Origin of the sequence: Natrinema amylolyticum, from assembly GCF_020515625.1 — an archaeon.
Lineage (GTDB): Archaea > Halobacteriota > Halobacteria > Halobacteriales > Natrialbaceae > Natrinema > Natrinema amylolyticum.
The window spans coordinates 902,710-1,018,052 of sequence record NZ_JAIWPJ010000001.1; the positions used below are offsets into that span (position 1 = coordinate 902,710).

Here is a 115,343-nt window from a genome sequence, read left to right on the forward strand (position 1 = left end):
CGACCTCGGGGTCGGCAACTTGATATGCGCTATCGACCTTCTCGACGATTCCGCTCGAAACGAGTTCCCCGAACGTTCCCGAATCCAGATCGATATCGTCGAACGTCCAGGTGTCGTGTTCGGCGTCGGCCGCGAGGACGGTCTCGAGCACGTGGTCGCCGTCGTCGCGGTCCTCGAGAAACAACGCCGTGGCGTCCGAAAGGGTGTCCGGATCGCCGTCAGTAGACATTGTCTGTCTGGTGAGTGTACGACAGTATCATATTTTCGTTCGGAGAAGGTACTGACCGGATCGCACGTTACCACACTTGTGCGCCCGGTGTTCCACAGGCGTCACAGATCACCGCATCGTTTCCCTTGAAACTGCCCTGCAGAAGTTCACCCTCCTCACAAAACGTACAGGTTCTTCCCTCGAGGGCTGCGAGAACAGGATGGCTGACTACAGAGTCGTCCGTTAATTGCATCTCATTGGCGTCAAGTCAAGATTATGCTATAATCTTTTTGCTATAACTGAATACAGGTCTTGTACTGTTTCTCGACAATAATCACCGTCGCTTCAAGCTGATCCGCATAAGCAAGGCTGGTACATTTGCAGTGTCAGATATAGTTACTAGTGGACATAGTAGATAAAATCATTGATCTTCATTAGTGTATATTAATTACTATTTTTTCGAGGATCATCAACTAGCTCGAATAGCCGAGTACCCTCATGGACACATTTGACATAGCCAGCGGCTTCAAGGACTTCAAGACGATTGTAGACGGTATTTCTCGAGTAGCCAGTCCAGTCCACTAAGGCACCTTTTGTTACTCGACCGCCTTCTAATTCGTCGAGGATTGCCTCATCAGCTGGCCTAAGATCGTCAGGATCCATCGATTTGTTCTCTTGTGCAGCCGCCATGTGCATATATTCCACTAGTACGCATTTAGAACTGTTGCTAAGAACACCACATATGCATGTGCAAATTGCACAAGAATTAAGATGGGGACAGTCCTATTAGATAGCAAGTACGGATGCCTCAGTAGAATCTGAGGCCGGTGTTTCAGGCACCGACCCGTGCTGGAGCAACCAGCAATGTCAATTACGACTACTGCACACGAAACAATTTCGGATGGGCAGCAGCACGACATCGTCCTCGAGCAATCAGGGAGCTACTACGGTTACCTTGGAAAGGACGGTGAGGGATTCCATCACCACATCGATGAAGCCACGAATACCGTCTACGTGACGTTAGGCCGCGCTGAGCGGTTCCTCCCAGCTAACGCAGGAGTGTACTGGTTTCGCGTCCGTGGTGAACCAAATCATAGAGAAGAACTCGAGCGAGACGAAGACCGTGACAGGTGGGTTGCGTATGTCGACTCGGTCAGAGGCTGGATAGATCGTCCGGTCCCCATCGACGTCAATGGATTCTTCGCTGAGATGCACACTGCAAAGGGTGATCGGCGATGACCGACGAGAATCGAGTCACCATCACACTCGAACTCGAGCACCCAATCACCCCAGGAGATCTCGAACGGGCCTATTGCGAGATTCTCGAGCAGGCTAAGGAGGGTCGATAATGGACGAACTTGCCCTACAGTGGACGCCCGTCCATGGCCCAATGCGAAAGCTCGTCTTCGAGCCACAACCCGAAGGTGAGTACGCGTGGATTCGCACCGAGTTCGAACTCTGTGAATCCCAGTGGCGAGAGGTCGGTATCGAGTATCTCGAAGAGGTTTCGTTCGTCAGTGGCGACGAAGAGGAAACGACCTTACGCCACGCACAAGCCCATCTCGAGAGCGGTGATGCTGATGAGTAGTCCTGAACTCGGTGAGGTCGACATCAACACGCTCACAGAAGCGGTTAATCACCTCTATGAACAGAATAGACAGCTTATCGAGCGCGTCGATGGTCTCAAGTGCAACCTCGAACAGGCCAACGCCAAACTCGAGAGACTCGAAACTGAGAAAGCGGACCTCCAAGAGACGAACGAACGACTTCACGACCGGCTCGATGACTGTGAGCAAACGACTACTCGGCTTGACGCGCTCACGGAGGCTACGTGCAAGCGAGCAGGTGCGAACAAACAGCGTATCGAAGAACTCCAGGCGCGCGAACTCGAGAAAGGTGCTCACCTCCTCACTGAGACCGTAGATAATCACGAGATCGATGTCGACGGAGGTCGCCTCGAACGGATCTCCAAAGACGACAGTCAAACCTACTATCGACTACCACAATCCGAAGATCCACTCGAACGCGGCAGCGTCACACTCGCTCACGGTGATTTACTTCCGGTCCAACAACTCGCCCGAATGGACGAAGAAATGCTTCGCTCGACGGCTAACTCCCTTCCGACACGGCTCGCCGCAAAACTCTGGAGAGCGAGAATGGACCCGAGCGCTGGCGACAACCCGTGGGAACCGGGCTGTAAGACCATCGCCGAGTATGTCAAAGCAAGTGACTTGAAACACTGGATCCGCAGGCAAGAGCCTGGGACGAGCGAGACGTATGCGAAGAAACTCGTCTCTCGGGTGATCGACGCTGTGCTCGATCTCTCGAAGCATCGCGTTGCGGTTCGCAAACGAACCGAGCGAAAGAACGGTCTCGAGTACACCGAACGGCGGCTCGTACTTCCCACCAATGCGGAGATCCCCGGTGAGTCGCCGAAGCGGAACAAGACGGAACAGGACCCGGGGACAGCTGGCGTCCACGGCTCCCCGTAGATAGCAGGAAGGATCCACCCTCGAGAGAGCCAGACACCTCTCTCCGACATACCAAAGATAACGCTAGCGGTTGCCTATCCGGCTCGGTAGCTGTGGCTGTCCCTGCTCGAGCAGTCTCGCAGTCGAACAGTAGCGACGGCCTCGAGTCAGTGTCTGGAGACGACAGCTGTCCATGGACGGTGACTGATTCGCCTAGAGCGTGTCAAACGAGTTGATCACGTCACTCGTCGAGTACGTAACGACCAGGTCCTGTTTGTCGAAGTCAGAATCGTCACTCCAGATGACAGCATCGCTGGCGATCGCACACGCGAGGTACAGCACATCGTTAGGATCGGTGTCTCCGATTGCTGCTTCCGCTGTCTCGATAACCAGATGGAAGTCGCTAGCAGGAACGATCTCAATGTACTGAAACAGGAGGTCGATGAACTGTGCTACTCGGTCCGGTTCCATTCCGGATTTCTCCACGATCAGGTCTTCGTAGTTCTCGACTTCGTGGACAAACGCGGGCGTCAAAAGATCTGGTTCGAGTGTCACGATGAGTTCCCGCGTCTTTGAATCCGCAATAAGTGCTGAGATGACGACGTTGGCGTCAATGACAGCTTCATTCGTCGAGTCTACTCCGATCCTTCTTCGACGCGCTTGCGTCCACGTTCGTTGATTCTATCAGCGATTTCCTGCACGTCGCGCTCGGTGAGTTCGCTTTCGCTGGTGAGTTCGTCCATCATTTCGAGCGCCTCAATCTTCTCTTGGATGGCCTGTCGCGTGACCTCGCTCCAGTTGATCTCCGGGTGCTTTTCCATTCGCTCTTTGAGCTCGTCGTCCACGTTGACCGTGATACTAGGCATACAGGAATCTATGCAGGCACAGAATACTGTGTCTTTCGATGCACCTCATATTGAACGACATCGGGTTCATCAAACTAGATGGGACAATGCCAAATTCGGCACTGTCTATAGTACTCTCCAGAAGCGTCTACTCTCACTTCTCATCAGATCTTCGAGAGACAAGGAGACACGCTAATCTTCAGGGGGTGCCACTACGAAGACTTCCAGATTCTACTATAGGCCATATTATAGTATGAGTGAAAACTGCCAGAGACTTCATGGGTCGGCGGCCGCCGTGTCGCCAGCCTCTGGATCGAACAGAAGGTTGATCACGAGTTCGTCGAACCAGGACTCAACGTTCTCTAGGAAACACACAACGAATGATTCTCCAGAGGCGACCCCAAATCGATCGTGACTGAGTCACTTTCACGGGGTCAGACGGCGTCTCTCGGGTCGCAGTTCTTCCCTCATATGTCTCGAGCCGCCGCTCCAACTGTTCGATACGTGCTGTCTTCTCTGCCAGTTGCGTCTCGAGAGTCGAGGTCTGCTTTCGAAGGAGGGAAAGCTTCTCTGTGAGGTAGGCGTGTTCACGATCCGTCGGCGACTCGACCTCTTGCGTCTGTGTTGTACTCGACCTCGTCCCAGACGGCTCGTAGAACTCAGAGGTGTGCTCGATCGCGCGAGTAATGGTTTTCTCACCATACGTGGAGCCGTCTGCATAGTGGACGTGATACCACTTCGGGCGGTCTAGTTTGGATCGTCGAAACAATCGGTCCATCTGGACGGCATGACCACCGGTCCAGAACGCGAGGAGACAACAGAGGGCCATATCTGCCTCCGACTGACTCGCGTATCCGGTGGTCGTTCCGTTCCAGAGACGTTCGAATTTGTCTCCATTCGATGCGTTTCGCGCCTTTTCGAGTAGTTCTTCGTCCGAGAGGGAAGGATTCGGATTCGATTCTAGTGGAGGCGTCTCGTGACGGTTGTCATCGGTCTCGCGAACGTATGTCTCGTGGACTTCCATAAGTCCGGTTTGTCGTGATTCGACTCGTGTCGGCGTTCCCGAAACGTGATCGCCGGTGACCGTGAAGTATCGGGCGTGGTCGTACATCTCGACGTGACCGCATCGATTGCGGCCGTCGGGCAGTTCGCCAGTAACCAGAATGTGATAGCCAGTTCCTGAGGGTGAACTCTCCGTATACGAGTCTACTCGATTGATGATGCGCTTTGCTCGCTCGGTTGGTCGGCCAGTTTCCGGGTCGCGACAGTCATCAAGATCAATGCCGACGACCGGATCGTCGCTCGTGAACACGAATCCGAGACCATCGACTGCCGTCGAATTCGAATCCAAGTACTCGAGAGCGGTCTCGAGAGTACACCAGGTGTGGTCATTCGTCGTCGATGCGAAGTTCCCTGTCTGCGGGTCAATCGGGATCTTCGTTGGCTCTCCGTTCCGTTCGGCTTCCTCCCAGCAGATCCACTGGTCTCGAGCGCACAGCGTTTCCGGAATTGCGTTTTCGTCAATCATATCTTTCAGTCAGAGTATCCTCGAGGACTCTGACCGCTACCCTTGGTGCGGTCAGAAACATCGTCGGCGGTATCGCTAGAGTGGCCTGGCAACTGGGACTGAGACTGTGATTTCGGATCGAAGTCGATGACTTCTTTTTCGTTATCCAGCGCCCGAACTTCGATACCGCGCCACTCGCCGTCGACGCCGACGAGGGCCTCTGAGTAGCCCGCCAGATCGTTTCCGGGGACGGCGTCCTGGATGAACCGCATCTGTGCGGAATTGAGGCCAAATTCGTCGGCCCACTCGCGGTCCATTCCGTCGAGGTGGTGGAACTGCTTGATTGCACACTGGTCGATGATCGCCTCTGACTCGGGATGCTGAAAGAACTCGTCGACGGTCTGGGTGACGAGACGGATCGAGAGATCGTGATGACGGTGATGCCGAAAGACGATCTCGAGATACTCGAGACTCGCTGCGTCTTGCATGATGTAGCGGGCTTCGTCAATAACGAAGACGACCTCCTTGTCCGTCTCTTTCGCTCGCTCGTAGACCGCCGAGATCAGCAGTTGCATGATGAGACTCGTACTGCCGCCGAGACTCCCCTCTTGTTGGGCGAGATCGAGATAGATCACCTTCTCGTCACGGATATCGAACTCCGTTTCCCGTCCGAGATTCTCATACCGGCCGCCCTCGTCAAAGGAACGTAACTGGTCGATGAGCCACGTCGCGTCCTCACGGATCTTGGTCGCCTCCTCGTGAGTGCGGACGACGTGTTCGTCAGGGTCGTCGACCATCCCCTCGAGAATATCGAGAGCGTCACGCATCGTCGGACTCTCGTTGTGGTGCGTCGCGATATCGTCGGTGATTCCCTTGTGGTCGTAGGCGCTCTCGATCGCCGTCTCGAGCGTCGTTCGCCGATCGCCGAGTCGAATCCCGCGGAGTGCGAAGTAGTTCGAGAGGAAACTCATCACGCTATCGAGCTTTTCTCGGTAGGGGCTGGCGTCTTCCCCCATCGCTCGCTGTACTCGTTCGGGTGTCGGCTTGATTTCGAGTGGGTTCAGACCCATGTTCCCACCGATCGTAATGCGCTCACCGCCGAGGGCTTCGGCGACGCCTGCCCAGTTGTTCAGCGGCTCTAGGATGATCCCGATGCAATCCTCGCTGTGTTCGATCGAGCGGATGAAGTTCTGCTTCGCGCCGAACGATTTACCCGAACCGGGATCACCGATCGTGAACATCGCATACCCGTTTTCTCGAGCGAACGGGTCGATCACGACGGGGCTCTGATTCCGCCAGTGATCGCCGAATTCGACGCCACCGTCCTCGAGGATCGTCGCATTGTGTGGTGACGCTAACAGCGCACCGACGGCCCCGCCGAGTGCAGTCGCCTCCCGGCCGAGGGGATTGGGACCGATCGGTGCCGTCGCCTGAATCGCGAGATCTTGCTTGCAGATGGCCGTCTTAGGTGAGAGCCCTGCCGGTTCCTCGCGGAGGCGACTCTTGACGGTGCGGACGGCATCCCGAAGCTGGTCACGAGTCGCCGCACGGACCGTGATGAACGTTCCCTGGTCGAACACGCGACTGCCGTTCTCGACGCTCTTGTAGGTCGAGACCGCCTCGACTGCTCGCTCCTGAAGGTACGCACCGCGTACGCTCTGCTCGAGGTCTGCATCGGCTCGGAGATCGTCTGCGACCCGCTGGAGTTCGTCACGCGCCTGTTGCTGATCCTTCGGCGTGATGTGAACCGTCAGGTCGAACTCGACGTCGGTGAGCTCGAACAGTTCGTTGAAGTACCCGTCTTTCGGGTAATCGGGATAGTCGGCGATATACAGCGTGGACGTCCATTGGTTGCCGACACGCGCGGTACGGGTATCCCACTCGATCGCTGCCGGTGCAATCGCGTGCCTGTGCTGTTCTGCAACGTCATCGAGAAGGGCACCTTCGTCGAGCCCATTTTCGAGACGCTCTTCATTGAGCAGTTCACCGAGTTCGATCTCTTCGACCTCCGCTGCATGCCAGCGATCCCATGCGATCTTCGCAAGGAGCGTGAGCGCAGCGGTGATGCCCAGATAGAGAGCGAGACCGCTCTGCGTTCCGGGATCGGGGACCATGACTGCGTTCACGATCGAGAGATGGCCGGTCATCAGTCGTCCCTCCGTTCGTGATCGATAACGGGTTGCTCGCGGATCGCGGCGTCGCCGTCGGTGTGTTCCTCACCGTTCCAGAAGTCCATCGAGAGGACGAACAGTTCGACCGTCGTCAGTCGACGGGCGGACCACCCCGGCGTCTTCTGGACGAACTCCGTTTGGATGGCCCGGCAGCGATCGTCCAGTTTATCGAACATCGCCGCCCTGATCTCGGCGTCGGCCATACTCTTTCGCCGGGTCACGAACGGATTGAACAGGAACCCGATTCCTGGAAACGTGGTGAGCTTCTCGGCTGGCGAGCGCTCGTCCTGATAGCGGTTGTAGACCTCGAGTGGGGCGACCGAAACGCCGAGGAAGTACCGAAGCTGTTGAGTCGCCTCGAGCTCGGTCGGGCGTCGCTCGCGATACTCCTCGAGGAGTTCCCGGAAGATCGGATTTCGCTTGACGTCCTCATCGGTAAGCCGGTCGTCGATCCGGTCGACCAATCGCTCGACCGGGAAGGAACGCGTCGTCGCGTGGAACGTGAGTTCGAAGTCGAGTTCGCGGTTCGCGAACTCCTCACCGAGGCGCTGTATCTGTGCCCAGTCACCGGACATCGCGAAATCCATGTTCCCGGGATCGATCTCGAGGAGCGCTTCCATCGCGCCATCGGTTCGTTCGATGGAACCGGCACCCGGCCACGCCCGGCAGACGTTAGTGAGATCCTGTGTCCGTTCGTCAGGCTGGAACGGCGTGTAACTCACGAGACCGCCGTCCGTACTCGCTTCGTCGGAATCCGAACTCGATCCGGTACTGTAGGTGAATCTGGGTCGTTTGCAGTAGTATCGATAGAGATCGCCTAGCCACGTCGATGCCGGAAGATGGCTCGGTGACGAATAGACGACCGCACCGCCTGCGATGACTCCCAAGAGGACGAACGGAAAGATCGCACCCTCGAGTCCGATGAGGCCACCGACGAGGAGGCCACCGATCGGAAACCCGAGTAAGATGTAGACGTCACCTTCTTCGATATTGAGGAGTGGAATTCGATTCGCTTCGCCCAGTTCATCCATGATTCGACGGCCGGCCGCGTCTCGTTCTTGCGTCATCAGTAGTATCCCGGGTCGTTCTCAGTTCGACGGTACGCCGGGACACCGTCCTGGCCGTACGCGTCTGTCGCAACGTTGTCGTGGTCGGTTCGTCCGTCGGTACTGCCGCTCGCTTGGGATGGGGAACCCTGTTGGCGCATCTTCGAGACGGCGGAATAGCCGACGGCCGCTTTCGGTCCCCATGTCGCTGTCGTCGCTGCGGCAGCAGGGCCGGCAACGACACCAGCGCTAATCGCTGCACCTGCAGTTACGCCTACCTTCGTCGTCGTGCCGATGATCTGCGCCGTCATCGGGCTGGCGTACGCGAACAGTTTCCAGACGATGACGATCGAGAGGAGCGGGAGCGTGACTGCGATGAGGGTGCTCAAGAATGAGCTGTTCGGAATAAGGACAGAGTCCGCCCCCTCGCGGAAGAGAAGTTCGTAGCCTTTGAACAACAGCGCCACTGGAATCGGCATGATCGCAAGCGGCACGAACTTCATACAGACCGTTTTCGAGATATGCGAAACGACGGGAAGATTGCCGTATGCCAAAGCGATCCCGATCGGCATCGCATAAATCAAGATGTACAACATGATCTCGCGGAGGAAGAATAGGGCTTGAAGGATCCACATCGCTGTGGCACCGACTCCCGTCAGAAAGAGAGCGAGAATCGGGTTCGAAATGCTCGTCAGGAGTAACCCAGTCATCGCATCGATAACGGTTGCAATGTCTGGGAGGAGTGCAATCGTGAAACCGTCGACGAGATAGAGGACCAAGACGGCGAGCCAGTACCAGGTTACGATCAAAAAGGCACCCGTCCACGCGCTTCGTTTCGCCTTTCGAGTCTCATACGTACTGCCGATATTGAAGATTCGAATCGTGTGTCGGCCTTGGACACACGCTACGAGTAGTAACAAGGCGACGAGCATGATATCGCCGGCGACGAGGCTGCTATGGATTTCGACCCAGGGCACGTTCGTTGGCTGTCCGAATACGAACGCACCATCTGTTTCCGGGGTTGGCGTCCCGAAAATCTGGGCCGTGATCACGTTGTAGCCGTCCGTTAGTCCCTCTTGGAACCAGTCTATGATCTTGTCAACTGCATCTTCGAACCATTTGATCCCGATATCCGAAAGCGACCACGGCGACATTATGCTGCCTCCTCGGTTTCGATATTACACGCTTCGGCGTCTCTCTCGAGGTACGGAATCATGCGATCGGGATAGTCAATTGCCGGAGCGAGTTTGGCGACTGCACTGCTCTGGATGGCATCACCTCTCGAGCCGCCAGAATCACTCGAGGGAGTGTACCCGGAGAGAGCGGCGCTGCTTCCAGCGAGGACGCTCTCGAGGGCGATGTGTCTGTGTAGGGTGTACTGCTCGTGTGTCATAGGGTATCTCTGCTGTTCAGGAAGAGTCCGATTCGCTTCGCAGCGTACAGCGCGACTGCAAAGGGGATGGCATATCGAACGAAGTCGACCAGGAGTACGAACCAGCCCGTCAGTGTCGCGAGCGGGTGCCACGTTTCGGTCGCCGTATCACCGATGTATGCGGGACTGTGTGATCGCCACGAGCCCGGATGGTACTCCGCCGTGTAGATCCCCGGCTGGGTGATCACCACCTCCGCAACGCCCGCTGCGTTCGTCCGGATCTGTTGATCGCCGATCGAGATGGTGCCCTCGCGCGAATCGTGACCGATCAGTGAGAATCGAGGATCAGCGACCGAACGCTCGAGTGCGATCGGGGATCCCGTCTCTGCATCGCGAAGTTCGATCCGCAACGTTATGGCAGTCGCGTTCGAGTCGACGATTTCGACGGAGAGATCGCTCTCGCGAATCTCTCGCTCCGAGCCGCCCTCGGGTTCGACGATGTCTGCGGAGACACCGCGAACGATCCCGTCGACGGTGATGGCATCCGAATCGATGCCATCGTGACGGAGCGCGAGTCCGTACGATCGCGTGTACGTCTCGGAGACCACGTCGATATCGACGTTCTCGTGGATCGACAGCTCCGGCGAGGAACTCTCAGTTCCCCAGACCTCGAGGATTTCGGGGCCGTCGCGGACCGGTTCTGTCCGCGGACCTAATTCGGAGGGATAGGCGTGAACGTACACCGGGAGTGCGTCGGATTGGATCGTCTCCCGGGTCGCTCGAGTCGCCTTCGTGAGTTCGTCCCAGTTCGTATCGCGAGCGGTGTAATATCGCCACACGCCACGGACCTTCGCTTCGCCGTCGTCCGAAAGCGTATATCCGTGCCACGGTTGTGCGTGATAGATCGCGACGCCGCTATCGCCGTTGGGATACGATGCGTGATAGATCGATGCGCGGAGGTCGTAGATCTCGACAGCGAGATCCTGAGAGACGGTCACGTTGTCAGTGATCACCACCGTCTCGTTCTCTCCCTCCTGCTCGACTCGAGCGCTGATATCCGCCTCGAGCGTCAGCGTCGCTTCTCCGCCCTGGTCGAACCCGTACTCGAAGATCGGTGTCTGTGTCCCGCCGATGGTATCGACGAGCTCGTCATCGCGTAGTAGCCGGACTTCCTCGATCCCGTGAGTCTGGATCGACGAGTTGTTCGCGAGACGGACGCGGTAATCAACGAGTCCACGGAGCTCGCCTCTCGGTGCGATGTAGTGAACCGTCTCATTCGCGTCCAAATGCGTTCTCGTCGACGGATGGATCGCAAACGCCGTTACGTGGGCGTCGGCGACGAGCGCAGAGTCCGTGAGCGCCGCGTGCGTGGGATAAATCGAGGTTTCCGTATCGCCTCCCTCGAGTGATTCGTAGTCAGAGGCGGTCCAGCGCTCGGCCGTGTCGGGCGGCGTTTTGAACGTGATATCCGTACAGTTGCCGAGTTCCTGCATCACGGTCCGCGCTTCGCCGTATCTCTCTTCGTACTCAGCGTTGCTTATGCACGCGTTCGGCGCTTTCGACCACAGGGTTGCCGTCTCGTTCTCGTCCAATCCGTGATCGCCGGTATTCGTCTGGAACGAAGCGTCGGCGCTGACGATATCGGTCCCACTGAACGCGATAGCGATTCCGACGGCTGCGATGAGGAATGGCCGTCCCTCGAATCGCATCAGGGCCTCCGACTCGAGTCGAACTGCTCACTGGTCAACATTACCACGGGACGAGATTAACGCACTCGGCTAACGGAAGCCCCATCGTCGAGCCAGCGACCGTATACAGCGGCCCGAGGATCATCAGAACAACCGCGGATTTCAGCGCCGTTCGCTTGTGCATCTTCAGGTTCTTCTTCTGTTCGAGGTTCATCGTGAACATCTCAACGAGCGAGTCGACTTGCCAGACGACCACTAAGCCCATGAGACCGAGTGCGGTCGTGATCTGGAAGAACCCGGATATCATTCCGGGCAACCCTTCAGCGTCGCAAACGATGTTATCCTGTGCGAGGACCGGATCCACGGCGATAACCAGTAACAGCGCAAGCGTTCCGAGACCGGAGCGTACGACTTGAGGAGACACGTTCGACGGTTCGTCTGTCTCTCCGGATTGGACCAAAAACGGGATTTTGGGATGCATTGGTAGGTACTTCGATCCAGTGAAGTCTCTCAAAGAACCCAGCGTAGAGATTCACGCGAGTACTTCTCGGATCGTCACACTCTCTCAGCCGTTGCTGATAATATAGTTTACGTATATATTAGACTAGTAATTACCTATAGATGGCGAAAAACCATATCTAGACTATATCTGGTACCAGCATCAGAATGGCAAGTGAAATAATCAACCAATATCCAGGATGACTACATCGTTGATCCGACAATATGGGCAACGATCTCGGTCAGTTTCGAGCGTCGTTCCGCAGTTCCGGCACTCGACGATCGTTGTCGGAGTTCGTTTGGAGCGGCCCTGAAGCCATTCGAAAATGCTCATCTGCATTCCTCGAGCGTTCGGCGACCAGTGCGGACACAGTTCCAGCAGGGAAACGGCTCTCCGGTCTCGGGACAGTCGCACTCTTCTTTCGCCGCCACGTTTTCGGCGTTCGCTTGCAGGTCGGAGTGAGCAGTTCTCTCGTGGGATTCGATCGGCCTTCCACCGTCGGTGGTGAGTTGCTGCTGAGTAACTGCCTCAAGAATTGGCCTGCAGATCGCGACCGCTACTCGGTGTTTGCATGCCCCCTCGTAATGGTCATCTGCGGGGCACTCACAGGCGATCGGGAGTCCGTTCGTGACAGTAACAACGTACTCGTGTTCTTTTGGCTTTGCGTGACTGCCGTTTCTGACGCGAACGCCCGTCGGTGTGAGCGTGTATTCGAACGCTTCGTACTGGGCTCGTTTCGCCGTCCGTCGCGTAAACTCGAGTTTGGAGAGTGGATTCGTCGACATTCGATTTTTCACGCGAGGCCTCATTGAGCTGCCCCGCACCCTGAAGGGGCACAGAAAAATTGGCGCTCGCTAGAGAACGGAGATTGACCGTAAAGCTGTTCTACGAGGAATTTAGCTCCTCGACAGTCAGAACCTCACTTCGGAACCGCAGATCACCTCTCAGAGACGATTTCGGTGGGGTTGTTAGAATCGTAAACTATTGATGATTTTCAGCGCTCATAGTAAATACAGAGTGTGAATGTGGCAGTTGAGTCTGGTTGGGTGGGTAAAAAGAAGCATTTTACTACCGTTGCAACAGGGAATTGCCACGCCCTCCCCCAACCGATTCGCTCGCACGGCTTCGAGCTGCGGTTCGTCACTGACTCACCGCAACACAGCGCGCGCCACCGCAGACGATTAGCCAGTTCAGCGTGATACGTCCCATACCTGTACTTACCACCGAGCAACTATTTATACAATTTCAGGAACGTTGATGAGAGGTAGACGATACGCAGTACCTGGTATTCGTCTTACTCGAGCGCGATGTTGTTACTCCTCGACCCATTCACTCCGGAGTTCGTAATGAGTCACATCGTCGACATCGACCGCCAGCGTGAACTCCAACGTAATCGTTTCTTCGACGCCGATGAACTCCTTCAGCTTGAGCCCCGATTGGTGAAGTGTTTCGCCGCCGTTGTCTAAGAACGTGCAGACGACTTGTGGGACCGGAACCTCCGGCGTGATTGGCTCGACCCCCTCGTTTTCGGCTGTCACGTCGACGACGACCTGGGTGCCAGAGTACGTCGCCTGCGTCGAGTACTCGTGGGAGAAGACAAGCGACGTTTCGTTTGAGACGACTACCCCGTTGACTCTCGACTCGGAACAGCCTGCAAACAGTGTCCCGCAACCCGCGGCAAGCGTCCCGAGAACGGCTCGTCGGTGCATACTCTAACCCCGAACAGTCTCACTGTGAACCTATCGTCCGTAGAGTCCGTACTTCGATGTTTTCCGGAGCCGAGAAGGAAAGTAACGGTCGCTGTCAGCGCTGTTCGGTCAGTGCTTCGACTAGCGTCTGGAGGTCTGGCACCTCAGCGGTTGGTTCGACTGAGAGGACCACGTCCGCGACGTGGTCCCGGCGGAGAAAGACCGAGTCGATACCGGCGCGCCGGGCCGCGACGATGTCCTTCTCGGAGTCACCGACGTACAGCGCCTCGTTCGCATCCAGGTCCGCCAGCGCCCGCTCGAGATAGTCCGACTCGGGCTTGCGTCGGGCCGCATCTGCGAGCGTCGGCTGTCGACCGTAGGCCGTCCTGAACCCGTCCAGATCGTAGTGTGCGAGCAGGAACTCGACCGTTGCGTGCTGGTTGTTGCTCACTATCCCGAGGGGTAGGTCTAGCTGTCCGAGCGCCGCGACATCGTCGTAGACTTGCTTGCCGCCATCCCGGACGTGGGTCTGCTGGGCGAGGCTGGCGGTCAACTCGCGGTGATGCCAGAACGCTTCCGGATCGAGTCCGTGTTCGCGGGCTGCCTCGATCGGAACGGTATCCTCGGCGACCGTCCGTCGTGCGAACGCACGGTCGATTTCGACGCCGAAGGCTCGAAACGAATCCATGACGGCATCGACAAGTACCTCGCGCTCAGTTGGCGCGACCAGCACGCCGTCGTTGTCGAAGACGACGGCATCATAGTCGCCCGCCCATCGATCACTCATGGGCTGTCAGCTCCGTTTCGGGGGGCGTTTTGTCGGTGCCGACGCTTGTCGCCAGATCGTCGACGGACTTCATCTCGAAAACGAAGTAGTCTGCCGGAATCGCCTCGACAACCGACTCGTAGTCGGGTAACGGCTCGTGCTGGTCGGTAGTGCCGTCGTTGTCGTGGAGGTGACAGACCCGGATCCGGTGGCCAAACTCCTCCACGAACGCGCGCCAGTCGTAGCCGTTGACCTTCGCGTGTCCCACGTCGAGCGTGACGCCGAGATACTGGGGTGGCACGTCGACGGTATTCCGCATCGACGCGAGATCCGCCGGCGTCGTAGTGTAGCGCCGCTTCTGCTCATTGATCGGCTGGTTTTCGAGACACAGCGGCACACCGACCAGTTGAGCGTACTCGGCACACTCCGCAAGCGAGCGTAGCGCGTTCTGTTTCGCGCGGTCGCGGACCCACTCGGGGTAGCGCTTCGGGACCGACCCACCGTGGACGACGACGGCCCCGGCCCCGGCCTCGGCAGCGTCATCGAGCGTCCGCTTGACCCGCTTGACGGAGTCCTGCCGGACCACTTCATTATAACTGCCGACGTTCCAGTCTCGGAAGGGCGCGTGGTAAGTGACACTGACGCCGTAACGGTTGGACAGTTCCCGAATCCGCTCGGGACCGGGCGTCTCCGGATGGCCCGCGAGGTACTCACGTTTGAACTCCACGTGGTCTAGTCCGAGGTCGGTAACGTAGCGCATGAACTCTTCGACGGTCTCTCCGAAGCGGATGTCCATCGCTGCGCCGACGCTCGGAGTCATCGCACCCCCCGATCGGCGCGGTACACCGGCTGGCCTGCGACGAGAGCGCTGGCGACCGTCGGTGTGGGATCACGGTCAACGAGTAGCAAGTCGGCTCGCGCCTCGACTTCGATCCGACCGCGGTCGTCGAAACCGACCGCGTCGGCGGGATTGGCGCTGACGCGGTTGACCCGCTCGGGCAGGGGTTCACCGGTGTCGACGAACGCGGCCGCGAGCAGCGACGGCGGGTGGTAGTCGGCCACGAGGGTGTCGACGACGCCGGCGTCGATGGCGTCGGCCGTCGAGAGGTTGCCCCACTGGCTCTCCCCGCGGACGAGATTGGGCGCACCCATCGCCGTGGTCATGCCGACTTCGGCGGCGCGCTCGGCCGTCTCCAGCGTGATGGGATACTCCGTGATATCTACCTCCGAGTCAGCCAGCCGCTCGACCTCCGTCGGGTCCTCATCGTCGTGGGAGGCCGTCACTGCACCGGCGTCGTGAGCGGCCCCGACGACCCGGTCGATGCGCTCGCGCAGCGTCGCCATCGAGATGTCGCTGCGTTCCTCGATCATCTCTTCCGCCTCCTCGGCCGAGCGGTCGCTGGCGTTCTCGTAGTACCGTTTGAACGCTTTGATGTCCCGGAACTGGCCCTTGCCTGGGATGTGGCTCATCACCGAGACGAGGTCGGCGTGACCGTCCTCGACGACTTCCAGCACCGCGTCGACGCATTGCTTCTGGGTGACTTCACAGCGGGCGTGCAGGCGGTGGTCCGCAAGCAGATCGTCGTCGTTGGCGATGGCCGCCGTCAACGTCGCTGCGAGTTCGGGCGAGCGGTCCTCCGCCTCGTCGCGCTCGAAGGAAATGGCGTGGAACTTCGTCGTGATACCCGCCGAGATGTTTGCACGATCGGCCGAGGCAAGCGCCATCGGTAGCGCCATTCGAGCGCCCGAACGCGGGTGGAGGTGCCTCTCGATGTCGTCGCCGTGGAGGTCGACCAGGCCGGGCATAATAAGGCGGCCGTCGGCTTCGATTACAGTATCGGCGTCGTCGTCGACGACCCCGACTTCGACGATGCGGTCGCCCTCGGTACGAACGCCGCCCTTGAGCACGGCCTCGGGCGTAACGACGCGTCCGCCAACGACGGCGACACTTTCATCGGTGGTTTGGGCGGTTGAACTCATCCGATCACCACCTCCTCGTCGTACGCCTCGGTGGGGACGACGCGCTGGAGGCGACCGTCGTCCAAGACGACCACTCGATCCGCGACGGCATCGACCACGTCCGTGTTGTGGAAGACGCCGATGACCGTCGTCTCCGAACCGAGATACGTCGAAAGGAGGTCGATCGCGGCCTGGCGGGTGTCGGGGTCGAGCGCGCTGGTCGGTTCGTCCAGCAAGAGTAGATCCGGTTTCGGCGCGAGCGCCTGTGCGAGGTTCACTCGCTGGCGCTCGCCGCCGGAGAAGGTCGCCGGGTATGCCTGCCACAACTCCTCGGGCACCGACAGCGCCGACAGCAGGTCACGAGCAGTCGACCGTGCGTCCTCGGGGTCGACCCCCTGTTCGACCAGCGGCCGAGCGACCACGTCGACCGCGGGGACCCGGGGAATCTCGTCGAGGAACTGCGAGGTGTAGCCGATGCTGTCCCCCCGGAGGTCGATGACCGTCCGGTCAGGACACGAGGCCAGATCGATGTCGCCGTCGGGACCGTGGTAGACGACCTCGCCCGAACTGGGATCGTAGGTGCGGTACAGACACTTCAACAGCGAGGACTTGCCGCTGCCGGACTCTCCGACGACAGCGAGGAACTCGCTCTCGCGGACGTCGAACGAAACATCGTCGAGGCCGACGACTTGGGTGTCGCCGAGCACGTGCATGTCGAAGGTTTTGGAGAGACCATCGACTGACAGGACTGTCATATGACTGAATTGATGAGGGTCTGGGTGTACTCGTGGTGCGGGTCTTCCATGATGCGATCGGTGAGACCGGACTCGACGATGCGGCCGTGGCGCATTACGAGCGTCCGATCGGCGAGTAGGCGGACGACGCTCAGGTCGTGTGAGACCACGATGGCGGCGACGCCTTCTTCCCGCTGGACGCGTCGGAACATGTCCAGTACGCGGGCCTGGACGCTCACGTCGAGCCCCGTGGTCGGTTCGTCCAGCACGACCAGGGCTGGGTCGGTCGCCAGCGCGCGGGCGATCTGGACGCGCCGCTGCATCCCCCCGGAGTAGGTGCTTGTGGGGTCGTCCATCCGAGCGGCCGGGACCTCCGTCTCATCGAAGAGATCCCGAATGCGCGCGCGGACATCCTCGTAGGAGCGCTGGCCGGCCGAGAGCAGTTTCTCCGCGACGTTGCCGCCGCCGGTAAACTCGAGGTTCAGGCCGTCGCGGATGTGCTGGTGGACGAGCGCGATCTCGCCCGTGCGGAGGTCATGGCGCGTTTCGTAGTCCACCTCCAGCAGATTGCCGTCGTGGCCCGCGTAGTTGACCTCGCCGGCAGTTGTAGCGTCGTCATCGCGCTCAAGCGCGAGCAGTTCTGCGAGGCTGGACTTGCCAGATCCGGACTCGCCGACGATGCCCAACACCTCCCCGGCCTCGACGCTGAGGTCGGCTTCGGCACAGGCGACAACACTTCCGCAGTGGGGACACTGATTCGTACCCGCGCGGTCACCGGTCGACTCGACACAGCGAGGACAGCCGGGTCCGTAACGCTTCTGCAAGTCGTAAGCTTCCAGCAGCGTCATTCTCTGGCACCTCCCTGTTCGGTCGCAGTTCCGGCGCCATCCGCAGCCGTGTCGGGCGTCCCCGGTCCCCAATCGACCTCCTCCTCGAGGTGATGGTCCTTCGGGAGATCGGGGTTCTTGCGGCGTTTCTCACAGAAACTCGAGTCGTTGCAGGCGTAGCGGGTCTCGAAGGCGTTGTCTCCGTCCTCGGTGGTCTCCTCTGAGACCTCGACGAGGTAGGTGTCGGTCGACCCGCAGGTGTGACAGGCCTGCTCGGGGAAGCGCTCGACGGTGAACTGCCGGTCGTCGAAGGCCAGTGGTTCGACCTCAGTGTGCGGCGGGACGGCGTAGATACGCGCCTCCCGGCCCGCAGCCAGTATCGTGAGATGGTCCGCGTGATCGAGTTTCGGCACGTCCCATCGCGGGATCGGCGAGGGGTCCATCAGATAGCGCCCGGCGACCATCGTCGGATACCGAGAGGAGATCTTAATCTCGCCGTACTCGACGATATTTTCGTAAAGGTGGACCCACATTTTCCCATAGTTCTTGTGAGCGTGTCGCCGACGGTTAGCCGCGTCCGAGGGATCGACCTTCCGCAGCGCGTCGGTGATCGGAACCTGCAACACCAGGCGCTGTTCATCGGTGAGCACCTCTTCGGGGATGCGGTGGCGACTCTGGATCAGGTCCGCCTCAGTGGTGTCAGTCGTCGTCGCTACGTCGGCGGTGTTCTCCGCCAGCCGCCGGATGTTGGCGGCGTTGACGCTCTCGTCCGCGCCCTGGTCAATCACTTTGAAGGTGTCCTCGGGACCGAGGATCGACAGTGAGGTCTGAATACCGCCGGTGCCCCACCCACGGGCCAGCGGCATTGGCCGGGAGGCATAGGGCACCTGATGGCCAGGGATGGCGACGGCTTTCAGTATCGAGCGTCGGACTTCGCGTTTGGTATGCTCGTCGAGGTACGCGTAATTGTATCCCTCCAGGCCGTCACTGTCTAGGGACTCGAGAGCGGCGTCGACGGAGTCGGTCGCGACGGGCGTGCCCCCGCCAGGCGATACGTCGTTGGTGGTGGTATGTTCAGTCATCGTCACTCGTTCCCGCGACTGCTGGGTCCGCAGGTTGTTCGTCGGTTTCGACGCGGCCGCCCTCACTCAACCCCTTGCGCTCTCGGATGGAGCGGATGCGGTCCAAGATCGACTGGAACGTGACGTAGTGGGGTAGTTTGAGGTGTTCGATGAAGCCGAAGGAGTCCATCCCGTCGACCGTGTCGAGGACGAACTCGGCGTTCTCGGCGGGTTCGTCGTCGCTATCGAGCTGGATTGAGGCGTCCAGGATGGTCATCCCGATGGCCTTGCGTTCGTTGCGGCCAAAGGTCAGGCCGTACCCGAACGCGAACTGTGGGTCTTCGCGCTTCTCGTAGACGGGGACGACCGCCTCGGACTCGGTGACCTCGGTGTAGGTGACGGTCACCTCCTCACCGGTGTACGGGTGTTCGATCTGGACGGGCAGGCGTCCGACCCGGACCTCCGCCAGCGTCGGGTGGACCTGGCCGTACCCCCGCAGTGCGGAGTAGCCCAGAGCGGTCACCGCGCCGGTCTCGCCACGGGCTAGTTCTTGGAGGACCTCGTCGCGCTCGGGCGGGTGTGTGACCGACTCCCGGGTCGTGTCATTGGGTTCGTCGACCTCCGGTTCGTCGGGTTCGTGCAACAGCCCTTCTTCCCGGAGCAGTTCCGTGACGTTGGTCAGCCGTTCGGGATCGCCCTCGTCGTCGAGATCCCACTCGGTGGTGGGGTCCTCGGAGTCACCGGCGGCGAGGTCGAAATCCAGCAGTCGCTGGGTGTAGTCCTTGGTCGCGCCGAGGATCTGGCCACCTGGGACATCCTTGAACGCCGGTGAAACTCGCCTACTGGCGATCATCTCGCCCGGATCGACTGTGGCCGTCTCGTCGAACCGTTCCAGCGTCGAGCGGTACGCCCGCAGCAGGAACGCGGACTCGACAGTGTCTCCCTGGGCCTGCTTGACCGCCAGCGCGGCCAGTCGTGGAGCGTAGAGGCCGCCCTCACTCATTGCCTGTGCAGTGAGGCGACCGAGTTGCCCCTCGATCTGATCGACGCCGATATCGTCGGAATCGTCGTCGATGCGCTGTTTCTCGAACAACTTCTCGGCGCGCTCGATGAGTTCCTCCCCGGCAGTAACCGCGACGTACCCCATTCAGACCACCTCCGTCGTTACCGACCGCGGGAGTGCGGCCACGCGATCCTCGGTGGCAAAGATGGCGTCGACGCCGCGCGGGTAGTCGGACTGGACCGCCACGAGCGCGGACAGTTCCGCCTCGGGCAGGGCCACCGACAGTGTTGCCGTCCCGTCGACACCGGGGCCCGAAAGGCTCAGCGTGGTTCCGTCGCCCGCGTCGTCGTCGAGGGTTTCGACGCGGTAGACGACGGTCGCCCCGTCGCTGGGCTCGGTCAGCGAGCCGCGCTTGCAGTCCCGCACCTCCCAATCGATGTGTTCGCGGGCGTGGACGATATCCGCCTTCCCGCACGGAGCGCGTTTGAGCCGGCCCTGATCGGTCAGGGCGGCCCGCACGGTCTCGTCGTCGGTCGCCAGCGTCACCTCGTGGTCGACGAGGGTCGCCACGACGGCGTGGTCCGCGGGCGCCGGGACGGCGTGGACGGTTCCGGGCCGACTCATCGCCTCCAGTAGCCCGTCGAACGTCTGGCGGGTGTCGTGAACGGGATCGATGCCGAGGGCCCTCACTCTTGGCCCTCCATCGTCTCGAATTCGACGGCTGTGTGTTTGCTTTGGGCCCAGTCCTGACGTCGCTGTTCGCGCTGACGGGCGGCCACGTCTTCTAGGGTGGCGACGATCGCAGGTGTCTCCTCGTGGCCCGCGGCGACAGCAGCGTCGACGATTGCGCCCGAGAGCGCGGCCCGTTCGCCCTTGCCCGGCACCATGGCAAAGCCGCGTGTCCCCTCGAGTTCGACCTCCGCGGGTGTCACCAGAACTTCGCCGAGGTTGAACGGACGACGTTCGACTGGGTCACACACCTGTTGCATCAGTAACTGTGGCCGCGGTTCTTGACGGACCGACAGCGGCGGGTCATCTTCGAGCACGTCGTTGGCGAACTGAGCGAGTGTCGCCCCCTCGCAGGAGGCGATCAGCTCGAACCGATCAGATCTATCGTGTGGATCAACCATACACTCGGTCGAAACACGTCCAAACGACTGCATAAGAATTCTCTCGGTACTCTCTATGGCTCGCTCGCCTTCGGGGTTCATTCCTTACCCCGAGATACAAAGTACAGACGAGTACGGACTATCGACTTCAGTATCGTATCGAACCGGGAAGATCGGCGCCCACTACGGACGATTCGGACTCTATACAGCCAATCGTTATTCGACCCATCTTCCAGAAATGAGTTGATGTCCGAGGAGCCGACCGACGACGGTTCAGGGGTATCGACACCGAACAACAGTCCCGATTCGGGATTGACTGGGCGACGAAAGTTCATCGCCGGCAGCGCTACGCTTGCTGCCACCGCAGGACTTTCGGGATGTTTGGGTCTCAGCAGCGGTAGTAACTCTGGTGCCGAGACCATCACGATGCTACTGACACCGGGCACGCCGGCCGACGCCCGGCGGCGGTACAAGCCGGTCCAAAACCTCCTCAACGGCGAGGTCGACGGCGTCGACATCGAGATGCAGGTCCCGACAGACTACTCGGCGATCCGACCCGCCCTCGAAAGCGAGCAGGCCGAGATCGGGATGGACGACATCACGCTCCTCTCAAAGCCCGATATCATGGACGTTTACGGGACGACTGTGACGGGCGGTTCGGCGTTCTACTTCTCGCTAATGCTGGTCCAGCCGGGATCGGATATCCAGGAACGCACTGACATCGAAGGCAAGGAGTGGGCCTTCGCCGATCGGCTCTCGACCAGCGGATCCATCTTCGCGCTGTACACGCTCCAAGAAGCGGGACTCGACATTGGCGACGCGCCGAAGGAAGACCCCGTCGACTTCGACGCGACGTTCACCGACCACGATCAGGCGCTTCAGCGTCTCGCCAACGGCGAAGCCGTCGGCGCGACCACCTGGGGCGGCAACGGTATCCCGCACCTGCCCGAGGGAACCGAGGTTCCCGACCGCGTCGACGAAAAGAGCTCCTTCCTCGACACGATGGGCACCGAGACGCCCCAGTTCGAGCCGATCTGGTGGTCGTTCCCGATTCCGAAACAGCCGATGTATGCACGCAGTAGCTGGGAGTCCGATAAGAAAGAGGAGATCGGCGAGGTGCTGCGCAACTCCGATCAGGACCTGATCGAGCAATACTACCCCGAGGACTACGACGACGAGGAACTGCCGTTTACCACGCTGAGAGACACCTCGATCGAGGACTACAAGCCGGTCATCGAGCGTATGAACACCGTTGGTATCGATCCGGCGGCCTGACCGCCCGACACCCAGTTTTCAACACAATGAGCACACTCAAAGTCGAGAACCTGTCGAAACAGTACGGGGACGTGACGGCTCTGGAAGACGTGTCCTTCGAGATAGAAGACGAGTTCGCCGTCCTGCTGGGCGAGTCCGGGGCTGGCAAGTCAACGCTACTGCGGTGTATCAATGGGCTGACCGAGCCGACCGAGGGGAGCATCTACCTTGACGACGAGGTGATCTCGAGATCGCAGACCGACATTGGTATGATCTTCCAGCAGCACAACCTCGTCGACGGTGTCTCGGCGTACCTCAACGCACTTACGGGCTCTCTCAACCGCGTCTCGATGCTCAAGAGTATGCTCCAGTGGCAGTCCCGCGAGGACAAACTCCGCGCGCTGGAGGCGCTCGAAACCGTCGGCCTCCTGGACGAGAGCCATCAACGGGTCTCCCAGATGTCTGGCGGCCAGCAGCAACGCGTCGGCATTGCCCGTGCGCTCGTTCAGGACCCGCGGTTGCTGCTGGCGGACGAGCCGGTTGCGAGCCTCGATCCCTCCAGCGCCGAGACGGTGATGGGGTATCTCCGGAAGGCTGCCAAGCAACACGACGTGACCGCGCTGGTGAGCCTCCACCAAGTCAACATCGCCGCTCACTTCGGCGACCGGTTCATCGGCCTTCGCGACGGCCAGAAACTGTTCGATGTCCGACGTGATGAACTCACGCCTGAACTGATCGACGAATTGTACGGGAGCGTCGAGACCGTCGGCTTAGCCGAGCAGGAGGATACTGTCGAGGACGCTCTCGATGCCATCGACGACGACTCCGACGACCCTGACGAGGGCGCGGTCGAAGGCGTCCAGCGAGGGATCGAAGCATGAGTACGCCGCCGTCCGAAGGAGAGTCTCTCGCGGCCTACTTTGGGTACGAGGAGACCGGCGACTCGCCGGCCGAACAGAAACTTCAGGATATGAAGCGCCGCAAGACTCGGCGGCGGCTCTGGACGCTAGCCGGGCTGATCGCTACTGGTCTGCTGTTCTACGCTAGCCTCCGCGTCATCGAGTTCAATCTCGCGGAACTGGTCGGCCAGCTCGGCCAGTTCTACGAGGCGCTGCTGGAGTACTTTCCGCCAACGACGTACTTCGGCATCCCATTTGTCGATCTGGGCGCCTACGTGAGCTTCATAATCGAAGAGAACCTGATCCTCACGGTCGAGGGAGGCCAGATCGTCTGGGGCGCGATGTTCGTCACGATGGCTGTGGCGTTCGCCGGGACAGTGCTAGGCCTGCCACTGGCGCTGTTTTTCGGCATTATGTCCAGCGAGCGGGTCATCCCATACCCGTTCAACTTCGTCTTCCGCGGGACGATGAGCCTCATCCGTGCCATCCCCGGGCTAGTGTGGTTTTTGATCCTGATTCCGCTCGCGGGCGTCACCCCCTTTACCGGCGCGCTGGCGATCATGGTCGACACCACGGGCTACTTGGGGCGGCTGTTCACCGACGAGCTCGAGGAGATCGAGGATGGCCCTATCGAGGGGATTCGCTCGACCGGGGCGAACCGATCACAGATCGTTTCCTTCGGCATGCTGAGCCAAGTGTTCCGGCAGTTCATCGCTTGGATCGCTTTCGACCTCGAACACAACGTTCGGGCCGCCATCGGCCTGGGGATCATCGGTGCCGGCGGCCTGGGGCTGGAGCTGTACATCCAGCGTCAGACGTTCAACTACACGGAGATGATGGCCTGTATCATCCTCATCTTCCTGCTGGCCGGCTCAGTCGAATTGGTCAGCCAGCGCGTCCGCTCAACCCTCCGCGATGACGACGATGTCGAGAAGTCGGGCATCATCGAGGCATTCGCCAACGCGCCGAAGAATATCCTCGCCTCGACGATGGGGCGACGCGGACAATGACCTACTACGAGGAGTACGGGCCGGACCGGACGCGCACGCTCGGGCCGGAACCGACGCTGCACGACCCCGTCTCGATCACCGAGAGCGAACTCGGTGCGTGGACCGAAGTCCGGCGGCACGTGCGACTCAACGAGTCGGTGATCGGTGACTACACCTATCTCATGGAGCGTGTCCAACTCGATTACGCCACCGTCGGGAAGTTCGGCAACGTCGCGGCCGACGCTAGGCTCGGCCCGACGAACCATCCGATCGACCGCCCGACGGCCCACCACTTCACCTACCGGGCGGCGATGTACGACCTCGGCAGCGACGACGAGTCTATCTTCGAGTGGCGGGCCGATCAGCCGGTTGAGGTCGGTCACGACGCCTGGATCGGGCACGGCGCGGTCGTCCTACCCGGGGTCACTATCGGTAACGGTGCGGTCGTTGGTGCTGGTGCCGTTGTCGCCAGGGACGTCCCCGCATATACTATCGTCGCTGGGGTCCCTGCCGAACCGATCCGCCGGCGGTTCCCCGAGGACGTGGCCGCTCGCATCGAGGCGACCGAGTGGTGGCACTGGGACCACACGACGCTGACTGAGCGACTCGACGCGTTCCGTGATCTGGAGACCTTTCTCTCGAGATACGCGCCTGCAGAGACCGATCGGGCAACCCCGGATTGACATCTCTGGACCCGTATGGAATAATCATAACAACTGGTTTTCCACCCTCGCAGTCGACCACTCGTATGAGTAGTGCTCTTCCCCCTGAGGAATAGGTAGTCCACCTCCTCGGGCACTGATCGTCGTTCCCGGCGTCGCGCTACTGGCCATCGTCGCCTTGGCGTCGTCAACTTGGTACCGACACGTATCGCCACTCGGCGACCCCAATCACGCCGAGAGACGGTGCGCTCTTTCCCGAGTGGACGCCCGACTGGGTCGCCGGTATCGACCTATGAGCACACTGAGGCTGGCTCTGTGTCATCTAGCGCTCGCTGCTCGCGAACCACAGCGGCCAGGGCCACTTACTCCGCCCGTCGATCATCCCGTCCGCGGACAGTTGGCCCGGTTCGTGTACCACGACGGAGAATTCTACCACTGTCACGAACGGCGTGGCACGCTCATGCTCGACCCGGGTGACGAGCGGACGGTCTTCGCCGACCTCGCGGTCGAACCCGAATCGCTACTGAAGCAGGAACGGCGTGCGCTCGACGTGCCGCGACGGGCGAACGCCCCCTCTCGGGAGCCGGAACGGTCGTTGCCGTTGACGAGGGTGACGGCGTCCTTACGAGTAATCGCGTCGACACGGGATCTCCGCTCGTCACGGCCGTAAGCGTGCTCGGTCCGTTCCTAACAGAGCTCGTGCTGGTCGTTCGTGGCTGGGGGTCGGTCCGCGCACCTCAAATCTCGACGTGATCCGGCTGGAGGCCGGAGTGGATTTGCACCGCCAGCTCCGCAGCGTCGACCCAGTAGTAGATCGCTCGCTCGAGCGCCCGTGTAACCGTCACCAGATGGCCGTACATGTCCGGATCGTACGCCGTCACGAGCTCGAACAGTTCGTCTAAGTCTCGGTGGACGGTCTCCTCCTCATCGCGGAGCTGTCGGTGGACCGCGAGGTCACAGTCGAACAGGATCCGCGAGAAGTACTCGTTGATCCGCGCACCTGAGGCGAAGATGTCAGCCATGCGCTCGCCAACGGTCCCGTTCGCGTCGGTGCCCTCGCGGTCGGCGACATCGGCGATGAAGCAGGCCCGATCCCCGACGATCTCGAGGTTCGTCGCGATGGTCGACAGGTCCGCTGCGACGCGGTTGCCCGGCCAGTCGGTCGTCAACGTGTACGACTTCAATTCCGCGAGGACCGCCGAGTAGCGCTCATTGGTGAGCGACTCCAGGGTCTTTGCCGAGTGCTCAACGCTCTCGCCGAGAAACGCCGCGCGGGCGGCATCGTACTGGCGCGTGGTCACTGACTCTAGGCGGTCAAGCAGTTCCAGTACCTCCGTTCCATGATCATCGATCTCCTCGTTCGAGACGATCTCCGCGACGCTGGTATTAGAGCCATATAGCTTCGAGATATGTCTCGAATTGTCGTACAGGGCCGAATCGTCGACGACGTAGCCTTTGCGTACTACGTCCGCGGCCTTGAGCTCCTGCAGCAGCTCCGAGAGGTACTGTTCGGAGATGCCGACCGTGCATGCCAGTTCCTCTTTGGTCTCGGGTGCGGTCCTGTCGATCGCTTCGACGACCTGGGCACGCGTCGCGTCACGGCCGCCCGCTCCGAGCGGGCGTTGCCATGTTCGACGGGACATACCCGCTGGTCTCGGCTCCCGATATTAGAGTTGGCCCACAGACTGTCCGGACGGCTATATATCCCCGTGACCCGATCGGACCGAATCCGCCTCAAACCATGTGTCCACCGATGGTGTTGTACTGATATATGCGTCTCACTACCAGCACGGACCAGTCATACCAAAGTTAAGGTTTTCTTGGTCAATGGCGGTCCGTGTATGGAGACACGGAAAGTCCAGCTCTCTGGGGGAACGACGTACACGATCTCGCTTCCGAAGTCATGGGCACAGGAACACGGTATCGACGCCGGGTCGGCGCTCTCGCTGTATCCCAACGGCGACGGTTCGCTATTGGTCGAGGCGGAGTCCGACCGGACGACAGAGACGCGGTCGACGATCGTGGACGTCTCGACCGACTCGGACAGCGCCATCAGACAGTGGATTCACGCGCTTCACGCCGTCGGCTTCGATACGGTGACGCTGGTCGACAGGACGGGCCACTCTACTGAGCGCCGTGAGATCGTTGAGGACACAGTCGCGAACCTCTCCGGATTCGAGTTGTTAGAGGCCGGCGACACAAAGATCCGGCTGACGAATCTCATCGACGCCGAGAACGTCGACATACGCAAGTCGACGTTGCGCCTCCGACTCGTGATGCTCGGAATGCACCGTGACGCGGTGAGTGCCGTCCTGACCGACGACGAGACGCTGGCGCAGCGCGTCATCGACCGCGACAACGAGGCCGACAAGTTGTTCGCGATGGTGACCCGCCACTTCCGGCGGGCGCTGACGAACCTCCATGAGGTCGAGAAACTCGAGTACACCCGGGACGAACTGTTCGAATACTACTACGTCAGTCGGCAGTTCGAGCGTATCGCCGATCACGCCGAGAAGATCGCTCGCTTCACCTTTGACCCCGAGGTCACGATACCGGCGAATTTCGAGGATCGGATCGATTCGCTGGCCTCGAGTTCCAGACAGATCATCAACACCGCTGCGGACGTGATTCTCGCCGACGCCGGAGTCAAGGGAGCGCAAACGGCGCTCACCGAACGGGACGAACTGACGGCAGACCTCAGTGCGCTCGATCGGGATCTCTACGCCCATGACGATCCCGCCGAGGCCTACGTAGTCGGTCTGCTGCTCAACAGTATCCGCCGAACGGGCGAGTACGGCGCGAACATCGCTGGCATTGCTATCCAGCAATGCGCCCGTGAGTGTGAGTGTCTCGATTGAGTGATCAGTTCGCGACCGTGTCCCGTCTGGAAGCCGCCGGCGCGCCGATTGGAACCACTCACAGGGATCAGCCCGGACACTTCCGCCCAAAGCGAGCTAGCGATTCCCCCACAGGCGAATGTTCTGTACTATCTATGTAGCATATGGGAATACTCATAGCAGCCGTTTTCTGTGTAATATGCTCCCTTCCAATCAGAGTCGTCCAACTCCCGGAAGCGTCAGAAGACACCACTATGTCCCAACAGAATGGAATCCCTCAAGAGAAGAACAGAGAGACCGTTGGTCACAGGCGACGAGAGGTGCTTGCGACATTCGTAACCGGAATGGGTGTGTTAGCAGGCTGTGTTTCTAGAGCACAAGAGCAAGGCCAAGAGAATATCGTCCGCCACTATTCTATCCATACACATCATATGAGAGAAGATATCCGCATACCCATTCCCAGGTCTGTCTACCAGGCGGCTCGCGAGGAAAAAGCCGCAATCCCAAACGCTGTTACCGCTGCTCAGAATAATGAATTTCTTGACGGTATTGTCCGCCGTATCATAGACTCTTCTTCCTCCCTTCCTGAGGCACTTCATGCCGTCCAATCCTTCGTTGATACTATCGACTACGCCACAGATATAGAGTCGACAGAGACTATCGAATACGTTCGCCATCCATCTGAGACGCTTGTGGACGGTGAAGGTGACTGTGAGGACAAAGCCGTTCTCCTCGCTGGACTCCTTTCTTGTCCACCTTTTAATTACAAAACAGGGCTTGTCTTCCCACCAAAACATTGTGCAACACTTGCGCCTTGGAAGCACCTCCCCACTCAATCATTTTCAGCAGACCCGCTGATTGTGACAGTGAATGGGACAGAGTTTGTATATGTTGAGTCGGTCGCGGCGGTTCCCTTAGGAAACTGGGCAGAAGACTATGGTCAGGGTCCTATTCTTGCCTCATATGTGGATTTTTGGGAAATACATGATATGAATTCGCTGATAGCATCGGCTGAGCATGCACTAGGTGATGGTTTGTTCCCGACACTTCGTGCATATACTTAGAATCTAAGTACACTATAAGAAGGTTGCTTTATGCGTAAACCCGAATCTGATCAATACAGGTGAGTTATCAGTTGCTCTCCTTCTAACCCAAAACCATGCCGATCTATACTAATTATATATATTAAACTCTTTGATATTAAAAGAATCATAGCATAGTGTCTAATTCTACAACGCGGACATTCAAGAGATATAGATTACTCAGATTGGCAGTGATGATGGCTGTCAGACTGTATCAGTTTGTAATCCTATCAGGCGGAGACACTGTCCCAGAATGGACTGTCGGCGGTCACGCCCATCTCGGTGTCCCTCAATCTTTGCGATTGTGATGGGATTCACCGTCCCTACACTGGTCCTGAATAACGAGTCGAAAATCCACCAATAGCACGGCGAGCCAGCACCAGAGCACATTCAACGGACCGGAGGAGTCGTGACTTTGAGAGGGCATCCATCTTGCCTCGCGCTACTCAATCGTCATGTTTCTCAGCAAAGGTTTCAACAAAGCCGTTTCGATGACTTCGAAGCGTTGTCGTGGACGTCCCCGCTACATCAGCGATTGCTTGCTGAGTGAGCCGATAGCCGGTTTCTTGCGTCGCGCTATAGAGACACGCTGCGGCGAATCCATGCGGATGTCTGCCGATCGTAAATCCTGCTTCCTCTGCCAGATCAGCCAACTCGAGCGCTCGGTATCGCACCTCGCATGGCACGTCGAGCTCAGTTGCGAGACGGGGAAGGATGTCCTGCGGTCGCGAGGTGGGGATCGGCAAATCCAGTTCGGTATTTATGGCGGTGTATGCACACTCCAATTGCGCTCGAGAGCATTGCGCCCCAGCGGCGATCTCGTCGCGTGTTCGTCCGAGTCTGTTGCACCGACAGACGACGTACACGCTCGCAGCTGCGATTCCCTCGAGTGATCGCCCCGAACAGAGGTTCCGATCCTGGGCGCGCCGAAACAGCGTACACGCCTGATCTCGAAGCGACGTCGATAGCTCGAGAACGCTCGCGAGTCGGCGTACTTCGCCGAGGCCGTCTGCCAGGTTCCGTTCGCGTTTCGAACGCCATTGACTGCGTCGGTGTTGACGACGGAGCCGACTGAGTTGACGACGCTTTCGCCCGGGAATCGGATTCCCTCGTGCATCGGTCCGCCAGCCGATCTCGGTCGAAAGGCCGCGATCGTGGCGACCCGCAGTGAGCGGTGCACCCGTTCGTCGTTGGCTCGTCCCATCTGTAGATGTGAACCAGTCGGGACCGTAATCAAGCAGGTCTTCCTCGACGATCAGCCCGCACTCCCGACACTGCGTTTCGTGCGTTATCGTAATGAGGGAGCCACTGCACTCCGGACACAATGTCGTCCGTTCTGTACTCGTCTCTCGATCAAATCGACCGCTATCCGAATCTGCTATAGTCATAAGTCACTCTGACGGGACGCCTCTCTGCTCGCCCCGTCACCCCTTTGGGGGCGATAAACTGGCTCGAGATCGTCGAGTGGGGAGGGAATATATCGAACTGGAACTTTCGGAGCGGGTGGCGACTAGCGAACGGACGGTATTATTCGGTTGAGTCAAAAACATACAGAAATAGGGCCCCAACGACACCGAAGAGCCCTATACCTAGCATACCGGATTGCGGAACCATCTGGCTGTAAATAAACACCCCAATCAATGCAATCACTATCAGGAGAAATTCGACCAACAGCAAATGCTTGCGTAGGTCAGAATCCATCAGTTATCTACGTAGAAATAATACTGTTATAAATTTAGTGTTCGGTCTATAACGTGAGGATGTTAAGAGCAAAGTCAATTCCGTCGGAACTGACGGACTTTTTCATTTCTCTCGAGTCATCGTATTGCACCACGCAAGCAAAGCAGTAGGAGAAAACGGACTCTATTTTCTACCTCTACCGCTAATCGTAGTGGTCGTTCTACGATCGAGCGATAACACGCACCTCGGTTCGCGTGACGAGGACGCAAAACGCTCCGACTGCGAATCTGACCTCGAGGTCATCGCTCGCCGAGTCGACGAGTTGCTCGAGCGCTTCGATATCGATCACTCGATGCAGTTGGTACGCGTCACGATCGAGTCCCTGCGCTTCGAGCGCGTCGACGATCTCGAGGAGGAGGTTTCGATCACTCATCCTCGCTCACCTCGTCGACGACGCCGATAATCCTCTCAGCCGTCGAACTGATCCGATCGAGACGTTCGAAGATGGCCTCTGGCTCGTCGCCTCGCCAGGCAGCGAGATAGAACGCAGAGCCGCTCGTATCGAGTCCGAAGTACTGTCCAACGATGTAGCCGACTGCTTCGGCCTCCAGTTCTCGTTCCGAACGGTCGGTCTCGTCCCCAGTGTCACCGTGCAACAGTGCGTGGGCGTACTCGTGGATGAGCGTCACAGCGAGATCGGCGCTGTTCTCTCGGTCCCGAACCTTCACCAGTGGTCGTTCCGCAGGGGCACGATACTGACAGACGCCCCTGGCATTGCCGTGAGGCCATTCCGCGAGAGGAATGACCACGACGTCCACCTCGAGCGATGGCGCTCCCTCGAGGAGGTGTGACGCCACCTCGTCGCCCTCTCCGATCGCTTCGGTCTCGAGTTCAGGTAGTGACTCGCCTTCCGTCTGCGAGATATCGAACACTGGTGCTGGCCGAAAGCCAACGAGTCCGTTCTTCCATTCGCTTGGATCGGTCTCGTCGTACTCACACTCGCTTCGATCGTGGTACGACAACGAGTTACCGCACTCGGGGCATTTGCTCGCGATGATCGGAGCCCAGATCCAGATCGCTTTCTCGCCTTCTGTCACGTGCCGATCGAACTCGTTTTGCCACGTTCGATAGCCGGCGATACGAGTCGCGTGCGGACACTGGAGTTTGATCAACAGCGTGTTCCGAGGGGAATAGTCGTGGAACTCGCTCTGGACGTTGAGCCACTCTCTGAACTGCTCGCTCGAGACGGCGTCGTCGACCTCCCCGACGAGTTCCTCGAGCCACGTTTCGATCGTACTGTGCATCTCGTCGTTCCGGGTGCTCGAATCGTCGAACGTTTCCCGGGGGCAACTACTCGTGCTCATGGGTAAACGGCCGTCTCGAATCGACCTCGAGAAGACCGCTGCCCGTCAGCGGGTCTCAAAAAATCGGCAGATAGTCAGCGCCGATCCGACGAGGGACTAATCTATGCATCGCAAACAGATCGAGCGAAAGCCCGGCAGCGAACGGCCCTCGGCCGTGAGCAGCCCGGAACGTGGAGGCGGGTGGGGCGGCGGGTAGTGGGTGATCGGGACCTAGCAAAAAAGGAGACTACAGCGCTACTCCCACCACTGACCGCGCTCTGGAAACACGATCTCCGACCATCGAGTCAGCGCGATCGAACACCGTCCATTGTACCAGTTCTTCGCAGCCGCCCTGAATCGCACCCGCTCACCCTTACAGACCATCGTCTGCCGGCTCTTCGACCAGATAGTGAACTTCGTTCGTCCCGTTTCGTCTTCGATCAACCCCACCTGTTGGATACTCGTACTCGAGGGTTCCCACAGCTCGATCACGCGACCGTCCACACTGACCTCTCCCCGCCTGATCTCCTCGAGCCTCCCGATCGGCACGATCGTCCCTGCTTCGTGTTCCATTTCTTCTTTCGTCGCCATCACCGCCTCGAACAGCTCTCCGCCCTCGAGAACTCGACTCGCGATCCGCTTCGCGATGACCGCTCGGGTGTAGCCACCGGTGACGTCCTTGGCCAACCGCTGTGCCTGTCGATTGATCTCTCCCACCACCGTTCGCTCGAGTTTCTCACGGGGATCGTCTCGCACGTTCGTCCGCCGGTCCTGACATGCCTCCTTGACCGCCGCTCTCGTTCGTTCCGCACGCCCCTCCTGTCGACCGACTGCCGCCTGTTCACTGATTCGCTCGAGTTCTTCCTCTCTGGCTCGAATGCGTTCTTCCTGGGCCAGAGTTGCGCCGTAGATCCGATCGTCGCTCGTGTCGAAGATTCCGTCTGGGTGGTTCGCATCTACCTTCGCCTGAATCTCCATCTCCACCGTAGCCCGGAACTCCGGCGTCTCATCGACGATATCCGGATGCTCTTCTCGAGCGCCATCTTGTTCGTATGCTTGTTCATCGACCGAAACGACCTTGCTAATCGACTTCCTACTAGACATTGGATTACAGTCCAAAGGCGCTCACTCGGCGTCTTTTCCGACACCACGACTCTCCAGCCCTGGCTCTCGTCGCTCTCCAACGTTCCATCACACGCGTCTCGCTCGCGCCTTCGCAAGCGCCCGTCAGGGCGCGAGCGAGACGCGCCGATGCCCGAGTAACCAGCACCGCGCGTCGCTTCCACCAGAGCGAGCGTCCAGTTTTAAGCCGTTTTCGCGTCTGAGCGGGAGCGAAGACCGAAAGCGCGCTTAATACTGGTATCCGAAGAGCGGGAGTGAGCGGAGGGCAGAAGCGGCGAGTTGTGCGCGCAATTTATGCCGAGGACAGTAACAGACTGTGACCGCTGAACATCCGGCATGGGTGGGGTCCAACGGGCGAGTGCAGTCGACGAACCCCGACGACGAAAGCACCGCAGCGAAGCGAGGAGCGCAGCGAGTCGCGGGAGTCGACTGTGCGAGGGGGTTGGAACGTTCATCAGACGGTCGGTCGCTTGTCCCTGCAATTCTGCTCGAGTATCTGTCCAAGTTCTTCCTGGGGGACGACTGCTTCGAATACGCCTGAATCAAGTCGCTCGCTAAAACCGGTTTGGAATGACTCCAACTCGTCGCTCCAGTCAGAGATGGTCATACTTTGCCTAATGATCACTGCAATAATGACCTGTGTGTTTGGTATAATCAGATACATGATCCACTGAGACGGTTAGGCAGGTGGAGGATGTCAATGGATGAGATAGACGGGACATTCCAAACCGCCTGTAACGGAAGTCATCTGCGGAGTCTGGAACCGTCCTTAGACGCGAAGCGTTCTGATGTGCGAACGAAAGCAGAACTCTCCTTAACTACTTGGCCTTCAGCCTGCGTTGCTCCTTGAGGATGGGGACTTAGTCTGCAAAAGTTAACACGGACAACGAGGCCGCAAAGGCTCTCGGCAAGTTCGACCACGAACTGATGCAGATCCTTGCCGCAAAAGAGGATGGTGGTGAACTTGATGAGGATGGAACACCGATTGTCACCGAAAGCTAATTGGCCTCTATTTTCCTGATTTGGGGACCTCGAGTACCCGATCGATCCGTTCGCGGATCTGGTCAACTCCCGTTCGTATGGGTTCCCGATATATTTATTATATTTTATACCATAACACACGTATTGAAAGTCGTAGTCTCAGAAGCCTCATACTACGGTCCGCGTGAGCGCTGTCTGTGCCAGACTTCCCGTAACTAATGCCGACAGAGAAAGACGCAACGCCGATACCTGAGGAACCGACGATTACATCTCTCGAGAATTCAAGTTCGACCACTCTTAAAGATGTCACCGGCAGTGACTCGAGTTCAGAGATATGTGACGAGACAATCAGGAGTCACACTGATTCATCAACCGATAAGCCACGAGCGTATATCGAAATTCGACCGTCGACGAACCCACCCAACGCGACGGCCGTTTCACAGTCGACGTCGCTGCTGTACGAGAGCCTGCGAGAACTCTCTGACTCGAGTGTCTGGTCGTCGCTTCGAAATGGAACTCAACAACCGATCGTCGAGTGGCTGCTCGTCGCTGACGGGCAGTCGGATACCAGCATTCGGTATCTCGTTGGGACAACACACGACGTGTTTCTCGACGAACTCGAGGCGATTCTCCGGACGTGGTTTCCGGACACGTACGAATTGACACGGGTCGAGTGGCATCCGCGTCAAATCGAAGCCTCGTGTTCGCTCTCTGCAGAGAACGAGCGTTCGACGTCGTCGACTGCTGGTGATAGCGAGGTACCTGAGATCCGAACGCGACCGTACGTCGCTGGTGTCGAATATCGCGCTACTACCGACATCCGCCAGGACTGGCAAACCTCGCTCGCAACGTTCGACGAGATCACCGACCGTTCCTCACAGCCACGATCGACCGAAGACGAGTCGAAATCCCGACGCGTCCCACTGGCGACGCTCGTCGAAACGCTCTGTGATTCGACGGTCCCCATCGTGTATCAGGTCGTCTGTCGGCCGATGGGAGATCAGCGGGCGACCGCAGAACAGTACCGGTACGATCTCGAGCGCAGCCTCGTCACACCCGCAGATCGCGTCTTCGGATTCATCTTCCCGAACGCGGACGAGAAACTCGAGACGGCGGCTCTCTCACCCGCATACCGAGACCGCCTCGCCGATCTCGAGACGCGAGACCTCCGACGGACGTTTTGTCTCTCGGCTCGAGCGGTGGCGTTCGCAGACGAGTCTCGGAATCCAGAGCAAGCCGACGCGATCGTTCGCAGTCTGGCGAGCGTATTCGGACACCTGAGCGGACCGTACCATACCATTCGGGGACACGTCAGTACGGATAGCGACCTCCATACGGGCACATGTCCGCCTGCGAGACGACTTTTCGAAGAGATCCGTGATCGCTCCTGTCCCGAACCGACGTACGAAACAGTCGCGACCCGTCTTCCGTGGAAGACGCCCGAGAGCGCTGGGATCGTCGTCTCGCCGGATGAACTTCCCGGATTCTGTCTGATCGACGGCGTCGGTCTCACGCCAACCGGACAGCGAGCACTCGGCGCTCGACAATCCGAACGAACCGGACTTCCCCTGCCATCGCCGGACGATCTCGAGCGATATACGGGGTCCGGTCAAGCGCTCTGTATGCCCCTCACTGACGACCGCCAACCATACGAGAACCCGTTCGTCCTCCCCCCATCACTCCAAGACAGACATCTCTTCGTCGTCGGAGATACGGGCTCGGGGAAATCCGTCCTCACGACCGGCGCGATGCTTTCGAACGTCGAGGCCACAGACGGCCCGGAGATCCTCTTCGATTACAAGGGAGGGGGAACGGCCGAGGAGTACCTTCGAGCACACTACGTGGCACACGGCGGCCTCGAGAACGTCCGTTACTTTGACCTCACCAAACTGTTGCCCGCGCTGTCGATCTTCGATATCAGGTCGCTGCTCGATGCAGGCCTCTCACGCGAGGAAGCGCGATCGAGAATTGCGGGCCACTACGAGGAGATCCTCGCGGGATTGATGGGCGAAGACCAGTACTACGGGGCGACAGAGTCGACGAAGGCGATTCGAAATCACCTTCGAGCATTGTTCGACCCGATTCACGGCTCTGATACCGTCTCGCACAAAGACCTCTATCGAGCGCTTCAACGCACGCTCGGCGATCGAACGCCACCGCCGACCTCGGATGACCGACTCACCGAATACTTCGCCGGATTGCTCGAGCGCGACCGAGACGTCTTCAACATGGTCCTCGGCGGTGCCGTGGCTCGAGTCGAGATCATCGCGACCGACGATCGACTCGCACCGCTGTTCGATCACGTCCCCTCTGTTCACGACGCGGAAGACGAGACTGGTGAAGACAGAGCGAGTTCTCGAGAAGAGACAGCTGATGACCAGACGAGCCCCCACTTCGATTTCATCGACGTCATCAACGATGATGCGGTCATCATCTTCGACTTTGGCGGGATGGAAGAGCGGATTAAACGCGCCCTCACGCTCGTCCTCCTCTCGAACCTGTGGACGGCACTGAAAGCTCGGTCCGAAAGCCCGGAGCTGTCCGAGAACCCACTTCTAGTCAATCTATATCTCGAGGAAGCGAAAGACGTCGTCGCAACACAGTTGGTCGATACACTCCTCTCGCAGGGACGGTCGTTCGGGCTCTCCCTCATGCTCGGCGTTCAGTTTCCGAGTCAGCTCGATTCCCCGGATCCGTCGAATCACACGTACGAGGAAGCGCTCAACGAGATCGGGACGTTCGTCATCGGCAACGTCAGTATCGAAGACGATCTCGCAAAGGCGCTCGCGACCGACGACGTTCCGCCGAAAAAAGTCGCCAGGCGGCTTGCAGCTATTCGCCACGGCGAGTGGCTCGTCCGCCCCGCGGCCGCGTTCGGTTCGCCCATCCCACGGCCGTTTCTCGGACGATCACTGCCCGCCCCTGACGGGCACCCAGTGAGCGACGCTCCCCTCGACGACGAGAGTGCACGGACCTTCGAGGCCGCGTTCGAACTCACCGAGCTGGAGACCTGGAATGAAGCGGGACTCGATTACGAGACCGCTGCATCAGGGAGGGGCCACACGGGCAACGAAAACGAGTCCGCGGAGGACGAAACCGAAGCGGAGTCACTCTACGTTGGCTCGCTACTCCCGCACACGAAGCGACTCCCTGAGTGCGTGAGCTACGACGAGTCAATACACGCCCTCTGTTGTGACTCGTGTGCAAACCGCTACGACCCGACCATCGACGGAATGAAGCGGGCGATCAACTGCTGTCACACGCTTACGGACATCGATTCGGACGATATCCCCGTCTGCGACATCAATCTCAAACTCACACCCGAAGAGCGTGATGCCACCGAATGGAGCGATCGCCAACTGCTCTTCTTACAGACGGTGTACAACGCCCAACAACTCCGCTACGATCCCCTCGAGTACGACCTCCTCTACGACTCCATGCTCAGACTGCAGGAGTACGTCGGCATCGAACCCGACGAAATCTCCCCGCTGCTCGAGGCCGACCTCCTCCGACACGATACGGATCACCCGCATCGCCTCTACACCGTCTCTTCCGATGGCAGATCCGTAATCGGGGAAAGCTATCGCAAAGGCGTCGACTATGGTCACGGGATCGGCGATCTCGACGAATCCAGTGAACATGTCTTCGGAATCGAGGTCACTCGTCGCTATCTCGAGGAAGCGTATGCAGCGAACCCGGACTCGAGCGTTTCTGAAGTCATCCCATATTACGAACTCGACGATCAACACCGGCTCGACCTCGCAGGCGTGAGCTCCGATGGCGAAATAATCGTCACGGCTGAGGTCGAACGCATTAACCACGACACACGACGTGCAGTGCCCGAAGACTTCGATAAGATGGCCGCCTGCGAACCCGAGGCCGCGATCTGGGTCGTCATGAAACAAGCCGACGGACACAAAATACTCTCCGCACTCAACGACCCGCTCGAGGGCACACCCCGCGTCGAGAAAACGTATGCAGAAACCACGCCGCCCCAACAGTTCCGGATCGACACACCCGGAATGACGGCAGTCTACCCCGCAGAGTGGCTCCGAGATCACTCACCGGAACCGGATACAGTGTAAGTCACAGCGGGACGGAATTCCCGACGACGATTCGTGTCCAGTCTCACCTCGAGGCGTCGTGTACCCATCGCAGAATCGGTCGTCTCCCATTCATAATCGCCTCAATCCACCGCAAGGCTGCTGTGGCCGGTCTCTCGAGGGCGGAACTAGGTGGGCTGATTGATGGGATACTGCATGCCTTGACCTGTCGAACTGGGTCTCCTTGCTCGAGTCATCGTTGAAAGTCGACTCCTGGCTATAGATTCTCAGATTCGCCTCGAGCGTAGGAAATCGCAGCGGAAACCCTCTCTTTGCGCCCGCTGATTCGAACTCCCACAGAGCATCTCCGAGATCAATCTCCGAAATCGGGTCCCGAAATCGAATCGAATTCGCCGACTGCTTGAGCATATCGAAGGCCGTAGAGAACCAAAACCAGCAGACGACGGCCGATTATGAGAGTCAAATCGGACTCTCTTCAGATTACTCCTGCTGACATGGCCGACTCGTCTCTGACGTCCCCTCGCCGTCTCGAGCTAGTCTCAGCGCCTCTGCTCGAGTCGATGGCCGATTTTTGAACCTCGCTTTCTCTCTTCCTAGAATCTCCCTCTTGCACCCCTCAGCAACACCTTGCGGGGGAGAGAGACGAATATGGGAGGCTAGACCGAGATGAGAGACAATACGGGAGGGCTGTGACTGGCTATCCGGAAGAAGATCCCCATTATGATCGACTATACACGTGAATTGCAGGCTGTCGAAGGCAACCACTGTGTCAGATCGTGTTCGGCTCGTCAATAATGACTCCGCCCTCTCAGTCGCCGGTACCATCCGCAGTGGCGCATTCGTATCGAGAACGAATCCGATTACACGACGACGGAGACGACGCCACCGCCGACGATCGCGAGGCCGCCGAGACCGAAACAGACGATCCAGAACGGGACTCGATCGACGACTCGCATGAGGGCGTCGATCGTGAGATAGCCGACGACGGCGCTGAGCGCGAGCGCGGCCAGAGCGGGTCCGAGTCCGATACCGGGGAGTCCGCCGGCACCCGCGACGGTGAGCGCGGCCGAACCGCAACTCGCGGGGATCGAGAGCAGGAATGAGAGTCGGAACGCTGCCGGCGGGTCGTAGCTGCGAAACAGCAGCGCGCTCGTCGTGACACCCGATCGAGAGATGCCGGGCAGGATCGCGACGCCCTGAACGGTACCGACCAAGACCGAGTCCAGCAGCGTCGGCGCGTCGCGGATCCCCATCGAGACCGACTCCGAAACTAACTGCAGAGCTCCCGTCAGAACCAACAGGACGCCGATGACGGCGATGAAGACGCCGCCGGTGAGTTGTCCGGCGAGATCGACCGCGAACACGTACAGCGGGATTCCGACGACGCCAGTCACGAACGAAGCGACGACGACGTACGACGCAATCGCGTTCTCACCGGTGTAGGCGCTGGCGGGTCGCCAGCCGGGTACTGCGCGCAGGGCCGTCGCGATGTCCTCGCGATAGTAGGTCGCCGCCGAGAGGGTCGTCCCGAGTTGCAAGAAGAGTGCGAGTTGCAGCGCGACGTCGGGATCCGTCCCCGCGAACGTCAGGAACAATGCCAGATTGCCCTGGCTCGAGACGGGGAGCCACTCGACGATCCCTTGAACGATCCCGGCGAGTATCGCGACGATGAGTTCCGCGCGGTTCACTGGTGGAAGTGGGAGAACACGACTACTTAAATCGGCTCGATTCGAGCCGGCGGTCGATACCGGAGACGATCACTCGACGGTCACGCTCTTGGCCAGATTCCGCGGCTTGTCGATCGAGCGGCCGAGCAGGTTCGCGACCCAGTAGGCGACCAGTTGTAGCTGTACGTTCGCGAGCACCGATGCGCCGAGGTCGTCGATGGCGGGGATCTCGAGGACGTGGTCTGCGTACCGCGTCACGTCCGATTTGCCGTCGGTGACTGCCACGACGGGCACGCCGCGGGCTTCGGCTTCTTTGATGTTCCCGATCGTCTTCCGAGCAGTCTCATCATCACCAGTGACGACCGCGAACACGGGCGTGTTCTCGGTCACGAGCGCGAGCGGGCCGTGCTTCAGCTCGCCGGCCGCGAACCCTTCCGCGTGCCGGTAGGTGATCTCCTTCATCTTCAGCGCGCCCTCGAGCGCGACCGGGTAGTGATAGCCGCGTCCGATGAAGAAGTACGCGTCTGCCTCGACGAACGCTTCGGCGACTGCTCGCGCGTCCGTCGTCTCGAGGACCGACTGGACCTGTCCGGGGATGTCTCGGACCGCCTCGAGTTCCGCACGGGTCGGATCGTCGCCGAGTTCGAACGCCAGCAGCGTGAGCGCGAGTTGCTGACTCGCGAACGTCTTCGTCGCCGCGACGCTGATTTCGGGGCCGGCCCGAATGTAGAGGGCGTGATCGCACTCGCGTGCGGCGGAGTTCGCGACCGTGTTCGTCACCGCGAGCGTCGTCGCCCCGGCTCGGTCGGCCTCGCGCAGCGCACGCAGCGTATCGGCGGTCTCGCCGCTCTGGGTGACGCCGACGACGAGCGTATCCTCGTCGACGGGGACGCGATCGCTCCCGTACTCACTGGCGAGGAACGCCTGTGCGGTCACGCCGCCCGTCCGCAGTCGCTCCGCCCCGAACATCGCCGCGTGATACGACGTTCCGCAGGCGACGAACTGGACCGGACCGGTGTGGTCGATATCCTCGAGTTCGGGGATATCGACCGTCCCCTCGAGTTCGTCGATCCGACCGCGGAGGCACTGACGCAGGGAGGACGGCTGCTCGTGGATCTCCTTGAGCATGTAGTGGTCGTAGCCGCTCTTCTCGGCGTCCTCGGGATCCCACGCGACCGTTTCCGTCGGCCGGTCGACGCGGTTGCCCTCGGTGTCAGTGACGACCGCGCCGTCCGCGCTCAGCCGGACGAAGTCACCGTCCTCGAGATAACAGACGCGGTCGGTGTGCTCGACGAACGCGGGGACGTCGCTCGCGAGATACGCCCCGTAGTCGCCGAGACCAACGACGAGTGGGGAGTCCTGCCGCGCCGCGTACACCGTCTCCGAGCCGTCGATAACCGCGGCGATGGCGTAACTTCCCTCGAGCTGGTCGATCGCCAGTCGGAACGCCTCCTCGGGGTCCGCGCCGCGATCGAGATAGCGTCCGATCAGGTGGGGGACCACTTCGGTGTCGGTCTCGCTCTGGAACGCGACACCGGCCTCGGTGAGGTCGTCGCGCAGTCGTTGGTAGTTCTCGATTATCCCGTTGTGGACGACAGCGACCCGACCCTCCTCGTCGGAGTGCGGGTGGGCGTTGACGTCGGACGGCGCTCCGTGCGTGCTCCAGCGCGTGTGACCGATGCCGACCGATTCGCCCGCGAGTTCATCCCGCGAAACCGTTCCCTCGAGGGCCGACAGCTCGCCGGCGGCCTTAGAGACAGTCATCGCGGGGGTCGGTACGGCCAGTCCGGCGGAGTCGTAGCCGCGATACTCGAGGGCCGACAGGCCGTCGAGGACGACATCGACGGCGTCGTCCCCACCGCCCGAACCGACGTAGCCGACGATTCCGCACATCGTCACTGCACCTCGGTTTCGGTTTCGATCGTGCCGCGAACCGTCGCGCCGGCGTTGATGACGGCATCGGAGCCGACCATCGTTCCCGGCGCGTAGGTTACGCCGCCACCGTCGCGAACGCGGTCCGCGAGCAACGCACCCAGTCGCTCGCCTTCGTGAACGCGGTCACCGACGCGGACGTCTCCGGGACCGCCGACGACGGTCGAACCGGTGCCGACCCGAACGTTACGGCCGGTGACGCAGTCGACGAGCGTCGCCCCCGATCCCACGCGCGTGTCGGCGTCGACGACGCTGTCCTCGACGACGGCGTTCGCGCCGACCGTCGCGTTCTCGCCGAGCGCGACGTTCGGTCCGACGACGGAGCCGGGGCCGACGACGCAGTCGGCCGAAATCACGACCGGCTCGACGATCGTCGCCGACTCGTGGATCCGCGCGTCCGCTGAGATCGTGCTCTCGACGCCGTCCGCGTGCTCGAAGAGCGTCTCGGTCACCTCGAGCAGGTCCCACGGGTACGTTGCGTCCATCCAGATGCCCTCGGAGGTGACACCGCGGACGGTCGCCTCAGCGTCGATCGCGTTCGCGATGCCGTCGACGAGCGAGTACTCGCTCAACTGCGGTTCCGGTCCTCGGAGATACTCGAATAACTCCGGGTCGAACGCGTATACGCCGGCGTTGAGCTGATAGGTGCGATCGTCGCGGGGACGTTCGACGATCTCCGCGACGCGGCCGTCGTCTTCGCAGATCACGCCGCCGTACCCGTCGACGTCCTCGTGTCGAATGAGTCCGAGCGTCGCAATGGCATTGCCGTCGTCGTGAGCGGTGCGGACGTCCTCGACGATTCGCGAGGCCACGAGCTGATCGCCGTTGAGGACGAGCCGCGGCTCCGATACCTCGGACTCGGCCGCGAGGAGGGCGTGCCCGCTCCCGAGTTGTTTGTCCTGGACGACGTACTCGATGCTCGCATCGCGGTACGTCGACCCGAAATGAGACTGGACGTGGGTCCGTCCGTAGCCGACGACGACGGTAATCTCCGTGATACCGGCCTCGACGAGCGCATCGAAAACGTACTCGAGGATGGGTTTGGTCGCCGCGGGAAGCATCGGCTTCGGCCGATACTTCGTCAGCGGCCTGAGGCGGGCACCCTCTCCCGCCGCGAGAACCACCGCAGAACGGAGTGTCATACTGAAACTGAGAGTAACAAGTGACTATTATTCTTGTGGCCTGTACCGAAAGCCCAAGCTAGTAATCTGCTCGCCTCACGACTGGACGGAAATACGGATTGGCGGCGCAGAATTCGCGATCACCGGTTCACGAAACGAGCGCTCGCCAGTCGGGCTTATAATAGACAACGGCAGCGGCGGGAACGAAGACGAGCACCGACGGGACCAGGTAGAGCAGTTGCGTCAACGGATCCGGCGGCGCGACAAGCGCGGAGGTGATGAACGCGGCGGTACCACCGATCCCGAACGCGCCGAGTCCGCGCTCGAGCGGTTCGGGCGACGCGTCTCGAGCAGGGAGTCGAGTCCTGTACACCGCGTAGACTGGAACAGCGATCGGCAGGAACAAGACGGCAAACACCGTCCAACCGACGCCGCTCGCGCCGCGAGCGGCCGCGTCCGTTCCGATCGCATAGCAGAGACAGAGCGCCGATGAAAACACGAAGAGGCCACTGAGCAACGCGAGCGCGATCCACGGCCAGAAGGTGAGCATACTCATTCCTCTCGATCGAATACGTACTGAACAGAGATATAGTTCATTGTTCGATCACTATGGGGGCGGAACGAAAGGGGCGCGAGACCTCGAGGAAGTGATCGCGCCCTCCAGAGGCGATCAGCCGTCGTCGCGCCGCCGACCCGGGAGTCCATCGATCGCGTCTCGCGTTTCCGAAGCGAGTTCCTCGACAACGGTTCCGGCGGATCGGATCTCATCCGTCAGCCCGACGCTCTGGCCGGCGAACAGCGCCATCGACTCGATATCGCCGTCGACGTTCGGGGTCGCGAGCGCCTCGTCGTAGCGTTCGATCGGGTTACCCGCTTCGGTGGTCGCGACGATATCGGTCTCGCCTGGCCGTTCCCCGGTGGGCGGACGACCCTCATGCTCCCACCGCTCCAGCGTCTCGTTTCGCAGGACGCGATGTGGCATCCCGGGCCACCCCTTGTCGAAGAGGGTCGTGTACTCGGTGTCGGTCTCGTCGCTCTCGCGGAGGCGGCGCTGGTACGTGTCGTGGACGGCCGCTTCTTCGGTCGCGACGAACCGCGTCCCGAGCCACGCGCCGTCGGCACCGAGCGCGAGCGCGGCCGCGATCCCTCGGCCGTCGGCGATCCCGCCCGCCGCGACGATCGGCACCTCGCCCCCTACGGCGTCCGCGACGCTGGGAACGAGCGCAGTCGTCGCCACCTCGCTCTGGACGTGGCCGCCGGCCTCGAGGCCCTGTGTCACCACGATGTCCACGCCCGCATCGACTGCCGTGCGTGCCGCCTCGGCGCTGCCGACGGTCCGGGTCACGACCGCACCCGCGTCGTGGATTCGGCCGACGTACGGCGCTGCGTCGCCGAACGAGAGCGTGACGATCTCGGCGCCGGCCTCGAGAATCGTCTCGAGGTGGTCCTCGGTCTCTACGGTCGTCGTCGCGTCGTCCAGCACGAGGTTGACCGCGAACGGCTCGTCGGTCAGTTCACGCGTTTCGCGGATCACCGCGCGCGTTTCCCCGAGGTCGCGCCACGTGACCGCGAGGTGACCGAGCCCGCCGGCGTTCGAGACGGCGGCCGCGAGTTCGGGATTCGTCGCGCTTCCGATGGGGGCCTGAACGATCGGATACTCGATCTCGAGCAGTTCACAGAGGGGAGTCTGTAGCGTCATCGTTCGGCCCGGGTCAGGCCCGTCGCTTCTCCTTCTCGAGTACCCGCACGTTCTCGATCCCGGTGTCCGGATACTGTCCGTCGTCGTCCTTCTCGATGGCCTTGACCATGTCCCAGACGACGTTCAGGCCGGTCGTCACGCCCTCGAGGGCCTCCATCTCGCAGCCCGTCTTGCCGGTGGTCTCGACGGCGACCCGGAGTTCGATCCGGTCTCCCTCGAGCGCGAACTCGGTGTCGACGTTCGTGATCGGAATCTGGTGGCACATCGGGATCGTCTCCCAGGTGTGTTTGACGGCCTGAATCGCGCCGACGCGGGCGGTCGCGAGCACGTCGCCCTTGCCGACCTGATCGTCTCGGATCGCTTCGATCGTCGACGGCTGGAGGCGGATCTCCCCGACCGCGACGGCGCGGCGCTCGCTGTCGGGCTTGTCGCCGACGTCGACCATCTGGACGTCGCCCTCGTCGGTGGTGTGAGTCAGTTCGTCGGCGTTCGCTGACTCGCTCTCGGAATCCTCACTCATTGCGATCACCCCAGAGAACCGCCGGCAGCTCCTCGAGCATATCCGACGCGAGGAAGCCGAACTCCTGGGTCTCCGCGAGGCGCTCGCCAGCGAGTCCGTTGACGTGGGCGCCCGCCGCGGCGGCGTCGAGCGGCCCGGCGTGTTCCAGCAGCGCCGCGACGATACCGGCGAGCGTGTCGCCGGTACCGCCGACTTTCATCCCGACGGTTCCGGATCGGCTGATCCGCGTTCGCTCACCGTCGGTGATCACGTCGTTCGCGCCCTTCGCGAGGACGACGTGACCCAAGTCGGCCGCGAAAGACTCGATCTCGTCGGCTGCGGCGGCCAGGTCGTCGGTGTCCGGGCCGCCCATCCGCGCGAGTTCGCCCCGGTTGGGCGTACAGACCAGCGTCGCGTCCGTCTCGATTTCCGGAACGACATCGAGAGCGTCCGCGTCGACGACGGCCCGCCCCGTGTACGAGGAGAGGAACTGGCGAGTCGCCTCGAGGGTCTCCTCGTCGGTGCCGAGTCCGGGGCCGATGACGACGACGTTGTCGTAGTTTTCGGCGGTCTCGAGGAGGTCGTCGGCCACCTCGGGCGTGAGCACGTCGCTCTCGTAGGACTGGACGATCAGGTCCTCGCTGTAGCCCTGGATCTCGCCGGCGACGGTCTCGGGCGCGGCGACGAAGGAGAGCTCTGCACTGGCACGCAGCGCTGCCTGGGCGGCGAGCGCCGGCGCGCCGGTGTAGGGGCCGCCACCGATGATATACGGTCGCCCCTCGCGGCCGTCGGGTCGCGCGAGGTCGATATCACCGGGTCCGACGAACCGCTCCGCCGCGGCCGGGATCCCGATATCGGCGACCGTCACGTCGGCCGCGAGGTCCTCGAGCCCCGGTTTCGAGTCGTGGAAGGTGACGATACGGTCCGCTTCGACACCGTTGGCGGCGTGATCGCCCCTGTCGGCGTCGAAGCCGGAGGGGACGTCGACCGCGACGACGGTCGCGTCGGCCGCGTTGATCGCCGCGGCCGCGGTCGCTGCGGGCTCCCGGAGGTCGCCGCTGATCCCCGTCCCCAGCATCGCGTCGACGACGACGTCGCAGTCGGGCAGATCGAATCCGCTCGAGTCCGTGACCTCCCGCGTCTCGTAGTCGGCTCGCTGGAGGGCATCCCAGTTCTCGCGAGCGATTTCGGTACCGATGTTCGCGGCGCGACCGAGCAAGAGTGTCGTGACGTCGTATCGATCGAGAAAGCGGGCGGCGACGAACGCGTCCCCACCGTTGTTGCCCCGGCCGGCGACGATGGCGACTCGGTCGCCCGGCTCTGCGACGTCTCGGACCGCGCGGGCGACGGCGTTCCCGCTCGACTCCATCAACTGCTTTCGCGGCACGCCAAGCGCCGCGGCGTTCTCGTCGACGGCGCCCATCCGCTCGCCTGTGATCATGGCTGAGGGTTCGACGGGCCGTCCGTTCAACGTTGCGGACCGATCGCACTCGGTCAACGTCCGTTCAACGTTGCGGGCCGGTCGCACTCGGTCAACCATCGTTAGGCGGCAGGCCCAATCCCTTCGAGCACCTACCGCCGACGTGAACGTCTTCTGGCTCGACGAGGACCCGCGGCTCGCCGCGCGCTATCACTGCGATCAGCACGTCAACAAGCTGCTGCTCGAGGCCGCACAGGTCTGTTGCACCGCGGCCCGAGAGAACGGCTACGAGGCCGACTTCCTCTATCAGCCGACCCACGTCGACCATCCCGTGACGAAGTGGGCCACCGAATCCCGCGCGAACTGGCTCCGCCTGCGCGAGCACGCCGAAGCGCTCAACGCGGAATTCGTGGAGCGCTACGATAAGGAGAGCGACCACGCGAGTTGGGATGTCATCGAGCGCATCGATCCCGACGAAATCGCGTTCCCCGCTACCGAGCCGACGCCCCGGCCCCAGGCGATGCCCGACGAGTACAAACGGTCCGACGACCCCGTCGCCGCCTACCGCGCCTACTACGCCGGCGAGAAGGCCGATTGGGCCGAGTGGAAGTACACCGAGGAACCACCGTGGCTCGAGGCGGCTCTCCCCTGACTCGAGTGAGGGCTCGTCGAACGTCCGGATCCGGCAATCGAGCACCGGACAGTGGGCCGTGGTCGCAGTACCCGTGCGACGGTTACTCGATAACGATTGTTTGTTTTTGATATAAAAACAATAGTTGCCAATTCATAAATGCACTGGAGTCGTAGCCGGGACATGAACACACGCGAAGCCACCGACTCCCTCGACGCGCGACCCAGTGACCAGTTCGACACCCCGATGGCACAGTCCGATCCCGAGATCTACATGCCCGGAACGCCAACCGTCTCGTTCCTCGAGTACGTCGAAATCGCCGTCAGTACGCTGTTCCACTGAGACGACGAGGGTCGTCCCGACAGCACCGGCGAAAACCGACTCAGTACCGAATTTCGAAGCCGTCCTCCCCCTGCGGTTCCTCGTACTCGGCCTCGACGTCTTCGACCTCGGCCGCGGGACTGCCCGTGTGACACCACTCGATCATCTCCTCGACGGCGTCCTCCGGGCCCTCGAAGATCGCTTCGACCCGTCCGTCGTCCAGATTCTTCACCCAGCCGTCGACCCCCTTCTCTCGCGCCGTATCGCGGGTGTTCGCGCGGTAGTAGACGCCCTGTACCGTCCCCGAGACGAAGACGTGTGCGCGTGTTCGACCTGCCATATGGGAGTGCTCGACGGCGAGCGTCAAAAATCCGATTCCGATTTCCGGACAGTCGAAGCGACAACGGGAGGTGCCTCGGGCCCCTAGCGATTCCAGTGACGGTACGGCACCGAGACGGAATTCATTTCGAACGCGAGCGCGGCGAGTCGGGCGTCGTCGCCGACGCTCGGAGCGCCGTCGGCGCGGTCAACGTGGTGAGCCACGCCCACGCCGACCACACCTTTCGAACGACGCCGGAGACGGTCGTCTGCTCGGCCGAGTACGGCTATCGGGCCCGGCCGCTGAAGCGAAACCAGACGACCCTCGAGGAATTCCGCTGATGGGAATCATCGATCGCTTCGAAGAGGAGTATCTCGACATCTCGAGCAGTCGCGCGTCGGTCCGGGAACTCCTCGAGTTGGTCGTCGGCGCGGTGCTGTTCGTTCTCGGAGCGAGCGCGCTGGCGTACTACCTGCTCGGACGGCAGGTCGCGATCTGGATCGCCGCGGCGCTCGTCGTCGTGTTCGCGATCACCCTCGTCTCGCAGGCCTACTGGGCCGTCACGGGACGCGAAGATTACGAGTGAAAAACTGTACGGCTGGCGGCCGCGATCGGCTCACGATTCTACTGGGCGGTTTTCACGCACGGCAGCGACACGCCGAGCGAACGACCGTGGTGGCTCGAGTTCGACGACGACGCGCTCGCGGCGAGATTACGGTCCGTCTCGCGACTACGCCGGTTCCTCGTAGCGACGAGCGCCGACTATCATTCGAGCGGCGAGACCGGCGACGCCGACCGCGAATCCGATCCAGACCGCTTCGGAGTCGTCGAACGGCTCCGCGTACTCGACCAGGGCGACGAGGAAGATCAGCGCCGCGACGTACAGCGTGTTCGTTCCGATAAACTCTGCCAGCCCCGCTTCGTCGGTCACCCGATCCGGATCGTAGCCCGCTATCAGCTGGACCATCCCGCCGTATTTGATCAGGATCCCCAGGACGGCGACGAGTCCCGCAGTGATCAGGAGGGAGAGGACTGGTCCGTTGGCCATGTGCGTAATTGACAGTCTATTCACAAAATCGTTCCGCAGGCTCGACTCCACGTCCGACAACGACACCATGACGATCCGTGTGAATGAGGATACTTGGAGGTGCCTCAATGGTCGGAACGGTCCTGAGAATTCCTTTAACGATGTGATCTCTGATTTGCTCGACGACGCTGAGTCTGGTGGTTCGGGAAATCTAACTCCGCTGGCACAAATCGCTGACTGACTGCTACATTGCTAAAAACACGAAACCGAGATCAACGCCCATCTCGAGGTCGGGATCAGTCACCGTATACCAGCAGTTTCGTCACCCTCTTCCGCTCGACCAGATCATATTTCTCGAGCTTTTCCAGGTAGTTCTGCACTGCCACACCTGACGGGATCTTGAAGATGACCGGCGTAAATCCCCTCGCAGTAAGTAGCGGGTGTATCCTTCAAGTCGACTGCTCCCAAGTGAACGATCGTAGTTCAGCCTCTTTCTGATCCCGAGCCCAGTGAGGCCGTCGTCGCACTCGAGAGTGGGTATCCGGCTATCAACGAGCAAGTATAGATTCGGCGAACAATCTTATTATACATCATTACACACGAGGCACTATGGGACTTCGTAGACGAGGGGTGCTATCCCTGCTAGGGGGATCGCTTCTAACTGGTATCGCGGCTGGGAGCGTCTCTTCCACCGCAACTCAGGAGACAAACATCTCCGAACTGTCAGGCAGCGGGACCGAGGCAGACCCGTATGTGGTTACGACTGCAAGTGAACTTCAGGCGATCAACGATGACCTTGCTGCCCACTACGAACTCGATGGGGATATCGATGCGAGCGCGACGGCCGAGTGGAACGGCGGTGACGGCTTCAAGCCGATCGGAAGCACCGAAACTGAGTTTACCGGGACATTCGATGGACACAATCACACGATCACTGGGCTGACGATCCACCGTTCGGAGGGCGGCTCCCTATTCCATACGATCAATAATGCTACAATTGAACGTGTCTCCCTCACGGACGTCGAGATACAGGATGGCGCGGGGGGTGCCGGCCTCGTTGGTGTTTCTCGGACCGGTACTATACGAGATGTCTCGGTAAGTGGGACGGTTACCGGAGAACAGCTCGCTGCTGGAGTGGCCGTACATAATGTTGAAGGAGGGACGATCTCAGAGGCAAGCGCAGCTGGCGATATTGAGTGTATCGATGCCGTAGCTGGTGGTGTCGTTGGTGTAAACCATTCTGAAGCAACTATCGAAAAATCGTCATCAGAGGCGACAGTAACTGGCGGCCAAACTGCCGGCGGACTCGTCGGTGTGAACGCCAATCGAGCCCAGATCCGTGATTCATATGCAGTCGGAGACGTTACTTCAGATCTTATCGCCGGCGGGCTCGTCGGGGGGAATACCGGTGAGGCAACTATCTCAAAAACCTATGCTGCCAATACTGTGGCCGCCGGCGATATGGTAGGTGGGCTACTTGGGTACAACACCCAAAACGCGATTATTTCGGCATCATACTGGGATACCAATCTCACTGATGGTCCCGGGGTTTTCGACCAACAAGCTGATAGCGAGGTAACTGGATTGACAACCGCCGAGATGCAGGGTGAGAGCGCCACTGAGACGATGGCCGAACTTGATTTCGAATCAACATGGGCCCCGGTCACAGAGGATTACCCGAAACTGGAGACCTCCAACACGACTGTAAACATCAGCAAGTACATCAATGATAACAACGTCATCGGAACGGACGGTCTCAACACTGCAGTCGCTGACTATCTTAAGGGGCATCTCACTAGCGAGCAGTTTAATACAGTTGTCTCGTTCTATCTCTCTGGTGAGTCAGTGTCGCACACGTTTTGAACTTGATTAGTTGATTTTCTCTCACAATAAGCCTGGCAGCTGGCCGCCGATCGTCTCGTCGAGTACGACGTCGGGCCCGCCGAGGTCGTCAACGCGACAGCCGAGCTCGACTATACGACCGACCGCTGTCGATCGACCTCGTCGGTGTCGAAGATCCAGCCACAGATCGTATTGTACTGCAGCCCCGATTCGAGGCGGCAGCCGTACCTATCCTCGGGGATCAACACGAAGATCGCACGCTGCGACACCGCTGCTAGAAGTTAATCAGAGAATTTGTACCTGTTCAAGAGGAAGAATATTCTGTTTTCGCTGCCTTAAATCTCTCTTCCGCCAGTTCTGATGTGGTGGAAGACGTACGTCTGGGCGTAGCCCGCGTACTCGCCGCCGTCGGACTCGTCCGACGAGCCTCCGCTCGCGTCGCTCGCGGAGACGCCGAGCCGCTCGCGAAGCGCCCGCGAGGTCTCGGCATAGGAGCCGCGATCGCAATCGGGATAGTACTCCTCGATCGCCGACTTGATCCACGTATCCAACGGAACGGCTTCGTCGAAGCCCAGCGAGAAGAGGAGTACGCAGTCGGCCACCTTGTCGCCGACGCCGACGAACCGTGTCAGGTACTCCCGCGCGGCCTCGTACTCGAGGCCTCGCGCTTCCTCGGGGTGGGCCTCGCCGCTCGCCACCATCTCGGCCGTCCGAACGACGTAGGGGGCGCGGTAGCCCAGCCCCAGTTCGCGCAGTTCGGCCTCGGTCGCCGCCGCGAGCTGTGCCGGCGTCGGGAACGCGTGATAGGTCTCGCCGCCAAATTCGATCTCGTCGCCGTACTCGCGGGCCAGCGTCGAGACCATCGTGTGAATGCGACCGACTCGCATCTGTGCCGAGCAGATAAACGAGATCAGACAGCCGAAGGGCGGGTCCCGAACGAGCCGCATCCCGCGATGGGCCTCGTAGGCCTCGCGGAGCAACGGGTCGTCCGGCCCGGCCGCGACGATCGCCTCGAGGTCGTCGTCGAGGCGCAACAGGCGGCGAACGGTCGGTTCGGCGTCGGCGGTCGATTCCCACTCGAGGCGTCCGTCGTGGCTCCGGACGCGGATCACGTCGCCGTCGACGACCGTCGCGTACCACGCGCCGGGAGCCGGCGAGTCCGTGTACATCTCGCCGTCCTCGCGCCGCCAGAGGTAGCTCTGGCCGCTCTCGAGCGTTCGATACAGGTCGAGTCCCCCACCGAGATCGTCGATCGGGATGGTCCCCGTCTCCATTCGGTCGCCCCTTCGGGCGTGTGGGTCCTTTGCCTTTCGAAGCGCACCGCCGAGCACGCCGAACGGCACACAGCGCTACGGCGTCGATCCGACCGCCGTGAGGCGAACCTTCTTACTGTATGCGATACAACGTCTATGCATGGATTGCAGGGTTGTCGTCGAAGCTGCCGTGCCGGTATTCGACGTTGAAACGGAGGACGAGGCGATCCGTATCGCCATCTCGAAGACGGGCGAGATGCTGAACCCTGACCTCAATTACGTCGAGATCAATATGGGCGAGCGCACCTCACCGTCGGGCGAGGAGCTCCCGCCCGCGTTCATCGCGGCCGACGAAGCGCTCGTCGCGCTCGAACTGGAGATGACCGTCTTCAACGTCGAGCGCGAGGAACACGCCTCGCGTATCGCCCGGAAAGAGATCGGCCAACTCCTCGAGAACATCCCGCTCGAGGTCAAACAGATCGACGTGCTCGAAGACGAGGACGACGAAGCGGCGGAGACGACCGACGAGTCGTCGGACGCCGATGAGGCGGACGAGCAGACCGAAACGACGGACACCTCGGCCGCTGGAACCGACGACGAAGAGGACGAAGACGAGGAAATCCTCCCCGAATTCGAGGACCTCGTCGAGTAATCCGCGGTCAGCGGTCCACCGGTCGAACGGTCGGACCCTCGGAACGATTTCTGCCGTCCGATACCCGCCGAGCGACGAGCAGCTGGACACTGAAACCGTCTCGAGTCCGATGATCGGTCGCCGCCGTCAGCGAGGGGCGGCACGCGCGACGGGAATAGTCGATCCGATCGGTAGCGATGTCTCTCATCAGTTGCTGCCGTCGGTCGGAGGATGCAACGAGATGCTCAGTCCGCAGTTGCGGCGACTGCTTCCTGCTCTTCTTCCCGCATGTTCGTCGTAATTCCCCCGGCGAGCGCAAAAACAGCGGCCTTGTGATCGGTTTTCGATTTGTGAATCGATGTCGGTCGAATACCCCGCGACTCGTATTCTTCGAGATCGATCTGACAGTCTTCCCACGCTGCACACTGATTGGATACCTCCGCGAGAAGGCCGTGAAGGTGAATGAGCTCCTGCTTCTTCATAACCATCTTCTCCTACCCACTGCAGGGTTATATTATTATCTTGAGTCGCGTTAACACGCAGCCTGTGTCGACCATCTGGTGTGTCACCGTCGGGGATGGTTCGAATGCCGTCCCTACTCGAGAAAAATCGCATGATGAAGGCGTGTTACGATCTTATTTACGAGCGTAAGAAGCTCTTTCTTTCCACTTTCCGATACGGTGGGTTCGGAGACTTAAACCGTGACTACTATTGGAACGAGAGCGGAAAAATGACAGTTCGATACTAGGCGGAAACCCGATCTCGATGCCGACCCTACCTGAGCTGTTTCAGCGTCTGGAGATCGCGGTCCGTTCGCATAAATTCGGCAGTCCGGCGGGACGCGTGACAGTTCGGACAGTGAAACATCTCGGAGGTTGCGGGAAGTTCGTCCGGAGACATTTGCCAGTCCTTCGTACACTCGGGACACAACAGCTGGACTGTCGTTCTATCCATGCCATACACTTTCACACGAGACGTGAAAAACGTTATCGCAATTCCACACGGCCGAAAAGACCACCCGCATCATCGTGATGCGACAGACGACAGCCACAGACTTGACCGTTTAGGCGGGCGCGGCCGTGTCCGAGGCCTCGAGCAGTTCCTTGTACCGGTTGCGGATGGTCACTTCGGAGATGCTCGCGACCTCACTGACCTCGTTCTGGGTGACCTTCTCGTTAGTCAGGAGCGCAGCGGCGTAGACCGCGGCGGCCGCGAGGCCGACCGGGGACTTGCCGCTGTGAACGCCCTCCTGACGGGCCGACTCGAGCAGTTCGCGGGCCATACGCTCGGTCTCGTCGGAGAGATCCAGATCGCTGACGAACCGCGGCACGTAGTGTTCGGGGTCGGCCGGCTTGACCTCGAGGCCGAGTTCCCGGATGATGTAGCGGTACGTGCGGGTCAGTTCCATCTTCTCGACGCGGGAGACGGCCGAGATCTCGTCGAGACTGCGCGGCGTGCCGGCCTGGCGAGCGGCGGCGTACAGCGAGGACGTTGCGACGCCTTCGATCGAGCGACCCGGCAGGAGGTCCTCCTCGAGCGCGCGCCGGTAGATGACGCTGGCAGTCTCTCGGACGTTCTCCGGAAGGCCGAGCGCGCTGGCCATCCGGTCGATCTCGCCGAGTGCCTGCTTCAGGTTGCGCTCCTTGGAGTCGCGGGTGCGGAACCGCTCGTTCCAGGTGCGAAGGCGCTGCATCTTCTGGCGCTGGCGACTCGAGAGCGAGCGGCCGTAGGCGTCCTTGTCCTGCCAGCCGATGTTCGTCGAGAGCCCCTGGTCGTGCATCATGTTGGTCGTCGGTGCACCGACGCGGGACTTCTCGTCCTTCTCGGCGGCGTCGAACGCCCGCCATTCGGGGCCGCGGTCGATCTCGTCTTCCTCGACGACGAGACCGCAGTCCGTACAGACCGTCTCGGCGTGTTCGTCGTCCGAGATCAGTCGACCGCCACACTCCGGACAGTGTTCCTGCTCGTCGGATACCGCCGTGCTTTCCTCCTCGGATTCGGTCTCTTGCTCGTTCGTATAGGTTCGGATGCTTGTGTCTGTCATGGTGTATCGGGTGGGTTACTCGGGGCTCCCGGGTGGGGTAACCAGAAGAAACCCGGTCGCCTCAGCTAACATAGGGTAAGGCCGTAAGCCATATAAACCTTCCGCCTACTTTATAAACTACCCGGATTTTCTGTTATATAGGTTCCGGTTACATAGTGATTAATCGTTTGAGATGGCAGGGCCAGGCTTCAGGGGCCGGTTGACGAGCGAGTCGCATTATTCGACGGTGAAGAGATGGCCCTCTCTCGGCACGTCGAACAACCCGACGCGGGCTCCCGCGTCGAGCCACGCGTGCCCGTATGAAAACGAGGCGAGTGCATTGACGAGGTCGTCTCGCTCCCGGAAGTGATTGCCGTCGTCCAAGTACGACGCCGCCATCTCGTAACAGTCGGCGGCCGCCTCGGCCATCGGGGTTCCCTCGGGGGGCGCGACCGTGGCCTCCTCGAGCGCCTCCGCGAGCAACTCGCCGTACCGGTCCGTCTTCTCCTCGAGATCGGCAGCCATGGGTGATGCTCGTCGCTCGAGCCCGTAAGTGCGTCGCCTTCGCCGATCCCCGGTATCGTCGTTGCCTGCCGCAGTCGAATAGCTCGATGCCGCCTCAGTGGCTTCGTCGAGCGATCAGCGCTGCACCGAGCAGGGCGACGAGTGCCGCAACGATCCCGAAGCCGGGAACGCTGTCGTCAGTGGCCGACTCGTCGTCCGTCTCATCGTCTTCCGCTTCCATTGATTCACCGTCGTCCATCGATTCGTCGTCCATGGACGCTTCGTCCGTCTCGGTATCGTCGACCGTCACGCCGGCGAGCGACATGATCGGTCCGCTGGCAGCCGCGTAGGGACCGTCCGCCGCGCCCTCGCTCTCGAGGAAGTCGTACGTTTCGTCGCCGTCGGTATCTCGATGCGCCATGGCGAAGACGTCGCCGTCAGCCGTCAGCGGATCGTCCAGTGCGATTTCAACGTTTTCGTGCGTGCCGGGGCCGAGGTAGGCGCTTGTCCCGCGGACGCTCTCGAAGACCGCACCGTCCGCGAGCGTGCCGTCGTGGATCGTCACGAAGCCGCCGTCGTGGAGGGTGACGGAATCGACGGTGATCGTCTCCCCGTCGCTCTGCTGGTCGGTCGCGTCGACGGTCGCCGGAACGCTCAGCTTGGCCGTGTCGACGACGGCGCCACCGTTCGCGGTGTACGGGCCGTCTTCGGTACCCTCACTCGCGGGGAAGTCGTACTTGTTGTTGTCGTTCGTATCCTGGTGTGCCATCGGAACGACCGTCTGACTGGCCGTCAGTCGCTCGTCGAACATGATCTCAACGTTCTCGTGCGTGCCGGCCTCGAGGTAGTCGCTCGTGCCGACGACGCTCCCGAAGACGTCTCCTTCGAAGAGGCTGGCGTCGTGAACCGTCACGAAGCCGCCCTCGGAGAGGTCGACTCGATCGATCGTCATCGTGGTGCCGTCCGACGACTGTGCTGAAGCGGAGACGGCGGCCGAAACCGTCACGTCGCCCTCGTCCATCACGATGTCGCCGTCAGTGGTGTACGGGCCGTCTTCAGCGCCCTCACTGGCGGGGAAGTCGTACTTGTTGTTGTCGTTCGTATCCTGGTGTGCCATTCCGAACAGCGTATCGTCTGCCGCGAGTTCGTCGTCAAGGTGGACCACGACGTCGCGGTGGAGTCCCGCCTCGAGGTAGTCGCTCGTGCCGCGGATGCTCTCGAAGACCGCACCGTCCGCGATGGTGCTGTCGTGGATCGTCACGAAGCCGCCCTCGGGGACGTAGACCTCGTCCACGACGACGGCGCTCCCGCCGGAGGATTGGGCCTCGAACGAGACGGTCGCGTCGTCGCTCACTGTCACGTCAGTGGGAGCCATCACCGGGTCACCGTTCGCGTTCGCGTACGGCCCGTCGTCGGCTCCCTCACTCGTTGCGAAGTCGTACGCCTCGTTGTCGTTCGAATCCCGGTGAGCCATCGGGTACACCGTCTCGTCGCCCTCGAGGGACTCATCGAGACTAACGCGAACGTTCTCGTGAACGCCGGCTTCGAGGTAGTCACTCGTCCCGCGGATGCTCTCGAAGACCGCGCCGTCCGCGATGGTGCCGTCGTGGACCGTCACGAAGCCGCCCTCCGCAAGCTCGACGCGGTCGACGACGACGCTGTCGCCGGTCGTCGGCTGCTCGCTCATCTCGAGGCCGGCCGAGACGGTAACTTCGGCGCTCTCCATCACGATGTCACCGTCGGCAGTGTAGGGCCCGTCTGCCTCGCCGTTACTCGAGACGAACGAGTACACCCGATCCTCGTCGGAGTCGGTGTGTGGCATCGCGAACAGCGTATCGTCCTCCGAGATCGGTTTCTCGAGGTAGACGGTGACGTCCTCGTGCGTGCCAGACTCGAGATACGCACTCGAGCCGACGACGCTACCGAGCACCGCACCGTCGCCCAGCGAGCTGTCGTGGATCGTCACGAAGCCGCCGTCCGGGAGCGTCACCTCGTCGACGACGACCGTCGAGCCGCCCGACGTCTGCGCGTCGATGGTAACCGCCGCGTGATCGTGTTCCTGTGCCGTGGGAGCCGACGCGTTCGCCGCGCCGGCAGCACCCGCCGTCCCGGCCAGCATCGCGCTGACCAAAACGATGGTTCCCATCAGTACTGCGCTGTATTGGCGCATGGCCCACACTGCCCCGGATACTTAAAAAAGGATTTTCCGAACTCCGACCGCACTCCCGTGGGACTCCGACCGCACTCGGACCCAAATTCGACCCGAAACCCCTCGTTCGGACCGCTATCTGAAGAGAACAGGGATGTCACGGCCGTGTCGCACAGCGTCACCGTGCCCGGATCACATCGAGCGGACGGACCGTCGCTGACCGTCGGTATTCCGGTGGCAAACCGAGCCCGAACGCGACCGCCACGAGAAGAGAGACCGTCAGTCGAGGGTGATCCAGAGCAAAAAGGACAGGCCGACCGTCTGGGCGACGTTGATCGCCATTTGGGTCTGCCAGACGATCATCGGCACCAGCGACTCGTCGTGCCACCACGCCGAGAGGGCCGGATCGATCAGATAGTAGTATAACACGAGCCCGTTCTCGAGCACCAGGAACAGAGCGAAGACGAGCAGACCGAGCGTATGCTTCGACCTGAACGTGAGATAATTGCGGCCCCAGATGTATCCGAGCCCGAGCAACAACGCGACGTTGAGGGCGGTTGCGACCTTCGCTACGATAATCCAGGCGCTCATCTATTCCTCCGTTCGAAATAGGGCGAGATATACTCTTTCCCAAATTCGTCCATAATTACTCCACCTTCTCGATTATCCGTTCGACGGTCTCCCAGTGACGGCGCGTGCGATCCGTCGGGAGGTAAATAGCGCCGTAATCGTCGCCGCTCTTCGTCAGGATGTCGTTCTCGAGGAGCACGTCGAGGTGATGTCGAATCGTCTTGTAATCGAGTTCGAGGGACTCCGCGAGTTGGTTCGCATTTCGCGGTTGCTCGTCGAGCGCGTTGAGGATGCGTACGCGGTTCGTGCCGCCGCGAGTGCCGGTCAGCACGTACCACAGGGCCGCCTCCATTACCGGGTCCCAGTCACTCAACACTCTTAAACTATCACCTCTCGGGAACAGTAGCCGCAAATTACCGGAAGAGCCGGACGAAACCGTTACGATCGGTGTTCGAGCGATTGCGACCTCGGGATTCGTATCCGTCCCGAGAGGGATTCTCGGTTCCGAACGTAACGACCCTATCATAGTATCAAGCGGTGCCGCGGTAGGGACGACAGTGCGACTCATTCGGGTGTTCGTGCCGGCCGCCGTTCGAGACGACGCGCTCCGCGTACTAGACGGCGAGGGCCTCGATTGCGTTCGGACCGAAGAGACCAGCAACGGGAGCGACGGCGGCGTCGTGAGCGACGAGATGGGCGTCACCCTCGTCGTCCAGCGACCCGCGGACCAACCAACCCCGTATCCGGCCCTCGTCGAATCGCTCGAGACGGCGCTCGAGGACGGAACCGACCGCGAGGTGACTGTCACCGTGGAATTCGTCGACGGTGCAACAACGACGGATGACGCCGTCGAGCCGTCATAGTAAGGGGGTGAGATTGCTGAGAACGCAAGCGGTTTAGGCGCTCTGTCCCTACCTTGATACATGAGCGACCAGCCACGCGTCGAGATTTATACCAAGACGGACTGTCCCTATTGCGAGAAGGCCAAAGACCTCTTCGACAGCAAAGGCATCGAGTACGAGACCTACAACGTCACCGGTGACGACGAACTCTTCGAGGAGATGGTCGAGCGTGCGGACGGCCGCCAGACCGCCCCCGAAGTGTTCATCGACGACGAACTGATCGGCGGCTGGGACGATACCAGCGCGCTCAACGAGACCGGCGAACTCGACGAGAAACTCGGGCTCGCCACCGAGGACGACGGCGAGATCGTCGAACACCGAAAACTGATCATCGCCGGTACCGGCATCGCCGGGCTGACCGCTGCCATCTACGCCGGCCGCTCGAACAACGAGCCGCTCGTCATCGAAGGCGACGAACCCGGCGGCCAGCTCACCCTGACCACCGACGTCGCCAACTACCCCGGCTTCCCCGACGGCATCGGCGGTCCGGAGCTGGTCAACAACATGAAAGAGCAGGCCACACAGTTCGGTGCCGACCTGAAAAACGGCATCATCGAATCCGTCGACGACTCGAGCCGGCCGTTCCGCGTCGAGATGAAAGACGGCGACGTCTACACCGCCGACGCCGTCATCGCCGCCTCGGGTGCCAGCGCCCGGACGCTCGGTATCCCCGGCGAGGACGAACTCATGGGCTACGGACTCTCGACGTGTGCGACCTGTGACGGCGCGTTCTTCCGCGGCGAGGACATGCTCGTCGTCGGCGGTGGCGACGCCGCTATGGAGGAGGCCACGTTCCTCACGAAGTTCGCCGACACCGTCTACATCGCCCACCGTCGCGAGGAGTTCCGTGCGGAGGACTACTGGGTTGACCGCGTGCACGAGAAGGTCGAAGAGGGCGATATCGAGATCATGAAAAACACCGAACTGATCGAGATCCACGGCTCCCAGGCGGAGGGCGTCGACCACGTGACTCTCGTCGAAAACGATCAGGGCCACCCGACGGACCGCCTCGATGACCCCGAAACCGAGGAATTCGACTTCGACGTCGGCGCCGTCTTCTTCGCAATCGGTCACACCCCCAACACCGACTATCTCGAGGACACCGGCGTCGAGACGGACGCCGAGGGCTATCTGCAGACCACGGGCGGCGACGGCGGCGGCCAGACCGAGACCCACGTCCCCGGTATCTTCGGCGCCGGCGACGTCGTCGACTACCACTACCAGCAGGCCGTGACCGCCGCCGGCATGGGCTCGAAGGCCGCGCTGGACGCCGACGAATACCTCGAAGACCTCGAGCGAGCCGACTCGAGCGCAGAGGAAGCGGAACCGGCCACGGCCGACGACTAATCGAACCAGTTCTCCGATATCGTCACGAGAATCGTCGCACCGATCGCCGCTCGTTCTCCTCCGTTCGGCACCACTGTCCTTTCGTCACATCTGCAGTCGTCGTCTCTCGTGTTCACCGACAGTACTCGAGTTCGATTCAAGAGCGTCTGAACTCGGTGGGCGCTCAGGTGGTTCCGTCTCTCGAGAGCCGCGAGCTCGGATCCGAGACGATCGGTTGCCGACCCTCATACGCACTAACGACACACCATTGCGGGCTAGGATGGCTTGTACATCAGAGAGCGACCGCACGCCCTCACAGTCTGTGAGTTGCCGTCCCAACGATCGGTACGGACCGGTCACTACATCGTCGATCAGTCGGCGTCCGGCAGATTCGATCTCCGATGGGAGTATCTCACCGTGTGGTCGGCATGGCTCCTCTCGGACGAATTCGAGTCAGTCAGTGACAGTCAGGTGTGCCCCATCGATGGCTCGGTCTCCTGTGACTCGAGTATCGGTGTTCCTCGACGACTCGCCCGTGTTCCTCCCAGTACCTCTCTCGGGAGACGGACACCCGTCACTGGTTCGACTCGAGACTGTCGACACCCGACCTCTCGCTGTCGCTGGTGGGTATGACGTCCAAGAAAAGAAACTGCGGAATAAAGGCCGGCGTGAGCCGGTAGTTTACAGCTTAGTTCTGGCGTCGGAGTGCCAGCATGGCTGCGCCGAGCAGAGCGACGAGTGCGACGCCGACACCGAAGCCGGGCGTCTCGTCAGAGCCGCCGTCCTCGGAGCCGCCGTCCTCGGAGCCGCCGTCCTCGGAGCCGCCGTCCTCGGAGCCGCCATCCTCGGAGCCGCCGTCCTCGGAGCCGCCATCCTCGGAGCCACCGTCTTCAGAGCCACCGTCCTCGACGTCAGAGGAGTTCTCGGTGACCGACAGCGTACCGGAGTCCTGGCTATCGCCGTCGACGATCAGTTCCCACTCGTAGTCGCCTTTCTCAGCGGTTTCGAGCAGGTCGAGCGTGATCTCGTCGGAGGCGCTTCCGTTCAGTTCGACGGTCTGGTCGTAGAGCGTCTCACCGTCGAAGACGAACTCAACGTCTTCGGACTGAACGTCCTCGTTGGGGTTCTCGACAGCGATCGTACCGGTGACGTGGTCACCGACCACAGGCTCGGACGGGTCGGTGGTGACGTCGTAATTGAACGGCCGCGGTTCCTCGGCCTTGGAGAGGACGGAGTCGATCGTGACTTCGTCAGCGTTGTTGGCCGTGTTCGTGTCGCGGACGCGGAGTTCGAATTCGGTGCCGGGCTCGTACTCAGCGAAGTCGAATTCGGCGCTGAAGTACCGGTCACCGTCTTCTTCCATGACGACGGGTTCGTCGTTCTCGACGAAGTTACCCGTGGATCGGGCGCGGGTGCGGAGCTCCGTACCCGGTGCGACGTTCGTGGAGCCGTCAGCGGTTGCGCCGTCGATCGCGGGCACTTGTGCAGCACTGTCGTCCCAGTCGAGCTCTCGCTCTTCGAGGGTGACAGAGGTGTTCGACGAGAGTTCGTCGTCCTCGTCGCCGATGTACTTGTTGTCCTCAGTGACCGTGAGGCTGACCGTGTACTCCTCACTGGCGTAGCTGAGTTCGCCGTCCTCGTCCTCGATGACGAGGATGAGCTCGCTGCCGTTGTAGTCGCCAGCGTTGACTGCAGTGACGTTGAGCTTGTCAGCGTCCTCGCCCGTGAGGTTGAGGATCTGCGCGTCGCGGTTGGTGCCGGGGTTCTCCTGCTCGAGTTCGAGCGAGATGCCGGCCTGCTGGAGTTCCTGCGTGACGTCATCGCCGTTGTCGAGGCCGAAGAAGACGCCCGTCATGCCGAGGTCCTCGGCACTGACAACGATGTGGTCGTCCTGCGCGATCGTTCCAGTCTGCGTGAGCGTGGTGTCCTCGAGGTCTTCGACGTTCTCGAGGTTGTCGTTAGTCGGTGCGGTGTGGGTGGCAACGTCGCCAATCTCCGATCGCTCCTCGAGGAGGAGGTACGACGAGTCCTGCTCGTCAGCGATCGTGGCGTCACCGTCGCCCATGTCAGCGTCGAGCGACTCCCAGTCGTTGCCGATGGTCAGGAGGTACTCGCCGGCGCCGAGACTGTCGCCGATCGTGTCCTCGCCCTCGTCGCTGATGTTCGCGTATACGACGTCGACGCTGACGTCGTCGATAACGTTACCCTCAGAGTCAACAGCCGCGAAGGAACCGGATTCGTCACCGGTCGTTCCCGCGGTGTAGGTGTTCATCGCGATTCCGAACTCGTCCTCGTCGTAGTCCGACGAGTCGATTTCGAGGCCGACCTCGTAGGCGGTCTCGCCGTGGTCACCGACCTTAACGACGGTCTCGTCGGTGCCGTCAGTGTCGATCGGGATGACTGCGGTGTCGCCCTGTTCTGCACTTGCGCTACCGGTGAACGAGCGGTCTGCGCCCGTGCTCTCAGTGACGTTGACCGTGTCCGACGCTTCGGCGGTCGAGTCAGTCACTGCGAAGTCGAACGTGTATTCGCCGGTGTCGATACCGGTGAAGTTGGTCTCGTATTCGCCGTCCTCGACGTCTTCGAGGGTGACGGTGCTGTCATCCTCGTCGGTGTCGCTGATGTCGAAGTTCTCGAAGACCTGCTCGAGTTCGTCGACGTCCAGGTCACCGTCGGCCGAGGCTTCGATGTCGTACTTCGCGCGAGCGGAGTCGAACTCGAGTCCGAAGTCGTTGGTCGCGTCGTTGACGCTGTCAGACTCGAACTCGGCGGTCTCGAACTTCTGGACCAGGATGTCGAACTGGTTGCTTCGGCTGTCGAAGAAGTACTGACCAGTCTCGAGGTTGCTGGTGTCGAACGTGACGTAGCCGTCGGAGTCAGCGGTGAACTCGCCCGCCGGTCGGGACGAGCTGTCACCGGTGCTCTCTCGGAGCACGACACTCTCGCCGGAGTTGAAGCCGCCGACTGCGACTTCCTGACCGCTCCAGACGAGCTGACCGGAGATGTCGGACGTGGACTCGTAGCTCACGTCGACATCGTCGGAGTCAGACTCGTCCTCGTCGGAGTTGTCGGAGTCGTCGCCGTTGTCGCTATCGTCACCTTCGACGACAGTAAGTTCGCTGTCGCCGTTAATGTCGTACGACTCGTCCGTCTGAACGACACCATCGAACGTGTAGGTGGTACCGACTGCAGCGTCCTCAGGAACGGACACTTCGTACGTGACCGTTGCGCTGTCAGATGCGGAGTCGCCGATTGCGTTGAACGTCACCTGATCGTCCCCGGCGTTGTCGAGGGGACCGGTGCCGTCAACGATCTGGGCGTCCAGCTCGGAGTCGAAGTTGTCCTGGATCTGATACTCAGTTTCTTCAGAGAACGCTACCTCAATATCTACCGTAACCGTCCCGCCCTGCTCGACTTCCGTCGTCTCGAGCGTGCGGTCGGCCGTGGTAGCCTCCTGTGCCGCGGCAGCGCCAGCGAAGCTGGCGGTCATCGCGACCACAGAAAGAACCATCATAGCAGCGAGAATTACGCTGCGTGCCTTGTCTGTAGTTTCGCTTGTCATGTTTATCGACTTTTGTGCTCGGGGACAGGCATGGATTACCCGTCCCGATACACGCGAAACCTTGTGTTGATGTATTAAATGCTTTGTGTTACCTGACGGGCAGACCCAGCCATACTACCCGCGGGAATACCCCTCACTGAAGCCTTCTCTAATCATATTCCCAGTCACATGGGGAGAAATAATATTCTATTACCAGTCGGTTCGTTGGCCTGAGAAGCTTCTTAGAGTGAATAGATTGGCGATAAATTGTGTGAAATGAGGTTTCTGGACTACTCGCAAGTCAAATCAGAGGAAAGTTATGCGGGTTCCGGTTCGAATCAGACAGAAGTACTGGTACTCGGTCTCGTCGTAGATCAAGATCAACTATCGCGTGCGTATAATAATTATCGCGAAGACGAGTCTAATGGCCGATCAGCGGACGCAAAAAAGCGTGATTAGGACGGAAAGGACGAGGAATGTCCTTTACGCGATTACGCGAGCTGTTCGCCGGAGAGGTACGCGGTAACGATCTCGTTGAAGGTGTAGCCACCCTGGAGATCGTCACTCAGGTAGTCGGTAACAGCGGCGTTGAGGCCCTCTTCGTCAACGATACCGTTTTCGTTGGTGTAAGGGAGCTCGTTGCTGCCGTTGTCAGTGTCTTCGCTGACAGTGAGCGTCGCGGTCTGCTCGTTGTTGTCAGCAGAGATACCGTGCTCGTAGTCACCAGCCTCGGCATCGACGGTGTACTGGAACTCGACCGTGGTGGTCGCTCCAGCATCGATCGTGAGTTCCTCGGAGTCCACAACTTCTCCGTCGAACACGTAGTCGACCATGCTTGTGGCACTCTCGGCGGCGGTGTTACTGACGTTTGCCGTCACCGTGATCGTATCGCCCTGAGATGCGTTCGCGGGTGCACCCAGATCAGAGACGGAGAAGCCTTCGGGGGCTTCGACGTTCTCAATCACGATGTCAGCGTTAGTCGTCCCGAGTGGGAGGTTCTCGTCGATCGTGTAACCGGTTTGACCAGCGAAGCTGGCTTCGGTGCGGTAGTCCGCACCAGTTCGGAGGTTCGTGAACGCGTACGAACCAGTGGCACCGGTTTCACGCTGACGGATGCTATCGTACTGGTCGGCAGTTTCGTTCCAGACGAAGAGTTCGACGGTTGCACCGGGGATGTTGTTGTCTTCGGAGTCGACAACGTCACCAGTGAGCTGACCGACGCCGTAGACTTCGACTTCGGCGTTCTGGCTTTCGTCCGTCGTGAACTCAGTCTCTTCGACGTTCTCAGTACTGGCGTTGATGTCAGTGAAGCCCGTGTTCGGACCACCGATGAAGGTGGTCGTCGCAGTACCGTTGTCGTCAGTCGTCAGGTTGACGGCCTCAACCGAACCGACGGACGCGTCAGCGACATCGATCTGGACATCCTGACCCGGAGCGGGGTTCCACTCATCGTCGCCAGTCTGTGGGTTACGCTCCGTCACAACCTTGACGTTGGTCGCATCGTCAAGCGGAAGTGCGGTCGAGTTCACCCACTCACCGTCTTCCTGGACATAGACGTTCGTGCGGTAGTCGAAGACGACGTCTTCCTGGAAGATAGCGACGTCCTGCGTGACCTGATCGTTCTCGGCACCAGTGTTAAGGTTCTGGTCCGTACCAGCGACGTACTGACCAGCAGCGTCGCCCGTTAGGTTGATTCGGTCGTACTGATCGTTGTACTCAACGTAGAGGTTGAAGTCCGTTTCCACACCAGCGAGACCGCTGACGACGTAGGCACCGTCTTCGTTGGTCTCGGCGGTCAGGAAGGAATCACCTTGCTCGTTAACGAAGGTCTCGTTAATGTAGTCGTGAGACTGGTCGACCTGTCCGTCGTAGGCGGCCCAGACGGTAGCGTCTTCGATCGGCTCCTGGGTTTCGCCGTCGCGGATCTCACCGGTGACAACTTCGTCGCCCTCAAGGACGTAGGTCACGTTAGCTGCAGCACTCGCGTTGGCTGGCGAGGCATCACTGTCGAGACCGGAGACTGCTTCGCCGTCGATGAGGTTCCTGACGATCGGCTCGATTTCGCCGTTGACCGTCATGTTGCTCTCGTTGGCGTAGTCAGCACTCACTTCGAACGTCTCGTAGGACCAGTTGCCCGTAGCGGCATTGTCGTCAATGTTGCCTTCGGAGCTGTCTGGAGTGATCGTGACGGTAAGGTTCTGGGTCGAGTTACCGTTCTCGTCGATGAAGCTCGCAATGTCGAGCTCGCCCGCGGTGCCATTGATATTGGCGGCCATCGGCTCGAGCTCGTCAGTGGTGAGGTCGACCGTGACGTCGCGGTTCACGGCTGGGTCGTCCTCGTCCTGCGTCTGCGAGTAGACAACGTACGTCTGCGTGTTATCTAGTTCACCGTCTGCGAGGAGCGTCGTTTCGTTACTGACGATCTGCTGCTGCTCTTCGTCGAAGACGCCAATACCGATCTCCTGTGGCGCTTCGTCAGTCTCGAGTTCGACTTCGACGCTGTCACCGGTTTGACCCGGCGTGTAGAGCGAAGCCGTGCGCGTGTTCGAGACGAGAAGGTCGCTACCTTCAGCTTCAACGACGTAGTCGTACGAGTCTGCCTGCGTAGGACCGACAGCAAGACCCTCGAAGCGGGCGAAGCCGTCTTCGTTAGTCACCAGCGAATCGAGGGGGACTGCCGTAGTCGGGTCCGTGTTGTACTCGTCAGCATCGTAGATGTTGACAGTAGTACCTGCGACGGGTTCACGGGTGTCAGCGTTAATCACGTCAGTGCTCACAGTCCCGCTATCGTCCGTTGCAATCGTCAGGTCTGCCCCGCTAGTGGAGTTAGACGTGGCGACACCGTGAACGTAGTCGTCGTTGGAGTCAGTGGTAGCGCCAGCGAAGACGCCGTCATCTCCCGTGTTCGGTGTAAACTCAACGTTTGTCTCTCCGCCGGGCGAGACAACAACGTTGCTTTGGGAATCGCGCTGATCGCTGCTATCATAGCTCAGAGTAAGAGCAGTACTCCCATTCACGTGGTAGGAGACGGTCTGGTCTCCTTCGAGGTCACCAGTGTTCTCGATCGTCGCGTTGACCGTGATGTCTGCACCGTACGGTGCGTACGGTGGTGCTTCGAGACCCGTGATCTGATAGTTAGCAGGGCTGACAGTCAGCTCGCCAGTGTTCTCAACATCGGCCCAGCCACCCGTAGTAGCCGTAATATCGACACCATCGTTTGGCTCGGCAACGGCAGTCGAGTCACCTGAGGCAGCGTGGATGTCATAGTTCTGTGCAGCAAGGTTGCTGATATCCACGTTCTCGAAAGTGTGCGCGCCGGCACTAGAGCCATCTACTGATGCGCTGGCATACAGGTCCGTGCCGCTATCGTATTGTCCGTTACCGTTTACGTCAACGATATACGCGACGTTATTATCACCTGACTGGTATTCGACTGTAATATCCGATTCGCCTGAATCTGTATCGTCCGAATTAACCGCGGTCGCTGCCGCCGCCGCCCCGCCCGCGAACGCTGCGGACATTGCGATGACAGACAGGACCATCATCACGGTCAGGACTACTGCACGTCCCTTCTCGTGATAGGTTGCTGTATTGTCTCTTGTCATGTTTTGTATTGTTCGGGTTGCTTCTCCTGTGTGGCCACGCTTGCGTTCCGATCGTGAATCGGAGTAATCGGACGTTGAAGCCGGTCCGAGAGACGCCGTCCGATCCTACTTGCTTGCATGACCATGGGTAGGGGTACGGCAGATATTTCATAGCCATCTCTTATATACTTTGTTGTACGTCACAACGCATGAGTATACTGTATGACATACAAGAAACGGAGTTAGTAGCTAATTAATTTTCCAGTCGTATCTTCGAGTGTAGTTGTTCTAAGTCGTCTAACGGACTATTTTGCGTAATATCAGTAGCCATTGACCTAATGTAATCAATTCGGTACAAAAAGATTGTTTTGGAATACTTTCCTCTTGGTATGATTTTCGAGCTGTTCGTAGCCAGAAGCATGATCGGCGGAAGAAGGACCTAATAAGTTCATAACAAATCTCATAATAGTGCTTCTGCCCGTTCAAAGATCTCTATCTGGTGTTATAATTTAACTATTAATTGGAAAATTGAGCACTTGAGGAAGCGTTTCGCGGTCCGAAAATCATGCCACGAAATACGTGGCACTCTGACAAGAGACAGTTGCCGGATCTGCATCGAAAGTCGGATGGTTAGCGGTACGTCACCCTGGTACCCCTACCCACGGGGCGGGAGTCGGTTGTGTGTGGGTGAGCAGGGTGATACCCCATCCGTCCCCGCCATCCGTGGATATCGACTCGTCGCTTATCAACCTGTCTTATGTCTGATGATGAACGTCACAGAATACTACTCTAACGTTTGGGAAATAAATATCAGTGAACCGTTCGGTAATAACTTATTAGCACGCGTCCCGAGCGCTGTGAGGCAGTACATTCATTTCGAAATCCAGTCGGTTTGTCACGATTACGTTACCGGACGTCCCGAAAGGTACGAGCGAACGATCTCGTTGAACTGGCTGTCAGTGATATCGCCGAACAGATAGTCGGAAACCGCAGCGTTGAGGCCGTCGCTATCGACGACATCGTCTTCGTTCGTGTAATCCGTGTGCCAGTCGGTGATCGTCACTTCGACAGCATCGGCGACGGGCTCACCGCCCACGGTGACCGCGTCACCGATTTCGGCCTCGTCGCGCACGTGATGCAGCCGGGCGGTCACCGTTTGGCTCTTCTCGAGCGACGGCTCCAAATCGATTGAGAACGCTTCGGCGGCCTCACCGGCTGCGATCACGTTACTGTGGCCGATCACGTCCCCGGATTCGGTTTCGATGAGGACGACGGCGTCGGCGGCGTTGTAAAATGCCAGATCGACGGAAAGGGTGTCACCGGTCGACTCCTGGTCATCGACGATCAGGTCGCCGACATCCTGCGGGAGCGCGTCGGTAATCGATGCCGGGCAATCTTCTGGGACGATGTCCTTTGGATTATTACCGTTCCCCTCCTCGAACGTGATCGATCCCCCGTAGCGAGTTGCCCACCCGCCGTGGAACCCGTCGTCCCACTCCGTATCTGTAATAGAGAGCCGACTCGGACTATCGTTCGCACCGACGACGAACGAGTAATGGCGACCGTCCATCGCGAACTGGCAGTCCCTTACGTTGACCTCGCCGGGTGCCCACGCCCAGACACCGCGGCCGTCGTAGCCGCTCTCGGTGAGTACGGCGGTCGAGTTGGTAATCGTGTCGCCGTCGCCGCCGACGCGATAGTGAGAGATGCCACAGTCAGCTGCATAACAGCCGTCGATGTGAATCGAGCCCTTCGATCCCTTTCCCTCTGTCGCCGGAGCGGAGGCGTAGATACCGTTGTTGGGGAACCCTTGGACGTTGACGTTCCTGAACTCGAGCGTTCCGTTGTGCTCCGGGCCGACGAAGATACCGCCGGGCCCGTGCGCGGAGTCGCCGACCTCGTCCGACCCGTCGCCGAGATAGACGTTCTCGACGACGCTCGTCCCGTTACCGGTGTCGGAGAGGCCGAACACGGTCCGCGGCGCTCGCTTTCGCCCTCTGAATCCGATATTCCGGATCGTCCAGTCGGTCGACTCTCTCGCGTCGATCGTACAGCCCTCGCCGGTCGTGTAGTCGATGAGCTTGTTCGCGAACGTCTCGCCGTCGCCGACTGGTATCGTCTGGCCGCGTGCTTCGATGACCTCGTACGATTCGGCATCGTCCGCCGCGCTCGCTACCGACATCGAGGAGACGGCCGCCGGAACCGCCAGCCCGGCCAGTTTCAGATACGATCGCCGATCGAGTCCGCTCGTGGGTCGCGTCCGTTCCGTACTCATCTCTCTCGTGCCGACAGTTCACGTACAACATATAATAGATACTGACAGTAATCAGCTCGTGTGAATTAGCACTCCGTCTCAGCTGCGGGGTCAATCCATACCCAGTTCGCCGTCGGAGATGACGATGACGACTCAAGCGGTGAACTCGCACTGGGCATCTTCCAGTGTGCCTCTCTGGCCGTGGATGAGGACGCGGACGACGTTCTGGGAAGCCAGCGCTCGAGAAATCACCGTCTCGATCATGTCTCGAGTCCACACGGCTGCGGAACGCGGTTCGTCGTCACCAGTCGAGTAGGTCTGTCGAACGCTAACAGATCGGAACCGCCCCCTCACTCGTCGGTAGAATCCGAGTCGACTCCCGCGTACACGCGCGTCCGAAGATATTCCTGTAACTCGCCGTGGATCTCTGCGAGCCACTCGTCGTCGTCGGTGCTCGAGCGCCGAAGGGATGCCCCGATGAAGATCGTCTGCAGGACCTCCGCGACGCGCTCGGGCTCGCACTCGCGGAACGCGTCGCTTTCGATCCCCGCCCGAATGATCGCGGCGAGCGACCGTTTGAAGACGCGATCGCTTCGGGTGAAGTGGGCCCGATAGTCCGGATCGTGGACCGCCCGCGCCCGGAGCTCGAGCATCGTCGTCACGAACGCGTGCCACTCGTCGTCGACGTCCGTGGCGAACCACCACTCGAGTACCTCCTCGAGTCGCGCCCGCGGCTCCTCGACCGTGCCCTGTCCGAGTTCGTCCTCGAAGTGTTCGAGTAAGAATTCGAGACAGGCGAGCACCAGCGCGTCCTTGTTCTCGTAGTGGTGATAGACGAGCGACGGACTCTGCTCGAGTTCGTCGCCGATCGTTTGCATGGTCAGGTCGGCGTAGCCGTGTTCGCTGAGGCTCCGGTAGGTCGCCGCCAGGATTTTCTCGCGGGTGTCCGTCGGCTCGTCGAAGACGTCACCGGGCACGGGAGCCCACCTCAGTACTCATTCTCGAGACCGATCGGAACGGCCCGACCCGTGAACTGCCAGTTGACGCCGCGACCGAAACGAGTGCGTGCATGCATCGATACGTCACCCCGCGGTGCCATAACCGGTTTGATTGAACGTTCATTCAAAAGAGTTATACTGACTGCGCTCCGCTCATTTCTCAATGAGTGACAATCAATTTGACACGTATATCGAACGAGAGAACTCGGCGATGAGGGCATCGCCAGTGGCTCTCGGGTCGCGGACGGGGTGGTCCCAATGAACCGGCGGCGCGGCGCTGCCCTCGCGCTCGCCGTCGTGACTATCGTTAGCGTGCTCGCCCCCCTCTCGTTCACGGCGATGGCACAGCAAGCCGGTGGCGAATTAACCCGCGGCGAACCGAACCTCGAGCCCGTGGACTCGAACCCGGAGGTCACGCCGGGCACTGAAACGACGCTCGAGGTCGGTATCAAAAACAGCGGCGAGTTACACACCGGTGCGAACGCCGATCGAGTGGTCACTGCCCGCGGTGTGACCGCCGAGATCGACGACGCCGGCCCCTTCGAGGCGGCTGGCGGCGAAGTGGGCGTCGGTCCGATTCAGGACGGTGCGATCGCGACGGCTCCGCTCGCGATCGACGTGCCCCGAGATATCGAGCCGGGCACGTACGAGATCGATGTCGACGTGACGTACGACTACACGACGCTCGTCTCCGACGGGTCGAGAACGCAGCAACGACAGACGAGAACCGAGACCCTCGAGTACCGAGTGACGGTCCCCGAGGAACCGCGCTTTACCGTTTCGACGGTCGCGAGCGACGTCGCTCCCGGCGAGAGCGGTGACGTGACGATGGAGATCGAAAACACGGGGTCCGAGGCCGCGAATCACACCCGGGCGTCCGTCACCGGCTTCGGCGGCGTGACGATCGACGGCGGAACGAGCGAGAACGCGATCGGTGACCTCGCACCCAACGAGTCGACGACGACGACCGTCGAGGCGTCGGTCGCCGAGTCAACCAGCACGACGGACAAACCCCTCGAGGTGACGTTCACCTACGAGGACGGGGCCGGTATCGACCGGACCACCGATCCCGTTCGGACGACGCTCTCACTGGCGGAATCGCAGTCGTTCTCGATTCGGAACCTCGAGGGTTCCCTGTCGGTCGGATACGAGGGCGACATGACCGGTGACGTCGTCAACGACGGACCACGTCCAGTCGACGACGCGGTGTTGGTCGTCGAACCGATGAGCGACTCGCTGTTCGTCGAGGATACTCGCTATGCCCTTCCCGAACTGAAGCAGGGAGAGGCCGCGTCGTTCAGCTACCCGGTGGAGGTCAGTGGTCAGGCCGACGCGGGTGCCCGCCAGCTCCGGTTTACCGTTGAGTACACCGGCAGCGGGGACACGACCCTGCAGGACGGCCCGATCTCCCAGCGAGTCGTCGTCGGCGACCGAGCTGACGAGTTCTCGATCAGCGACGACGGCGCGTCGGTTCGACAAGGCGAGAACAGCGATCTCGTTCTCGAGATTACGAACGATCGCCCGGAGACGGTGACGAACATCGACGCTCGACTCTACACCGAAGGGGCCCTCGACGCGCCCGACGACGAAGCGTTCGTCAAGGAACTCGCGCCCGGCGAGTCGGCCGAGATTCCGTTCGAAATCTCGGCAGCGTCGGACGCGACCGTCGAAACGCATCCGGTCGAACTCGACTTCGAGTACGACACCCGTCGGGGCGAGACGGTTCTCTCGGACGTCTACAAACACCCCATCGAGGTCGAACCCAGCGAAGATGACGGCGGCGGGTTCCCGTCGGTTATCGTCGGGATACTCGGTGCGCTCGCCGTGAGTGGAATCGGCATCGGCCTCTGGGTGCGACAACGCTAATCGATGCCCGACCTCGACGAGACCAGTGGCCGTGACGCTTCGACGGAGAGCGATCGGTCCCTCAACGAGCGCCTCAACGCGTTGATAACCGACCATCCCTGGCGGATCGTCCTCGCGTTCGCCGTCGTGACCGTCCTGTTCGTCGGCGGCATCGGTGGCGGCGGCGAACAACAGGCCGGCACCGATCAGTTCACCGACGGACTCGAGGAACAGGAGGCCCTCGAGAACATGCAGGACGACTTCCAGCGACAGGGTCGCGAGAGCGGCGGTTCGACCGCCAACCTGTTCATCACCGACGAGCATAATACCCTCTCGAAGCCCAGCCTCCTCCGAATGCTCGAGTTCCAGGAGCGTGCCGAAAACGAAGACGGGCTCAGGGTTTCGTCGTCGACGAGTCCGGCTTCGCTCGTCGCCCAGCAGCTCGATCCGGAGGCGGACACGTCCGAGAAACAACGGCGTGTCATCGAGCGGGCCTCGCAGCGACAGCTGGAGGCGGCGATTGCGGACGCCGACGAGACCGTCGGGTTGCCGGTGAGCACGGACTTCACCCGGGAGTCGGCTCAGGCGGACGTCGCTCAGATCGCGGTCACCTACGACACGCCGCCGAACGCTGATACGGACGATAAAGCCGAATTGCAGACGGGAACAGTCGAGTTAGCCAATGAGATCGACGGCTACGAGACCGGCGAGAATGTCGAGGTCTTCGGTGATGCGATCATCGAACAGGAGACGCTACAGCTTCTCGGTGACACTGCGATCGTCGTCTTCCCAGCGGCGCTCGTGTTGATCATGTTCTTCCTGCTGATCTCGTACCGTGACCCGATCGACCTCGGACTGGGTCTGTCCGCGCTCCTAATGACGATCGTCTGGACGTTCGGGTTCATGGGGTACGCGGGCATTCCGTTCTCGGATACGCTGATCACGGTGTTCCCGCTGTTGCTCGCCGTCGGGATCGACTTCGGGATCCACATCATCAACCGGTATCGCGAAGAACGAGCGGCGGGGGCAGGAATCGGCGATGCCATGGGCATCACGACGAGACAGCTCTCGGGCGCGTTCCTGATCGTTACGATAACGACCGTCATCGGGTTCGCAGCGAACCTGACGAGTTCGCTGTCACAACTCCGGGACTTCGGCATCGTCGCCGCCGTCGGTATCATCTTCACGTTCCTCATCTTCGGCGTCTTCCTGCCCGCCGGGAAGGTGGGACTGGACCGCTTGCGAGAGGGAACTCGAATTCCCGATTTCGGAACCGACCCGCTCGGACGCGAGGAATCGATACTCGGCCGGATTCTGCCTCTCGGAACGAAGGTCGCGCGGATCGCTCCCGTGGTCGTCCTCGTGAGCGCACTCGTCTTCGGCGCGGCGGCGGCCGGCTACGGAACGGGTGTCGACACGGAGTTTTCCCAAGAGGCGTTCTTCCCGGACGAAGACCGGATCGCCCAGTACGAACGACTCCCCGAACCCTTCGCGCCCAGCGAGTACACGTTCATGACCGTTCTCGACTACCTCGAGGAAGACTTCGATCAAGGGTTCGTAGGATCGGTGACAGTCTACATCGACGATCCGGACGTCAGATCGGGCGCCGCCTTCCGCGAGGTCGACCGTGCAGTCACGAATCCGCCTGACGCGTTCGTCGAAACCGACCGGCGGGCAGAGGCGGACAGTATCGTGAGCGTCATGGAGCAACGGCAATCGACCGATCCCGAGTTCGCGGCGACGGTCAAGCAGGCTGATTCGAATGGCGACAGACTGCCGGACCGAAACGTCGATCGCGTCTACGACGAGCTGCTCGAGGAAGATGCGGGTCGCCAGTACGTCACGAGCGACCGGAGCGCGACTCGTATCGTGTATCAGGTCGATGTCGACGCCGACCAGACGGAGGCGACGAACGCAGCCGAGGAAGTCGCGGCTGGAATGGAGATGGATGCGACGGCGACCGGCAGCTTAGTGGTCAATCAGGCCGTCATCGACCGCATCAGCGACTCCGCGATCACGAGCCTGATCGTCGCGTTCGTCCTCACCGCGATCTTCCTGATGCTCTCCTACTGGTGGCTCGAGGGACGGATGATCTACGGCGTGATCAATCTCGTGCCGGTGCTCGTCACGGTCGCGATGCTCGCGGGGTCGATGCGGCTGTTCGATATCCCGCTATCCCCGTTTAACGCGCCCATCCTCTCGGTCTCGATCGGACTCGGCGTCGACTATACGGTCCACTTCATGCACCGATTCGTCGACGAGTACGAAGGCGGGGCCGACGTCCACGAGGCGCTGGCGGTCACCGTTCGCGGGACCGGCGGTGCCCTGACCGGTAGTATGCTCACGACCGTCTGCGGGCTCGGCGTGTTGTATCTCGCACTGATCCCTCTCATCATGGAGTTCGGACTCCTGCTCGCGCTGGGGGTCTTCTACGCCTACCTCACGTCGATCTTCATCCTTCCGTCGACGATCGTCGTCTGGGATCGCCTCGAGCGGCGCTTCGGTCCGATCGGAGAGATCCGGTGGCGGGAGTCGGCTCGGTCCGTAGCGGGGAAGAACTAGGCGGCTCGAGTCCGACGGTTACCCGACTCCTCGTTCTCCCGTTTTCCACCTCGTCTATGCGTATCTCCCGGATCGCTCGATAGGCGAACCCAGCGTACTAACCGAAACGTGCCATTGTTCCAAGAGCTAATTACAAATCGGCATGAAATGAATCCGATGACCGAGACGACCCACATCCTGCTCAGAGCCGAGAACGAAGATGCTGCCGACCGGCTCATCCGGGAATACGTCGTTGATGCTATCGACAGGCTTCCGGAGACGGACCCCTGTGACGGGATCTCATTCGCATTTGACGATCATCCGGAGACGGGAGACTCGAGTGTCGTCGCACTCGTTCTCGACGGCAAAGCGAGTGAATTGGTCGAGACCGAATGCGGACGATGGGACGCTCTCGTCGAGAAGGGGTTCATCGAAGGGTGGGAGCAAGCAGCCGTTTTCGACCATGATGAACTGGGTGCCAAGTGGAGTGAGAACTATCTGGAACTGTCGTCCGCGATTACGCAACTCTCGACCGAGATGACAAAGGACGTGTACGAGACATTTGATGCGCATCCTGCCGCTGTCGATACATTCCCCGATGAGAACGACGGACTACCACCAGTCGGATGGTGGACGTTGGTACATCATCTCACCAACCAGCAGAACTATTCGTTAGAAGAGGAGCTACGGGCGTACGAATACGGTATCGAGCACACTCTTCGAAACAGCGCGGAGTACGACGGTGAAACAGCGGCAGCGGAACGACTCGACCAGCACCTCGAATCCCTCGAGTCAAAGCGCGAGGAAATCCGTGAGGGACGACTGGATTCGTAAGTCACGGCAACCCTAAACCGGAGAGAGTGAACGTACAAACACGTCAGGAACAGGGTCTCGCTCGCGACCAGTATCTTCCTTCCCTTCGAGATGGAGACCGGTTCAATAGATACGCGCTCTGTATTTGCCGGATATGATCGCGCTCTCCTCGGAGAAAGACTGCGAAGACATCGAGGTGGAACGAGTCCCGCGAACGACCGACGAGGAATGATCCTGGATTGAAGAGACAGTATCTCCTGAACGAGGCGTGGTACTCGAGGGGTATATGTTTCACAGGTTCCTTACTCGTCTTCCGTCTGCTACTCAAACGTCAGCGTTCACGGACGCCGTCTATGTTACTATCCGTGATCTCCGAGTGCCTAATAGAGAATCTAAAACACCTATAATTCGACTATCGATTCTCGCGCTGTTCGACTTTGTTCAGTTCGATCAACAGCCGGAAGATCGCCTTGACGAGGTTTGCGTCGACGTCGAACTGTTCGGCGTTGTCGCCCGCTCGCTCCATGACCTGCTGTTCCTGTTTCTCGTCGGTCGTCGGCAACCCCTGTTCGTCTTTGACCGCCGCGATCGTGTCCGCGACGTAGGTTCGCTGGGCGATCAACTCGACGATCTCCTGGTCGATCGTCCGGATCTCCTCGCGCAGTTCGTCGAGGTCCATCTCCTCGGGGGTGCGATTCTCCGCGTCGATACCGCCGTCCGTCGCTCCGTCAGTTGGCTCTCGAGTCATGTCGTTCGTGTTCCGTCCGTTCGCGTTCGCAGTAATCGTGTCGTTCCGTCCCGCTCGTCCCATCGCTCCCGGACCGCCTCGAGCGCGTCCCGCTCTCCGACGGCGACGTAGCTCGGGCCGGTGCCCGAGAGCGAGACGCCGGTCACGTCGGGCAAGGCGTCGATCATCGGGCCTGTAGAGAACTCGAGCGCGGCCGAGAAGGCGAAGCCGTTGACGGTCATGGCCTCGCCGTAGCGGCCGTCGAGCGCGAGTTCTTCGACGAGGGCGGCCATCGGGGCGACGCGTTCGCAGGCCGAGACGTCGGCGTCGGCGCTGTAGGACTGTTCGGGCGGCGTGTAGACCAACGCATGCCAGTCGATCTCCTCGCGGGCGAGCAGCGCGTCGGCCGCGTTGTCGGTTACCGTCACGCCGCCGAGCATGCTCGCGCTGGCGTCGTCGAACGCGCCGGTCGCCGTCACGCCGGCGTCGCGAGCGGCCCGGACGCCGAGCCGGCAGGCCTCGATCCGCTCGACCGCGTCGGCGACCTCGAGGGCGTCCAGCGTCGCGAGCACCGTCGCGTTGGCCGCGGCGCTGGAACTCTTCAACCCGGCGGCCATCGGTACTTCGCTCTCGGTGTGGACTCGAGCCCCGACCGTCGAGTCGTCCAGGCCGGCCCGCTCGGCGTACTCACTGATCGTCATCGCGGCACAGCGTTCGACGAGCGTCGTGTCGGCCTCGGGCTGGCCGGCGACCTCGCCGACGACGTCGCCGCCTTCGGTGAGTTCGACGGTCGCGGTCGTCTCGAGGTCGATCGCGAACGCCGACCCGGTGCCGGTCGCGAGCGCGTTGAGTACCGTTCCGGCTGCGGGGGCGACAGCGCGGCCATCCATACTCGGACACTCTCAGAGGGCGTACTTACGGCTGACGATCCATAGGAGTCCGACGAACCGTCTTACGTCGCGATAATCGACCGCAGGCCAGCTATTCTGTCCGGTTTCGGAACTCCGACTCGAGCATTCCGTAGAGAACGGCGTTTACGGATCGTCCGTCGACGTAGTAATGATCGCGGAGCTGCCCCTCCTCGCGAAAGCCGAGTTTCTCGAGGACGCGCATCGAGGGGTCGTTGTCCTCGAAGACGCGGGCGATGACCTTTCGGAGGTTTCGTTCGTCGAACGCGTACCGGAGACAGAGTCCGGCGGCCTCGGTCGCGTACCCCTGTCCCGTCTCGTCGGTGGCGATCCAGTAGCCGAGTTCCCCGTTGCCGTGGACATCGCTGATCTGAAAGAGCCACGTCAGTCCCACCGGGTCGCCGTCCCGACAGGCGAGGAAGTGGACCGTATCGTCGGCCGCGAGGAGATCAGCGATGTCCGACTCCGTTATCGGCGCGTATTTGTTGGTCCCGTGGCGGACGGCGGGATCGTTCCAGTGACGGGAGAGAAAGGCGTGGTCGTCCGGTTCGATCGGTCGGAGCGTGAGTCGATCCCCGGAGAGAAATGCTGAGCCCGGCATAGGGAGGCCATCATCTGCGGCGGGCAAGTATCTTCCGACACCTCCGGACGGAAAATATCGACTCCGATTCGAGCGGACGACCCGGAGAACGCACCGCTTTTCCCCGATCCGACCCAAAGACGGGTAATGAGTGCACGCAACGACGTCGCCCCGAGCACGATCGGCGTCGATTTCGTCGACGGTGGCGTGGTCGTCGAGTACCACGACGGCCGAGAGGTGTTCTACCACGGCCCGCCGAAACCGGTCGAGGGGGCCTTGACGACCCCACCGGGGAAGCAGGTCCACGTCCTCGTCACCGATCCCGACGGCGTCGAGGGCGTCATGACCTATGTCAACGACCGCAACACCCACGACGACATCCTCGAGACGACCGGCGTCGGTCGCGTGATGCTCGACCGCGACGACGAGGCGGAGCTGTTCCCGGGCGTCACCGTCGCGACGGAGGCGTACTCGATCCGCGTCGAAGCCGACCTCTCGGTCGTCGACGGGCGGGTGTTCGTCTTCGCGGAGGACGAGATGAGCGAACACGCCTACGAACTCGTGGAGAGCACCGAATAATGCCACTGCAGAAACCCTGGCGTGACCTCGAGCGGGAGACGGTCGCCGCCGCGCCGGATCGACCCGGTGTCTACGAACTCGGCGACGGATCGGGGACGGTGCTGGCGGTCGATCACGGCGTCCTCCGGGACGAACTCAAGAGCGCGTTGGCCTACGGGGACGGCGACCGCGTCCGCTGGACGGAGACCCACACGCTCGAGGGGGCGCGCGAACTCGCGGCCGAGCATCGCGACCGGCTCGAGTGACCGCTACTGGATGTAGGTCGGATCGGAGCCGTCACACCGCTTTTCGTGCTCCGCCGCGTCGGACTGCTCGTCGAAGAGGAGTCCGCAGGTCTCGCACTCGTACCAGATCGTGTCGTCGCGTTCTGTCTGGACGACCATGGGTTACGATGGAACACGAACGACAAAAGGCGTTTCTCCGGTCACCGTCGCCGTCCCGACCGGATCATCGACGCGGAACGGTCGCGATCAAGCGTCGAGTTCGGTCAGTTCCTCGACGTCCGGGATCTGCTCGCTCGCGGAGGTGATCTGTTGCATTCGCTGTTCGTGTTTCGTGTACGCGTACTCGGCCAGTTCGGAGGGACTCGGGCCGGGACCGGTCTCAGTGCTGGCCCCTCGATCGCCCGCCAGGCTCTCCTGGACGAGCGGGACCAGTTCGTCGACTGTTTCGCGGAGGAGGTCGGGGTCGACCGCGCCGTCGGCCACGAGCTCCTTGAGTTTCGCCATCCCGAAGCCGACGTGACGGCCCTCGTCGCTTCGAACCAGTTTGAGCCCCTCGACCAGCCCCGGGAGATCGGGCAGGTCGGGTTCGCTCTCGCCGTACGCGAGGGTGAGCCCGTAGTAGCCGGTCTGGGCCAGAATCCCCTCGATCGTCAGGTGGTAGTGGCAGTGTGCCTTCGCACGGGTTTCCGGCGTATCCTCCTCGAGAAGCCGCGCCATCGCTCGCTCGTTGCGCTCGAACAGTTCGTCGTAGGGCTCGTTGAACCACTTTTCGTCGGTCGGCGACGAGAGTTCCCGTCCGCGTCGCTCCTCCTCGGCGTGGATCACGTCGCGCCAGTAGCGATCGAAGAAGTCGGTGTGTTTGGACTCCTCGTAGAGCTGCGTCGTGATGAACATTTGATCCTCGATATCCTCGAGCACGACGGCCAGCGGCGCGAGGTCTTCGGTCACCGACTCCTCGCCCGCGCCGAACAGCGCGAGCGACTGCTTGAGTCCCTCGAACGCGGGATCGGGGAGTTCGGCGGCCCCCTCGCGGTCCGCCTCGAGGTCGATATCGTGGGGGTCCCAGTGTTTCTCGACCGCGTTTCGGTAGTAGTTGTGCGATCGAGTCGTGGTCTCGAGTTGCATCGCGGGGTGGTCGTCGGTGCGCATGCTCACCCGAACAGATGCACCGTCGTCCGATCAGTCTATATCTCATGGGTTAGGGTGTTTATATCGGTCGCCGCTGAAGGGGCCGTATGGGACTCATCGCCGAGTTTCAGCTCAACTCGTCCGATTTGCCGTTAACGGACGCAGTGGCGGCTCTCCCCGACGTCACGCTCTATATCGAACGGATCCTCGTCGTCGATCCCAAGCGGCCGGTCGTCCTCTGTCGAGCCGTCGAGGCCACCGACGGATTTTCCGAAGCGCTCACGGCCGATCCGACGGTCGAGACCTTCGAGATGATGGACGACACGGACGAGGAAGGAGGCGCAATGTATCGCATCAAGTTGCGGGATCCGCCGCTCCCGATCTATCGGAAGTACGTCGAACTGGGGACCACCCCGTTGGGCGGAATCGTCACCGTCGACGGCTGGTGGGGGCGGGCACGGTTTCCCGACCGAGCGGCGCTCGCCGAGTACCGATCCTTCTGTACGGAACGGGGCGCAACGTTCAAACTCGAGCGACTCACGCGGGAGTCGTCCACGGACGACCCGCCTTTCGGACTCACCGACGAGCAGTACGAGGCGCTGGTCGCGGCCCGCGACGCGGGCTACTTCGCGGTCCCCCGGGAGGCCTCGACCGAGGAGATCGGCGATCGGTTGGGGATTTCGGCACCGTCAGCGTCCGAGCGGTTGCGACGGGGGATCGATCGGGTACTCGAGAACGCATTGTAGCCGGAAGCGGTTCGAATCGGGAGGCCAGCGACGATCCCGACTGCCCGTGAGAGGGCAATTCTCAAGACGACTGACCCGAAAGGAACGGGTATGAGTTCGTCGGAATCGGACGGCGTGACGCTGGCGGTCCGCGCGGCGGAGAAGGGAGACGCCGGTCGGGGCGTCGCACGGATTCCGGAACCGGCGCGGCGACAGCTCGGTATCTTGAGCGGCGACACCGTCGTGATCGAGGGCGACGAGACGACGGTCGCCAAGATGTGGCCCGCCGACCAGTCGGTCCCGGAGAACGCGATCCAGATCGACGGGGACACCCGCGCGAACGCCGGCGTTCACGTCGGTGACACGGTCTCCGTTCGCGCGAAAGACAAGTCGGCCATCACCGACGCGGACCGAGTCACGCTGATCGCGCCACCGGCGCTTCCCGAACGCCAGCGGCGGGCCGCCGAGACCGAGGCGACGGAGAAGCTCCGCAATCGGCCGGTGCGCGCCGGTGAGCAGGTTCGGATCGAAGGTATCGATCAACAGCCGTTCAGAGTCACCGACACCGATCCCGACGGCGACGTTCGTATCACGGACGCGACGACGATTCGCATCGTCGACGCCGACGCGGGACCGGGCGGCACCGCGAGTGCGAGCGGGTCCGGGGCCACCGACCGCGGTCGCGGGGCGAACGGCTCCTCGGGCACACCGGCTACCGCCGGCTCCGGTTCCGAAGTCGATATCGACGAACCCGGCCCGAATTCCGGTGTCACCTACGAGGACATCGGCGGGTTAGACGAGGAACTCGAGCTCGTCCGCGAGATGATCGAGCTCCCGCTGTCGGAGCCGGACCTCTTCCGCCGGCTCGGCGTCGAACCGCCGTCGGGTGTCCTGCTGTACGGCCCGCCGGGGACCGGGAAGACGCTGATCGCCCGCGCGGTGGCCAACGAGGTCGACGCCAACTTCGAGACGATCTCCGGCCCGGAGATCATGTCGAAGTACAAGGGCGAGAGCGAGGAGCGACTCCGCGAGGTGTTCGAGCGCGCGGAGGCGAATGCGCCGACGATCGTCTTCTTCGACGAGATCGACTCCATCGCCGGCCAGCGCGACGACGACGGCGACGCCGAAAACCGGATCGTCGGCCAGCTACTGACGCTGATGGATGGCCTCGACGCCCGCGGCGAGGTGATCGTTATCGGCGCGACCAACCGCGTCGACACCATCGATCCCGCGCTCCGCCGCGGCGGCCGCTTCGACCGCGAGATCCAGATCGGCGTCCCCGACGAGGAGGGCCGCCGGGAGATCCTCGAGGTCCACACCCGCGGCATGCCGCTCGACGACGACGTCGACGTCGACGCGATCGCGAGGCGGACCCACGGCTTCGTCGGCGCGGACTTGGACGCCGTCGCGAGCGAGGCAGCGATGGCCGCGATCCGCGATCGGCCGACCGAGACCGACGAGCGGCGGGACTGGAACCAGGACCCGACGGTCCGGAAGACGCACTTCGACGCCGCGCTCGCGTCCGTCGAACCGTCCGCGATGCGCGAGTACGTCGCCGAATCGCCGACCACCGACTTCGCGGACGTCGGCGGCCTCGAGGCGGCAAAGCAGACGCTCCGGGAGTCCGTCGAGTGGCCGCTGACCTACGATCGGCTCTTCGAGGAGACCGACACCGATCCGCCCTCCGGCGTCTTGCTGTACGGGCCGCCCGGCACCGGAAAGACGCTGCTCGCTCGGGCGCTGGCGGGCGAAACGGACGTCAACTTCGTCCGCGTCGACGGCCCCGAGATCGTCGACCGCTACGTCGGCGAGTCGGAGAAGGCGATCCGCGAGGTGTTCGAGCGCGCGCGCCAGTCGGCCCCGTCGATCGTCTTCTTCGACGAGATCGACGCCATCGCGGCCGCCCGAGGCGACGGCCACGAAGTCACCGAGCGCGTGGTCTCCCAGCTCCTGACGGAACTCGACGGGATGCGAGAGAATCCGAATCTCGTCGTACTGGCCGCGACCAACCGCAAGGACCACATCGATCCCGCACTGCTCCGTCCCGGTCGACTCGACACGCACGTCTTCGTCGGCGAACCCGACAGGGAGGCCCGCGAGAAGATCCTCGACGTCCACACCCAGGGGAAACCGCTCGGCGACGACATCGATATCGCGGAACTCGCGGCCGAACTCGAGGGGTACACCGGGGCCGATCTCGAGGCGCTGATCCGGAACGCATCGATGCGAGCGATCCGCGAGGTCGCCACCGAGTACGGGCCCGAAGCGGCGAACGAGAAGGCATCGGAGGTGCGCATCGAACGCCGTCATCTCGAGGCCGCTCGAGACGAGACGGACGCGACGTGACGTCCGACCGATCGCTGTTGACTCGCCACGCACCGAGCGGACAATTACGGCTTTTCCTCCTCGTTCGCCGGTAGCGAATCGAGTTCACTGGGCGTTCCGAGAACGGAGAGTCGGTCGCCCGCCCGTAGCGTCTCGTTTCCGTCGGGAAACGGGATCGCCTCGTCGTCGCGAACCACGACGAGCGCTGTTCCGGAGAGCCACTCGACGAACTCGTTGTCGAGGGCTCCACCCTCCCGGACCATCACGGACCGGACCATCTCGTCGGCGGCACGGAGCACGGACATGAAGCCGTAGCCGTCATCGGGCGGATCCGACCGCGTCGTCAGTCGATACGTCGACTCCGGATCGAACGCGAACTCGTCGACGGTATCGGCGCTGACGGTGATCGTCGTGATATCACCCGCTGTGGCCCGGAGCGTCCCGGTTGCGACGAGCCGACTCGAGTCGCCGGCGGTCGTCCAGACTTCGACCGGATCGCCGGCGCTGGCGGTCGGCGACGGATCGGCTCGAATCGCAACGGCGACCGTCCCCGACGGGAGCATCGCACCGATTCCGGTGCGGCATCGGCCGACCGCAAGATGATCGACCGTCCCGTCGCCGTCAGTCGTGACGGAGACGTGGCCGATATCATAATCTCGCTCGAGGCGGGTCGACAGTCGCGATCGGAGCGCGGAGGCCTCGCCGGACTGCGGAACCAGCATCGTCCGACCGGCGAGCTCGCGCGTGACCGACGCGTCGACGGGCGGGTAACCGTCGATATCGTCGATCCGCTCGGGCAGGTCGATCGGCGTCGGTCGGCGCGCCGACCGAACGAGCGATGCGACGTCGCCGGTGGCCGCCACGCGCTCGATACCGAAGGCGTCGCGGGCGAACTGATCGCCGATCCGGCGACCGCCCTCGGCCGCGACCGCACTGACGGCGACCGCACCGAGGAAGTACGCGGCGGTCGCGTGATGGACGAGCGGCGTGTCACCGATACTCGCCGCGCGGTCGAGCCCCGCCAGATTCAGCCAGCCCGCGACGACGGCGAGCCCGGCGAATACGCCGACGCCGACCGGGACCGCTCGAGCGCTATATCCCCGGTACCCGAACGCGACGCCCGTCGCTATGATGCCGGCAAGCAACGCGAACCCGAGGCTATTGACCAGCGCCGTTTCGGTCCATTCGGTTACGATCGACTGCAAAACGACGGATCCCGTCACGACTTCCCCACCAGTTCTGGCGTCACGGTCGCGTCCGGTCTCGTCTCACAATCGTCGAGACGTCGTTTCACTGCGGCACGCGGACCGACGACGAACATCTCGGCAGTGGCTTCGAGCGATTCCTCGCTCGGATCGACGGTCCATTGATCGCGGCCGGCTGCCGTTTTCGTGTGCATCGCAACCGTCCCATCGACGCCGGTATCGCTACGACGGGTCGCCGCGAGCACGCGGAGGTCGCTCGTTTCGTCGGTCGATTCGAGGATGGCTTCGATCTCGCCGCCCCTCGCGTGACGAACCGTATAGTCGGCTCGCTCGAGTCTGGAAAGCGCCTCGCGATCGGCGTCCGGCGCGCTGGCGGGAACGACGATGCGACACCGATCGGCAGTGAGCAACGTGTCGGCGCGACCGGCGGGCACGGCGACGATGACTCGGGCATCGCCACCGTCCGCTTCAGGGACCGATCGCTGGATCGCGGTCGTCGATCCGGCGGCCATCCGACCGTCGGTCTCGGTCGGCCGCTCGGTATCGGTTCCGGGCCGGTGACCGCGTTCGGGTCCCTGATCCGTCCCAGTCCGACCGTTCACGCTCGCTGCGTCGGCCCGACCGACACTCACGATCGTCCCCCGTACTGCATCGTCTCGAGCGTGAACGACGATCTCGTCACCCGGTGCCGCCCCTGTCGGCAGGGCCGCCCCTGTCGGCAGGAGAGCCGTAATCGAGACGGCGCGCCAGCTGTCCGGCACTGTCGTCGAGTCGCCGCCGGACGGCGGTGCCGCGGCGATCGTCGCCCGACCCCGACCGTCGATCGACACCGAGACCGCAGCCAGGTCGTACTCCGTTCGGAGCCGAGCCGCGAGCCTGGTCTCGAGCGCCGCGAGCGGAAGGTCCGCGGGGAGGTGCCACGACTCCGTCTCGAGGGCCGTCCGCAGGTCGGGGGAGAGCGACGGGTAGCCGTCGATATCGCGAATTCGTCCCGTCGCGCGGATCGTCACCTGTCCCATCGCGTCGACCGAGTCGATAGCGTCGCCGGAGAGCGCGCGCGTTCGCATGACCGGTCGCTGGGTCCCGAGCGGGGGTTCCAATGCGACGCGTTCGCCCTGACTGGCCGCGTACAGTGCCAAGAGAGTGATCGCGACGCTCGCCGATCGCGGGAGCCCCTACGGCACCGAGGAGACCGGCGGCGACCGCGGGGCCGATTCCGAGTACCAGCCCGAACGCGATGCCGATGATGAGTTCAGCATAATTCGAGGTGGAGCCTCCGGCCTCAAGAAGTGAACGTAGTGAGCGAGTAGGCCGGTGAGGAAACCGACATAGGACGCCACAACCGGCACACTGCAACGAACCGACTCCCGAGCGTTTAAGAACCATTCTCCCTACATCTGAAACATGGAGGTCCGGCGTACCGCACCCGTCAAACTCGTCGTTCCCGACGAGCGACGTGACGACCTCCACGAATCCGCCCGGCAATTCCTTCACTGTGCCAACCGTGCTGCCGAGTTCTGTTGGTCCGACGCCTCCTACACAGAGTGCGTCACGGCCAACACGACCGCACGCGACGCGCTCTACGATGAACTCCGCGAAGAAACTGACCTCACCTCGAACCTCGTTCAAGAAGCCATCCGGCGCGCCGTCCAAGCTGTTAACGGATGCGTCGAACGGTGGAAAAAGGGGAAGCGGGTGAGCCAACCGGAGTTCACGTCGTGGAGTATGCTTTACGACAAGCGGAGTGCCACGTTCTACCGGAACAAAGTCTCGCTCTCGACTGTCAACGGTCGCGTCGAGTGTGATTTTGAACTTCCCTCGGACAGTCCAACACCATACGAGCGGTACGTGCTGTCCAAGGAGTTCGAGTTCCGTGCGAGCACGCTCCAGTATGACGCAGTGGACGACGAGTTCTACTTCCACATAACCACGCGGAAGTACGACTCTGAAGGAGACGGCGATGACGACGTAGAGGTTTCGGAAGATCCTGAGCACCAAACAGTCCTCGGTATCGACCTCGGTGTCAACAGTCTCGCCGTCTCATCCACTGGACGCTTCTGGCAAGGAGACGACTACGATCACTGGTGCCGCGAGTTCGAGAAACGACGGGGGGAGATGCAACAGCGCGGGACACAACCCGCGCACAACGCCATACTTCGACTCGGAAAGCGAGAAGAAGCATGGCGGAAACAGTACATCCACACGGTCGCCAACGAAATTGTCGCGGAAGCCGTCGACCACGATTGCGACGTAATCGTGTTCGAGGAGTTGACCGACATTCGAGAGCGGGTTCCGCAAGCGAAGTGGCACCACGTGTGGGCGTTCCGACGCCTGTTCGAGTACGTCTCCTACAAGGCACCTGAGAGGGGTGTCTCCGTGGAACAAGTCAAGCCGAACTACACGTCTCAACGCTGTTCTCGGACGGACTGTGGATTCACACACGACGACAACCGCCACGGCGAACACTTTCACTGCCAGAAGTGCGGATACAAGGTGAACGCGGACTACAACGCCGCGAAGAATATCGGGACGCGGTACGCTCGGAAGCGACAGCACAAACTCCGTTCCTCGCCCAAGTCGGGGGGCGGAGACGCACCAGTAAACGTGCGTATAAATGGTGGGACGTTGAACGGCGAGAGTCACCAGCCTATTGCTGGCGACTAATCACCGGGAGTCCACATCAAAGCCCACCCTCAAGGACTGAGGCGTGTAGCGCCGAGGGAGTAGGGTGGGGTAGTTTACTTGGAAAGCGGTTCGTATCGAGACGATCACAGTCGTTCTCCGCCGTCGACTCGCTGCGCGAGTTGCACGCAGCCCTCAAGACGCTCGATATCGACGAAAAAACGAAGTGCAACTGCAATCGAGCGCGGATTCGGATCCGAAGGCGACGATCGCGACTACTGGAAGCCGATGCGGCTGCCGCGACGGCCCGTCGGATCGGGGCCGCTCGTGCCGCCCTGGAACTCCTCTTCGATCTGCTCGTAGTAGTCGAGGATGTCGTCGGTGATCGTCGGCCGGACGTTCTCCATGGCCTGTCGGAAGTGACGCATCTCGACGATGTCGGCCTCCTCGTCCTCGCGCAGCGCCTCGATGGCGGCCTCGCGGGCGATCGACTCGAGGTCACTGCCGACGTAGCCGTCCGTGATCTCGGCGATCTCGCGCAGGGTGACGTCGGCGGCCAGCGGCGTATCCTCGGTGTGGATCTCGAGGATGCGTTCGCGGCCGTCGACATCGGGCTCGCCGATCATGACCAGCCGGTCGAACCGCCCCGAGCGCAGCAGTGCGGGGTCGATCATGTCCGGCCGGTTGGTCGCGCCGATGACCATCACGTTGCCCATCTCCTCGAGCCCGTCGAGCTCCGTCAGGAGCTGGTTGACGACTCGCTCGGAGACGTTCGAGCCGGTCTCACCGCCTCGGCCGGGCGCGAGCGCATCGAGCTCGTCGAAGAAGATGACCGTCGGCGAGACCTGTCGGGCCTTGCGGAAGGTCTGCCGGATGGCCTTCTCCGACTCGCCGACCCATTTCGAGAGGAGCTGCGGGCCGCGCACCGAGATGAAGTTCGCGTTGGTCTCGTTGGCGACGGCTTTCGCCATGAGCGTCTTCCCGGTGCCGGGCGGGCCGTACAGCAGGACACCGGCCGGCGGATCGACGCCCAGCCGGTCGAACCGCTCGGGGCTCGAGAGCGGCCACTCGACTGACTCCTGGACCTGATCTTTGGCGTCCTGAAGCCCGCCGACATCGTCCCAGGAGATCTTCGGGAGCTCGACGAGGACTTCCCGCATCGCGCTCGGTTCGACCTCGTTGAGCGCGCCGCGGAAGTCCTCGCGCTTGACGATCATCCGATCGATCAGGCTCGGCGGGATGTCCTCCTCGTCGAGATCGATTTCCGGCAGGTAGCGCCGGAGCGCCTTCATCGCGGCTTCCTTCGTCAGGCTCTCGATGTCGGCACCGACGAAGCCGTGGGTCTCGTCGGCGAGGTGACCGAGGCTGACGTCGTCGGACAGCGGCATGCCGCGGGTGTGGATCTGCAGGATCTCCTCGCGACCCGTCTCGTCGGGGACGCCGATCTCGATCTCGCGGTCGAAGCGGCCGGGACGGCGCAGTGCGGGATCAACGCTGTCGACGCGGTTGGTCGCTGCGATGACGATGACCTGGCCTCGAGACTCGAGGCCGTCCATCATCGTCAGCAGTTGGGCGACGACCCGGCGTTCGACTTCGCCGGTGACGTCTTCGCGTTTCGGGGCGATCGAGTCGAGTTCGTCGATGAAGATGATCGACGGTGACTCCTCGGTGGCGTCCTCGAAGATCTCCCTGAGTTGCTGTTCGGACTCGCCGTAGTACTTCGAGATAATCTCCGGCCCGGCGATAGAGAAGAAACTGGCGGAGGTCTCGTTGGCGACGGCCTTGGCGAGCAAGGTCTTCCCGGTGCCCGGCGGCCCGTGCAGGAGCACGCCCTGTGGCGGCTCGATGCCGAGCTTCTTGAAGATCTGGGGATGCTTCATCGGGAGCTCGACCATCTCCCGGACCCGCTGGATCTCGTTTTGCAGGCCGCCGATGTCCTCGTATGTGATCCCGCCTCCGGTCTTCTCGAAGCCCGAGATGGGCTCTTCACGGAGTTCGACGTCGGTGTCTTCGGTGATGAGAACGACACCCTCCGGTTCGGTCTCGACGGCTATGAGTGGGATCGCCTGGCCGGGCGATCGCATGAACGGATGGTTCGTCGAGCTCATTACCGGAACGATGTCTCGGCCGACCACGGGCCGCTTCAGGATCTGGCGTTTCACCATGCCAGCGGCGTCGGAGCCGAACTGGACCGACGCCTCTTCCGGCGGTGCGAGTACCAGCTTGTCGGCCTTCGTCGCTTCCGCTTTCCGGATCGTCACCCGTTCGCCGATGCCCACGTCGGCGTTCTGCCGAGTGAAGCCGTCGATGCGGACGGTGTCAGTGTTCCAGTCCTGCCGGTCTGCGCGCCAGACCTTCGCGGCGGTCGTATCTGCACCCTCGATTTCGATGATGTCGCCCGGACTCAGCTTCAGATGCAACAGCGTGTCCGGGTCGAGTCGGGCGATACCACGACCCGAGTCGTTCGGGTACGCCTTCGCAACCTCGAGTTGAACTTCGTTCATATTTTAGGGACGGCGATGTCAATGACTCCGATTCGTGCGCGGATAGGTTTTTTGCTAGTGTGAGTCATTTCCTGTGCTAGTGGCTACCACACTCAGATAAGGCGGGACGCTACAAAGATGTACCGGCCTCGGTTGGTTTTGGCCCTACCGACACCGCACAGACGCGGGCTAGGAGAGGTGGATTTTTGCGTCTTCCGCTCCGAGAACGGAGGTATGCGAGTCCTCGCTTTCGACGGCCGGATGGGTGCCAGCGGCGACATGCTCCTCGCCGCGCTCCTCGACGCCGGTGGCGATCCCGACGCCCTCGAGCCCGTGACCGAGGCCCTCGAGGTCGAATATCGGATCGACGACGCAGTAAAGAGCGGTATCGCCGCGACGGCCGTCGACGTGTTCCTGACGGATGCGGAGGGCGTTCGTTCATGCGCACACGAGGAGTCTGACGCCGACCACGATCACGCCGACCACGATCACGAGAACGACGACCACACTGGTGACACCCGCGACGGCGTTCGAGCCGAGGGCCACGGCCCCCATCGGAGCTATCTCGAGGTCCGCGAGATCGTCGCCGACATGGACCTCGACCCGGCGGTCGAACGCGACGCGCTCGCGATCTTCGAGTTGCTCGGCGAGGCCGAGGCGAGCGTCCACGGCGAGTCTCTCGAGGAGATTCACTTCCACGAGGTCGGGGCCGACGACGCCATCGCGGACGTAGTCGGCGTGGCGGCCCTGCTCCACGATCTCGACCCCGATCGCGTCGTGACGACGCCGCTTTCGACCGGCGGCGGGACGGTGACGATGAGCCACGGCGAGTATCCCGTTCCGACGCCAGCGGTCATCGAGATCGCCGAACGCGCCGACTGGTCGCTGCGCGGCGGGCCGGTCGACGCGGAACTGCTCACGCCCACCGGCGCGGCGATTCTGGGCCACGTCGCCGACGGCGTCGACTCGCTGCCCGCGCTCGACCTCGAGGCCTCGGGCAACGGCGCGGGCGGCTACGACCTCGATCCGCATCCGAACGTCCTGCGGGTGCTGGTCGGTACCGGTGAGGGAACTCTCGTCAAAGACGATATCGCGGTCCTCGAGACGAACCTCGACGACGCGACGCCCGAAGTGCTGGGCGGACTGCAGGAGACTCTCGCGGATGCGGGCGCGCGAGACGTTTCTGTTCTCCCCGCGACGATGAAGAAGTCCCGGCCCGGCCACCTCGTGAAGGTCATCTGCAAGCCTGCGGATCGAGAACGGATCGCTCGGCGATTGGCCGAAGAGACCGGAACGCTCGGGGTTCGCGACACGGGTGTGACGCATCGATGGATCGCGGACCGAGAGTTCGAGACCGTGACGCTCGAGATCGACGGCGAGGAGTACGAGGTCACCGTGAAGATCGCGAGCGATGCCGGCGGGGAGGTCTACGACGTGAGCGCGGAGTACGACGATGCAAAAGAGGTCGCGCAGGAAACTGGATTGGCGACTCGAGACGTGCTTCGCCGAGCAGAAGTCGCAGTTAAATCACCGGCTGAAAGTAGCAGAAATTACTAACCAATTCTGGTGTGTAGAGAGTTGTGACTCGGCTGTCTGTCGTCTAAAAAATAATAGCGGTCTTCGCGCTAATCAGTTGAAGACGTCGTCGAAGTTGATGTCGTCGAAGTCGATGTCGGTGTTGAATTCGTCGTCATCGGTCGCGTCAGCGTCGGCATCGGCATCGGAACTAGCGTCGATGCTGTTCGAGGAGACCGTGGTCGTGTCCTCGACGTTGGCGTTGTTCGTCTGGTCGACGTCCTGCTGCTGGTACGCGTTCGTCTCGGCGTAGCTGTGGCCGGAACTACTGTACGAACTCGCGACCTGCGTCTGAGAGTTGCTGTTACTCTGATCGACGGCGATGTTGGTCGTCGCGGACGAGGTCTGGTTCACGTCATCGACATAAGAGTCGGCGTCTGCGTCGGCGTCGGCGTCAGGCTGTGCTGCTGCAGTTCCTGCGGCCGCTGTGAACATGAGGCCGCCGATCAGTGCTACCGTCAGTGCGAGCGTGAGTGCGCGTTTCATAGTGGTTTCGGTCACCGTGTTTCGGTCGGGCACCACGCGTACGACCACAACGGAGCGGAGAGTGCCCCTCGAGGAGAGAAACTCCTCGTCAGACAGCGCTGTTGCTCATCGCGAACAGGCTGCCTCCTCCCGGTCACTCCCCGCCGTGGCGCGTTGCCCAGTCGCTACTCATCACGGGGACCTATTTGAACCCGGCAAACGGTTTCGGGGCGAATAGCGGCATTAGAGCGCCTGATGGGGATGCTTATCGTCTCAGGGAAAACGTTCAGTTGCGCCCGGTCGAAAATTGTTGTCGTTTCGACGACGCTATCGAATTTTTCAGTTGTGTTTCACCTAGAGCGCTTCGCCGCTCCGTCCCCGAAATCTCTCCTGTGTAACGATTGAAACGCGACCGTGACGCGCTAATGGTCGAATTCGATCGCCAAAACTATTAGTACGTCGTTACAGTCTTCACTCCTTTGATAAACCGCTGTCAGGATAGGCCCTAATCGGCTACAAGACGGTTCCGGTCGCGGAATTCCGTTCCGGAATCGGCCCCGGAAGTCGCCGGTTTCTCTCCGGAAGTAGTGGCCTTCGGATCCATAGGCCGCTTCATACTGCTTCCAACCTGTCGATAACAAAGGGACTCATGCGGATAGGATGGTTTGCGTCGCAGAGACTCAGAAACGAAAGACCATCACGATACAGATCACACGATCAATGACAAACACTACAACGAGACGCTCACGAGCTACGACAATCCTTATGGCCTGTATGATCGCCCTGTCCATGGTGGCAGCCGGTGTACCGGCCGCTACCGCGGGTGGGGAGGGAGAATTGGACGCCGGAACAGTACACGCACTCGAGGACGGTGAGGAACTGTATCTGATCTTCGGTGCCGACCTCGACGGCCAGTCGCTCGAAGAGTACGTCGACGAGCACGCGGAGGGCACGAGCGGCTCCGCCGCTGAGATCATTCAGCACCAAGACGTCGACCAGGTAAACATCAACGAACAGGGCTCCGCGGTGTCGATCGCGATCGACGGTGGCGAGGCGACCGCCATCCAGGAGGCCAACCAAGAGAACGACAACGTCCAGAGCGGTGAGGTGACCGCCGAGAGCCGCAACGTCGAGAGCGCGGAAACCCAGTTCGAGGACGTGGGGACCGTCAACGTCATCATCGGCAACGGCGGCGACCAGCAGTTCGACGGCTGGGCGGTCAAGGACAAGAAGGGTGACGACGAGACGGTCACGCAGGAGGCCGTCGCCGGCGTGGCTCAGTCCCAGGCGGTCGGACAGGTCAACTACAACAACCAGAGCACTGCCTTCGCGTTCGCGATGGACGACAGCGAGGCGACCGCGCTCCAGCAGTCCTACCAGCGAAACGAGAACCTCCAGGAAGGTATGGCCAACGCGTCCAACGTCTACCTCGGTGACGGTGAATTCGGTCACAAGAAGGACAAGAAAGGCGATAGCCACGACACGGACGCGGGCCAAGGTGCGAGCGCACTGCTCGAGCAGTCACAGGACGTCGATCAGACGAACGTCAACGAACAGGGCGGTGCCGTCGCCATCGCGATCGGCGAGAACAGTACCGCCACGGCGATCCAGTTCACCGATCAGAGCAACCTCAACGAACAGATCGGGAGCGCCAGCGCCTCGAACCTGATGGCGTCGGCCGCCGGGATGAACGTCGCGACCGCGGGCGACGTCGACAGTCAGACCCTGTCGACCGAGACTGAGGTCCACAAGCCGGACAAGAAATCCGACGACGGTGCCGAGCAGACCGCAACCGCCGGCGTGGCTCAGGATCAGGAGGTCGAACAGCGGAACATCAACCTCCAGAACAGCGCCCTGGCGATCGCCCAGAACAACAGCGAATCCACCGCGATCCAGCTGGCCTACCAGCAGAACTACAACGCACAGGTCGGCTACGCGGACGCGCTGAACGTCTACGCGAGCCCGGGCTACGTCTCCGACGACGTCACGCGAACCTCGAGTACGACCGTGACGGTCGACGGAAACGCGGGCATGGCCAACCCCGGCATGTCGTACGATTACGCCGGTAACGCCACGCAGACGAACGACGTCGAACAGCAGGCGAGTGCAGCCATCGAACAGAGTCAGTTCATCACCCAGGAGAACCTGAACGAACAGCACACCTCCGTCGCGATCGCCGAGGACGGCGGGAGTGCCGGGAGTTCGCAGGTGAGCCTCCAAGAGAACGAGAACGTCCAGCTCACGTCCGTCGCCTCGACGAACACCTGGGTTGGCGCGTAACGCAATCGCAGTCCGTCACACGGTCGGTTTTCGACCGACGTGACTGACAGTTCCGTTTCTTTTGGAGCCGCTCTACGAGCAGTTCGATGTGTTCTCGAGAACCGCTTCTGTCCGTTGGAAACCACGTGCTCCCGGTGATGACGTCCGTGCATCGCTGACGCTTTCGATCGGACGAGGCGCGGCCGACTCCGGGCGTGATACGCGGTGTCGATGCGAGAGGGACGACTCGTCGGCGGGATCCGTTTCTTCTGACTCGCTCGTTCCGAAGGGCGCGACGGGTCGTATCCGAGACGAACCTGCTGGTAGGAGCTATAATTGAAAGCGTGTGGTATCGGTATCCGATGTTGCCACCTGGACATGTTGCAGTCGGCTACTTGGCGTTCTCGCTCCTCCGACGGGCGTGGCACGGCGACGTCCCGTCAGATGTGTCGATACCGTGGCTCGTCGTCGGGTCGCAAGTACCGGACTTGATCGATAAACCGCTGGCCTGGTCGTTCGGTATCCTTTCGTCGAGTCGGTCGCTCGCTCACTCACTGCTATTTGCTGTCCCACTCGTGTTACTCGTCGATCACTGGCTCCGACGGCGTAACCGATCAGCCGCCGGCGAAGGGTTCGCCGTCGGGTACCTCTCACATCTCGCTACCGACGCGATACCGGCGCTCCGAGACGGACCCGAATGGGTGACCTTCCTGGTCTGGCCCCTGTTAGCGCCGCCGCAATACGCTTCGCGACCGCCGCTCTGGCCGCCCTCCGTCTACTTCAGTTCGGCCGAACTCGCGGTCGGAATCGCCGTCGCCGTCCTCTGGATCGCCGACGGTCTGCCGGGGCTCGGATACGCTCAGTCCGTGCGCAATCGACTGTTGAACAGGTAACGGGTCTGCTGTGACGGCCATGGTCCGATCAGTTTTCGTGATACTCGGCCCCGATCAGCGCTCTCCCGTGAGCTCTCGGGACACCCGTCGGAGGGACGACGGTTCCCTTGGGGGAAGACTCGACTGCTGATCGCGTAGAGGCGGTTGTGCCTCGGGACCGGAAGGACGCGATCGCCGACTACGACTGATTCCGCTCGTCTTCGATATGCAACTTGTCCATGTAAGCGGTCATATCCTGGGGTGCGGGGTCCGTGTTCCCGTGATAGAAATTGCACCAGAACTCCTGAATACGAATGTCCTCCGTGTCGCGCCAGTGCCAGTCGTCACTGTTGTAGACGCGGTTCTGATTGACCCACCCTTGCAACACACCGTCGCTCTCACCCGGCGTGTTCAACTCGATGTACTGGTCGATTTTATACCAGCGTTCCGTCTCGAGGGACGTGTCCCACCACGCGTGCGACCCGTACGTGTCCATCCCGACGTGGTAGACGTAGTTTCCGATCCTGATATTTCCGTCGTCGTCCGGCGTATCGAAGACGCCGCGGGCCGACCACCCGTTCGTACCATCGGTCACCCGACTCCCCCACCCACCTTCCCGCTCCGTTCCTGCGTACCGTCCGGCGAACCCGGGGAGTTTCCCGTCGGTCGCCGGCTGGAACGTCTCGTCGAGGTACAGCCAGTACGACGCATACATCGATTCCGGCTCCGTCTCCTCGAGGCCGTAACTGAGGTCCGCGCCGTAATGTGACCCCGACGGGAAGAACACTTCACACGCTGTGGAATCGGATTCGGAGTTCGATTCGGACGCGGGGCCCGCTTCGATCGACACGTGGTCATCGTGGAACCGCTCGGAAAACGATTCGAGTACGTTCTGTTCGTTGAACGAGATGAGGGTCATTGTATCGTGGCCCTCTATCGGCTACCCCGTCGTCAATCTTCTGGACCATTCGATAGTTGACACGTAACGCAGCCCAATAGCCGGCACGGTTCGGCGAGGAATCGTGGCCCTGGGCCACGCAATCCGTGATACCTCGCCGTTCATCCCCAGTGAAACCGCCCGCCCCAGACGCCCAATAGATAGTGTTGTCAGGGAGTAACGCCGAGGACCGTGTTCGAACCGGTCTTTCTCACCCACGAATTCCCGACGGCGAATCGGACCCCGTTCGTCGCTCAGCAGTAGTACCATCGATCACCGTTCTCCCCTCGAGTGGAGAGGCGACCGCCGGCTTTCGCCGATACGCGTTCCTGCCAGTTATGTTGAGATTAAATATCCCATTATTTAAAAAGCCTTCACATATGACTCTCAAATCTTTTTGTGACTCTCTCTAAGTTGAGTGTATGTCTAAGGAGACGGACACGGACCGTGACACATCAAAACGATCGGCGGTCGGAAGCTCGGATCTCGACGCCCGTACTGAGGAGGCGGGGAGAGCGAACAACATAACTCGTCTTCGGAGCGCGGCGAAGAACAATTTCGGGCGTCGGTCGCTTTTGAAACTGATCGGTGCGGGTTCGATCCCGTTCGCCGCCGGCTCGGCTACAGCCGCTAGTTCCGGTACTTCTCGGAACTCACTTTGGTCGTTCATCACCGAGGAAAGCGCTCAAGCCATTGACTACGAGTTTATCGTTCAGCGCAGTACCGATGGGCTCTCGGTGGAGTTCACTAACGCGGAATACCAATCGCCGAGCGGTCAGGGAATCGAGGGCGGTACGTGGTCGTCGAGAGACTTCATCGACCAGATCAGCGACGACGTGATCCACGCCGGTGGCGCTACCGGCGTAGGCTTCGGCGACGCGTTTAACGTCACTGGCGAGGTCGTCGCCATCTGGATCGATAGTTCCGACATGATGTGGGTCGAACAGGACCGGGAAGAAGTGGTCGACAGCGACCTGTTCCTCGACGAACCACCGACCCCGAGCGAATATCCGAAAGACACGTCGACGTCCGACGGGTCCGACGGATCAAACGAGACGAAAAGCCCGATTTGGGCATATATCACTGGAAACGGTGCCGGGGTCACTTCTTACGAGATGATCGTCAAACCCAGTGCGGATGGACTCGCAGTGAAGTTCACCGACGCGGGATACGAATCGCCGAGCGGCCAGGGGATCGAGGGCGGTACGTGGTCGTCGAGAGACTTCATCGATCAGATCAGCGACGACGTGATCCACGCCGGCGGCGCCACCGGTGGTGGCTACGGCGACGCGTTCGACGTTACCGGCGAGGTCGTCGCCATCTGGATCGAGGACTCCGACGCGATGTGGGTCGAACGGGGCGGCACGGAAGTTGTCGACAGCGACCTGTTCCTCGACGAACCACCGAACCCGAACGAGTGGACTGACGATTCGACCTCCTCTAGCGAGACGGCACCCGACTTCACGGAAACGTTCGGTTCGGGAACGGGAGCGTTCGATAGCGGCTGGCGGATGGACACGATGACGGCCGTCACGTCTCCTACGGCGCCCAGCGGGAACGATGCGGCGTTGCAGACGACGACCCAGAGCGGAGCTCACGTCGGCGGTCACGGTTACATCGAGATGGATCGAGCGGTCGGGTACCAGCCCGAGGAACTACACCAACGCTACTGGGTGTACTTCGGCGAGAACACGAACCCACAGGACGACTGTAAGGCACCCGGATTCAGCGGTGATCCGAACCGAAACCTCTCCGGAACGACCGCGCCGGACGGCTACAACGGATGGTCGGCGCGAGGATCGTACCACGCCGCGTCCGGCGGCATCGAACCCGGCTTCTACGTCTACCACGTCGACCAACCGGATTGGTGGGGGACGTACGAAAGGTGGGGTGTGACGCTGAACCGCTCGCAGTGGTATCAGATCGATCAGTACATCGATCTGAACACGCCGGGAGAGAACGACGGCGTGCTGAAAGGGTGGGTCGACGGCGAGGAAGTGTACTCGCGTTCGAATTGGCGATGGCGGGACACGAGCGATCTGCCGGTTCACGCGTTCTGGCACGACTTCTATCACGGCGGGAACGCGACGGCCAGCAACACGTACTCCATCTACACCGACGAGTACCAGTGTTGGGCCGAGCAAGGCCAGATACTGTAGCGCGTACCGGATGTCCTCTCCGAGGGGACCTGTGATTCGCCGGAGTCTCGATCGAGAGGCCGCTCGAGCCTAATTCACGGGTAATAAACCGATTCTATTCGGTGACCGAATATTGGCCGACGGCGGTTCTACCCGGACAGGCCGCAATCTTCGCCGGACGGAGCACGACGTTCTGTCCGATTCGGTGATCCTGCGGCCCTTCATCTCGATCGACTCCGAATCGATACCGGACCATCGCGGCGATCGCCCCCACTCATTTTTCGATGAGGAGATCCTCGAGAACGAGGAGATCGAGGCCCATTCCGTAGAAGTCTTTCAGGGCCTCTCGCGGCCTCGTAACGATGGGCTCTCCGTGGTCGTTGAACGACGTATTCAGGAGAACCGGAACGTCGGTGATCGCCTCGAACTCCGAGATGAGACGGTGGTACCGGGGGTTCTGTTCCTCACGAACGGTCTGCGGTCGGGTCGTCTCGTCACCCGGGTGCAGAACCGCCGCGATTTCGTCGCGGGAGTCGTCCCTGACGTCGAAGGTCTTGATCATATAGGGTGCCGGCTCGGGGTCGACGAGATACTCGTCGACGGCTGACTCGAGCATGGAGGGCGCGAACGGTCGCCACTCCTCCCGGTGTTTCACGTAGCGGTTGACCCGGTCTCGCGACTCGGTGGACCGGGGGTCGGCGAGGATGCTTCGATTCCCGAGCGCTCTCGGCCCCATCTCGAGTCGGCCCTGGAACCAGCCGACGAGCGCGCCGTCGGCGATCCGTTCTGCGACGGTGCGTGCGAGATCATCGGGCCTCTCGTAGTCGAGTTTGTTCGTCTGAAGGAGCGCTTCGATCTCCTCGGTCGAATACGCTGGCCCCCAGTACGTCGTCGACATGTCCGGCACGTCACCGGGGCGTTTGTCGACCATTCCGCCGCCCACGGCGAGTCCCGCGTCGTGTGCGACCGGTTGAATAAAGACGTCCGCTACGGCAGCAGACTCCATCACTCGCTTGTTCATCTTGCAGTTGAGAGCGACGCCGCCCGCGAGCGCAACGTTCTCGATGCCTTCCCGTCGACAGGACGCTTCGACGATATCGACCACGATCTCCTCCAATAGCTTCTGGGCGGTGTATGCGAGGTCTTTCTCCCACTGCGTGAACTCCTCGGGGCGGTCCTTCATCGATCGACCGAACAGTTTCTCGAGCCGTTCGGCGGCCCGGGTCGTGTGGCCGTCGTGAGTGAGCTTCCGAACGTCGTAGTCGACGCCGGTGTCGATGATCTGTCGGAGCCGCTGTTCGATGGCAGGGTTGTCATCGCCGTACGGAGCGAGGCCCATGACCTTTCCTTCGCCGTTGAACGCACGAAAGCCGAGGAACTCGGTCACGGCGGCGTAAAAGTAACCGAGACTGTTCGGAAACTCGTACGTCCGGAGTCGCGTCAGCCCGGTTCGATCGCCGCGCCAGACGACGGTCGAGTCGTACTCGCCCCGTCCGTCAATGGTGAGGACGATAGCACGGTCGAATCCGGAGGGATGAAACGCACTCGCAGCGTGACAGGCGTGATGGGCGAACCGCTCGATCGGTGGAATCGGGGTCCCGAACTCCGCCTCGAGTCGGCGTTCGAACTGGCGGACGGGAAAAAACCGGTCAACGCCGAGTTGTTTGACGTCTCTTCCGAGCCGATACCCTCGCTCGAGTACCGTCCCGTTCGAAATGTCTCTCGAGACGATACCCCGCCAGATATTGAGCTCGAGTTCTCGTCGGTACGGAAGGACGATGCGATCGACATCCGGTAGTTCCAGATCTCGGTGGTCCAGACAGGCCTGAATAGCGTTGGTCGGAAACGAGTCTACCGCGTGTTTATTCCGTGTAAACCGCTCTTCTTCGACGCCATAGAGGAGTTCTTCTCGATCGAAGAGAACAGCGCCGGGATCGTGACGCCCGAACGAACTATTCGTGGCTGGCTTTACCACCAGCGAGTATCGTGTCATGTTTGGGCCAACTGTATTCTGAATCACCCGTAAATATAATACCCGTTATAGGTAGCGGAGAAATTATCGCTCCGGTGAACGAACATATCAGACGGATTTCGAAGACGCTCGAAGACGAGGGAACGGCAGAAGAGCGGATCTCAGAGCGAACGAATCGATCAGTCGTGGCGTAGTTCCGGGGAACGATCGGGGGAGTGTGAACGAGGAGACACCGCGCGCGGCCCGTAGTACGTCCGAAGATCCCGAATTAATTTCGTTACATCATCGTGATCCATCTCGGCGATCGGAAACGTGACGATGTTGTCGGCCAGGAATCGCGTCCCAGAATAGCGGTGTCGGGGGCCCGAATGCTCGGAGACGAGTCCCCACGGTTCGTTCCAGATGGCTCGGACGCAATTGCCTCGAGATCTGAGGTATTCGATCAGTGCGTCGCGGTCCCCGGGGGCGGTCGCGGAAAGGACGTAGTGGACTCGTCCGGCGGTATCGGGCTGAACCTCGAAGCCGTACGTCTCGAGTACTCTCCGGAGGGAGGTCGCGATCGATCGGTGCTCCCCGAGCGCTCGCGGAAATTCCCGTCGAAGGTATCGATCGAAGAGCCACTGGTTGAGCGGGTCGAGTCGTCGGACGGACGGCTCCTCTCCACCGTTCAGGAGATACTGTTCGGTCTCCTGAGTGACGTAGTGTCTGTCACCGATGAGCCGGTCGTACGACGTCCTGATCCGTTCCTTGTGTGGAAGTTCCCCCGGAAGTACGGTGTACAGGAACTTCACGAACAGATCGATATTGATCGAGGGAGACGTTAGTTCGACTTCCGACTGGGACGGTGCGCTCGCGAGAACGCCACCGGTGAACAAGGGCGACACTTTCGACAGGGAAAAAATGGCGTAGTCACCGAACCCACCGACCGATCTGCCATCGCGCCGTGCACAGAGCGCCCTCGCGCAGTCTTCGATCAAGACGACGTCCTCCTCCCGACACCGGTCGACCCATCGCTCTATGGGGACTGGCAATCCGAACGCGTGGACAACCAACGCAGCGTCGACGTCTCGTAAGTGGGACTTCGCTCGATCGAAATCGAGATGATACGTGTCCGTATCGACATCAACAAAGACGGGGTCTATCTCGTACCGTTCGCAAATCGGTCGAAGAAACGGTTCATCGATAAACGCTGGAACGAGCACTTTCGACCCACTCAGAGACTCTCGTTGCACGATTTTCTCGAGTGCCGCACTTCCCGACACAGTATACGCGACTGAGCGGTTCGCTGGGAACGGGTCAACCATTCCATGAGAAAACGGAATCGATTAGGGATAAGTGACTGTGTTAGTACACAGTTATATAATAGCGAGAATGTCGTGAGAGAGAGTACTAAAAACGTTCAGCCGAGGGTAAAGTGATAGTGAGCGGATAGTAGGTTCAGTTGCTACTTAGTAGCAGATATACTAAATCGCGTGCCAGAACTGATTTTGAAGCTGAGTTTCTAATACACTATTACCCCGACAGGACTACTGTGGGCGTCTTACGGCTTGAACCACGGCTTTCCTGAGGGGCTATCAGTTATCAGCCGCCAATGTCGTATAACTGACAACCGGTCCGCTCGATAGTCTTTGGAAATAGCAATAAGCTATTTATATCGGTAGTAGATTGTTGGAGTTCGAATCGAGGACTCTGCCCGCAACAATGCTGATACTCAGAACTACAAGCGAAGTACTGTGTTATGATCAACTAACCAACAAATTTCGATGGGGCTTCGTACCCGTAAACGTGGAGTCTGGTTGTGCGCAACGAGGGAAAGTACTACCACCCTATGATACTTTTCCTATATAAAACATAGAACGAAACGAAATACCGGTTGAAGCGGGACAATCGGTTTAATCGCTGAACAGTTAGTAGGGGCGGAGACGGAAGTATCCGGGCCCGATAAAATAGTATGAAGGGAACGCGTCGAGAAGTACTCGCTATTTTCGGAGTTGTCGCGGGAAGCCTAGCAATTATCATACAGAGAGTCAATCCGATGACGTCGGACGACTCTGACGGAAATTCGAGCACCACCGGTTCAGAGGCCGGCAACGATTCGGAAAACGGGAACGGCTCGAGAAATGTCAATCCGCCGGAAGCCGTTAATCCGCCGAAAGATGTAGAGGTGGCCGAAGGGATCGAGATGTTCACCGATCTCTACGTCGATTTCCGCGACTGGAGTTGGACGGACAAGTTCACCGAGAGCGATCCCATCGGAAACGTCTATCTGACCAGCGACCCGGCCTACTACGAACGCTCGCTCCGCGTCGAGATCCCGGAAGGAACCCACTACGGAACGTCGCTCCACTACTCATTTTCGGAAGAGTCGTGGGGGGAACCGGAATCGCTCTGGGCGAGTTACTACGTGTACTTCCCCGAATCGTTCGATCCCGAGGATCAAGTCGGCAAACTTCCCGGTCCGGCGGGAACCTACGAGAACGGCGGGTGGGGCGGGAGGCGATCCAACGGAACGAACGGGTGGTCGGCACGAATGGGATTTAGGCGCGACGGTTCCGACAGAGTCGGACTCGATTACTACGTGTATCACGCCGATATGGACGGCTACTTCGGCGATTTGTTCCACTGGGACCGCTCCGTTTCGAAGGGGCAGTGGCACCGAATCGATGAGTACATTCGACTGAACGATCCGGGACGAAATAACGGGGTCCTCGCGGGGTGGGTGAACGGAGAGAAAGCGTACGACCGGCGGGACATTCGGTTTCGGGAGACGTCCGAGTTAAAGATCGAAGACTACTGGTTCACCGTTTACTGGGGTGGCATGTCCACCTCGCCGGCGAACAACGAAATACTGTTCGACAGTCTCACGGTTCGGAGGCCGGTATATAACCCTCAGGGGTAGCGAAGCAGTCGGTATCCCCCCTCTGGTGATGACTCTTTGCTGTCCGGTCGGGTGAAAGGCTGTCGGAGACGCCAACTAGTAGTGAGGAGACGGCGAGTGCCGGTTTGACCGATCTATTTCGGAACGACAGATGGCATTATTTATAAAAATCATCGATTCCCGGACAAATGTTTATTGACCCACCGATAATAGGGGAGTGCGTATCGACGAGGATGTCTCCCTACGGTTTCAGGATGCGATGACTGATGGGTTGCGTCGGGGAAGGGGCAAAGCCGTATCGAGATCAGGGGGATTCACTCCCCTGTAACAGAACCACCTCCCGCTGCTCGGTCAGTTCGGGAGGCTACTGTCCGATCCGTTCGATGGCGGAGAAAATCCGGTTAGATCCTATCACCACGTCTATCACCAGCATGAAAGTACTGCACCTCCCGTATTTCGAGAACAATCCGTACCACCACGAGTTAGGCGACGCACTCGAGCAACGGGGCGTCTCTGTCCAGTTCTCGACCGGGTATCCGAGAGACATCGTACGAACAGTATTCGAAAACGGAATCCCCGATGTCCTCCACTTGCACTGGATCTCGTGGTTTCTAATCTCAGATAACCGACTATTGTCGGTTATCAAAGCGACCGTATTTATCGCCGCGGTGATCTGCGCAAAACTGCTTGGCATCAGAATCGTCTGGACGGTACACAACTTCCTCGAGCACGAGCGCCGCGATCCGCGACTCGAGCGATTCTTCAAACGTCACCTCGTCCGGTATCTGTTCGACGATGTCATCGTCCACTGTGAGTCGGCGAAAGATCAGCTCGTAACCGTCTACGATCTCCCGCACTCCGTCACCTCGAAGCTGACAACGGTTCCGCACGGAAATTACGTCGATGCCTACGAGAATCGGATTTCAGGCGAGGGGGCGACCGAGAACCTCGGTCTCCCCGAGAGTGCGACCGTCATCGTGTTTTTCGGCTCGATCAAGCCGTACAAGCGCGTCCCCGAACTGATCGAGACGTTTTCCCATATCGACGAGGAGAACGTCCGACTTCTCATCGCGGGCAACCCGATGAACGACGACGTCGCGCGCTCGGTCGGTGCGGTCGCACGCCGCGACGACCGCGTCGAAACGGCCCTCGAGTTCGTCCCCGTCGAGGAGGTGCAAGTGTATATGAACGCGGCCGACGTCGTCGTACTACCGTTCGAGGATATTCTGTCCTCCGGGAGCGTACTCCTCGCCATGTCGTTCGGGAATCCGATCGTCGCTCCGCGAGACGGGTGTCTGCCCGAAATTCTCGCCGACCAGCACGAGTTGCTTTACGACTCCGACGATGAGTCCGGACTCGAGGACGCTCTCGAGCGCGTACTCTCGACCGATCTCGACGAACTCGGACGGCGAAATTACGAACGGGCACTGACGTTCGACTGGGACACGATCGCCGACCGAACGTACAGCGTTTACACCGGTCGACCGGTATCGCCACCCGCTATGACTGAAAAACGAACCATCTCCGATACGACCTCAGATCAATGAGCGACACGCGAAAATCACCGACGGCGTCTCAGATACGTCGGAACGACCACCGGCGAAGCGAATCGAAAGGTCACGTCGCCGTCTTTCAAACCGCGATGGAAATCGGCGGGATCGAACGAGTGTTGCTCAATCTGATCCAGGAGTTGGACGATCGCGGATATACCGTCGACCTGGTGCTCACTCGATCGGAGGGTGAGTTCCTGTCCGAAGTTCCCGATGCGGTCAGTATCGTCGATCTCGATCCGACAGCCGTCCCCGGAGTCGGCGTTTTCTCGGCCGTCCCGTCACTGATCCGCTATCTTCGCCGAGCGGAACCTGAAGCGCTTCTCTCGGGGAAACCGCACACGAACCTCGTTGCGCTCATCGCTAGTCGCCTCTCGGGAGTGGAGATACGAACGATACTCGGCCTCAACGCGATGCTCTCGCATCACTTAGAAACTACGGATACGCTGAAATACCGTACAATTATACTGCTCTCGAAGTACCTGTATCGGTTCGCCGACGAAATCGTCGTCGCCTCCGAGGGATCGAAGATGGACGCCGCGACTGTCCTCGAGATGCCGATGGACACGATGCGGGTGATACACAATCCGGTCGTGACACCACGGTTGTTAGAACGGGCGGACGAGCCCCTCGATCACCCGTGGTTCAGTGACGACGCCCCCCCTGTCGTGCTGAGCGTTGGTCGTCTCCACCCGCATAAGGACTACGCGAACCTCATACGTGCGTTTGCACGAGTGCGGGCGACCAGGGACGCCAAACTCGTCATTATCGGTGAAGGCGATCGGAGGGACCAGTTGACAGCGCTCGTCGAGGAGCTCGGCCTCGAAGATGACGTCTCGCTTCCCGGTAGCGAGACGAACCCGTATCCGTACATGCGACGGGCATCGGTTTTCGCTCTCTCTTCGATCACCGAAGCGCTGCCGTTAGCGCTGATCGAGGCGATGGCCTGTACGTGTCCGGTCATAGCGACCGACTGCTCGAGCGGACCGGTTGAAATCCTCGACGGGGGTCGGGTCGGTCCGCTAGTTCCACCGAACGATCCCGACGCGCTCGCTGAGGCGATCATCGATACGCTGGACGATCCCCCCGACGAAGCGATACTGCGCGAGCGAGCGATGGACTTCTCGGTAGCGACGATCGCGGACGAGTACGAGCAGGCGTTGTTCCCGGAGTAGCGAACGGCCGGGGGACGCTTCATCGCCTCGCCGACTCGTGCGACGGGTGAAAACGATCCCGCTCGACGGACGTTTTCGGCCTTGCGATCGAAGGGGCCCGGTAATAGCCCGGTATCGAGAGCCCCGAATAATCCTATGTTACTCGGTTTCCGAACGTGGACCGGTGATCAATTATAAATGCTATGTCGCCGAATCGATGATGCGGATACCAACCGATTCGAATCGGAAGCGGAGTATTCCCTCGTGTGATGAGCTCGCGTGACCGACTCTCAGTCTCGATTCTGACCGTCGTACTCCTCGGCGTCGGCAGTATGGCGTACCTCCTCGTTCAGAGCTACGTCTTGCTCGAAATGGAGGGCGCAGGAACGACCGATATCGTTCGCACAGCGTGGTTCGTTGCGCTGGCCGTCGGAATAGCGTTGGTAGGCATCGCGACGCTTTTCGAGAAATAATCTCGGGAGCGATCAATACCTGGTTTCGCGCCGTCACGCTCCTACGGATTCATGTCCGCGATTGCGGTCGCTATACGTATGAGTATCAGGATCGAAAGACTCGAGGGGGAGAAACTCGATCAGTGGGACTCGTACGTCGACCGATCCTCGCACGCGTTACCGTTTCACCGTCGATCAGCGCTCGAGTCGATCGCTCGACACCACGGTCAGCGGGGACATCCGCTCGTCGGATACAAAGGACAGGAACCCGTCGGACTCTTTCCCCTCTTCGAGACGAAAATAGGTCCGTTCACGGCCGTCGGATCGCCGCCGGTCGAGACCGAAATCGCATACATGGGGCCGTTACAGATCGGGTTGGACGGCGCAAAACAGCGGAAAGTGGAGACGGCTCGTCGTCGATTCATCGAGGGTTCGCTCGAATGGATCGACACCAGACTCGATCCGGATCTCGTTCACGTTCAGTGTGCGAACGGGTTTACGGATGCGCGCCCGTTTCTCTGGAACGACTTCGAGGTCACGCCCACGTACACGTACGTCGTCCCTCTCGACAGCGATCCCGACGAGCTGCTCGCGTCGTTCTCGTCGGACGCCCGTCAGAATATCCGCCAGTTCGAAGAATCAGACGGAACCGTCGAGATCGGAGGGGTCGACGCCCTCGAAACGATCAACGGACTGGCTCGATCTCGGCTCGAGGAGAAAGGGCTCGAGCACAACCTTTCGACGGCGTTCCTCGAAGACCTCTACGAGGAGCTCGGACCGGACTGCGTTCGACCGTACGTTTGCGCCGTGGACGGCGAGGTCGTCGGTGGGATGCTCACGCTGAAGGGCAGCGGAACCATCTATCGCTGGGTCGGCGGTGCAGTCCCCGAGGTCGATCTACCCGTAAATGAGGGCATCGACTGGCGAATCATCCGAGACGGGATCGAAGACGGGCTCGACCGATACGATTTGCACGGAGCGATGGAGCGAGGGGTCAGCGAGTACAAATCGAAGTTCAACCCCGAACTGACGCCGCTGTACGAGATCGAGCGGAAGTCCTCGAGAATGAAGGCCGCCTCGGGGGTGCTCCATCAGGTGCCGGAGTCGATCAGCTCCATGATTAACTGACGCTACTCAGGCCTCGAAGAGGCCGATCGACCAGTGATGATTGCCGAATATGCGTTGTAATCCGATGTTCCCGTCGACCACGCATCGCCACTGACCGTCGACGTAGACCGAGTCGAGGTGATGCATTTTACCGGCGTTCCAGCCGATCAATCGCTCATCCGGTTCGAGGACGGGCGACTGGGGATGTTCGTGGTCCTCGTAGCTCTCTGGTGTGAGCCGGGTCACCTCGAACGCCCTGAGTTTGGATCCGTATCCGGCGGTGCAGTCCTGTAAATATAGGAGGATTCGATCGTGTCCGACGATCGGTCGGCCACCGGGTCGGCCGCCGGTCGGCCGGTCCGAGACGACGGGATTCTCGGGATGAGGGGTCCAGCCGTCGGCCACCAGTTCGTCGCTGTAGTAGGCGTAGAGGTTGCGGCCGTCTCCACCGATGCTCCACCAGCGGTCGTCGAATCGGAACGTGACGACGTCGTTCAGTCGATGCGTCGGAGAAACGAGCGTCGCGCATTCGGTCCACGACTCGGGAAAGTGGCTCGCCCGGTACAGTTTGATGTCTCTGGGCTCCCAGTTAACGTGGTCCCACCGGTCGGGAATCATGTAGTGGCTGCCCTCCCACTCGAAGACGTACGGAAAGGCGATATGGGTGTCGGTCCGGAGGACGACGTCCGTAAACGACCACGTCGCGCCGGCGTCGCGGCTCCTCGCGTGACCGATGACGGCCGGCGGATCGCGATGTCCGTTGAAGATCTCGAAGAACAAATGCCAGGTATCGGATTGGACGAACACGAACGGATCGGCGACGAATTCGGCAGTCCCGTACCCGAAGACATCGGCGGCAGTCAGGACCGGGTTATCGATCCCGCGGGCAGGCCGTGGTGACAGCGGTTCGTGGTGGGGAAACTCGTGAGCGATCGGCGGGATCATCGTCGCCGTCGTGTCGCTGTTGATCGGAGACGGTGCGTTCGACGGCCGGGCGGACTGGCGACCGTGAGTGATCACTTTGCCCGCCTTCCATCGCAGATCCTTCACTGCCGAAACGGTGCGGAGAAACGCGTTTCTGGAACTCATGTGATCGGAGAGCGGTTGTGTAGCAGTCCGGCCGTGCGCATCACAGCAGCGACCCGGTGAAGCGGTCGGCCGTCGAGACGAGATCGTATCAATTTGCGGAATGTAGCAGTCATGTCCGTAAAACGCGTTCGGCAGTCAGCTCAGTCACTGTCGCCGTCCGCCGATCTGACAATGTAGTTGTCGAACTCTCCGTTCGTGTAGACGTGGTCGACGGTCGAATCGTTCTCTAATCGCTGGTATTCCGACGGCGTGTGGCGCCAGTTCTCGGGGTAGTTGGGATAGAGACTGGGATTTTCGATCCGTGCGAGTTCCGTAACGCGGAGGTAGGTGTCCGTCTCGTAACTCTGCCCCGCCGTCGAATTGTTATCGTAGCCGAAGTGATCCGGCGGTGCCGTATCCCGCTCGCGAATCTCCCAGGTGGGTTCGGTCCCCATCGACTGATAGTCGATGTGTCGATGCTGCAAGACTCCATCGTCTTGGGCGGGCATCGTCTCGTTCTCGTTATCGAGCGCCCACTCCATCCCCTCGATCTCCCGATCGGTCACTTGGAGGTTCTCGTTGCCGGTGAACGGGGAGGGAAAGAGCAAAAACACCGAGAGGAAGACCAGAATCAGTAGGAACCCGTACATCGAGAACGTGAGGAGTTGCTTGGTACGTCGGTTCCGCAGGGTACGACGCATCGATAGGTATCCGAACCCGACGAGGATGCCACCGGCCAAGAGCCCGTATCGAGTGAACCTGAGCGGTTCGAAAATGACGTCAAGGAAAAACGCGACCGCGCCGAACGCGAACGAGACGAGGAAGATACCGGCGAGCCAAACGACGTACGTGTCGACGGCCACTCTCCCGTGGTAGCGTTCGTAGCCGAGATAGCCCAGGATCACCAGCGTGACCGAACCGACGATCGCCTCCATGCCGTAGGAGGCGATACCGCTTTGCAACAGGTCGATGAGGCTCGGTGAGACTCTGTCCGCAACCGTCGAGACGTGCTCGAATTGTGACGGTCCGCGGCCGGTGACGACCGATGCGCTGCTCAATATGACCGTATCGAATCGAGAATACCATGCGAAGAGCACGACGAGCACGATGAGACTGATCGAAACCGACGGGACCGGCTTTCGACCGGCGACGAACTGGCTCAACCGCGGATACTTCGAAAGCACCTGTGCGATGGCGAAAAACCCGACGATGAGGAGACCGGTCAACGGATGGTAGAAGACGGTCGCGAACACCAGAACGAGCATCGCGACCGTCGACCAGATCGCGTTCCGTTCCTGGGATTTCAGACAGTAGAGGACGACTATCGGACTCAGGAGGAAGCTCAGATTGTACGGCGTAACGTGGAGGTGACTGAACCCGACGAACAGGAGCGACGCGAACGGGAGGACGACGATGAACTCCCGTCTCTCCGGGAACAGATACCGAAGCAGCGAGTAGACCCCGAGAAGGAACGCGATCGAGAAAATCGGTGAGATCGCCTGCATGATATTGATCGGCTCGATTCCGGTGAGAAACGAGAGCGACGCTGCGAGCAGATGCATCATCGGATAGTAATTGTCCGGCTGAAGCGCGTGATTGACAGTGACGTAATCGATACCGCCGGCGAACGTGAGCGTGTCCGCTCGCCCCATCACGTACTGATAGCGCAGCGTCGGTAGAACGAGGAGGAGTCCGCTCGCGGTTACGAGCAACGCGTATCCCCGCTTCCAGTAGCCGGTAATGCGCGACGAAGTGGCATCCTCGAGGACGAGGAGCTGTCCGACGAAAATCGTCAGAACGATCGATATCCAAAACGCGGTCGGATAGGCCGTATAGATCGATATCTCGTATCCGGTGGCCTGCGGAGTCGTTGCGACAACGAGGGCCGCATACGAGAGCAAGGCGGTACCCACCAAGAGCAAGACTCGCAGATACGCCTTGCGGCCCGGATTCATTGGCACCTCCCTACTCGAGCCTCCCTAATGACGTTTGTCGTGGTAAGGGGGCGTAGCATCGCATTGAAGGGGCGAAATCAGTCTTTGTGGGAGCGAGTATCGGCGGACCGTCGCGAGTCCCTAGCCGTCCCCTGACGGGAGCATCCGCTGAAGCCGATCGGGGGATCGCTCGAGCATGTAGGAGATGTCGTCATTGTCGATCGCGCCGACCGTTACGGCCGTTAATAGAAAGATGACGAGGCCGACCGGCGGCACGGCGAAGAGCGAGACGAAGGGGGAGGCGATGATCGTGTCGAGCGGATAGATGACGCTGCCCGTAACGAGGGTCGTCGCGAGAATGCGACCGAAGCGGAGATCCCCGATCGGTTCGAAGCCGAGCGTTCGGGCGCTCCAGACGTGAAAGAGGAGCATGGAGCCGTAACTGATACTCGTCGCGACGGCCGCACCGTTCGTTCCGTACAGCGGAATGAGCAGGAGGTTGAGAACGATATTGAGCGCGACGGCGGCACCAGTCGCGTAGATGAGCGCCCTGAGGTTTCCTTTCCCCTGACCGATCGCGAAGATCGGACGCGCGACTGCGAAGCCGACAACGCCGATCAAGAGGAGTCGGAGCGGCGTGATCGAGGCCGTGAATTCCTCGCCGTAGTAGAGCGGGACGAACGAATCCGCGAGCACCGCGATACCGACGCAGAACAGCATCGTCACGAGGAAGACGTACCGAGTCGCGAGCGCCGAAATTTCGCTGATCCGATCCAGGCGGTCGTTCGACCATAGCTCCGACGACGAGTGGAGAAGGGCGAGCTGGACTGCGAACGGAACGACCCACAGGAAGTCGGCGATGACGATCGCCGCCTGATAGTAGCCGGCCTGTTCGCTTCCGGCGAGCGGGTGAAGGAGAAGGATGTCCGTGTACAGCAGCGCGTTCAGGAGAAACATCAGGACGATGGTCCGGTTGTTGAACGCCAGTAGCGTCCGGCGCGGAAAGTCCGGCGGCGTCCGGCGGAAGATCGACGAGAACGAAACCATTCGCGAGAGCATGACGAACGCGACGGCCGCGGAGACGAACACTGCGACGATGTGTCCGATGAGAACGCCGGAGACGCCCAATCCGGCGTAAACGAGGCCGATCGCGATCGGCCAGAAGAAGAGTTTCTCCAGGATCATCAGCGGTTCGGAGAGATGCTCGTTGCCGAGTCCCATCAGTACGCTACGACCGACGGCACGTAGTTGTCGGGCGATTAGCAACACCCCGAGCAGGTAAAAGTACGTCTCGAACTGCGGATCCAGGACGAACTCGATCACACCAACGCGCGCCGCGATAGCGATAACGATAGCACTTGGAACGACAAAGAGCACTGCAACGCGGAAGTAGAAGCCGAACACGTAATTCTGCCACTCTTCCGTCTCGCGTTCCTCGGCGATGTATTTCCGCACGCCATCGAAGACGCCGCCGTTGACGAACACCCACGCGACGCCGAGGAAGGAGAGCATGAACGCGTAGTCGCCGTACTGGGAACTCCCCAGGAACCGGACGAGAAACGGCGTGAGCGGGAACGCCAGCAGCATGACGACGACGTTTGAACCCGCGATAGAGATGATTCCCCGGAGGATGTCTCGAGACATCTATCGCTTATTCACCACCGATCGGTATAGCGTGGCCGCCGGAAATCGAAGCGGTCCCGGCCGTATGATTATCGTCTGTCACTGCTCGGTGCAAATCGGCGTTCCGCGCTCGTGGTCCGGAACCGGAACGCGCTCGTACTGATCTGGGATGGCCGATGCCGAGGACCCTCTGGCCCGCTCGCGGAGCGCCAATCTCGGCGGCGGATCTCGTACCCTCGAGCCGATCGCCGCCGCTGGAGCGGTCGGGTCCGTCACTGGAACGAGTTCGCCATCCCGACCGCTCCCGAACCTGCAACCGATACCGTCGGATTCTGGATCCTCGTCGCCGATAGTCGTCCCTAGATTCGACATCTGGTCATCACGGTCCACGCAACCTGCCACACCGGAACACAAAAGTCCACACCATGCTTCCAACCGGTTCTACGGTGCGTTACTCCCGTCGGGCCGCGGCCAGTACTCTCCTCGCGACCGAATCGCGTGGTGTCTTACGAACGCGGTCCGCCGGGATATCCGCTCTCGAGTCGGCCCGGTACGTATTCGCTCACTCAGTCGAGGACTCATACCGCTGGTACGCACGCCGTCCTGCACGGAAGAGCCCCCACAGTGCCCGCGAGCATCCCTTCTCCCACGAGACGACCGGAACGACCTCGCCGCCGAACTTCTCCTTGAATTTGAACAACCCGTCATCGAAATCGGCGGGCGTCATCCCGAGATCGTACGTCTCGTACCCGTTCTCGATTCCCCACTTCATTGCGCGCTCGTGAATCAGCTCCGAGGCGTTGTATTCGAAGTCCGTCTCCGTCACCCCCGAAAAGAAGTAGTGAAGTGACGACCGTTCGTCGTCGAGCAAGTAAAAGAGCATTCCTCGTTCTTCCCCGTCGACCGAGAGCGAGAACACTTTGATGCGGTCTCGGAACTCCAGCAGCGCCGCGAAGAAGCCCAGCGGATACGGGGTCGACTCGAGGCGTTCCATGACCGAGCAGTAGTTCAGGTAGAACTGATCGATCGTCTCGCGCGCGATTTCCCTGTCGACGACCTCGACGTTTTCGGCGTGTCCGTTACGGATGCTTCGGCGTCGGGAACTGCTCATTTCCGCGAGGATCGTCTCCCAGCCCTTTCGCAGATCGACCACGAACCGGCAGTTCGCGACGTTCGGACTGTAACCGTTGGCCGCGAATTGCGACTGATATTGGACGGTAGCGGTATCGAGTGGCCGAAAGAGGTGGGTGATCACCTCTCGACCGCAGCGGGCATCGATTTCCTCGAACAACAGCTCTAAGCAGGCGGCCTCGTCCGTCGTCGTTATCGGTCCGCCGAATCCGGGTTCGGTAGAGAGCAGGCGTTTGAACGGTGTCTTGTCGATATCCGTGACGAAGTTCGGACAGATCCCGACGAGGTTGTCCTTCTTGTATATGACGGCGTGACTCGGCGTGAGTTTCGTCCCGTCTTCGATCGCAGCGAGCCACTCGTAACGGTGGAAGACGCTGCTATGTTCGGCTTGGTCGACGACGTGATTCCACTGGTTCTCGTTTACGCTCCCGATCGTTTCGATACGTTCTGATCGCAGATCAGTCGCGTCCTGGTTTCCTCTTCCCATTATTGACCGCAGTCCGTAGATTATCGGGAACGACGGTATTATAGGCTAGCGGTGGATGCAGGGCTAAGACGTCGAATATCAGACTTTCAGTCCGGCGAACGTGTCACTCGCGTCTGTCAGCGCAGCCACCGCCGCATCGAGGGCTGGGGCGGACGACTGGTCGATCGAAACGGATCATTCCGCCGACCGGAGCGGTGATCCTTCGCTCGTGGCGAACGGGTATCGCGAACAGTCCACGAGTTGTTCACTCCGATACCCGCGGATATCCGTCGTTCTACGGTCGCGTACCCGCCGGCCACTTCGACTCGTTGTCCTCCCATTTGAGCAATGCTCCGTTTCCAATAGCCATTATTAGATCTGCCTTACACATCACTGCCGCCGCCCGGGAGCGGTAAACAGAACAATTTCGGTCGAAACGATGAATAATCCGAGTAGCTCCGAATTTTTATTGGCAATAACCATACGATCTGTCCCTATCGCGAACCCAGTAACGTGATTTTCCCACGCGTCCCGTCGTCCGTTTCTGTCCGCCTTTAGCGATCGTTTCGTTACCCTGATCGTCGCTCTATTCGATATGAGCGTCGGTAGCCGCCCTCCGTCTCGCGATTCGTGGTGTCACCTGAGCCGATATACGCGGGCCCAGAACGGCGCAACACAGTGACGGGACACGTCGATCGATTGTGAGCGACAGCGGAACTGGGTCGCGTATCAATGAGTCTATGAGGCGAGACGCCGGTTCCACGGTCACTCTCTCTTGTACGTTATACGATTCAACCGAGAGCGGTGTTTAAGCGATAGATCTGGAATACCTCACCACTCACTGGAGCGCGCTCGAGGAGCCGGAACACCCGGGATCGGAGAGCGGGCGGCGCTCCGAGCTGAGTAGCTATCGTGAAAATGTTTCCAGGACCCCATCGCTCGAGACCGGAGAGGAAAGACCATGAGTGACGATTCCGAGATCGCGATCGTTCTCGGTACGCGACCCGAGATCATCAAGCTCGCGCCGGTTATTCGCGAGTGTCAGGAGCGATCGATCCCGTACACGGTCATCCATACCGGGCAGCACTACTCCGAGTCGCTAACTGACGTCTTCTTCTCGGAGTTGGGACTCCCGGAACCGGAGTACGAACTCGCGGTCGGTTCCGGCAGTCACGGACAGCAGACGGGAGAGATGATCATCGGAATCGAGGAGGCGCTCCTCGAGGCGGAACCGGACACGGTCCTCGTCCAAGGGGATACCAACTCCGTGCTCGCTGGTGCGATCGCGACGAGCAAGCTTCCGATCGATCTCGGCCACGTCGAAGCCGGACTGCGGAGTCACGATCGAACGATGCCGGAGGAGCGGAATCGAATCGTGGCAGACCACACTTCGGAGTATCTGTTCGCACCGACGGACCAGGCGAGGCGGGCGCTGTGCGACGAAGGGGTTCCCGACGAGTGGATCTACGTCACCGGTAACACGGTCGTCGATGCGGTCGAACAGAACAAGAGTGTGGCCCTCGAGCGGACGGCGATCTTTGACGAACACGATCTCACGCGCGGCGAGTTCTGTCTGCTCACGGCCCACCGAGCGGAGACGGTCGACGACGAGGAGCGGTTCGCATCGCTGCTCGAGGGTGCCAGTCGAGTCGCCGACGCCCTCGAGATGGAGATCATCTACCCCATTCACCCGCGCGCAGCGAACGCGGTGGAGGAGTTCGACCTCGAGATTCCCGACGGCGTTCGAACCATCGAGCCACAGAAGTACCTCGATTTCCTCGCGCTCGAGAGCGGGGCCGCGCTCGTGTTGACCGACTCGGGCGGGATCCAGGAAGAAACCTGTATCTTGGGCGTCCCGTGTGTGACCCTGCGTGAGAACACCGAGCGACCGGAAACGCTCGAGGTGGGCGCGAACGTGTTGGTCGGGACTGACCCCCAGGAGATACACGACGGAGCGCTCGAAATGATCGACCGGACGCCCGACTGGACGAACCCGTTCGGGGACGGCGAGGCGGCCGGCCGGATCGTCGACACGGTACTGCACGGTGAGGCACCGATGGAGGTTGCGAAATGAGCAGCGTCTGCGTCCACGGACTCGGTTACATCGGACTGCCGACGGCAGCGATGTTCGCCAACTACGGCCACGACGTCGTCGGGTTCGACGTCGACGAGGAACTGGTCGACGAACTCAATAGCGGAGAGATCCGCATCGACGAGCCCGGTCTCAGAGCGTTCGTCACCCAGGCGCTCGAGTCCGGGAAACTGGTCATCGACGACGAGATCCCGCCCTCGAAGTATCACATCATCTGCGTCCCGACGCCGCTGGATCGCGAGACGAAACGGGTCGATCTCTCGTACGTCAGCCGGTCGGCGGAAGCAATCGCCCCCGAACTCAGGACCGGTGATACCGTCATTCTCGAGTCGACCGTTCCGCCCGGAACGACGGTCGGCACCGTCCAGCCGATCCTCGAACGCTCCGGACTCGACGCGGGCGAAGACGTCGCCCTCGTCCACTGTCCGGAGACGGTCCTTCCGGGGAACATCATCACGGAACTCAGGGAAAACGATCGGATCATCGGCGGCGTCAACGGCGTTTCGACGGAGGCGGCCGTTCGCCTCTACGAGTCGTTCGTCGAGAGCGAGATCAGAACGATGGTCGACGCGACGACCGCCGAATTCGTCAAGCTCATCCAGAACACGTACAGAGATACGAACATCGCGTTGGCGAACGAGATCGCGAAGCTCGCTGCCGACTACGGCGTCGACTCCCGGGAAGCGATCCGATTGGCGAACACGCATCCCCGCGTCGACATCCACCAGCCCGGGCCGGGTGTCGGCGGTCACTGTCTTCCCATCGACCCGTGGTTCCTCGGTCACGAATCCGACGCCCTCGACCTGATCGCCCACGCCCGTGAAGTCAACGACGGGATGGCGAGCTACATCGTCGACCGCCTCGAGGACGAACTGGGAACGGTGA

The 115,343-nt window shown here is 60.9% G+C and carries 104 protein-coding genes and 1 pseudogene (2 of these 105 only partly in view); 40 read left to right on the top strand and 65 right to left on the bottom strand.

What is annotated here, in order from left to right:
- From LDH66_RS04445 to LDH66_RS04450, 3 genes are all read right to left on the bottom strand, one after another.
- Positions 1 to 229 carry the 5' portion of an MFS transporter gene (locus tag LDH66_RS04445; RefSeq protein WP_226479861.1) on the bottom strand. The gene continues 2,225 nt to the left of window position 1, outside the view, so the window shows 229 of its 2,454 coding nt (coding positions 1-229); the start codon lies at positions 227 to 229; its stop codon lies off the left edge, out of view.
- 67 nt (positions 230 to 296) lie between these two features.
- Positions 297 to 461, bottom strand: coding sequence for an HVO_A0556 family zinc finger protein (locus tag LDH66_RS23090; RefSeq protein ID WP_319004340.1), 165 nt, complete (start codon positions 459 to 461; stop codon positions 297 to 299).
- 191 nt (positions 462 to 652) lie between these two features.
- Positions 653 to 871, bottom strand: a complete 219-nt coding sequence (locus LDH66_RS04450) for a helix-turn-helix transcriptional regulator (protein ID WP_425492906.1) — start codon at positions 869 to 871, stop codon at positions 653 to 655.
- Positions 872 to 1,072: 201 nt separating this feature from the next.
- Between LDH66_RS04450 and LDH66_RS04455 the strand changes: the two genes are divergently transcribed.
- The 3 genes from LDH66_RS04455 (at position 1,073) to LDH66_RS04465 (ending at position 2,700) form a co-directional block, all read left to right on the top strand.
- Positions 1,073 to 1,447 carry a hypothetical protein gene (locus LDH66_RS04455; protein ID WP_226479862.1) on the top strand — a complete coding sequence of 125 codons (375 nt, stop codon included), beginning with the start codon at positions 1,073 to 1,075 and terminating at the stop codon, positions 1,445 to 1,447.
- Between the two features lie 109 nt (positions 1,448 to 1,556).
- Positions 1,557 to 1,796, top strand: coding sequence for a hypothetical protein (locus LDH66_RS04460; RefSeq protein WP_226479863.1), 240 nt, complete (start codon positions 1,557 to 1,559; stop codon positions 1,794 to 1,796).
- Complete coding sequence (locus LDH66_RS04465; protein ID WP_226479864.1) at positions 1,789 to 2,700, top strand: DUF8008 family protein; 912 nt, start codon at positions 1,789 to 1,791, stop codon at positions 2,698 to 2,700. The genes LDH66_RS04460 and LDH66_RS04465 overlap by 8 nt, the downstream gene beginning before the upstream one ends.
- A gap of 192 nt (positions 2,701 to 2,892) precedes the next feature.
- On the opposite strand, the gene LDH66_RS04470 is transcribed toward LDH66_RS04465, so the two are convergent.
- The 20 genes from LDH66_RS04470 to phnG all read right to left on the bottom strand — a co-directional run bounded on the left by LDH66_RS04470 (position 2,893) and on the right by phnG (position 20,975).
- A complete protein-coding gene (locus LDH66_RS04470; RefSeq protein WP_226480945.1) occupies positions 2,893 to 3,324 on the bottom strand; it encodes a PIN domain-containing protein in 432 nt (143 codons plus the stop codon).
- Positions 3,315 to 3,545: a hypothetical protein gene (locus LDH66_RS04475; protein WP_226479865.1), complete on the bottom strand. Its 231-nt coding sequence runs from the start codon at positions 3,543 to 3,545 to the stop codon at positions 3,315 to 3,317. Before LDH66_RS04475 ends, LDH66_RS04470 begins: the two co-directional genes overlap by 10 nt.
- Positions 3,546 to 3,876: 331 nt before the next feature.
- Positions 3,877 to 5,052: a phage NrS-1 polymerase family protein gene (locus LDH66_RS04480; RefSeq protein ID WP_226479866.1), complete on the bottom strand. Its 1,176-nt coding sequence runs from the start codon at positions 5,050 to 5,052 to the stop codon at positions 3,877 to 3,879.
- 5 nt (positions 5,053 to 5,057) lie between these two features.
- The gene (locus tag LDH66_RS04485) at positions 5,058 to 7,178 is read right to left on the bottom strand and encodes a VirB4 family type IV secretion system protein (RefSeq protein WP_226479867.1); all 2,121 of its coding nucleotides are present in this window, start codon (positions 7,176 to 7,178) and stop codon (positions 5,058 to 5,060) included.
- On the bottom strand, positions 7,178 to 8,269 hold the full coding sequence (locus tag LDH66_RS04490) for a TraC-like domain-containing protein (RefSeq protein WP_226479868.1): 1,092 nt from the start codon (positions 8,267 to 8,269) through the stop codon (positions 7,178 to 7,180). The genes LDH66_RS04485 and LDH66_RS04490 overlap by 1 nt, the downstream gene beginning before the upstream one ends.
- Complete coding sequence (locus LDH66_RS04495; RefSeq protein WP_226479869.1) at positions 8,269 to 9,402, bottom strand: TrbL/VirB6 family protein; 1,134 nt, start codon at positions 9,400 to 9,402, stop codon at positions 8,269 to 8,271. The genes LDH66_RS04490 and LDH66_RS04495 overlap by 1 nt, the downstream gene beginning before the upstream one ends.
- On the bottom strand, positions 9,402 to 9,641 hold the full coding sequence (locus LDH66_RS04500) for a hypothetical protein (RefSeq protein ID WP_226479870.1): 240 nt from the start codon (positions 9,639 to 9,641) through the stop codon (positions 9,402 to 9,404). Before LDH66_RS04500 ends, LDH66_RS04495 begins: the two co-directional genes overlap by 1 nt.
- Positions 9,638 to 11,329 (bottom strand): DUF8186 domain-containing protein, encoded by a 1,692-nt coding sequence (locus tag LDH66_RS04505; protein WP_226479871.1) that lies wholly within the window; start codon positions 11,327 to 11,329, stop codon positions 9,638 to 9,640. Before LDH66_RS04505 ends, LDH66_RS04500 begins: the two co-directional genes overlap by 4 nt.
- A gap of 40 nt (positions 11,330 to 11,369) precedes the next feature.
- Positions 11,370 to 11,789 (bottom strand): DUF7985 family protein, encoded by a 420-nt coding sequence (locus tag LDH66_RS04510; protein ID WP_226479872.1) that lies wholly within the window; start codon positions 11,787 to 11,789, stop codon positions 11,370 to 11,372.
- Between the two features lie 347 nt (positions 11,790 to 12,136).
- Positions 12,137 to 12,592, bottom strand: coding sequence for an SWIM zinc finger family protein (locus LDH66_RS04515; RefSeq protein ID WP_226479873.1), 456 nt, complete (start codon positions 12,590 to 12,592; stop codon positions 12,137 to 12,139).
- 528 nt (positions 12,593 to 13,120) lie between these two features.
- Positions 13,121 to 13,516: a hypothetical protein gene (locus tag LDH66_RS04520; protein WP_226479874.1), complete on the bottom strand. Its 396-nt coding sequence runs from the start codon at positions 13,514 to 13,516 to the stop codon at positions 13,121 to 13,123.
- Positions 13,517 to 13,610: 94 nt separating this feature from the next.
- Positions 13,611 to 14,282 carry an HAD family hydrolase gene (locus LDH66_RS04525; RefSeq protein WP_226479875.1) on the bottom strand — a complete coding sequence of 224 codons (672 nt, stop codon included), beginning with the start codon at positions 14,280 to 14,282 and terminating at the stop codon, positions 13,611 to 13,613.
- A complete protein-coding gene (locus tag LDH66_RS04530; RefSeq protein ID WP_226479876.1) occupies positions 14,275 to 15,081 on the bottom strand; it encodes a sugar phosphate isomerase/epimerase family protein in 807 nt (268 codons plus the stop codon). The genes LDH66_RS04525 and LDH66_RS04530 overlap by 8 nt, the downstream gene beginning before the upstream one ends.
- The gene (locus tag LDH66_RS04535) at positions 15,078 to 16,241 is read right to left on the bottom strand and encodes an alpha-D-ribose 1-methylphosphonate 5-triphosphate diphosphatase (RefSeq protein WP_226479877.1); all 1,164 of its coding nucleotides are present in this window, start codon (positions 16,239 to 16,241) and stop codon (positions 15,078 to 15,080) included. The genes LDH66_RS04530 and LDH66_RS04535 overlap by 4 nt, the downstream gene beginning before the upstream one ends.
- Positions 16,238 to 16,975, bottom strand: coding sequence for a phosphonate C-P lyase system protein PhnL (locus LDH66_RS04540; protein ID WP_226479878.1), 738 nt, complete (start codon positions 16,973 to 16,975; stop codon positions 16,238 to 16,240). Before LDH66_RS04540 ends, LDH66_RS04535 begins: the two co-directional genes overlap by 4 nt.
- On the bottom strand, positions 16,972 to 17,802 hold the full coding sequence (locus tag LDH66_RS04545; protein ID WP_226479879.1) for an ATP-binding cassette domain-containing protein: 831 nt from the start codon (positions 17,800 to 17,802) through the stop codon (positions 16,972 to 16,974). The genes LDH66_RS04540 and LDH66_RS04545 overlap by 4 nt, the downstream gene beginning before the upstream one ends.
- On the bottom strand, positions 17,799 to 18,863 hold the full coding sequence (locus LDH66_RS04550) for an alpha-D-ribose 1-methylphosphonate 5-phosphate C-P-lyase PhnJ (protein ID WP_226479880.1): 1,065 nt from the start codon (positions 18,861 to 18,863) through the stop codon (positions 17,799 to 17,801). The genes LDH66_RS04545 and LDH66_RS04550 overlap by 4 nt, the downstream gene beginning before the upstream one ends.
- Positions 18,856 to 19,989, bottom strand: coding sequence for a carbon-phosphorus lyase complex subunit PhnI (locus tag LDH66_RS04555; protein WP_226479881.1), 1,134 nt, complete (start codon positions 19,987 to 19,989; stop codon positions 18,856 to 18,858). The genes LDH66_RS04550 and LDH66_RS04555 overlap by 8 nt, the downstream gene beginning before the upstream one ends.
- Positions 19,990 to 20,535, bottom strand: coding sequence for a phosphonate C-P lyase system protein PhnH (phnH, locus tag LDH66_RS04560; protein WP_226479882.1), 546 nt, complete (start codon positions 20,533 to 20,535; stop codon positions 19,990 to 19,992).
- The gene (gene phnG, locus LDH66_RS04565) at positions 20,532 to 20,975 is read right to left on the bottom strand and encodes a phosphonate C-P lyase system protein PhnG (protein ID WP_226479883.1); all 444 of its coding nucleotides are present in this window, start codon (positions 20,973 to 20,975) and stop codon (positions 20,532 to 20,534) included. The genes phnH and phnG overlap by 4 nt, the downstream gene beginning before the upstream one ends.
- A gap of 405 nt (positions 20,976 to 21,380) precedes the next feature.
- On the opposite strand from phnG, the gene LDH66_RS04570 reads away from it, so the two are divergent.
- The 4 genes from LDH66_RS04570 to LDH66_RS04585 are packed head-to-tail and all read left to right on the top strand — an operon-like array spanning position 21,381 to position 24,779.
- Positions 21,381 to 22,229, top strand: coding sequence for a PhnD/SsuA/transferrin family substrate-binding protein (locus tag LDH66_RS04570; RefSeq protein ID WP_226479884.1), 849 nt, complete (start codon positions 21,381 to 21,383; stop codon positions 22,227 to 22,229).
- 26 nt (positions 22,230 to 22,255) lie between these two features.
- A complete protein-coding gene (locus tag LDH66_RS04575) occupies positions 22,256 to 23,089 on the top strand; it encodes a phosphonate ABC transporter ATP-binding protein (protein WP_226479885.1) in 834 nt (277 codons plus the stop codon).
- Positions 23,086 to 24,117 carry a phosphonate ABC transporter, permease protein PhnE gene (gene phnE / locus LDH66_RS04580; protein ID WP_226479886.1) on the top strand — a complete coding sequence of 344 codons (1,032 nt, stop codon included), beginning with the start codon at positions 23,086 to 23,088 and terminating at the stop codon, positions 24,115 to 24,117. The genes LDH66_RS04575 and phnE overlap by 4 nt, the downstream gene beginning before the upstream one ends.
- Complete coding sequence (locus tag LDH66_RS04585; RefSeq protein WP_226479887.1) at positions 24,114 to 24,779, top strand: DapH/DapD/GlmU-related protein; 666 nt, start codon at positions 24,114 to 24,116, stop codon at positions 24,777 to 24,779. The genes phnE and LDH66_RS04585 overlap by 4 nt, the downstream gene beginning before the upstream one ends.
- 716 nt (positions 24,780 to 25,495) lie before the next feature.
- Here LDH66_RS04585 and LDH66_RS04590 read toward each other — a convergent pair.
- A complete protein-coding gene (locus tag LDH66_RS04590) occupies positions 25,496 to 26,401 on the bottom strand; it encodes a PhoU family transcriptional regulator (protein ID WP_226479888.1) in 906 nt (301 codons plus the stop codon).
- A gap of 198 nt (positions 26,402 to 26,599) precedes the next feature.
- Between LDH66_RS04590 and LDH66_RS04595 the strand changes: the two genes are divergently transcribed.
- The 3 genes from LDH66_RS04595 (at position 26,600) to LDH66_RS23380 (ending at position 28,985) form a co-directional block, all read left to right on the top strand.
- Positions 26,600 to 27,616: a phosphate signaling complex PhoU family protein gene (locus tag LDH66_RS04595; RefSeq protein WP_226479889.1), complete on the top strand. Its 1,017-nt coding sequence runs from the start codon at positions 26,600 to 26,602 to the stop codon at positions 27,614 to 27,616.
- 410 nt (positions 27,617 to 28,026) lie between these two features.
- Positions 28,027 to 28,659 (top strand): transglutaminase-like domain-containing protein, encoded by a 633-nt coding sequence (locus LDH66_RS04600; protein ID WP_226479890.1) that lies wholly within the window; start codon positions 28,027 to 28,029, stop codon positions 28,657 to 28,659.
- Between the two features lie 155 nt (positions 28,660 to 28,814).
- Positions 28,815 to 28,985: a DUF8059 family membrane protein gene (locus tag LDH66_RS23380; RefSeq protein ID WP_484549482.1), complete on the top strand. Its 171-nt coding sequence runs from the start codon at positions 28,815 to 28,817 to the stop codon at positions 28,983 to 28,985.
- 138 nt (positions 28,986 to 29,123) lie between these two features.
- Here the strand turns inward: LDH66_RS23380 and LDH66_RS04605 are convergent, their stop codons facing one another.
- The 4 genes from LDH66_RS04605 to LDH66_RS04620 form a co-directional block, all read right to left on the bottom strand.
- A complete protein-coding gene (locus tag LDH66_RS04605) occupies positions 29,124 to 30,065 on the bottom strand; it encodes a transcription initiation factor IIB (protein ID WP_226479891.1) in 942 nt (313 codons plus the stop codon).
- Positions 30,066 to 30,577: 512 nt separating this feature from the next.
- Positions 30,578 to 30,790, bottom strand: a complete 213-nt coding sequence (locus LDH66_RS04610; protein WP_226479892.1) for a HalOD1 output domain-containing protein — start codon at positions 30,788 to 30,790, stop codon at positions 30,578 to 30,580.
- Entirely contained in the window at positions 30,783 to 31,721 is a 939-nt protein-coding gene (locus LDH66_RS04615; protein WP_226479893.1) for an ArdC-like ssDNA-binding domain-containing protein, read from the bottom strand. Before LDH66_RS04615 ends, LDH66_RS04610 begins: the two co-directional genes overlap by 8 nt.
- 234 nt (positions 31,722 to 31,955) lie before the next feature.
- The gene (locus LDH66_RS04620; protein ID WP_226479894.1) at positions 31,956 to 32,804 is read right to left on the bottom strand and encodes a DNA-binding protein; all 849 of its coding nucleotides are present in this window, start codon (positions 32,802 to 32,804) and stop codon (positions 31,956 to 31,958) included.
- 1,991 nt (positions 32,805 to 34,795) lie between these two features.
- On the opposite strand from LDH66_RS04620, the gene LDH66_RS04625 reads away from it, so the two are divergent.
- A complete protein-coding gene (locus LDH66_RS04625; RefSeq protein WP_226479895.1) occupies positions 34,796 to 37,888 on the top strand; it encodes an ATP-binding protein in 3,093 nt (1,030 codons plus the stop codon).
- Positions 37,889 to 38,727: 839 nt separating this feature from the next.
- Here the strand turns inward: LDH66_RS04625 and LDH66_RS04630 are convergent.
- From LDH66_RS04630 to LDH66_RS04660, 7 genes are all read right to left on the bottom strand, one after another.
- Positions 38,728 to 39,555: an undecaprenyl-diphosphate phosphatase gene (locus LDH66_RS04630; RefSeq protein WP_226479896.1), complete on the bottom strand. Its 828-nt coding sequence runs from the start codon at positions 39,553 to 39,555 to the stop codon at positions 38,728 to 38,730.
- Between the two features lie 69 nt (positions 39,556 to 39,624).
- The gene (gene glmS, locus LDH66_RS04635; RefSeq protein ID WP_226479897.1) at positions 39,625 to 41,427 is read right to left on the bottom strand and encodes a glutamine--fructose-6-phosphate transaminase (isomerizing); all 1,803 of its coding nucleotides are present in this window, start codon (positions 41,425 to 41,427) and stop codon (positions 39,625 to 39,627) included.
- Between the two features lie 2 nt (positions 41,428 to 41,429).
- Positions 41,430 to 42,608, bottom strand: coding sequence for a sugar phosphate nucleotidyltransferase (locus LDH66_RS04640; RefSeq protein ID WP_226479898.1), 1,179 nt, complete (start codon positions 42,606 to 42,608; stop codon positions 41,430 to 41,432).
- A gap of 127 nt (positions 42,609 to 42,735) precedes the next feature.
- Positions 42,736 to 43,143: a hypothetical protein gene (locus tag LDH66_RS04645; RefSeq protein ID WP_226479899.1), complete on the bottom strand. Its 408-nt coding sequence runs from the start codon at positions 43,141 to 43,143 to the stop codon at positions 42,736 to 42,738.
- 114 nt (positions 43,144 to 43,257) lie between these two features.
- A complete protein-coding gene (locus LDH66_RS04650; protein WP_226479900.1) occupies positions 43,258 to 44,286 on the bottom strand; it encodes an NAD(P)H-dependent flavin oxidoreductase in 1,029 nt (342 codons plus the stop codon).
- Positions 44,287 to 44,299: 13 nt separating this feature from the next.
- Positions 44,300 to 44,806, bottom strand: coding sequence for a cyclic pyranopterin monophosphate synthase MoaC (gene moaC, locus LDH66_RS04655; protein WP_226479901.1), 507 nt, complete (start codon positions 44,804 to 44,806; stop codon positions 44,300 to 44,302).
- The gene (locus LDH66_RS04660; RefSeq protein WP_226479902.1) at positions 44,799 to 46,226 is read right to left on the bottom strand and encodes an NAD(P)H-hydrate dehydratase; all 1,428 of its coding nucleotides are present in this window, start codon (positions 46,224 to 46,226) and stop codon (positions 44,799 to 44,801) included. The genes moaC and LDH66_RS04660 overlap by 8 nt, the downstream gene beginning before the upstream one ends.
- 142 nt (positions 46,227 to 46,368) lie before the next feature.
- On the opposite strand from LDH66_RS04660, the gene LDH66_RS04665 reads away from it, so the two are divergent.
- Together LDH66_RS04665 and LDH66_RS04670 are read left to right on the top strand one after the other, a co-directional pair.
- A complete protein-coding gene (locus tag LDH66_RS04665) occupies positions 46,369 to 46,857 on the top strand; it encodes a hypothetical protein (protein ID WP_226479903.1) in 489 nt (162 codons plus the stop codon).
- Positions 46,858 to 47,019: 162 nt separating this feature from the next.
- On the top strand, positions 47,020 to 47,178 hold the full coding sequence (locus LDH66_RS04670) for a hypothetical protein (RefSeq protein WP_226479904.1): 159 nt from the start codon (positions 47,020 to 47,022) through the stop codon (positions 47,176 to 47,178).
- Between the two features lie 40 nt (positions 47,179 to 47,218).
- Here the strand turns inward: LDH66_RS04670 and LDH66_RS04675 are convergent, their stop codons facing one another.
- The gene (locus tag LDH66_RS04675) at positions 47,219 to 47,497 is read right to left on the bottom strand and encodes an acylphosphatase (protein WP_226479905.1); all 279 of its coding nucleotides are present in this window, start codon (positions 47,495 to 47,497) and stop codon (positions 47,219 to 47,221) included.
- A gap of 95 nt (positions 47,498 to 47,592) precedes the next feature.
- On the opposite strand from LDH66_RS04675, the gene LDH66_RS04680 reads away from it, so the two are divergent.
- Entirely contained in the window at positions 47,593 to 47,817 is a 225-nt protein-coding gene (locus LDH66_RS04680) for a hypothetical protein (RefSeq protein ID WP_226479906.1), read from the top strand.
- Positions 47,817 to 48,062, top strand: coding sequence for a hypothetical protein (locus tag LDH66_RS04685; protein WP_226479907.1), 246 nt, complete (start codon positions 47,817 to 47,819; stop codon positions 48,060 to 48,062). The genes LDH66_RS04680 and LDH66_RS04685 overlap by 1 nt, the downstream gene beginning before the upstream one ends.
- A gap of 144 nt (positions 48,063 to 48,206) precedes the next feature.
- On the opposite strand, the gene LDH66_RS04690 is transcribed toward LDH66_RS04685, so the two are convergent.
- Positions 48,207 to 48,524 carry a DUF3784 domain-containing protein gene (locus LDH66_RS04690; protein ID WP_226479908.1) on the bottom strand — a complete coding sequence of 106 codons (318 nt, stop codon included), beginning with the start codon at positions 48,522 to 48,524 and terminating at the stop codon, positions 48,207 to 48,209.
- Between the two features lie 588 nt (positions 48,525 to 49,112).
- Here LDH66_RS04690 and LDH66_RS04695 point away from each other — a divergent pair.
- Positions 49,113 to 50,366, top strand: a complete 1,254-nt coding sequence (locus tag LDH66_RS04695; protein WP_226479909.1) for a GLUG motif-containing protein — start codon at positions 49,113 to 49,115, stop codon at positions 50,364 to 50,366.
- 314 nt (positions 50,367 to 50,680) lie between these two features.
- Here the strand turns inward: LDH66_RS04695 and LDH66_RS04700 are convergent, their stop codons facing one another.
- Positions 50,681 to 51,619, bottom strand: a complete 939-nt coding sequence (locus LDH66_RS04700) for a DNA-3-methyladenine glycosylase family protein (protein WP_226479910.1) — start codon at positions 51,617 to 51,619, stop codon at positions 50,681 to 50,683.
- A 139-nt stretch (positions 51,620 to 51,758) separates the two neighbouring features.
- Here LDH66_RS04700 and LDH66_RS04705 point away from each other — a divergent pair, with 139 nt between their 5' ends.
- A complete protein-coding gene (locus LDH66_RS04705; RefSeq protein ID WP_226479911.1) occupies positions 51,759 to 52,250 on the top strand; it encodes a DUF555 domain-containing protein in 492 nt (163 codons plus the stop codon).
- Between the two features lie 224 nt (positions 52,251 to 52,474).
- On the opposite strand, the gene LDH66_RS04710 is transcribed toward LDH66_RS04705, so the two are convergent.
- The 7 genes from LDH66_RS04710 to LDH66_RS04740 all read right to left on the bottom strand — a co-directional run bounded on the left by LDH66_RS04710 (position 52,475) and on the right by LDH66_RS04740 (position 57,827).
- Positions 52,475 to 52,711: a UPF0058 family protein gene (locus LDH66_RS04710; RefSeq protein ID WP_226479912.1), complete on the bottom strand. Its 237-nt coding sequence runs from the start codon at positions 52,709 to 52,711 to the stop codon at positions 52,475 to 52,477.
- A 292-nt stretch (positions 52,712 to 53,003) separates the two neighbouring features.
- Positions 53,004 to 53,183, bottom strand: a complete 180-nt coding sequence (locus tag LDH66_RS04715; RefSeq protein ID WP_226479913.1) for a DUF7836 family putative zinc-binding protein — start codon at positions 53,181 to 53,183, stop codon at positions 53,004 to 53,006.
- Between the two features lie 109 nt (positions 53,184 to 53,292).
- Positions 53,293 to 54,273 (bottom strand): transcription initiation factor IIB, encoded by a 981-nt coding sequence (locus LDH66_RS04720; RefSeq protein WP_226479914.1) that lies wholly within the window; start codon positions 54,271 to 54,273, stop codon positions 53,293 to 53,295.
- Positions 54,274 to 54,489: 216 nt separating this feature from the next.
- Entirely contained in the window at positions 54,490 to 54,777 is a 288-nt protein-coding gene (locus LDH66_RS04725; protein ID WP_226479915.1) for a DUF357 domain-containing protein, read from the bottom strand.
- 94 nt (positions 54,778 to 54,871) lie between these two features.
- Positions 54,872 to 56,875: a DUF7282 domain-containing protein gene (locus LDH66_RS04730; protein WP_425492907.1), complete on the bottom strand. Its 2,004-nt coding sequence runs from the start codon at positions 56,873 to 56,875 to the stop codon at positions 54,872 to 54,874.
- Positions 56,876 to 57,184: 309 nt separating this feature from the next.
- Positions 57,185 to 57,496 (bottom strand): DUF8036 family membrane protein, encoded by a 312-nt coding sequence (locus tag LDH66_RS04735; protein WP_226479917.1) that lies wholly within the window; start codon positions 57,494 to 57,496, stop codon positions 57,185 to 57,187.
- A gap of 55 nt (positions 57,497 to 57,551) precedes the next feature.
- Positions 57,552 to 57,827, bottom strand: coding sequence for an ArsR/SmtB family transcription factor (locus LDH66_RS04740; RefSeq protein ID WP_226479918.1), 276 nt, complete (start codon positions 57,825 to 57,827; stop codon positions 57,552 to 57,554).
- 205 nt (positions 57,828 to 58,032) lie between these two features.
- Between LDH66_RS04740 and LDH66_RS04745 the strand changes: the two genes are divergently transcribed.
- Entirely contained in the window at positions 58,033 to 58,338 is a 306-nt protein-coding gene (locus tag LDH66_RS04745) for a hypothetical protein (RefSeq protein ID WP_226479919.1), read from the top strand.
- Between the two features lie 60 nt (positions 58,339 to 58,398).
- A complete protein-coding gene (locus LDH66_RS04750; protein WP_226479920.1) occupies positions 58,399 to 59,724 on the top strand; it encodes an FAD-dependent oxidoreductase in 1,326 nt (441 codons plus the stop codon).
- Positions 59,725 to 60,391: 667 nt separating this feature from the next.
- On the opposite strand, the gene LDH66_RS04755 is transcribed toward LDH66_RS04750, so the two are convergent.
- The 4 genes from LDH66_RS04755 to LDH66_RS04770 all read right to left on the bottom strand — a co-directional run bounded on the left by LDH66_RS04755 (position 60,392) and on the right by LDH66_RS04770 (position 70,059).
- Entirely contained in the window at positions 60,392 to 63,265 is a 2,874-nt protein-coding gene (locus LDH66_RS04755) for a BGTF surface domain-containing protein (RefSeq protein ID WP_226479921.1), read from the bottom strand.
- A gap of 470 nt (positions 63,266 to 63,735) precedes the next feature.
- Entirely contained in the window at positions 63,736 to 66,849 is a 3,114-nt protein-coding gene (locus LDH66_RS04760) for a surface glycoprotein (protein WP_226479922.1), read from the bottom strand.
- 880 nt (positions 66,850 to 67,729) lie between these two features.
- A complete protein-coding gene (locus LDH66_RS04765) occupies positions 67,730 to 69,103 on the bottom strand; it encodes a hypothetical protein (protein WP_226479923.1) in 1,374 nt (457 codons plus the stop codon).
- 329 nt (positions 69,104 to 69,432) lie between these two features.
- Complete coding sequence (locus LDH66_RS04770) at positions 69,433 to 70,059, bottom strand: TetR/AcrR family transcriptional regulator (RefSeq protein WP_226479924.1); 627 nt, start codon at positions 70,057 to 70,059, stop codon at positions 69,433 to 69,435.
- A 279-nt stretch (positions 70,060 to 70,338) separates the two neighbouring features.
- On the opposite strand from LDH66_RS04770, the gene LDH66_RS04775 reads away from it, so the two are divergent.
- From LDH66_RS04775 to LDH66_RS04785, 3 genes are all read left to right on the top strand, one after another.
- Entirely contained in the window at positions 70,339 to 71,946 is a 1,608-nt protein-coding gene (locus LDH66_RS04775) for a COG1361 S-layer family protein (protein WP_226479925.1), read from the top strand.
- A gap of 3 nt (positions 71,947 to 71,949) precedes the next feature.
- Positions 71,950 to 74,487, top strand: coding sequence for an efflux RND transporter permease subunit (locus tag LDH66_RS04780; RefSeq protein WP_226479926.1), 2,538 nt, complete (start codon positions 71,950 to 71,952; stop codon positions 74,485 to 74,487).
- 156 nt (positions 74,488 to 74,643) lie between these two features.
- Positions 74,644 to 75,300: a hypothetical protein gene (locus tag LDH66_RS04785; RefSeq protein ID WP_226479927.1), complete on the top strand. Its 657-nt coding sequence runs from the start codon at positions 74,644 to 74,646 to the stop codon at positions 75,298 to 75,300.
- A 391-nt stretch (positions 75,301 to 75,691) separates the two neighbouring features.
- Here LDH66_RS04785 and LDH66_RS04790 read toward each other — a convergent pair whose 3' ends face one another.
- From LDH66_RS04790 to LDH66_RS04800, 3 genes are all read right to left on the bottom strand, one after another.
- A complete protein-coding gene (locus LDH66_RS04790; RefSeq protein WP_226479928.1) occupies positions 75,692 to 76,027 on the bottom strand; it encodes a chorismate mutase in 336 nt (111 codons plus the stop codon).
- On the bottom strand, positions 76,024 to 76,896 hold the full coding sequence (locus LDH66_RS04795) for a shikimate kinase (RefSeq protein WP_226479929.1): 873 nt from the start codon (positions 76,894 to 76,896) through the stop codon (positions 76,024 to 76,026). Before LDH66_RS04795 ends, LDH66_RS04790 begins: the two co-directional genes overlap by 4 nt.
- 91 nt (positions 76,897 to 76,987) lie before the next feature.
- A complete protein-coding gene (locus LDH66_RS04800) occupies positions 76,988 to 77,515 on the bottom strand; it encodes a GNAT family N-acetyltransferase (RefSeq protein ID WP_226479930.1) in 528 nt (175 codons plus the stop codon).
- Between the two features lie 126 nt (positions 77,516 to 77,641).
- On the opposite strand from LDH66_RS04800, the gene LDH66_RS04805 reads away from it, so the two are divergent.
- A complete protein-coding gene (locus tag LDH66_RS04805) occupies positions 77,642 to 78,073 on the top strand; it encodes a DUF5796 family protein (protein WP_226479931.1) in 432 nt (143 codons plus the stop codon).
- Positions 78,073 to 78,318 carry a DUF7508 domain-containing protein gene (locus LDH66_RS04810; RefSeq protein ID WP_226479932.1) on the top strand — a complete coding sequence of 82 codons (246 nt, stop codon included), beginning with the start codon at positions 78,073 to 78,075 and terminating at the stop codon, positions 78,316 to 78,318. The genes LDH66_RS04805 and LDH66_RS04810 overlap by 1 nt, the downstream gene beginning before the upstream one ends.
- 3 nt (positions 78,319 to 78,321) lie before the next feature.
- Here LDH66_RS04810 and LDH66_RS22860 read toward each other — a convergent pair whose 3' ends face one another.
- On the bottom strand, positions 78,322 to 78,456 hold the full coding sequence (locus LDH66_RS22860; RefSeq protein WP_255681870.1) for a DUF7128 family protein: 135 nt from the start codon (positions 78,454 to 78,456) through the stop codon (positions 78,322 to 78,324).
- An 87-nt stretch (positions 78,457 to 78,543) separates the two neighbouring features.
- Positions 78,544 to 79,446, bottom strand: a complete 903-nt coding sequence (locus LDH66_RS04815; RefSeq protein ID WP_226479933.1) for a ribonucleotide-diphosphate reductase subunit beta — start codon at positions 79,444 to 79,446, stop codon at positions 78,544 to 78,546.
- 86 nt (positions 79,447 to 79,532) lie between these two features.
- Here LDH66_RS04815 and LDH66_RS04820 point away from each other — a divergent pair, with 86 nt between their 5' ends.
- Positions 79,533 to 80,171, top strand: coding sequence for a helix-turn-helix domain-containing protein (locus LDH66_RS04820; protein ID WP_226479934.1), 639 nt, complete (start codon positions 79,533 to 79,535; stop codon positions 80,169 to 80,171).
- Between the two features lie 90 nt (positions 80,172 to 80,261).
- On the top strand, positions 80,262 to 82,496 hold the full coding sequence (locus LDH66_RS04825) for an AAA family ATPase (protein WP_226479935.1): 2,235 nt from the start codon (positions 80,262 to 80,264) through the stop codon (positions 82,494 to 82,496).
- Between the two features lie 44 nt (positions 82,497 to 82,540).
- Here the strand turns inward: LDH66_RS04825 and LDH66_RS04830 are convergent, their stop codons facing one another.
- Both LDH66_RS04830 and LDH66_RS04835 read right to left on the bottom strand, forming a co-directional pair.
- Entirely contained in the window at positions 82,541 to 83,698 is a 1,158-nt protein-coding gene (locus LDH66_RS04830; RefSeq protein WP_226479936.1) for a TrkA C-terminal domain-containing protein, read from the bottom strand.
- Positions 83,695 to 84,819 (bottom strand): DUF8167 domain-containing protein, encoded by a 1,125-nt coding sequence (locus tag LDH66_RS04835; protein ID WP_226479937.1) that lies wholly within the window; start codon positions 84,817 to 84,819, stop codon positions 83,695 to 83,697. Before LDH66_RS04835 ends, LDH66_RS04830 begins: the two co-directional genes overlap by 4 nt.
- 4 nt (positions 84,820 to 84,823) lie before the next feature.
- Between LDH66_RS04835 and LDH66_RS04840 the strand changes: the two genes are divergently transcribed.
- Together LDH66_RS04840 and LDH66_RS04845 are read left to right on the top strand one after the other, a co-directional pair.
- The gene (locus tag LDH66_RS04840) at positions 84,824 to 84,973 is read left to right on the top strand and encodes a hypothetical protein (RefSeq protein WP_226479938.1); all 150 of its coding nucleotides are present in this window, start codon (positions 84,824 to 84,826) and stop codon (positions 84,971 to 84,973) included.
- Between the two features lie 111 nt (positions 84,974 to 85,084).
- Positions 85,085 to 86,344, top strand: a complete 1,260-nt coding sequence (locus LDH66_RS04845; RefSeq protein WP_226479939.1) for an RNA-guided endonuclease InsQ/TnpB family protein — start codon at positions 85,085 to 85,087, stop codon at positions 86,342 to 86,344.
- Between the two features lie 233 nt (positions 86,345 to 86,577).
- Here LDH66_RS04845 and LDH66_RS04850 read toward each other — a convergent pair whose 3' ends face one another.
- Complete coding sequence (locus LDH66_RS04850) at positions 86,578 to 88,806, bottom strand: CDC48 family AAA ATPase (protein WP_226479940.1); 2,229 nt, start codon at positions 88,804 to 88,806, stop codon at positions 86,578 to 86,580.
- Between the two features lie 213 nt (positions 88,807 to 89,019).
- Here LDH66_RS04850 and larC point away from each other — a divergent pair, with 213 nt between their 5' ends.
- Positions 89,020 to 90,342 carry a nickel pincer cofactor biosynthesis protein LarC gene (gene larC / locus LDH66_RS04855; RefSeq protein ID WP_226479941.1) on the top strand — a complete coding sequence of 441 codons (1,323 nt, stop codon included), beginning with the start codon at positions 89,020 to 89,022 and terminating at the stop codon, positions 90,340 to 90,342.
- Positions 90,343 to 90,414: 72 nt separating this feature from the next.
- Here larC and LDH66_RS04860 read toward each other — a convergent pair whose 3' ends face one another.
- Positions 90,415 to 90,846, bottom strand: coding sequence for a hypothetical protein (locus tag LDH66_RS04860; RefSeq protein WP_226479942.1), 432 nt, complete (start codon positions 90,844 to 90,846; stop codon positions 90,415 to 90,417).
- 753 nt (positions 90,847 to 91,599) lie between these two features.
- Here LDH66_RS04860 and LDH66_RS04865 point away from each other — a divergent pair.
- Both LDH66_RS04865 and LDH66_RS04870 read left to right on the top strand, forming a co-directional pair.
- A complete protein-coding gene (locus LDH66_RS04865) occupies positions 91,600 to 93,105 on the top strand; it encodes a hypothetical protein (RefSeq protein WP_226479943.1) in 1,506 nt (501 codons plus the stop codon).
- A 341-nt stretch (positions 93,106 to 93,446) separates the two neighbouring features.
- Entirely contained in the window at positions 93,447 to 93,977 is a 531-nt protein-coding gene (locus tag LDH66_RS04870) for a metal-dependent hydrolase (RefSeq protein WP_226479944.1), read from the top strand.
- A gap of 178 nt (positions 93,978 to 94,155) precedes the next feature.
- Here LDH66_RS04870 and LDH66_RS04875 read toward each other — a convergent pair whose 3' ends face one another.
- On the bottom strand, positions 94,156 to 94,875 hold the full coding sequence (locus LDH66_RS04875) for a polysaccharide lyase (protein WP_226479945.1): 720 nt from the start codon (positions 94,873 to 94,875) through the stop codon (positions 94,156 to 94,158).
- A 755-nt stretch (positions 94,876 to 95,630) separates the two neighbouring features.
- Between LDH66_RS04875 and LDH66_RS04880 the strand changes: the two genes are divergently transcribed.
- Positions 95,631 to 97,052 carry a polysaccharide lyase gene (locus LDH66_RS04880; RefSeq protein WP_226479946.1) on the top strand — a complete coding sequence of 474 codons (1,422 nt, stop codon included), beginning with the start codon at positions 95,631 to 95,633 and terminating at the stop codon, positions 97,050 to 97,052.
- A gap of 253 nt (positions 97,053 to 97,305) precedes the next feature.
- Here LDH66_RS04880 and LDH66_RS04885 read toward each other — a convergent pair whose 3' ends face one another.
- On the bottom strand, positions 97,306 to 99,024 hold the full coding sequence (locus LDH66_RS04885) for a carbamoyltransferase family protein (RefSeq protein WP_226479947.1): 1,719 nt from the start codon (positions 99,022 to 99,024) through the stop codon (positions 97,306 to 97,308).
- A 347-nt stretch (positions 99,025 to 99,371) separates the two neighbouring features.
- On the opposite strand from LDH66_RS04885, the gene LDH66_RS04890 reads away from it, so the two are divergent.
- A complete protein-coding gene (locus LDH66_RS04890; RefSeq protein ID WP_226480966.1) occupies positions 99,372 to 99,827 on the top strand; it encodes a hypothetical protein in 456 nt (151 codons plus the stop codon).
- Positions 99,828 to 99,881: 54 nt separating this feature from the next.
- Here the strand turns inward: LDH66_RS04890 and LDH66_RS23245 are convergent.
- Positions 99,882 to 100,307, bottom strand: a pseudogene (locus tag LDH66_RS23245) (DegT/DnrJ/EryC1/StrS family aminotransferase); the annotation flags it as partial.
- Positions 100,308 to 101,167: 860 nt separating this feature from the next.
- On the opposite strand from LDH66_RS23245, the gene LDH66_RS04900 reads away from it, so the two are divergent.
- The 5 genes from LDH66_RS04900 (at position 101,168) to LDH66_RS04920 (ending at position 106,165) form a co-directional block, all read left to right on the top strand.
- Entirely contained in the window at positions 101,168 to 101,902 is a 735-nt protein-coding gene (locus LDH66_RS04900; RefSeq protein WP_226479948.1) for a polysaccharide lyase, read from the top strand.
- 410 nt (positions 101,903 to 102,312) lie between these two features.
- Positions 102,313 to 103,428 carry a glycosyltransferase gene (locus LDH66_RS04905; protein WP_226479949.1) on the top strand — a complete coding sequence of 372 codons (1,116 nt, stop codon included), beginning with the start codon at positions 102,313 to 102,315 and terminating at the stop codon, positions 103,426 to 103,428.
- Complete coding sequence (locus tag LDH66_RS04910) at positions 103,425 to 104,606, top strand: glycosyltransferase (RefSeq protein WP_226479950.1); 1,182 nt, start codon at positions 103,425 to 103,427, stop codon at positions 104,604 to 104,606. The genes LDH66_RS04905 and LDH66_RS04910 overlap by 4 nt, the downstream gene beginning before the upstream one ends.
- A gap of 311 nt (positions 104,607 to 104,917) precedes the next feature.
- Positions 104,918 to 105,058, top strand: coding sequence for a hypothetical protein (locus tag LDH66_RS04915; RefSeq protein WP_226479951.1), 141 nt, complete (start codon positions 104,918 to 104,920; stop codon positions 105,056 to 105,058).
- 78 nt (positions 105,059 to 105,136) lie between these two features.
- Positions 105,137 to 106,165: a lipid II:glycine glycyltransferase FemX gene (locus LDH66_RS04920; RefSeq protein ID WP_226479952.1), complete on the top strand. Its 1,029-nt coding sequence runs from the start codon at positions 105,137 to 105,139 to the stop codon at positions 106,163 to 106,165.
- 6 nt (positions 106,166 to 106,171) lie between these two features.
- Here LDH66_RS04920 and LDH66_RS04925 read toward each other — a convergent pair whose 3' ends face one another.
- The 4 genes from LDH66_RS04925 to LDH66_RS04940 form a co-directional block, all read right to left on the bottom strand.
- Positions 106,172 to 107,233 (bottom strand): glucosamine inositolphosphorylceramide transferase family protein, encoded by a 1,062-nt coding sequence (locus LDH66_RS04925; RefSeq protein ID WP_226479953.1) that lies wholly within the window; start codon positions 107,231 to 107,233, stop codon positions 106,172 to 106,174.
- A gap of 140 nt (positions 107,234 to 107,373) precedes the next feature.
- Positions 107,374 to 109,167: a glycosyltransferase family protein gene (locus LDH66_RS04930; protein WP_226479954.1), complete on the bottom strand. Its 1,794-nt coding sequence runs from the start codon at positions 109,165 to 109,167 to the stop codon at positions 107,374 to 107,376.
- A gap of 120 nt (positions 109,168 to 109,287) precedes the next feature.
- The gene (locus LDH66_RS04935; protein ID WP_226479955.1) at positions 109,288 to 110,790 is read right to left on the bottom strand and encodes an oligosaccharide flippase family protein; all 1,503 of its coding nucleotides are present in this window, start codon (positions 110,788 to 110,790) and stop codon (positions 109,288 to 109,290) included.
- Positions 110,791 to 111,331: 541 nt separating this feature from the next.
- A complete protein-coding gene (locus LDH66_RS04940; RefSeq protein WP_226479956.1) occupies positions 111,332 to 112,387 on the bottom strand; it encodes a peptidoglycan bridge formation glycyltransferase FemA/FemB family protein in 1,056 nt (351 codons plus the stop codon).
- 940 nt (positions 112,388 to 113,327) lie between these two features.
- Between LDH66_RS04940 and wecB the strand changes: the two genes are divergently transcribed.
- Together wecB and LDH66_RS04950 are read left to right on the top strand one after the other, a co-directional pair.
- Entirely contained in the window at positions 113,328 to 114,440 is a 1,113-nt protein-coding gene (wecB, locus tag LDH66_RS04945; protein WP_226479957.1) for a non-hydrolyzing UDP-N-acetylglucosamine 2-epimerase, read from the top strand.
- A protein-coding gene (locus tag LDH66_RS04950) for a nucleotide sugar dehydrogenase (protein WP_226479958.1) crosses the window boundary here: on the top strand, positions 114,437 to 115,343 show its 5' portion. The gene runs 386 nt beyond the window's last position; the window shows 907 of its 1,293 coding nt (coding positions 1-907); it begins with the start codon at positions 114,437 to 114,439; its stop codon lies beyond the right edge, outside the window. The genes wecB and LDH66_RS04950 overlap by 4 nt, the downstream gene beginning before the upstream one ends.

Bases quoted from the DNA above. Each gene is read 5' to 3' on its own strand.
- LDH66_RS23090 (WP_319004340.1), bottom strand. From the start codon at position 461: ATGCAATTAACGGACGACTCTGTAGTCAGCCATCCTGTTCTCGCAGCC.
- LDH66_RS04450 (WP_425492906.1), bottom strand. From the start codon at position 871: ATGGATCCTGACGATCTTAGGCCAGCTGATGAGGCAATCCTCGACGAA.
- LDH66_RS04455 (WP_226479862.1), top strand. From the start codon at position 1,073: ATGTCAATTACGACTACTGCACACGAAACAATTTCGGATGGGCAGCAG.
- LDH66_RS04460 (WP_226479863.1), top strand. From the start codon at position 1,557: ATGGACGAACTTGCCCTACAGTGGACGCCCGTCCATGGCCCAATGCGA.
- LDH66_RS04465 (WP_226479864.1), top strand. From the start codon at position 1,789: ATGAGTAGTCCTGAACTCGGTGAGGTCGACATCAACACGCTCACAGAA.
- LDH66_RS04475 (WP_226479865.1), bottom strand. From the start codon at position 3,545: ATGCCTAGTATCACGGTCAACGTGGACGACGAGCTCAAAGAGCGAATG.
- LDH66_RS04480 (WP_226479866.1), bottom strand. From the start codon at position 5,052: ATGATTGACGAAAACGCAATTCCGGAAACGCTGTGCGCTCGAGACCAG.
- LDH66_RS04485 (WP_226479867.1), bottom strand. From the start codon at position 7,178: ATGACCGGCCATCTCTCGATCGTGAACGCAGTCATGGTCCCCGATCCC.
- LDH66_RS04490 (WP_226479868.1), bottom strand. From the start codon at position 8,269: ATGACGCAAGAACGAGACGCGGCCGGCCGTCGAATCATGGATGAACTG.
- LDH66_RS04495 (WP_226479869.1), bottom strand. From the start codon at position 9,402: ATGTCGCCGTGGTCGCTTTCGGATATCGGGATCAAATGGTTCGAAGAT.
- LDH66_RS04500 (WP_226479870.1), bottom strand. From the start codon at position 9,641: ATGACACACGAGCAGTACACCCTACACAGACACATCGCCCTCGAGAGC.
- LDH66_RS04505 (WP_226479871.1), bottom strand. From the start codon at position 11,329: ATGCGATTCGAGGGACGGCCATTCCTCATCGCAGCCGTCGGAATCGCT.
- LDH66_RS04510 (WP_226479872.1), bottom strand. From the start codon at position 11,789: ATGCATCCCAAAATCCCGTTTTTGGTCCAATCCGGAGAGACAGACGAA.
- LDH66_RS04515 (WP_226479873.1), bottom strand. From the start codon at position 12,592: ATGTCGACGAATCCACTCTCCAAACTCGAGTTTACGCGACGGACGGCG.
- LDH66_RS04520 (WP_226479874.1), bottom strand. From the start codon at position 13,516: ATGCACCGACGAGCCGTTCTCGGGACGCTTGCCGCGGGTTGCGGGACA.
- LDH66_RS04525 (WP_226479875.1), bottom strand. From the start codon at position 14,282: ATGAGTGATCGATGGGCGGGCGACTATGATGCCGTCGTCTTCGACAAC.
- LDH66_RS04530 (WP_226479876.1), bottom strand. From the start codon at position 15,081: ATGACTCCGAGCGTCGGCGCAGCGATGGACATCCGCTTCGGAGAGACC.
- LDH66_RS04535 (WP_226479877.1), bottom strand. From the start codon at position 16,241: ATGAGTTCAACCGCCCAAACCACCGATGAAAGTGTCGCCGTCGTTGGC.
- LDH66_RS04540 (WP_226479878.1), bottom strand. From the start codon at position 16,975: ATGACAGTCCTGTCAGTCGATGGTCTCTCCAAAACCTTCGACATGCAC.
- LDH66_RS04545 (WP_226479879.1), bottom strand. From the start codon at position 17,802: ATGACGCTGCTGGAAGCTTACGACTTGCAGAAGCGTTACGGACCCGGC.
- LDH66_RS04550 (WP_226479880.1), bottom strand. From the start codon at position 18,863: ATGACTGAACATACCACCACCAACGACGTATCGCCTGGCGGGGGCACG.
- LDH66_RS04555 (WP_226479881.1), bottom strand. From the start codon at position 19,989: ATGGGGTACGTCGCGGTTACTGCCGGGGAGGAACTCATCGAGCGCGCC.
- phnG (WP_226479883.1), bottom strand. From the start codon at position 20,975: ATGGTTGATCCACACGATAGATCTGATCGGTTCGAGCTGATCGCCTCC.
- LDH66_RS04570 (WP_226479884.1), top strand. From the start codon at position 21,381: ATGCTACTGACACCGGGCACGCCGGCCGACGCCCGGCGGCGGTACAAG.
- LDH66_RS04575 (WP_226479885.1), top strand. From the start codon at position 22,256: ATGAGCACACTCAAAGTCGAGAACCTGTCGAAACAGTACGGGGACGTG.
- phnE (WP_226479886.1), top strand. From the start codon at position 23,086: ATGAGTACGCCGCCGTCCGAAGGAGAGTCTCTCGCGGCCTACTTTGGG.
- LDH66_RS04585 (WP_226479887.1), top strand. From the start codon at position 24,114: ATGACCTACTACGAGGAGTACGGGCCGGACCGGACGCGCACGCTCGGG.
- LDH66_RS04590 (WP_226479888.1), bottom strand. From the start codon at position 26,401: ATGTCCCGTCGAACATGGCAACGCCCGCTCGGAGCGGGCGGCCGTGAC.
- LDH66_RS04595 (WP_226479889.1), top strand. From the start codon at position 26,600: ATGGAGACACGGAAAGTCCAGCTCTCTGGGGGAACGACGTACACGATC.
- LDH66_RS04600 (WP_226479890.1), top strand. From the start codon at position 28,027: ATGAGAGAAGATATCCGCATACCCATTCCCAGGTCTGTCTACCAGGCG.
- LDH66_RS04605 (WP_226479891.1), bottom strand. From the start codon at position 30,065: ATGACTATAGCAGATTCGGATAGCGGTCGATTTGATCGAGAGACGAGT.
- LDH66_RS04610 (WP_226479892.1), bottom strand. From the start codon at position 30,790: ATGAGTGATCGAAACCTCCTCCTCGAGATCGTCGACGCGCTCGAAGCG.
- LDH66_RS04615 (WP_226479893.1), bottom strand. From the start codon at position 31,721: ATGAGCACGAGTAGTTGCCCCCGGGAAACGTTCGACGATTCGAGCACC.
- LDH66_RS04620 (WP_226479894.1), bottom strand. From the start codon at position 32,804: ATGTCTAGTAGGAAGTCGATTAGCAAGGTCGTTTCGGTCGATGAACAA.
- LDH66_RS04625 (WP_226479895.1), top strand. From the start codon at position 34,796: ATGGGAGATCAGCGGGCGACCGCAGAACAGTACCGGTACGATCTCGAG.
- glmS (WP_226479897.1), bottom strand. From the start codon at position 41,427: ATGTGCGGAATCGTCGGCTACGTCGGTTCGGGCGGTGGGGACGACGCC.
- LDH66_RS04640 (WP_226479898.1), bottom strand. From the start codon at position 42,608: ATGACACTCCGTTCTGCGGTGGTTCTCGCGGCGGGAGAGGGTGCCCGC.
- LDH66_RS04645 (WP_226479899.1), bottom strand. From the start codon at position 43,143: ATGAGTATGCTCACCTTCTGGCCGTGGATCGCGCTCGCGTTGCTCAGT.
- LDH66_RS04650 (WP_226479900.1), bottom strand. From the start codon at position 44,286: ATGACGCTACAGACTCCCCTCTGTGAACTGCTCGAGATCGAGTATCCG.
- moaC (WP_226479901.1), bottom strand. From the start codon at position 44,806: ATGAGTGAGGATTCCGAGAGCGAGTCAGCGAACGCCGACGAACTGACT.
- LDH66_RS04660 (WP_226479902.1), bottom strand. From the start codon at position 46,226: ATGATCACAGGCGAGCGGATGGGCGCCGTCGACGAGAACGCCGCGGCG.
- LDH66_RS04670 (WP_226479904.1), top strand. From the start codon at position 47,020: ATGAACACACGCGAAGCCACCGACTCCCTCGACGCGCGACCCAGTGAC.
- LDH66_RS04675 (WP_226479905.1), bottom strand. From the start codon at position 47,497: ATGGCAGGTCGAACACGCGCACACGTCTTCGTCTCGGGGACGGTACAG.
- LDH66_RS04685 (WP_226479907.1), top strand. From the start codon at position 47,817: ATGGGAATCATCGATCGCTTCGAAGAGGAGTATCTCGACATCTCGAGC.
- LDH66_RS04690 (WP_226479908.1), bottom strand. From the start codon at position 48,524: ATGGCCAACGGACCAGTCCTCTCCCTCCTGATCACTGCGGGACTCGTC.
- LDH66_RS04695 (WP_226479909.1), top strand. From the start codon at position 49,113: ATGGGACTTCGTAGACGAGGGGTGCTATCCCTGCTAGGGGGATCGCTT.
- LDH66_RS04700 (WP_226479910.1), bottom strand. From the start codon at position 51,619: ATGGAGACGGGGACCATCCCGATCGACGATCTCGGTGGGGGACTCGAC.
- LDH66_RS04705 (WP_226479911.1), top strand. From the start codon at position 51,759: ATGGATTGCAGGGTTGTCGTCGAAGCTGCCGTGCCGGTATTCGACGTT.
- LDH66_RS04710 (WP_226479912.1), bottom strand. From the start codon at position 52,711: ATGAAGAAGCAGGAGCTCATTCACCTTCACGGCCTTCTCGCGGAGGTA.
- LDH66_RS04715 (WP_226479913.1), bottom strand. From the start codon at position 53,183: ATGGATAGAACGACAGTCCAGCTGTTGTGTCCCGAGTGTACGAAGGAC.
- LDH66_RS04720 (WP_226479914.1), bottom strand. From the start codon at position 54,273: ATGACAGACACAAGCATCCGAACCTATACGAACGAGCAAGAGACCGAA.
- LDH66_RS04725 (WP_226479915.1), bottom strand. From the start codon at position 54,777: ATGGCTGCCGATCTCGAGGAGAAGACGGACCGGTACGGCGAGTTGCTC.
- LDH66_RS04730 (WP_425492907.1), bottom strand. From the start codon at position 56,875: ATGCTGGCCGGGACGGCGGGTGCTGCCGGCGCGGCGAACGCGTCGGCT.
- LDH66_RS04735 (WP_226479917.1), bottom strand. From the start codon at position 57,496: ATGAGCGCCTGGATTATCGTAGCGAAGGTCGCAACCGCCCTCAACGTC.
- LDH66_RS04740 (WP_226479918.1), bottom strand. From the start codon at position 57,827: ATGGAGGCGGCCCTGTGGTACGTGCTGACCGGCACTCGCGGCGGCACG.
- LDH66_RS04750 (WP_226479920.1), top strand. From the start codon at position 58,399: ATGAGCGACCAGCCACGCGTCGAGATTTATACCAAGACGGACTGTCCC.
- LDH66_RS04755 (WP_226479921.1), bottom strand. From the start codon at position 63,265: ATGACAAGCGAAACTACAGACAAGGCACGCAGCGTAATTCTCGCTGCT.
- LDH66_RS04760 (WP_226479922.1), bottom strand. From the start codon at position 66,849: ATGACAAGAGACAATACAGCAACCTATCACGAGAAGGGACGTGCAGTA.
- LDH66_RS04765 (WP_226479923.1), bottom strand. From the start codon at position 69,103: ATGAGTACGGAACGGACGCGACCCACGAGCGGACTCGATCGGCGATCG.
- LDH66_RS04775 (WP_226479925.1), top strand. From the start codon at position 70,339: ATGAACCGGCGGCGCGGCGCTGCCCTCGCGCTCGCCGTCGTGACTATC.
- LDH66_RS04780 (WP_226479926.1), top strand. From the start codon at position 71,950: ATGCCCGACCTCGACGAGACCAGTGGCCGTGACGCTTCGACGGAGAGC.
- LDH66_RS04785 (WP_226479927.1), top strand. From the start codon at position 74,644: ATGACCGAGACGACCCACATCCTGCTCAGAGCCGAGAACGAAGATGCT.
- LDH66_RS04790 (WP_226479928.1), bottom strand. From the start codon at position 76,027: ATGACTCGAGAGCCAACTGACGGAGCGACGGACGGCGGTATCGACGCG.
- LDH66_RS04795 (WP_226479929.1), bottom strand. From the start codon at position 76,896: ATGGATGGCCGCGCTGTCGCCCCCGCAGCCGGAACGGTACTCAACGCG.
- LDH66_RS04800 (WP_226479930.1), bottom strand. From the start codon at position 77,515: ATGCCGGGCTCAGCATTTCTCTCCGGGGATCGACTCACGCTCCGACCG.
- LDH66_RS04805 (WP_226479931.1), top strand. From the start codon at position 77,642: ATGAGTGCACGCAACGACGTCGCCCCGAGCACGATCGGCGTCGATTTC.
- LDH66_RS04810 (WP_226479932.1), top strand. From the start codon at position 78,073: ATGCCACTGCAGAAACCCTGGCGTGACCTCGAGCGGGAGACGGTCGCC.
- LDH66_RS22860 (WP_255681870.1), bottom strand. From the start codon at position 78,456: ATGGTCGTCCAGACAGAACGCGACGACACGATCTGGTACGAGTGCGAG.
- LDH66_RS04815 (WP_226479933.1), bottom strand. From the start codon at position 79,446: ATGCGCACCGACGACCACCCCGCGATGCAACTCGAGACCACGACTCGA.
- LDH66_RS04820 (WP_226479934.1), top strand. From the start codon at position 79,533: ATGGGACTCATCGCCGAGTTTCAGCTCAACTCGTCCGATTTGCCGTTA.
- LDH66_RS04825 (WP_226479935.1), top strand. From the start codon at position 80,262: ATGAGTTCGTCGGAATCGGACGGCGTGACGCTGGCGGTCCGCGCGGCG.
- LDH66_RS04845 (WP_226479939.1), top strand. From the start codon at position 85,085: ATGGAGGTCCGGCGTACCGCACCCGTCAAACTCGTCGTTCCCGACGAG.
- LDH66_RS04850 (WP_226479940.1), bottom strand. From the start codon at position 88,806: ATGAACGAAGTTCAACTCGAGGTTGCGAAGGCGTACCCGAACGACTCG.
- larC (WP_226479941.1), top strand. From the start codon at position 89,020: ATGCGAGTCCTCGCTTTCGACGGCCGGATGGGTGCCAGCGGCGACATG.
- LDH66_RS04860 (WP_226479942.1), bottom strand. From the start codon at position 90,846: ATGAAACGCGCACTCACGCTCGCACTGACGGTAGCACTGATCGGCGGC.
- LDH66_RS04865 (WP_226479943.1), top strand. From the start codon at position 91,600: ATGATCGCCCTGTCCATGGTGGCAGCCGGTGTACCGGCCGCTACCGCG.
- LDH66_RS04870 (WP_226479944.1), top strand. From the start codon at position 93,447: ATGTTGCCACCTGGACATGTTGCAGTCGGCTACTTGGCGTTCTCGCTC.
- LDH66_RS04875 (WP_226479945.1), bottom strand. From the start codon at position 94,875: ATGACCCTCATCTCGTTCAACGAACAGAACGTACTCGAATCGTTTTCC.
- LDH66_RS04885 (WP_226479947.1), bottom strand. From the start codon at position 99,024: ATGACACGATACTCGCTGGTGGTAAAGCCAGCCACGAATAGTTCGTTC.
- LDH66_RS04890 (WP_226480966.1), top strand. From the start codon at position 99,372: ATGCTCGGAGACGAGTCCCCACGGTTCGTTCCAGATGGCTCGGACGCA.
- LDH66_RS04905 (WP_226479949.1), top strand. From the start codon at position 102,313: ATGAAAGTACTGCACCTCCCGTATTTCGAGAACAATCCGTACCACCAC.
- LDH66_RS04910 (WP_226479950.1), top strand. From the start codon at position 103,425: ATGAGCGACACGCGAAAATCACCGACGGCGTCTCAGATACGTCGGAAC.
- LDH66_RS04915 (WP_226479951.1), top strand. From the start codon at position 104,918: ATGGCGTACCTCCTCGTTCAGAGCTACGTCTTGCTCGAAATGGAGGGC.
- LDH66_RS04920 (WP_226479952.1), top strand. From the start codon at position 105,137: ATGAGTATCAGGATCGAAAGACTCGAGGGGGAGAAACTCGATCAGTGG.
- LDH66_RS04925 (WP_226479953.1), bottom strand. From the start codon at position 107,233: ATGAGTTCCAGAAACGCGTTTCTCCGCACCGTTTCGGCAGTGAAGGAT.
- LDH66_RS04930 (WP_226479954.1), bottom strand. From the start codon at position 109,167: ATGAATCCGGGCCGCAAGGCGTATCTGCGAGTCTTGCTCTTGGTGGGT.
- LDH66_RS04935 (WP_226479955.1), bottom strand. From the start codon at position 110,790: ATGTCTCGAGACATCCTCCGGGGAATCATCTCTATCGCGGGTTCAAAC.
- LDH66_RS04940 (WP_226479956.1), bottom strand. From the start codon at position 112,387: ATGGGAAGAGGAAACCAGGACGCGACTGATCTGCGATCAGAACGTATC.
- wecB (WP_226479957.1), top strand. From the start codon at position 113,328: ATGAGTGACGATTCCGAGATCGCGATCGTTCTCGGTACGCGACCCGAG.